This window comes from Streptococcus sp. SN3, from assembly GCF_030439905.1.
The window spans coordinates 1-115,343 of sequence record NZ_JAQFJF010000007.1; the positions used below are offsets into that span (position 1 = coordinate 1).

Here is a 115,343-nt window from a genome sequence, read left to right on the forward strand (position 1 = left end):
GTTCTTTTACTTGTACTAATTCAGCTTCACGTTGTTCAACAAGGCTTCTTGCTTGTGCAAGAGTTGCTTGTTTAGCAGCTAAAGTGGATTGTTCCGTTGAAAGAATCGCTTCAAGAGCTTTTAACTCCGCTTCTTTTTGAGCCAATTCTGCTTTTGCTTGTATTAAGGCTGCTTGTTTCGCCTTAACATCTGCATTCAATTGCTTCACCGCTTCTTGTGCTGCCTTGTTTTCTGCTTCATCAACTTTCAATATTGCTTGTGCTTTTGTGAGAGCTATTTCTGCTCTAGGAGTTAAAGGAGTTTCAGCTTTCAAACTATCCCGTTTAGCTGTCACAAGCGCTAGCTTCTCTTTCGCTTTTTGATAATCTGTTTCAGCTTGGGCTTTGTCTACTTTGGCTTGTTGGTCAGCCTTTTTAGCTAAATCATAAGCGTTTTGTGCCGCTGTTTGACGGGCTAAGACTTCCTTACTATCAAATGGATTAGACAATGCTTTGGCGTCAAAGCTATTTGGTTGTGTAAGAGCCCTATCATATACAAAGAGGAAGTTGACTACTTGCCAGAAGTCATCTTTATAAGAAGTACCAACCCCTAAATAAGCCTTCTTCACACCGCTTTCAGATAGTCCAGCTAGCGTTCCAGCGTGGAGAAACTCATTGTTTTCATTATCCTCTACATCTTCAAAAGCATTAAACATCAAGTTCAAGATATTGTTATAAATCAGTCGTTTTAACTCACGTGGACTGATTCTCTGTTGTTTCCGAGCAGAACCAGATCCACCCATTAAGCCAATGCTTTCTTCTGTTCCGCTAGTAATGCCTACTTTAGCTAGTACTCGATCTAGATTTACTCGATCATGACCTTTCACACCATTCGTTTTAGAAGTGGAAACATGTTCATTAACTGCTTCAACAGCACCTTTAGACACTTCAACTTTCGCTGTCCCAAAGGCTGCACGAATTTGATTGAGTAAATCAGCCGCAAAGAGAGACATCTCTTCTCGAACTTCGGCTGGGAGATGATTCAAATCTAAGGTATCAAGATCACTATCATCTTGATTCGCTTTAAATTGATTTTGTTTAGCCAACACCTTCCCCATCGCAACTAATTTATCTGTTTGAGTTTTTAATTCTGCTTTACTATATTTAGTAAAGTTTTGATTGTATTCTCGTAGAGCTGCAATATAATCTTGCGAAAGCGTAATCGTATTGATGGTTTCAGCTTTATGATTGGCTTTTGTCAAATCAACTGTCGCCTTTTCTAAAGCTTCTGCTGTTTTACTTGCCATAGCAACCTTTTTATCTAAATCAGACTTAGAAGCATCTGTAGTTATTTGAGCTTGAAGCACTTCCTTATCAACATTTGCCAAATCACTAGCACGTTTTTGATCAACTTGTTTCGCTTCAACTAAATCTGCCTGTGCCTTTTGAACAGCCGCTTTATCTATATTCACCTTAGCTTGTGTTTGTTCAGCTTTTTCAATGATTTCTTTTGTGCCTGTACCATCTAAAATCGCTTGTTTTTCTGCAACCTTTTCTTTGGCTTTACTTACTTCACCCTGTTTTGCCTTCACCGCTTCTTGTGCCTGTTTTGTAATCTTTTCTTGATTTGAAACAGACAATTGAGCTTGTGTTTGAGCTGCTTGACTTGCCGTCACAGCTTTCTCAGCATTTTCTACAGCCGTTTGCATATTTTTCACCGTCTGTTCTGCTTTAGAAATATTTCCTGGTGTTGCTTCAGCAGCTACTTTCTCTGCTTGAGAAAAATTAGCTTGTGCAGTGCTTGCTTTCTTTTCAGCTACCACCACTTCTTGCTTAGCTGCTGCAACAGTTGTTTCCTGCTCCTTGACTGCTGTATTTGCGACAGTTACTTTCGCTTGACTTGCCGTCACATCTGCTTGAGTTACTTCTTTTTGAACCTGATCAACTTCAGTCTTTTGAGAATCTGCTTTTGGCAACTCCTCAGCATGAATGACTTGTTGTCCCCCATTTAATACAGCAACCGTAGTAATTGTTGCTAACACTGTTTTAACTTGTTTCATATCTTTTCTCCTCAATAAAATTAACCTTTAATCTGTTCATAATTCTTCTCTACCATACCTGAATAATAACGATACAAACCAAATGTTGATACACCATAAAAACGTAAATAATCTTTATGTAACTTATCCAATTCTTCTAACATTTCAACACATAAACGTCGTTGATAAATTACATTTAATCGATATACCTTAAACGAAAATTTAAAATTTTGCCAAATCCGATCATATCCTTTCTTAAAATATTCATAATCTTCCATCACATCTTACTCACCCTTTCTACCTAATCAATCCTTCATCAATCATTCAAAAAAACCTCTAGAATCTCAACATCTCTAGAAAAACTCAAACCACGTTCCCGTCTCATCTGGCGCATACAATCACGCTTATTCTCCTCTGAACCCGCCCTATGAACTGACTCAAAATAAAAATGAAAATACTCATGACCATTATCACAAAAAGCAATATAATCTCTTTCTCTCATACTAATTTCACTCCTTCCATGAAATAATATCTTGCCATTTATATCTTGTTTTCAGCAAATATTCATAAATACCATTCTGAATTTTTCCAGCATAAATTAAAAATGATCCATCACTTATATAGCGTTGAATCATTTCTATATCATGTTCAGGTAAACAAACTGCAAAACAATCATTCAAATACTTACCTGACCTTACAAAAATTAAACTATCCTCATCAAAATAAAGAGCTACATCATTCTTCCCATTTCTACTCTTTAAAATTGATAATAAACATCTCTTTATCCACCACTCCTTAAATACCACCTTTTATCCTCACCTCCTATCATGCTCCTCAAATCGTGAACACTCACTAGAAATAATTAACAAACCATATAAAACCATTACAATCACTATCAATAAAACAATTAAGCCAATCAACATTTACTCCTTTTTATTTAAAAATTTACTTCAATTTCTATACTTTTAAAAAGTCGAAATCCATCTATTTTATCATCATATAAAAGACCTTTATTTAATAATAAAAAGCTAACAATCTGATTAAACTTTTTCTTTCCATCTTTTAACTCTACAAAAATAAAATACAAATGCCTTAAAAAAGAATTTATTTTATAAATATCATAAGCAGTATTACCATTATCATATTTCACAGACACACCAACATCACTTAACAACTTAACAAGCTTATCTGAAACGCTTCTATTTACAAATAAATTAAAGTCACCAAAACTCTTCATAGATGCCTTATCGTAAACATGTATAATAATTTCTTCATTACCTATAATCGATTCCATCTATCACTTCTCCCTAAAAACCTCAATTTTCGTTCTTCTTTCCTCTGTTCATGAAACTTTTTTCTCTTAACATAAACAGGAGAACTATACTCTATTGATATAGACTTTATATAATTAAACATTTATTTACCTCATCATCCTCTCACTAGTTTTGATACTACTATCAAAAAAGCAAAAAATAGAAAACAATAAAATGATATAAACACAACACTCATACTAAACAAAAAGAAAACAAGCTTCTTCAACATTTCTATTCACCCCTAACACTTTTTTCTTACTTTCCTACAAAACAAAAAGACGACTTGCCGCAAACAAATCGCTTCATCAAAATTATCTAATAACATTACCTACTTAAAACTGTGAGTAAATAAGAGGATATTAAAGTATTTACTCACAGTTCTAAATAGGTAACGATCCTATTTAGTGTATGCTCGTATCTTCGCATACTATTCTTCAGCAAGCGTATCTCTTGCCTAGCACCTATTACGTATAAAGGTTATCGTCTCACTCCGACATTGCCCCGATCGCAATTACCGATTGTTCTCAACCAGCACTTCTAGTTTTTTACTCAACACAGGATAACTAGCATAAACCCCAATACCTAATGTATAAACTCGCTAAAACCTAATTTTGACTTCTTAAAATATTTATGATACAATAAAGAAAATTTAAAAGGTAACTGAATAACAAATCAATCCTCGGGCAGATGGTAACACCCCTTGGATGATTTTTATTCTTCATTATACACATAATTTCAAGGAGAACTAGACATGAAAGACATTATTAAAGGAATTACAAAACTCATTTTTAAAATAATTCGATTTGTACTCTCTTATTATTTTCAAATGTTTTTAACCTACCCACTTGTCTCCATCATCCTAATTATCATCGCTATCATCGCTTGGATTTAATAACAACAACCAAAATTAAGTTCTAGTGAATTTATACATCTCCACAAACCTATACATCTCACACTTCAACACAACCTATATCTTAAACTCTTTTGACAAAAATCTTATTTTAGGATATAATGAAATTGGTATTTTTTTGGTGCGTTTACAGTCTGGATTTTCGGATTGCAGACGTACTTTTTATTTAATTTTCAATGTTCTATAAACATATTAAACAGAAATAATTAAATAAATATCTTTGAATTATCTTAATGGCAACCATTACTCACACTATTAGTTATGCATGAATGCCATTATGAATAAAATATTCAAAAAATAATTCCTATTCTTTATGCACTGATAAAGAAATTTCCTCTCTTTATCAATAGATACATCAAATACTATTTAATATATCTAGTCATAAGGAGAAATTATTCATGATTAACGATACTTTTGATTTTTCAGATCTTATAACTGATGAGATCTATATTACTCAAAATCAACTCTTTCATAATTTAAGAAATAAATTTACAGAATTTGCTTGCACAGGCGATTTATCAAATTTCGATAAAGAATTTGATAAACTCTTTTCAAAAGAAAACGGGATTGCAGTCTCTATTAGTCAACTAACTTATAACGGGAATAGCATTTACCACTTGCCAATTATTATAAGAGATAGAATTCAAGACTTAAGAAATAAATACCACAACAAATTTAAATATCATATTTCTAATCACAATCCCGATAAGATTTTAGATATCTTTTTTCAACTTTATCAAGATATTTACGATATCACCGATAAACAATTTGAAAAAAAGAAATCACCTACTTTAAAAGAATTATTAGCAAACAGAAAGTCTTGAGTTTAACATCTTATTTCTCCATCTGTTTGTTATAATATCTGTATTAGTTTTATAAGTTTTAACTTATATTTTAATTATATAAGTTACCGCTTATTTTGTCAATACTTTTTTTAAAAAAATTTAAAAATTTTTTGAAAGGCTCAAAATATGTTTTCAGAACGCCTAAAAGCACTACGAAAAGAAACTGGTTTAACTCAAAAAGAAATCGCAAAAAAATTAAACATCACTCAACCAGCTTATCAACAATGGGAAAGTGGGAAAATAAAACCAAGTGCCGATACACTTGATAAATTTGCTTCCTTCTTTCATGTGACTACTGACTACCTCTTAGGAAATTCTGACATCAAAAATCCAGAAGATGAACTATCTGATGTCGAAATCCTTTATCGGAGAAATTCAAAAAATATGACTCCTGAACAAAAAGAGATCTTTAAAAAAGAACTCTTAGAATTTATGGAGATTAGAAGAAAAGCATTTGAGGAAGATGAGCAGTGAGAGACGTTTATTTCAAAGTCTGGGATATTGCTAAGAAAGAAATTTATCATTTCATTAAACTTTACAATATCTCCAAAATCCACTACACTTTTGAAGACTATTTCAACCACATTACTACTCAATACAAAATTAAAACATTGCCTCATCATTTTTCGGACGAGGCAATTTTAGGATTGACTTTAATTGATAACTTAGGGATTTCTTTCTCTTACGAATCAGAAAGCAGCCCAAACAGACAAAACTTTACCAAATGCCACGAGTTAGGACACTTAGTCTTACAACATTCTGGAACAGTCTTTGCGGAGAATGCACAAAACCAAGACTGGCAAGAAAAAGAAGCCAACTACTTTTCTTCTTTTATCCTCATGCCCGACATTATCCTCTTATCCAAAATCGTCTATCAACAACAGTCTTTTCAAGACCTTAGTAAAGAATTAAAAGTCTCTCCACAAGCCTTAGAAATCCGTTTAGAAGACTTTTTACACTACCAAGGACATTTTTCAACAGAACAAGCTAGAGAAGTTATTTTCCAATATAAAACCAGAAAATCTGCTATTCTAATCCAGCTCATTCAATCCTTTAAAGAAAAACTCATTAAAGAATACGAAGCTGTTCAAATAGAAGACATTGACTACTTCAAAAAATTAACTACTGAAACAGACTTTATCACCAACCAAGAAATCACTTCTTTAATAGATCCTGATTTCCAACAAACTATTAAGAAGCAGTTTCCACATTTCAGAATATCTGCTTACTATGATAAAGGTCTAACAATCTGGTACACCTGGAATACCCAAACAATTTCTGAAATAGACAGTCGGCGTAAAGCCAAGTTCAAGCACTATGACATACAAAACAAAGGGACTACTAATTGATAGCCCCTTTTTCCTTTCTATTAACTGTTTCTTCTAACTGATCCAATCGCACTCGCAATTGAAAAATCCTCCATTTCAATTCATTATCTGATACATGATAATGTAGTTCGTTCGCAATTGCTTTTATATCAAAAATCATTTCTTCTTTCATACTACAACTATAACATGGATTTTTAACAACATTAAAACTATTCTCTAAACGGATAATTTTTACAGCTGAAATAAAAAAAGGACATTATCAGTCCTTTTCTGTTTTTTTCAATTCCTTATATTTTTTAGAATCTTTCTTTACAAATTGAGCATCTCCGCTCATAATCCCAGCAGAAAGAACTCCGCTCTCTTTATCATACGAATAAGCTAAAGTTTTACCTTCTCCTGTCAAAGTTTTCTTTTCTGTATCAACAGAATATCTCAATGTTCCACTTGGATCATCTTTTCCACCAGAATAATATGTTAAAGTCTTATCCTTAATAACAACCCAAGGAGTTTTTGACATTTTATCTGTCATACTTGGTGTATAAAAATAATATTCACCATCTAAGCTGGCTTGTTGATTAGATGAACAAGATACTAGGAAGATTGCTGCTGCAATCATTGTCACCAATAACAATACTTTCTTTTTCATATCTCTATTCCCTTTCTATAAAAACATTAAAGCTCTTTATTTCTTATATATTCTTTTAAGCGACTAATGTCACGATCACTCAATCTACCAATCACCTTAATTTGAAAACCGTCTTTCTCAATATCGTACAACTGAACCATATCAATCCAAGACGGCTTTTTCAACCCAGCTTTGAACCAATCAATAATTTCTAAATATTGTGACTTAATATAATCAGATTTCGTTTCATATTTACTTGTAATCCGAAAAGTACGTATTATCTCATCACCGATTTTCACAACTACTGCTGGACGAATTTTCGACCCTGTTTTATCACGATATTCTATCCGTGTTACCAAAACCGAATAAACCTCAACATCAGTCATTAAATACACCCTTATATTCTGAAAAATCTTCATCACCAAAAAACGCTGCTAAACTTTCCTTATTAGTAGCACTTACCTTTACACTAGGAATCTTTTTATCAATCATTTCCTGAAATCCTTCATCACTTATATTTTGCTTCACTGCAAAAGGAATACTCCTAGTCTGAACAGATTGAATAAGAAACATCTTAACTGCTGTAGTCATATCAATTCCCAATGAATCAAATAATTCAGCTGCTTCTGTTTTTAATTTATCATCTACACGAACAGCAATTGTTGACATAAAACCACCTCATCTCTTCTTTGTATAACTATTGTAACATACACAACCATACAATGCAAAGTTAATTATTGTATTTTAAATTTGAATACACCTAATTATAATAAATTATGATATACTTTAATCAATAATAAATTAGGATTCCCCTATGTCAGAACAATTTACTCTACATTATTCAGCAGCCACTATACAACATTTAGGAATAGGTCTATACAAGCAACTACCTCAAGCACTCGCTGAACTAATTACCAACTCTTGGGATGCAGATAGCACCAAGGTTGATATATACATTGACTATAAAGAAAAAATTGAATAGGTTACACTAAACTAGACAGAATTTATAAAGTGTAACCTATTCATTGTTATTTTATTCAAAACAAAAAAAGCAAGTATTCATTGCTTTAGATAAGGAAGAATCCTACTCTAAAATAAGCCAAGATCTCATGAAGGAGGCGGAAGTGCTGCGACTCTTCCCAAATGGTGGAGAATTATTTGGTTACGCTTGGAATAGTTTATCTATTTAGTTTCTTGTTATATTCAAAAGACCTCTCGAGGAAAATTCTTCAAGAGGTATGTTTATATTTAGAATAACTAGTTCATTTAGTAAACTCGAAAAAGAGGAGGGAAATATAATCCCTGTAGAAATAATTATTCCTAAAAATCTCGGGATAATATTATTTGTAAAACTTCTCTCATATTTTCAACTTTCCAATTTGCTTTATCGTTAAAAAGAGGCAGTCTACTATCGAAATAACCAATAGTCGGAATACCAGCGTTTGTCGAAGCTTCAATGCCCGAATAAGAATCTTCGATTGCAATACATTGGTTAGCTGATAAGTTCAACTTATCTAGAGTAGTAAAATAGATTGACGGATTCGGCTTACTTTCTACAAAATTTTCACCGCTAATTACAACATCAAAATACTGTTTGATATTACAAGTTTCCAAAATGCTATTAATATGATCATATTTTGAAGACGAAGCCACTGCTAACTTAATTCCATTTTGAATTGAATAATCAATAATCTCCAGAATCTCAGTTCTGAACAGAGTGCGATAATCTAATATTTTATATCGTCTATCACTAAAAATTGCATACTCTTTTTCAATAGTTTCAATATCATAATGATCGCCAATAAAATTTTGTAACAGTTTATAAAGGGTCAAATAGGATTTACCTACTAGAATCAATAGTTCTGAATCCTTGTAATTAGACTTCGGATTAAGTTGACAAATAAAATCTTTTTGTATCAAAAAATCCTGATACTCCGTATCAACTATAACTCCATCCATATCAAAAATGATACCTTTTAAATCCATAAATCCTCCTAATAAATTAACATTTAGAACTAATAAAATCTAATGGGTCATTGGATATAACACTAGGATTAGTACTAAACTTCCTTGTTTTATACCAATTTACCCCAACAGCCTGTACATTTGCATGTTGAGCGGAAATTATGTCTGCATCCGAATCACCCAAAAATAAAGCTTCGTCAGGATTTAGTTTATAATGTTCAAGTATTTTCAAAACACCTTCACTGTTAGGTTTAGAAATAGCGACATCATCGTCTGAAACAATAAAATTAAAATACTTCTCTAATTCTAATTTTTTTATACTTATCCCTATACTTCTTCGCCCCTTACCGGTAAAAATAGCAAGTTTTTTATCTTTATTTTTCAATTCCTCTAATAATAAAATAACTTTTTCATAGACTTTATCTCGACTAATAAAGTGATCGTGCAAATTCTCATATAGAATATAGAACAATTCAACTGCTTCGTCAGCATATTTCTCATCTACAAAATCCCTTATTATACTTTCCTCACTTCCTCCGAATAATAATTCTATTTCTGAATCACTCATTCTAACATTTTTATATTTTTCAAAAACTATTCTAAAGCAGCTAAAACATAAAGGAAGAGTCTTGGCAATAGTATTATCAAAATCAAATATAATTAGTTTTTTTCGATCAATCATTTTAATTCTCTATAATAGTTTATATAATCAAGGTATTCTTGTTCAACATTCTGAGGAAGACAATCATAATTGAAATATCTTAATTCCAAAGTTTCTTCTGAATTTACAATTAATTCACCAGAATAATTAATTGCTTTATAAAGTGAAGTAATTACATATATTTCATCTCTATTTTGTAGTATAAAGTGATAATCTTCACCTGAAAAAGTATAAATCAATTGTAGTTTTTCGATTTTTAATCCCGTTTCCTCAAATACTTCTCTTATTGCTGTTTGTTCAAGAGTCTCCCCAACTTCTAACAAACCTCCTGGCAATCCCCAGCTTCCTGTTGTTCTCTTTTGAAGGAGCACTTGATTACAATCATTTTCTATAATAACATTTGAACCAACCAAGATAAGCAGATCGTTGCCAATCTTTTTGCGAATTTGTGATACATAATTTTCTGATGGTATATTAGTCATTTTGTAGCCTGTTTCTTTATTTCTTCAGCATTAAAATACATAGTTTTCAATACATCAATTATCATTTCAATATCTTCAAAAGTAAGAAACGGATGCATTGGTAAGCAAATTATATTATTAGAAATTCTTTCAGTATTTTCCAAAAAAACATCACTATACTCAGGATAGCAGGCCATCTTATGTACTGGTGGAAAGAAATAATTTCTTGTTGGGATTCCCTCTTTATTTAAACAATCTACAATCGTATCTCTATCCAACCCAAAAACATCTTCATGTACTACTATACATAAATCTTTAAATGTGCTAACTTGATTATTTGGGATTTTTTGTAATGATATACCTTCAATTTCTGAGAGCAATTTCCTGTAATAAGTACCGATCCTACTACGCTCAGACAAATTTTTATCAACTACACTTAGTGACATCAATCCTGTTATAGCTGCTAACTCACTAAGTCTAGCATTAATACCAATCTCAGTGCAATTATAATCACCTGGATTCCCATATTCTCTTAAGAGTCTAATTTTACAATCAATTTCTTTATCCTTACAAACTACGATTCCACCTTCACCAGTTACTAAAGTTTTGGTAGGAGAGGTGCTATATACTGAAATATCACCAAATGTCCCTAAATGTTTATTATCAATAGTACTTCCAAATGCATGAGCTGCATCATAGATTATTCTTAAATTATGACTATTAGCCAACCTTTCTAGCTCATATACCTCTGCACCGACACCAAATATGTGTACTGCAATAATTGCCTTTGTCTTATCATTTATATATTTTTCTATATTACTCGTTTGAATTGTAAAGGTGTCTGAATTACAGTCTATAAAAACAGGAGTGGCTCCTACTTTCTTTATTGCATGAACAGTGGCACAAAACGTAAAGCTAGGAACTAAGACCTCATCTCCACTTTTTATCCCTAAAGCCTCCATAGCTAAAATTAATCCTATAGTGCCTGAAGAAACTGCGCTCGCAAATGGAACTTCTAAAAATTTTTTTACTTCAGATTCATATTCTTCTAAATATTTTCCCTTAGAAAGAATACCTGTTTCAAAAACATTATTAAAGTACGATTCGTACTTTGTTTTAAAGTACTCAGGAAACATTGGTTTTATAAAGTTTAATGGAGTTGGAAATGCTGGTTCCCCTCCAAAGATCGCTAATTTTCTCATGTTTTTAACTCCTTAATTTAAATATTCTTTAGTAGCTACCTTGACGTTACTATATATTTCACTATATGGATTAGTAATTATGCCTAATTTTATAGTATTTGTTATTTCCTTTGCACCAGACTCAATAGATTTCTGTGACACAAAATTTAACTGCTCAATTTTATCAAAGGAGACACTGTAACTTCGATTATCTTCTTTCATCCCATCTAAATTAATTTTAGCATTCCCAGTGACCTTTGAAATTATACCTGCAATATCAGAAAGATTATAATTTTGCGAATTATTACCTACATTGTATAATTCTAGTCCACATTTACTTTCATTGTTACAACGTTTCTTAAATATTAAGTCAATAGCTCGTGCTACATCCTCACAATGAATAAAAGGTCTCTCTTGTTTGCCTCCGTAAACATTAATAGTACCACTAGTTATCGCATTCGCAGTCATTACATTTACAGCTAAATCAAAGCGCATTCTTTTTGATAATCCAAAAACTGTACAAAACCTTAGGATAATGATATTCAACCTATCTTGATATTTCAAGAGATCATTTTCTGAAACTAACTTTAACTCAGCATAATAGTCAACAGGATTAGGTTTACTATTCTCATTAAACTTATCTTTACCAAAACCATAAACACTACAACTTGATGCAAATATAAAGTTACTTACTCCTTTCTTGATAGCACACTCAACAAGATTTCTTGTACCAATCACATTGATATCGTAAGCAATATCTTTGTCAACAATGCACGCAGGTTCTCCAACTAAACTGGCTAAATGAATAATTGTATCAATTTGATTTAAAGAGCTCAAAATATCTTCTTTGATTCGAATATCCCCTTTCACTAACTTGAAACGCTCTGAATACATATACTCGGACAACGAATCAAAACCAAAAATTCCACTATCCAATACAACGACTGTATTTTCTTCATTATTCAACAGCTCTTGAACCAACTTTGAACCAATATAGCCACAGCCACCCGTTACTAAAATGTTACTCATAAAACATCCTCCTAATGTTTAAATTATAATTTTAATATAAGATTTGTTCGAAAACTCTCTTTGACTTATTGAGACAATTCTGCAAGTTAGAATTCGAAAAAACTACACATGGTTTATAAATACACACCTCTCAATGTAAGCCTTTTCATGACTTTGATTATAACTTATAAACATTATCTTGTCAAATAATAATATGTTTATTCCTAACATTTCATTCGAAAGTAAAAATGTCTCGTCTATCAAACTAGAAATATTAGAAAAATCAAATTAACTATAACTTAAAAGCCTTTAATAAGTAGCTTGGAAATAATATTAGCTTATCCACTTTCGAAAACACTCCTAAGCCTGAACAGAGAAACTTAACCCTATCAAGTCTCTTCATGATACGACGAATCCGACGGCGAGACAAGTTGATACCTTCTCTTTCTAGACATTTCTTGATTTTCCTAGTCCCGTATCTGGACTTACTTTCAAGAAAAATGTGTTTAACCCTCTCTTCAAGCTCTGCTTCAGATACTAGCTCTGCAGCCTTGTAGTAATAGCTAGAGCGTGGAATATTCAGCCAACGGCACATGGCTGAGATGCTATATTTGCCCTTATTAGCAGTGATTATTTGCCCTTTCGTGCCATAATCACTGCCGCTTGCTTTAGGATATCTAATTGCATTTCCAGTTCTTTATTTCGTTTTCTGAATTCAATTAACTCACGCTACTCATCTGTCAGATTATCAATTGTTTTAAACGAACCAGTTGTTCTTGCCTGTCTAACCCATTTATCGAAGGCTGAGGAGGTTAGATCATATTCCTTGATAAGCTCACTTCGTTTCATACCTGCAGTGTGAAGGTCAACCAAATGAATTCATTTATAAATACAAAATAAAATATACCAGGAATATTCTGATATACTTTATTTTATAAATATTGACTAAAAATATAACTTGCTTGGTTAATTTTTGGTTAATTTTTTCAATTTTTTAAATCTATAGCTTATAAATGCCCAAGATACAACATCAACATTTTTATTGAGATATGACTTTAGTATAACATAAAATTTAAAATGCTTCTTCTTATTTATAAATCACTTTACCGTTAAATCCAAATTTTCTTCTATAAAAAACGCAGGAGTCTTGTATTAAAAACAAGGCATCCTGCATTCTCTTATTAATTATTCTAAAGGCATTGTAAATTAATAAACTGTCTTTTCTGTTTCTGGATCAAAGAAGTGTGCTTTGTTCAAGTCAAAGCCAAGGTCAATACCTGCTCCAGCTTTGAGGTAATCACGAGCATCTACTTTAGCAATAAATTCATTGTCAGCCACTTGGCAATACAAATGAGATTCCGAACCAAGCAATTCGGATACAGAGATTTTAGCATGTACTACTGAATCTGGGAAGGTTTCAAGGAAAGCAGCTTCTGTATTGATGTCTTCTGGACGAATACCAAAAATGAGTTTCTTGCCTTCATAGCCTTTTTCACGAAGTACCTTCAAGGCACCTTCTGGTACTTTCAGAGAAAGGTCTTGTGCTACAATTTCATCACCTTTCAAAGTTACATTGATGAAGTTCATCGCTGGGCTTCCGATAAAGCCTGCAACAAATTTATTAACTGGGTTTTTGTAAACTTCTTGTGGGGTACCGATTTGCTCTATACGTCCAATTGTACCCGTTCCTGAAGGATTCTTTGTTGCAGACATGATAACGATACGATCAGCCAAAGTCATTGCTTCTGTTTGGTCATGGGTAACATAGATAGTGGTTGCCCCAATACGACGATGGATTTTAGCAATTTCTGCCCGCATAGATACCCGCAATTTAGCATCCAAGTTAGAAAGCGGTTCATCCATAAGAAATACTTTTGCATCACGAACAATAGCACGTCCCATCGCTACACGTTGACGTTGCCCACCAGAAAGGTCTGCAGGTTTACGATCTAAAAATTCTTTCAAGCCAAGAATCTCTGCTGCTTCATTTACACGTTTTTCAATATCATCCTTGCTGTATTTACGAAGTTTCAAACCAAAAGCCATATTATCATGCACAGTCATGTGTGGATACAAAGCGTAGTTTTGGAAAACCATGGCAATGTCACGATCTTTTGGCGCAACATCATTGACCACGCGACTATCAATTGAACATTCACCTTCCGTGATATCTTCAAGTCCAGCAATCATACGAAGTGTAGTAGATTTCCCACATCCTGAAGGACCAACGAAAACGATAAATTCCTTATCTTTTATATTCAAGTTGAAGTCTTCTACAGAGTAATGTTCGCTGTTTGGATATTTTTTGTAAATATTTTTTAAATTTAATTCTACCATAAAATAGAACTCCTTTGTTGTTATGATTTCATTCTATATGAAAACGCTTTATTTTTCTATGGCAATGTGAACAAATTTAAAAGAAAATGTCTTGTGCAGGGTGCACAAAACATTAGAATAAATCAGTTAAAATAACATGATAACATAGCGTCAAATCTGTTAGGTCTTTTAGCTGTAAACCCGTCAATTCTTCCCATTTATCGATGTGATATTGTAACGTGTTCCGATGAATATACAACTGCTGAGCAGCTTTTGTCACAACCGCTGTATTTTCCCACAAAGCGGCAATAATATCAACGAGCTGATCCTGACTTTCAATCAATTGATGAAGTTTCTTTGTTAAGATTGGCAATATGAAATCCTTTTGGCTAATCCCCCATAAAAAGAGTTGGGAAAAAGAATGCACATTAGAATGCTGAGCTTGTTCCCACCACTTAGTAAAAAGGGCATTCTCTGCTTGAAATAGCTCAAAGTAGCTCTCTTCAAACATTTGAGACCAAATCTGTCCGATTTGAATTGTGAGAGCTAGGCTAAAGTCATATTCGATGGCTGATAAAGTATCACGAAGGACAGCTTTTACGGGGATAAGTTGCGTCTGATCTAATACAAAGATATAATCCTGAGAAGACAGCTGAAAATCTGCTATTCTATTGGACAGTATGGTCCGCATCATTTCTAACCAAGATCCGATTGTTTCATTTTCATAATGGAATAAATGACAATGAACAAATTGTATCTTTTGTACACTTTTTGGCAATTTGCCACGACTATGAACCAGATAATCGTACCAAGGTCCACCATCAAACGCTGACTCTTCTCCAGTCAGTAAAGAAACAAGCTGTTGTTCTCTTTCTGTCAAGCTACTCATTTTTAATAATAGCCATTGATTTTTTGATAAGGGAATTGCCACTTCATCTTCTTTTACGCTCGGATTGGATTGAAGTCTCCCTTGAGGAAACCATTCTAACAAATTACTTTTTACCATGATTTGTGCTCTCCACTCTGACAATGCACCAGTCAATTAACTCTTCTAAGCGCTCAATAGCTCCCGTCATATGTAGGTAGCCCATAATAGCCTCAAAGCCTGTAGACATGCGATAAGTAATGATATCCGCATTTTTAGCTTTTGTATGACTATTGGCATTGCGTCCACGCTTGTAGATTTCTTCTTCCTTTTCTGTCAGGATTCCCTCTTCTAGCATGAGAGAGATGAGATTGGCTTGCGCTTTAGCCGATACATACTTGGTCGCTTCTCTATGCAGCTGGTTGGGCTTGGTTAAGCCTTGGAAAATTAAATGACGACGGATATAAGTTGAGTAGACAGCATCCCCTTCAAAAGCCAGAGCAATACCGTTTATGAGATTGACATCAATCACGAATCCACCTCACTCCATCCTTCCCATCTAATAGCTTGATTCCTTGTGCTGCCAATTCATCACGAATCTTATCAGCTGTCGCAAAATCCTTGGCAGCACGCGCTGTTTGGCGCTCCTCAATCAAGCGTTCAATGTCCGCATCCAAGACTTCTTCTACAAAGACGATGCCAAAAACTTCTAAAAGCTTAGCAAAGGCTTCCTTGACTTCAGCGGTGTAGTTGCCTGAGTTGATCCACTTGGCTAGCTCGAAGACAACCGTGATGCCATTAGCTGCATTGAAATCTTCGTCCATAGCGGCAGTGAACTTATCCAGCAAGGCTTGAAGCTGAGCTGAATCTGTCTGATCAGTGAAAGGCTGCTCATAGGTATTCTTCAAATATTTGAGATTAATCGCTGCATCATGGACAGCTTTTTCTGTGAAATTAATGGGCTTGCGATAATGCTGGGTAGCAAAGAAGAAACGCAGCACCTGACCATCAATGGTCTTGAGGGCATCATGAACGGTGATAAAATTGCCTAGAGATTTGGACATCTTAACGTCGTCGATATTGACAAAGCCATTGTGCATCCAGTAGTTGGCAAAAGTCTGACCAGTTTTGGCCTCCGACTGGGCGATTTCATTGGTATGGTGAGGAAACTCTAAGTCTGCTCCGCCACCGTGGATATCAATGGTATCGCCCAAAATCTCCGTTGACATGACCGAGCACTCGATGTGCCAGCCCGGACGACCGGCTCCCCAAGGGCTATCCCAGAAAATCTCGCCCGGTTTAGCCGCCTTCCAGAGGGCAAAGTCCACTGGATTTTCCTTGCGGGTGGTCTCCTCATCTGTCCGACCAGAAGCGCCTAACTCTAAATCAGCCAAGGTTTTGTTAGCTAGTTTGGCATAATTGTGAGACTTTTCCACTCGGAAATAGACATCACCCTCTGACTCATAAGCGTAGCCCTTATCCACCAAAGTCTGCACAAAGTCAATGATATCCTCCATAAAGTCAATCACGCGCGGATGCTGAGTAGCTGGCTTAACACCCAAAGCCGTCACATCTTCGCGAAAGGCGGCGATATACTTGTCCGCCACTTCTTTGGGAGTGATGCCTTCGTCCTTGGCCCGATTGATAATTTTATCATCTACATCTGTAAAATTGGAAATATAGTTGACCTCAAATCCCCGATACTCAAAATAGCGACGAACTGTGTCAAAAGCTACTGTTGAGCGGGCATTGCCGACATGGATATAGTTATAAACCGTCGGACCACAGACATACATGCGAACCTTGCCCTCCTCAATGGGCATAAATTCACGCAGGCTGCGGGTCATAGTATCATAGATTTTGATCATGTTTTCGATGCTGAGAGTGTTCAGAAAGTAGATAAGAATGACTACAGAAGCAGTTCTCTATTTTCAAACTTTCTATCCCTACTCAGTTCCTTTCTAGTTCCTTTGCTATTGTCAAAGCGATAGTGAAAAAAGTCATGGCATCAGCCGTCCGCTCTTCATGGCGGGTATCCCAGATTTGGTTATGATGATTCACATAGTCGGCTGTGTAGCAACCACTTCTCACTACAATTTAGATGAGTAATAACTTTCTTCGCGGATTTTTTCTAAATTCTTGATAGTTGGATTATCTTTTTGACCATGCACACGGACGATTTTAGCCGGTATACCAACAACTGTCACATCACTTGGTACATCTGCCACCACTACTGCACCCGCTCCTACCCTGGCATTTTCACCGATTTCAATCGGACCAATGAGCTGCGCATGAGCGGAAATGAGTGCGCCTTGGCGAACCGTTGGGTGACGTTTCCCAGCATCTTTGCCAGTTCCTCCAAGAGTAACACCATGATAAAGCATCACTCCTTTTTCCACAACAGCCGTCTCACCAATCACTAAGCCACTCCCGTGATCAATGAAAACACCCGAAGCAATCTTTGCTCCCGGATGAATCTCAATCTGGGTCCAAAAACGCCAAAATTGACTATGCATCCGAGCTAAGAGTTTACAACCATGATTCCAAAGAAAGTGAGAAATCCGATGAGCTGCTAAAGCCTTAATACCAGGATAAGTCAACAGCACCTCGAGCAAGGAGCGAGCTGCTGGATCATTTTCTTTTACAATCGCTATTGTCTCTTTCCACCAACCCATGATGACTCCTTTCTAGCTTTAGACTGAAAGTAAACACTTAGCTACCTTTCTAGTCTTGTGCCTTTTCTTCTCGAACAACTTTATGCTCTTTATGTGTTTTATGATGATGTTTTTTCTCCTTATCCTCTTTAGGAGGGCGCGGAAGCAATGCTTTCATAGAAGCATCCACACGACCTTTTTCATCAATCTTGATGATTTTGACATCTACTTCATCACCAAGTTGTACCAAATCTTCAACCTTATTAGTACGCGTCCAAGCCATTTCAGAGATATGCACTAAGGCATCTGTCTTGTCAAATAGATTGACAAAAGCACCGAATTTCTCAATTCGAACCACTTTTGCATGATACACTTCATCTACTTTCGCTTCACGCACAAGAGCTGTAATGATTTCCTTAGCACGATTAATCGCATCTTGATCGCTAGAGTAAATAGAAACATTTCCTTCCTCGTCTATATCAATCTTGACACCTGTTTCTGCGATAATCTTGTCAATCGTTTCACCGCCCTTACCAATGACAATCTTAATCTTATCAACATCAATCTTAATGGTGTCAATCTTCGGAGCAGTTGGAGCGAGTTCTGTGCGGGGAGCTGGAATCGTACGTTCAATCAAATCTAAAATTTCAAAACGTGCTTTTTTAGCTTGAGCCAATGCTTCTTGCAAGATTTCAGCAGTAATTCCTTCAATCTTGATATCCATTTGAAGAGCAGTAATTCCTTCACGTGTACCAGCCACCTTGAAATCCATATCTCCGAAATGATCTTCTAAGCCTTGAATATCTGTTAAAATCGTGTAGTTGCTACCATCTGAAATGAGCCCCATGGCGATCCCAGCTACAGGTGCTTTAATTGGTACCCCACCGGCCATAAGAGCAAGTGTCCCAGCACAAATCGAGGCTTGTGAAGATGAACCATTTGACTCAAGAACTTCTGCTACCAAACGGATCGCATAAGGAAAATCTTCTAGGCTAGGAAGTACTTGCGCTAGTGCACGTTCACCAAGAGCTCCATGACCGATTTCACGGCGTCCAGGTGCACCATAACGTCCCGTTTCTCCTACGGAATATTGTGGGAAATTATAGTGGTGCATAAAGCGTTTCTTGTATTCTGGATCCAAGCCATCAACGATTTGTGTTTCACCCATCGGTGCCAATGTCAAGACAGACAAAGCCTGAGTTTGTCCACGAGTAAAGAGACCAGAGCCATGCACGCGTGGCAGGTAGTCGATTTCAGCATCCAATGGACGAATTTCATCTACCTTACGACCATCTGGACGAATCTTGTCCTCAGTAATTAAACGCCGTACTTCTGCATGTTCCATTTGCTCTAAAATTTCAGCCACATCACGCATGATGCGGTCAAATTCTTCGTGGTCAGCATATTTTTCTTCGTAAAGGGCTATTACTTCGTCTTTGACTGCTTGCGTTGCGGCTTCACGAGCTAATTTTTCTTCTACCTGAACGGCTTTTTGAAGATCAGCATTATAGCCGGCTACAATTTCTGTTTGCAATTCTTCATCAACACGAAGAAGCTCAACTTCTGCTTTTTCTTTTCCAACTACTGCCACGATTTCTTCTTGGAAAGCAATCAATTCCTTCACTGCTTCATGACCTTTCAAAAGGGCTTCCAGCATCAGGGCTTCTGATAATTCTTTGGCACCAGACTCCACCATGTTAATCGCTTCTTTAGTTCCTGCAACGGTTAATTCCAATAACGAAGCTTCTTTTTGTTCTTGACTTGGATTGATGACCAATTCTCCATTGACATAGCCAACCTGCACACCAGCAATTGGACCATTAAAAGGAATATCTGAGATTGATAACGCAAGAGATGAACCAAACATAGCTGCCATAGGTGCTGAAGCATCCGCATCATAAGAAAGAACGGTATTGATAACCTGAACTTCATTGCGGAAACCTTCCGCAAACATGGGACGAATGGGACGGTCGATTAAGCGAGCGGTCAAAGTCGCGTCCGTTGAAGGGCGTCCTTCGCGCTTGTTAAAGCCACCAGGGTATTTCCCAGCTGCGTACATCTTTTCTTCATAATTGACTTGAAGCGGGAAGAAATCGCCAGTCGCCATTTTCTTTGACATAACGGCTGCTGTCAGAACGGTACTTTCACCATAGCGCACCACTACGCTACCATTCGCTTGCTTCGCCACTTGTCCAGTTTCAACCACTAATTCTTTGCCAGCAAAAGTGGTTTTAAATATTTGTTTTACCATAATTATTCCTCTTTGAGTCTATGCTCAATTTCTAATTTTTTATACGTCTTGCCTACAAAGATCAAGATAGATTTAGGATATTAAAAATGAATCCTGAGTTCCACTCCAAAAATTCCTGCTTGCATAATTAGGCACAAGCTTTGTTTCAATAAAATAACTCATTATCCTGTTCAACACACCTTTTTCCATAGCCACGACTGTTGATAGAAAGTTTAAGTGTTTTTTATACTTTGTCTATCCTCATCTTTGTATCAAGCACGTATAAACTTTATTTTATCATATTTTACACCAAAAGAAAAAGCCTTAAAATAGCTTTTTAGCAAGAATTTTTGAAATGTTATCTATTATTCTTATTTTTTGCTATACTAGAAAGAAAGCTAGTAACAAGGAGAATAGATATGGTTGAACAAAAACAACGTTCTGAGTTTCCAGAAAAGGAACTGTGGGACTTAACAGCTCTCTATCAAGACCGTGAAGATTTCCTACGGGCGATTGAAAAAACTCGTGAAGACATTAACCAGTTCATACGGGATTATAAGGACAACCTTCATACTTTTGAGGATTTTGAAAAGGCCTTTGCTGAATTGGAACAAATCTATATTCAAAGAAGTCATATCGGCAACTACAGTTTTATGCCACAAACAACGGACTACGGTGATGAAAACTTTGCACAGATTGCGCAAGCTGGTACAGATTTCGAAACAGAAGCTAGCGTTGCTCTCAGCTTCTTTGATGCAGCCTTGGTCAATGCTGACGAAGAAATTCTTAATCGTCTCGAACAACTACCACATTTGACTGCCGCAATTCGCCAAGCTAAAATCAAAAAAGCCCACTATCTGGGAGCGGATATTGAAAAAGCCTTGACCAATCTAGGTGAAGTCTTTTACAGTCCACAGGATATTTACACTAAGATGCGGGCTGGCGACTTTGCCATGGCTGACTTCGAAGTAAACGGCAAAGTTTATAAAAACAGCTTTGTTACCTATGAGAATTTCTATCAAAACCACGAAAATGCTCAAATCCGTGAAAAAGCTTTCCGCTCTTTCTCAGAAGGCCTTCGTCAGCACCAAAATACTGCTGCTGCTGCCTATCTGGCTCAGGTCAAATCTGAAAAGCTTCTAGCAGATATGAAAGGCTATGACTCTGTCTTTGACTATCTTTTGGCTGAGCAAGAGGTAGATCGCTCTATGTTCGATCGGCAAATTGACCTCATCATGACTGAATTTGCACCTGTTGCACAAAAGTTCCTCAAGCACGTTGCTAAGATCAACGGCCTCGAAAAAATGACCTTTGCAGATTGGAAGCTGGACTTGGACAGTGTACTCAATCCTGATGTCACTATTGAGGACGCTTATGACTTAGTGATGAAATCCGTTGCCCCACTCGGAGAAGAATATACACGCGAAATTGCCAATTACCAAAAAGAGCGCTGGGTGGATTTTGCAGCGAATGCTGGCAAGGACTCTGGTGGCTATGCCACTGATCCTTATCGCGTGCATCCTTATGTTCTTATGAGCTGGACAGGCCGTATGAGTGATGTGTATACTCTGATTCATGAAATTGGTCACTCTGGTCAGTTCATCTTCTCTGACAATAGTCAAAGCTATTTCAATACCCACATGTCGACCTATTACGTAGAAGCTCCTTCTACCTTCAACGAACTCTTACTTAGCGACTATTTGGAACATCAATTTGACAATCCACGTCAAAAGCGATTTGCACTCGCTCACCGTCTAACGGACACTTACTTCCATAACTTTATCACCCATCTCTTGGAAGCAGCCTTCCAACGCCGGGTTTATAATCTCGTTGAAGCAGGCGAAACTTTTGGAGCAACGAAGCTTAACAGTATTATGAAAGAAGTTCTTACCGAGTTTTGGGGGGATGCAGTCGAAATCGACGATGATGCTGCGCTCACTTGGATGCGGCAAAGTCACTATTATATGGGGCTATACAGCTATACCTACTCTGCTGGACTTGTCATCTCTACTACCGGCTATCTTCATTTGAAAAATGACAAAAATGGCGCTCACGATTGGCTAACCTTCCTCAAATCTGGTGGAAGTAAAACGCCACTTGAGACTGCTCGTATCATCGGAGCCGACATTTCCACAGACAAACCACTCCGCGACACAATTCAGTTCTTGTCTGATACAGTTGATCAGATTATTACCTACAGCGAGGAATTAGGAGAATAGATTATCTACACAGCTTCAGATTTCAATTTGAAGCTGTTTTATATGAATTGATTTAAAACAAAATTTTTAAGTTTGTGGTAATTTGAAAAATTTCACTTCCTAGTTATTGAAAGCGATAACAAGTTGTGATATGATATTTTCGAAAACCAATTTATGTGAGGGAAATATGAAAAAGTGGAAAAATAATTCTAGGCTCAACATCGTTCTTGCTATCATGAGTGTTGTTCTAATCATCTTATTGTCTCCAATTACAATGCCATTAATGTTTCTAGGTGGTGTTTTTGGTATTTGGTATTTCGCCAAGCGAAATCCAAGTGTTTTCAAAAGAAATATAGCAATTGCTGTAGCGATAATAGGAATACTAGGAAGCTATACAGTAAGTAAATTCAATATTGAATCCTCTGAAAGCCAACAAAGTCAAACCCAAGTAGTGCCATCTACATCTAGAACTTCATCTTCAAACTCTTCAAAAGCAAGCAGTTCCTCCTCAAACTCCGATTCTAGTAGAGAAAAAGAAGAAAAACTCGAAAAAGAAAAGAAAGAGAAGAAAGCGGAGGAAGAGCGAAAACAAAAAGAGGCGGCAGAGAGAAAAGCTAAAGAAGAACAGGCTCAAAAAGAAGCTCAAATTCAGCGCATCACCCAGCAAGGTGAACAGGCTGTTAAACAACTTGAGGATAATCAAGTAGCCGAGAACATTGCTCCAGCTCAAGCTGCCGTTGAGCAAATTACCGATCCAAATAAAAAAGGAGCTCTTCAACATCGAATTAATCTTGTACAAAATGCAATTCAGCAACGAGCTGAGCAAGCTCGACAAGAGGCAGAGAGACAAGCAGCATCTCAACAACAAGAGGCTATAGCTGCTAGTGGCTATTTTAGAGATAAGAGGGGCAGATGGCATCGCCCAAATGGTCAATATGCTTCAAAGAAGGAAATTGCAGAAGCGGGATTGCCTTGGTAAAATACATCTCTACAATATATTAAAAAGAGAAATGAGATCTTGTAACAAGGGACATTGTTTTCCATCATAATTCCCATCAAACAAGTAGTTTACAAGCACACATGATTGGAGACTGGGACGAAAGTTTCTAGCTTCAAAGGAGACCGTTTAATAAATTAACGATGCTACAGCTAACCACTCCAATAGTCTACTGGATTATTGGATGTCGGAAATAAAACATCCATAAGGATGTGTCAAAAACACGACTTTGAATTGGTGGATTTTGCAAAGCAAGTCCTCAAGTCTATTGCTTTTCAAGCTCGGAAGAGCGCCTAATCATCCTCGTAGGAGTAAGACAACGGACTAGATTTTTTTCAAAATGGGTTCTGTCTCACTCCCTTTTATTTTGTATAAGATAAACTATATACCTTTTTACGTCATATTTTCCCCTTTCGCTTTATCGTAATCCTGAATATCTTTCTTGTATCGCATTTGGAGTTTTTGGGTATAACCAACATTGCGCACCCGCATAATAAGTGGTTTATTTGTCTCGCACCTTACGGAGCGAGACGGACTAAAAGTCACAAAATAAAAAACTCTCTGAAATCAGAGAGCTAATTTGAGCTCGGGCTAAAATCCATACAAAACAAAAAGGCTACCCAATTTAGAGTAGCCTCATTTTCAAGATATGCTCAATTGAACACGGCCTAAGCATGCTGATAAAAACACAAAGCCCTCTGAAGTCAGAGAGCTGATTTGAGCTCGGGCTAAAATCCTAGTAAAAAAGATGAAACTCCTTGTGTTCATCGAACACTATATTGTTTCCCTATTTCATACGGATTTTTGGCGCCCTTAACATCATGATTCTTGCTGGATAAAACGTTTATAGACAAGGCGACAAGCCGAAGATTGTACTGATGGTACATCGAGGCGAAGCCAACGAAGTATAGAAACGTTTTAGACGCAAGATTAGCGACGAAGTCCAAGAGAGTTGATTAACTCACGGTAACGGTTAACGTCGTTCTTACGCAAGTATGCAAGAAGGTTACGACGGCGACCGATTTTCTTCATCAAACCACGGTAAGTAGCGTGGTCTTTTTTGTGTTGTTTGATGTGTTCGTTAAGGTGGTTGATTTCCCAAGTAAGGACAGCTACTTGTACCTCTACTGAACCAGTGTCACCTTCGTGACGTGCATATTGTGCAATGATTTCATTTTTTTTCTCTTTTGAGATTGCCATGATAAGCTCCTTTTCTTTACGCTTCATCCGAGTGACAGGTTTGGCATGGCCTGCAACCAAGAAGAAGTTATTTGTCTCTATGACATTCTTATTTTACCAAGAAGGAAAGTTTTTGTCAACTGATACAAATTATAAGAGTTCTACGCCAAATCGTTTGAGACTTTTTATTTCTTCCTGTGTCAAACGACGAAAAGTTCCTGTTGCCAACTCTTTATCCAAACTTAATGGTCCCATAGCAAGGCGCTCTAAGTCTGCTACTTTTTTACCACAAGCTGCAACCATTCGCTTCACTTGATGAAATTTTCCTTCAGAAATTGTAATCTCTACAAGAGAAGTCTGTTGCTCTTCATTTACTTTTACTATGGTCAACTTTGCAGGCTGACAGGTAAAGTCCTTAAGCTCTATTCCTGCTTCAAAGCGTGTCCTATCTTCTTCAGTCATGATGCCATCTACTTTTGCACGGTAAACTTTTGCTACATGTTTTTTAGGAGACAACATCGCATGTGCCAAAGCACCATTATTGGTTAATAACAAAAGTCCGTGAGTGTCAATATCAAGTCGTCCAACTGGAAAAACTTCTTTCTGGCGTGCACTTTCATCTAACAAATCCAAAACTGTTTGATGGTTAGCATCTTCAGTAGCTGAAATAACACCTTTCGGCTTATTTAAAAGATAATAGACAAATTTTTCATAGTCCAATACTCGCTTATTGACTGAAATTTCATCTTGATATTCATCTACTTGTACTTTCGCTGATGTGACAGCCTTCCCGTTGACCAAAACTTGTTTCTTCTTTAAAAGTTGCTTGACTTCTGTTCGTGAACCAAGCCCCATTTCTACTAAAAACTTATCTAATCGCATCTTTTTCCTCGTTTTGTTTATGAGTGACAAAAGCCGCTAAAGTTGACGTTGCCATCATGAAAACTCCTAATACACTAAAAATAAAGATTGGGGCAGAAGAAATGATTCCAATCAAAGATAAGACGAATGTTGATACCGAAGCACCGCTACTGCAACCCAAAACGACAATCGCTGTTGCACGATTTACCAAATGAGTAGGGATTTTCTCCGATACAATATGAAACACTGCTGTTAGAGATACACTATAAGCAAAGCCAGCCAAAAGAGCACTCAAACTTAAAAGCCAAATCTGACTTGAAAATCCAATCATCACTTGACTTAGACCAAAAACAATTCCCGTTACTGTCAATAAGCGATTTTTCAATACGCTCACTAGACTGGCGAAACTAACACCAGCCAAAATTCCCACTAGTTGCATACAGCTAAGAATCCAGCTGGCTGTTTCAGCGTTGCCGATCTCTGCCTGTAAGACTAGACTAGGGATCCGTAAAGTGATAGCGACATTAGCACAAACAATCATACCAGCTATAAAAGCTAAAAAGATACTCAAATTTATTTGTTTTCTAGTCATTTTACGAACAGATTTGAGATGTTTATGCTTATCGGATTCATTCTTTTCATAAGGAACAAACATAAGATACAGTGCCAAAACGATGAAACCAACTGTATAAATCAAAAATGTAGTTGTCCAACCAAAGTGTAAGAGTTGTCCGACCGCTAAAGTCAACAAGGCCATCCCAACAACTTCCGCTGAACCACGATAGCCTAACATTTGCACACGCTCTCTCCCTTGAAAGCGCTCGCTAATAATGGCAATTGCTCGAGGATTCATCATACCTAGACCTAACCCAAAAACAAAGCGCGAAGCAAAAACGAGATTATAAGATTGATTGAAAAATGGGATAAGACCACAAATAGAATACAGAATTAGCCCTAGTATAATCATGAACCGCTCAGATACAAAGCGTTCCAAAACACTATTAAACATCAACAAAGACATGATCCCAATGGACGGTAAGGAGACTAATAATTCTACTTGGCTGGAAGAGTAATTCTTATAATACTGGAACATAGCCGGCAAGCTACTAGAAATTGAAAATGCCGTTGTTAAAACCAATGATAAAGCCAAAATGCTAGCTTTTTCCATGAATCTTTTCATCTTATCTTCTTTCTAAAATCACACTACCACTATCATACAGTTTTTTACGAAAAGACGCAATCTAGCAACGTATGAAAACAAAAAAGAAATCAAGACTGCGCATAAGATACAACATTGATTTCATTTTACATTTGTCATACACTCAAAGTAAAACTCACGACATAAGGCATGAGGACTATGAAGCAGAAATGCATAGTCTCCTTGAATAATTTTCTCTGTTTCCTCGCGTGTTAGAGGATCTGTTTCTTTATATAATTTTCAAATTTTCTCTTTCTTTCCAGCTTGATACTACGTTCACGGAAATTATACACTCGGATGCGGTATTTTTCACGATCATAAGCTGCATCCTCATATGAGATAGATAACAATTCATTTCTTTCATTTAGCAACTGATTTTCTTTTTCTAACATTTCCTTCTCATCTTGGTATTTCATCTGGATAATCCCACAAATAAGAGCGACAAACATATAAGCCGCAAAGGAAATTCATCTATCTGTGTTATAGACGATTGATTGCCAATTTCTCCCAGAAAAAATAGTTGCTACAAATAATCCGATTATAGAAAGACTTCCTGCAAAAATTCCATAGATTGTTTTAAAAATAATACTAATCAAAGTAACAAAAAGCAAACAGATGTCAATTAATTAAAAACGTTCAACATTGCGCTCAATACCCTAGGCAAGAAAAAAGCAAGTAAAATCTCAGCTATCTTTTGATAAGTCTTATTCGATTTTTTACTTTCTTTAATAAAATTTTTATACAAATCGGCTAGATCATCTAAAAGTGAATAATGAATAAACCATCCATAAGTTGTCTTAAATTATCTTCATCTTGTGGAGTGGTAAAGACAAGGTTCAGGCGATTTGGAATCAATCACTATTTTACTGTTAGAGAATGCCAGCTCTTCTAACTTTTCTGCAACATGCTGAAAAGTAATTTCAAACGGATTATAAATGTTTAAAATTTCTGTTTGCTCATTCCAACTATCAAAAATTTTGCTGAACAGCTCTACTAAATCTTCTGAATTGATAAAATTCGCAATTTCATTGGGGTACTTTTCGACATGAGCGGTTGTGCCTTTTTGAACCTTATCAAATAAACGATAGAAATAATCTTCCAGCAGTCTGGAAGAATACAAATAAGGACTACAGACTATTTTAAGAGATTGTCTGTTCACTTTAGCCCAGTGTTTACAAAGGCTTTCTGATGCTATTTCTAACTCTTGAGGATAGTTAAGCACCTCTGGACCTGTTACATAAAGAATCTCAGAATGAGATAATTCCTCGGTACAATTTAAAAAGTTTGCAGTCGTTCTGGTTCCCCTACTTAAAAAGTAATCTTATTTTTTACTAGTAATATTTTAGGTGCCCAACTACATGTCATACATATTTTTGCTAGAAACTTTAAGCAAAATAAACTAATTTTTTACTAATTTATTTGTACACGCATTCTTTACATTGCTATTTACTTGTATTTCTTTCTCCTTTCTTTCTCCTCTATTTTATGTTATATTTAACGTATATCAAAACAATTTAACTTGGAATAAAAATCCAATTTGAAAACAAAGGAGAAAAGATGTCTGTTATTGAAAAATTAACAAAACCGGCTCATTCAATTGATATGAATGACATCATTCGTGAAGGGAATCCAACGCTTCGAGCAGTAGCAGAAGACGTTACTTTTCCACTTACAGATCAAGAAATTATCTTGGGTGAAAAGATGCTTCAATTTTTGAAAAATTCACAAGATCCTGTAATAGCTGAAAAAATGGGGCTTCGCGGCGGGGTTGGTCTAGCAGCTCCACAACTAGATATTTCTAAGCGAATTATTGCCGTCTTAGTTCCAAACATGCCAAACAAAGATGGCAAGCCCCCTAAGGAGACCTATGCTTTACAAACAGTTATGTATAATGCTAAAGTAGTGGCACATTCTGTCCAAGATGCGGCACTTGCTGAAGGAGAAGGATGCTTATCAGTTGACCGCGAAGTTTCTGGTTATGTTGTTCGCCATGCACGTGTCACTGTTGACTATTTTGACAAAGAAGGCGAAAAACACCGCATCAAACTAAAAGGGTATAATGCTATCGTTGTGCAACACGAAATCGATCATACAAACGGTATTATGTTTTATGACCGTATCAATGAAAAAGATCCTTTCGCTATCAAAGAAGGAATGTTAGTGATCGAATAGAAAAAGTAGGGTGAGAATAATTCTCACCCTACTTTTTCTATATTAACTCCCTCTCTTCCAAAAAATAGCAAGGAGAATAATGGCTCCTAATACAGATGGAATAATGGCTGTTTCTGATAAATGAGGTCCCCAATTTCCAAATAGGGCTTGACCAATCCATGCCCCAAACCAGCCTAATAAGATCTTTCCAATGCAGCCCATTTTCTCTCCACGATTAGTGATTGCTGCTGCAATCAGACCAATAATAAAGCCAACAAACATACTTCCAATCATTTATTTCTCCTTCCTGATATTCTGCAACGTCAAACATCTCTTCAAATAACAAGGGGGGTTACTTTTTTGAAAGACAACCAAACTTAAAAGTACTATCGATGCAAGCATTGTCTTTAGGAAAAATTCACGTGCATGATGAAAATTTCTTTGAGTTTTTTAGCTTCTGCTGAAATAGTTAATTGCATAACAAAACCTTTTTATTGGCAAATGTCATACAAAGAACAACCCTAATCTATAAATTTTGTAAAAAGCTTTACAAGCAGTAAAAATTTTCACTTAAACATGTATATTTTAGTCTAGTCTTTGGAAAAATACCTAGCTGTTCGTGGAAAATTAATACTATTTCGCGAATAAACCAGCGGGAATTCTCGGTTGGAAACAGCCGTATCAGTTGAAAATCCCGCATTCATCAAAAGAAGACGTCTTAAAACAAATCATCAAACAAACTTAGCTGATTATCTTCTGGCATATTGCCCAGGATGCCCATATCGTCCATTTTTTCGACTAAAGTAGCTGATAACCCACCACGTTTTCGCAACTCAGTCTTGGAGAGGAATTCTCCCTCTGCTCGCGCTTTAACCAATTGATTTGCAACGTTGTCACCCAGACCGTCCATGGCAGAAAATGGAGGAATCAACATATCTCCATCAATCAGAAATTCTGTCGCGTCACTCTTATAAAGATCGAGTTTCCCAAATTTAAAGCCTCTCTCCAACATTTCATTAACGATTTCCAAGGTTGTATACAGGTCAATTTCTACATTGGACGCTTCATTATTTTTACGTTTTTCAGAGATTTCATTCATTTTGCGCTTAACTGAATCTAATCCGCTACTCATGACTTTAATATCAAAGGCTTTGGCACGGATAGAAAAGTAAGCACAATAGTAATAAATCGGATGATGCACTTTGAAATAAGCTACCCGTAGAGCCATCATTACGTAGGCAGCTGCATGGGCTTTAGGAAACATGTACTTGATTTTTCCGCAAGATTCAATATACCATTCAGGGACATTGTTTTCTTTCATAGCGGCAATATAACCATTACGCTCTTCGTCAGAAATTTTCAACCATGCACCTTTCCGCACACGCTCCATAATGGTAAAGGCCATTTTTGGTTCTAAGCCCTTGTGCATGAGATAGACCATGATGTCGTCCCGACAACCGATAACGGTAGATAAGTCCGCAATTCCCTGCTTAATTAAATCTTGTGCATTTCCAAGCCATACGTCAGTACCGTGAGACAAGCCTGATAATTGAAGTAATTCTGCGAAAGTTGTTGGGTGAGTTTCATCCACCATGCCCCGTACAAAGTTGGTTCCAAACTCAGGAATCCCCAGCATACCAGTTGCCGTACCTATTTGCTCTTGTGTTACTCCCAGAACATCTGTTCCTGAAAAGAGTGCCATAACTTCCTTATCATCCATAGGAATATCATTAGGGTCAATACCTGATAAATCCTGCAATTTCCGAATCATAGTCGGATCATCATGACCGAGCACATCGAGTTTCAGGACATTTTCATCAATATCATGAAAATTAAAATGGGTCGTTTGCCATTCGGCAGTCAGGTCATCTGCTGGATATTGAACCGGCGTGAAATCGTAAACGTCCATGTAGTTTGGAATAACAACAATCCCACCAGGGTGCTGTCCGGTCGTTCGTTTAACACCTGATGCACCTTGCGCCAATCGCTCGACTTCTGCATCGCGATAAAATTTATTGTAATCTCGCTCATAACCTTTCACGAAACCATAGGCTGTCTTAGCTGCAACTGTACCAACAGTACCAGCCCGAAAAGCATATTCCTCCCCAAAAATGTCTCGAACATCTAAGTGGGCACTAGGCTGATCCTCTCCAGAGAAGTTCAAGTCAATATCAGGGACCTTGTCTCCGTCAAATCCAAGGAAGGTCTCGAAAGGAATATCCTGGCCATTCTTGCTCAGCTTGTGGCCGCATTTTGGACAGTCCTTATCCGGCATATCAAAGCCAGAACCATAGGAGCCATCCGTGATGAACTCGCTGTATTGACATTTACCACAGACATAGTGGGGTGACAAAGGATTGACCTCAGTAATCCCAATCATGGTCGCCACAAAACTGGAGCCAACCGAACCACGCGAACCAACTAAATAGCCTCGTTTATTAGAACGCTGTACGAGCATTTGTGAAGCCAGATAAATCACGGCAAAACCATTCCCCAAAATAGAGGATAATTCCCGTTCAATTCGATGATCTACAATATCTGGTAGTGGATTACCATAGATTTCAAAAGCCTTTGCGTAAGTCAGCTCAGCGACTTTTTCTTCAGATTTATCAATAAATGGTGTATAGAGGTCCCCTTTTACCACTTCAATTGGTTCAAAGCTTGACGCCAACTGATTGGGATTCTCAATGACCACATGTCGAGCTAGTTCATCACCTAAAAAAGCGAATTCATCCAGCATTTCATTGGTCGTGCGGAAGTGAGCCTTAGGAAGCGGAGCCGGCTGGGCGTTTTCACCGTGACCTATGGTCCGGTTAATCATGGCACCTTGTCCCAAACTCCTAACGATAATCTCCCGATAAATTTCTTCCTCAGGCTCAATATAATGCACATCTCCCGTAGCCAGAACTGGTTTGTCTAAGCGTTCACCCACTTCAATCAAATTCTTGATAATCGTGTGCAGCTCCTCCATATCCTTAACCTGCTCTTTGGCAATCAATGGAGCATAAATCGCTGGAGGCATGATTTCGATAAAGTCGTAATATTTCGCTACTTCGACAGCTGCATCCAGACCCTGTGAAACAACCGCATCAAACACTTCTCCTTCTGAACAAGCAGTTCCTAGAATCAAGCCTTCTCGATGCGCATCCAAAACCGTTCGCGGAATCCGTGCTACACCTTCAAAATATTTAGTATTGGACAGACTGACCAATTTGAAAAGATTCTTCAGCCCTGTTTGATTTTTCACATAAATCGTAGCGTGTTTCACTCGTGCTTTTTTATAGGAATTTTCATCCACCAAATCCGTATTTAACTTATTAAGATTGGTAATTCCACGCTTTTCTGCTACATCTCTGATGAAGATAAATAGCAGTCGTCCTGTCGCTTCCGCATCATAATTAGCCATGTGGTGATGGTCAAGCGATACCTGAAAACGCTTGGTTAGAGGCCCCAAACCATGCCGCTTGTATTCTGGATAGAGATTGCGGGCAAATTCCAGCGTGTCAATGACTGGTTGGGTAATTTTTGGTAGGCCATGACGCTCATAGTTGACATTCATAAAGCCCACATCAAAGGTAGCATTATGGGCGACAAGTACCGTATCTTTGCAAAATTCCTGAAATTCCTGTAAAACTTGCTCAAGTGGTTTCGCATTTTTAACATGTTCATCTGTAATTCCCGTCAAATCTGTCGTAAACGCACTCAAAGGGTGTCCTGGATTAATAAATTCGTCAAATTCCGCGATGACATTGCCCTTGTACATCTTGCTGGCTGCCACCTGAATCAAATCATTATAAATAGCAGACAAACCAGTCGTTTCTACGTCAAAGACAACATAAGTGGCTTCTCTCAACTCCATATCTATTTCATTGTAAGTAATGGGCACACGATCTTCAACAATATTGGCTTCCATACCATAAATCAACTGAATCCCGGCTTTTTTGGCAGCTTTATAACCATGAGGAAAGCTCTGCACATTGCCGTGGTCAGTAATCGCAACTGCTTTATGCCCCCACTTCGCAGCTGTCGCAATCAAGTCTTCAACTTCTGGTAGGGCATCCATAGTTGACATATTGGTATGCGCGTGAAATTCAATCCGTTTCTCACCTTCAGGCATGAGATCTTTACGGTCATAATGCACCACTTCCTGTACATCTTGTACATTCATAGTCAAATCATGCGTGAAGTTATTCATTTCAATATTTCCACGTACACGCAACCATGAATTTTTCTTAATCATGTCATATTTCTTAGCTTCTTCTTCATTTTTAAACCATTTCTGAAGCGCAAAGCTAGAAGTATAATCGGTCATCTTAAAATTAATGAGTACGCGCCCTGTGCGAGTAACCTTTTTTTCAAGATCGAAAACCATTCCTTCAAAGACAATCCGATTTTCCTCAGTCTGAATGGCATTCATCTGCGTGATTTCAGCTTTATCCAATTTTGGTCGTGCAGTAGCTTTTTTCGCTTGAAAACCAGAGTAACTTGTCTTTTCTTCAACAGGTGGAGCTGCCATTTTCTGCAGCGCTTCTATGGCTTTTAGAGCTTCATCATTCGCTGCTTGTACAATCTTTTCTTTCTCAGCTTGGAAAGTTTCGACTTGCTGCTGTGTTAAAGCATCGCTTGCCTTAACCTGACATTGAAACTGTGGAAAACCAAACTTGACCAACTGTTTTGCCAAATTTGGCAAATGAATCTTCCGAAAATGATCCGTATCAATGCTTGAAGGACCTTCAATCACTAGCTGATTCTCCTCAGCATGCACCTTCAACCGTTGATATATACTGCGAAATCCCTGACTAGTACAAGGACCTTCTGTAAAAGCTTCTTGATAATAAGCCTGCAATAACTCATCTGTGAAATCTTTGTTTATTGTCCTTATCTCAAAAACTGCTTGATTCCCCGTTTTAGAAAATTCTTCCTTCAAGCACTTTTTCAATTCTTGAAATATGTCAATCGGCAAAATTTCTTCAAAAGAAAAATGAAATTCCCAGATATGGCTGACTTTATGCACCAGAACTTGCTCAATTTCTGCATGTAAAAAGGCACTTGATTGTCTCATATCAAGTGGCATATTGATTTGATTCATTAAAATTTCAAACGTTGATGACATCTTTTTCCCTCGCCTTGTAATGACACTATTTTACCATAAAACAAAGGATTTTTCGATTAGAAAATAAAGAATCCCCTTTGTCTTTCCATTAGTATAAACCATTTTTATTTTAAGTCACATCTTACTAGCTAGCTTAAGAGTAAGTATCTGGAAAATATAAGCACCTTTACTATAATAAAATCGGAAAATCTTAGTCCACTTTTTTAAACATTCACAAAGCACAAGCTAAAAGACAAAGAAAAAACAGAATCCCCCAAAATAAGGGCGTTCTGTTTTTCCTTCCTATTATTTATAACCTTGTAACGCTTTTTGGCGTTCTTCAGTTTGGCCTTTCGCATCTAATTTTTTGCCTTTGTAAACTGTGCTTTCCCATGAACCATACATTGGATTTGGGAAGATAATGAATTTTTCGCCAAATTCTTTCTTTAATTCTTCTAATTTCTTGCCACGTTCATCAGCTGATGTCTTTGAGAAATCTGCAAAGTCAACCAGATTATCTCCTAGCAACATAACTAGATTCGTTTTTTCCTGAACTTTTTGACGGCGACCTTCTTTTGATTTCACGCCTTTTTCTAAAAACATCAAATGATCTTTCCCTTGTACAGGAATACCTTCTTTTTCTAAGTTCTTAATCGTTGCATCTACTTGATTTGCCGCACGGTCAGAAATATAGTAGATTTGAACACCATTTTGATGAGCATATTGAAGAAATTCTTTCGCACCAGGAACAGCTTTAGCTGAAGCTTTCTGTACCCAAGCATCCCAATTTTTAGGATTAAAAGCTGTGCCGTCTTTGACATTCTGTACTTGGTAAGGGCTATTGTCTAAGACCGTTTCATCCAAGTCAAGAACGATTGAATAGGGCTTATCTGTCGGCTTTTGCAGTAATTCTTTCAATCGATTCGTGGCGACATTATAACCTTGTAGATACAGAGCCTTCGCTTCATCAGACTTTTGATACCAAAGTGTGCCCATGGTATTTTCTCTTGAGCGCACTTGATCATAAGTCATCGTAACTTTATTGTCAGATGTGTTGCTTTGCGTAGCCTTATTATCAGTTGCTTTTGTCCCACAACTAGTCAATAAAATAACTGAAGCAAGAGCTGAAAAAATTGTGATTGTGGCTTTAGATGATTTCATAAAACCAATTCCTCCTAATATTAATCTATCAAAATTATAGCGTTTTCATAAAAACATTTCAAGTTATCTGACCAATTATACAGACGAAAAACAGATTGGCAGAAAAATGTCCAATAAATCCATCAAAAAATCGACTAGGAGCTAATTTCTAGTTACTCTCACACTACCCGTACGTGCCGTTCGGCATACGGCGGTTCAACTAACTTTTAACGCATGTCGTTCAAGATAATAATCTAAACAGCTAACCAGTCCTCGTTTTGCGAGGGCTGGTTTTGATATAGCTTGCTTGAATACCGAATTGGTCGCAACCAATTGATAGTGCTCACCCCAACCTGAGAATTTATCCGCTATCCATTTAGGAACGCCTAATTTTAGTAATCCCCATAGTCGTCTCAATTTCTTCTTCCATTGTTTCCAGATAATCACTTGGATACGAGTTCTCAAACGCTCATCTATTTGAGTTACTACCTTTTTCATGTCGCCAAGAGAAAAATAGTTTATCCACCCTCGTATAACCCAGTTTAATCGCTCAATATGTATTGTTAGGTCCATACTCCACTTTCTAGTCATCAGTCGTTTCAACTTTCGTTTAAAACTCTGAACACTATCCTGATGAGGACGACTCTTCCAACCTTGCGGAGACTTCCAAAAACCAAAACCTAGGTACTTAAGTTGGCTAGGTTTCACGATTTTAGTTTTTGTCATGTTCACTTTCAGCTCCAATCACTTCTCAATAAAGCGACTGACTGAGTACATAACTCACTTGGCAACTGCTTCGCTCCTAACCGTGATTCCGCAATCATCTGCGTACCGAATGCAATAAAGACCTCGTTTCTCTAGTTCCTTATCCAACTCATTAAGCATGATATTTGATAACAGCGGAGATAAGTTACCCCCTTGAGGTATCCCTACAAGAGTCTTGTGACGTTGATCATTGATAATTACCCCCGATGAAGGTATTTCCGAATCAGTAATTCTGTATCTCCATCATGAATAATATTCTGCACTAGAGACATGAGTCTATCTTGCGGTACTGTGTCGGAGAATTTCTCTAGATCAATATCCACAATCCACTCATAACCATCATTAAGGCACTCGAGTAACTTGACAATGGCTGTCTCACAAGAACGATTTGGTCTGAAACCATAGCTGTATTCTGAGAAACGAACTTCACAGACTGGACTCAGGACTTGAACGATAGCCTATTGTATCATTCTGTCCGTGACAGTTGGGATTCCTAGGTTGCGGATGTCTCCATTGGGTTTCGTAATTTCAATTCTGAGTACGGGCTGAGGTTTATCCTTCCTCTCCCTGATAAGCTGTTTTGTTTCTCGCCAGTTTTGACGGAGATAGCCGTCCATCTGTTCGATAGTAATTCCAGCGATACCAGCAGATCCTTTATTAGTTTTCACCTGTTTATAAGCTTCAAGCATATTGTTACGAGATGATATCATACTTAGCAATTCTGACATGTGTGGATTCCCTTTCTGTTTTGTTGCCTGTAGGCTATCTTATATTGGTAAGCTGTCCACTATCAATACGTACTAACTTTCAGCTCTATCAGACTGTTCGTTTTACAGACACAAGTGTCTAGGATTACTTCGATTAGTTATTCACCCCTTCACTCCATCTCCATTACAGAAACTTCTTCACTACTATGGATTCGACTGACTTCTTGTCGTTCGCTGTTACTAGGTTTTACCCTCGACAAGACCTCACGGGATAAGTCATACATCTTTCCTCGTTTACTCTCGTGATTTACGCATATAGGTTACGACTGCCTATTTGGATTTTAGGGTTATAAGACCCATCATCCGCTATATGCGCCTTCATATCACGTTTCTATTCGTACAGTCACGATTTCGCTATCCCTTCCTCTCCTTGCTACCTCACGATAGTCAGGCTTGGGAGTCACTATTGGGTTCACCGGTAGCGGATGCCCCAGATGACTTGCACCTCAGATGTATGACATGCCCGTCGTACACAAAAAATCTCTGTTTTTTCACAGAGATTTCAATCATTTTTATTTCATTTATAAAAAACAGTAATAATGCTCGCTACAATAATTAGCAGCAAACCTACAATTAAAAATCAATATCTGTCAGCCATTTGATAGCATCTGTTGTGCTAGACAATGCATGCCCTTGAGCACTATTTTTCATTATTTGATCAATGACAATTTGTGCCTCACTATAAGTCGAACCACCTGAAGTTGCAAAAGTTGCGACTCGTTTACCAGCTAAATCCAGACTTTCCATTACTGTTTGGATAAGGCGTGGCGGACGTCCCCACCAAATCGGATAACGCAGACCAATCATCTGTGAATGTGTTGGACAGACCTAATACCATAACCATCCGAACCATCATAAAGGAAATGTTCACAAAGGAATTCTCCCCATAGCTTCGTATACCGTCTGAATCATCCAAGTGTTACCAGCACGATGAGACAAGCTATAAAGGACATAAAACTCGTATAACTAATCATCCTATGATGCAAATGATGGATTAGCTCCATCATTTTAGAAATAGCATAAACAAAAGACTAAGTCATAGAAAAGCTCAGTAAACTCTACTTTTTTTGCTTGTATGATAACTCCTTAAAAATAATATTCATAAAGAAAGAGAATGAATTGTTCTTATAAACTAGTCATCATTTTCTTACTTTTTACCATAATTTTCAAGAGCAAGCGTAGCAAGTTTTTATTCGAGGTATAGTGTTTATAAACAGAAAAAGGCTTCAGCTAACATACGCTTTTCTAAGCTTATAAAAATTCTAGCAGAAGTTAATTTCTGCTAGAATTTTTTATTTCACAACAATATTAACCAATTTGTTAGGTACGACAATGACTTTGATGACTTGCTTGCCAGCAATTTCTACTTGAATTTTTTCGTTGGCAAGAGCAAGTTTTTCAAGATCCTCACGGCTTGAGTCTTTTGGTACGACAAGTTTTGCACGAACTTTACCTTTGATTTGAACAACGATTTCTACATCGTTTTCAACCAACTTGGCTTCGTCCCATGTTGGCCAAAGAACATATGAAATTGATTCACCAGATTGTGTCAATGTTTGCCACAATTCTTCTGAAAGGTGTGGCGCAAATGGTGCTAACAATTGTATAAAACCTTTAGCGTAATCAGCAAAAAGTTTGTCTTCTTTGTTTGCAGCATTAATGAAAACCATTAATTGAGCGATAGCTGTATTGAATTTCATGGCTTCAAGTTGTTCTGTAACGGCTTTGACAGTTTCATTATAAACTTTATCCAAGTTGCCATTATTTTCAGCCACAATTTCTTTTGTTGCCAACAAACGATAAACACGGTCGAGGAATTTACGTGAGCCTTCAAGACCTTCTTCAGACCATGCGATTGAGGCATCAAGCGGTCCCATAAACATTTCGTAAACGCGAAGAGTATCTGCACCATACTGCTCCACTACATCATCTGGATTAACAACATTCTTCAAAGATTTAGACATTTTAGCTGGAGCTTGTTCCAATTCTTCACCTGTTTCGATATTGAAGTAAGAACCGTCACGTTTTTCAACTTTGTCAGTTGCCACAAGCGCACCACGGTGATCGCGGTAGCTTGTTCCCAAAATCATCCCTTGGTTAAAGAGTTTTTGGAATGGTTCTTTAGTTGGAACGACACCTAAATCATAAAGGAATTTATGCCAGAAACGAGCGTAAAGAAGGTGAAGCACAGCGTGTTCTGCACCACCAATGTAAATATCAACTGGTAACCATGCCTTAAGCAGTTCTTCATCAGCTAATTTTTCCGTATTGTGTGGGTCAATGTAGCGCAGATAATACCAGCTTGAACCTGCCCATTGCGGCATGGTGTTAGTTTCGCGACGACCTTTGACACCATCTTCACGCGTAACTTCCAGCCAGTCTGTCAAGTTAGCAAGTGGACTTTCACCTGTTCCTGAAGGTTTGATATCTTTTGTTACTGGCAATACAAGTGGTAGTTGATCTTCTGGAACAGCTGTTGTTGTGCCATCTTCCCAATGAATGATTGGGATTGGTTCCCCCCAATAACGTTGACGTGAGAAAAGCCAGTCACGCAAACGGTAAGTGACTTTCTTGTTGCCAACACTTTCTGCTTCAAGCCATTCAACCATTTTATCAATAGCTTGCGCTTTATCAAGACCATCTAGGAAGCCAGAGTTGATGTGAAGACCGTCTTCTGTATAGGCTGCTTCCTCAACATTTCCACCTTCGAGAACTGGAATGATATCCAAATCGAATTGTTTTGCAAATTCCCAGTCGCGATCATCATGCGCAGGAACTGCCATAATAGCTCCTGTCCCATAGCTAGCAAGCACATAATCGGCAATCCAGATTGGAATTTCCTTACCATTAACCGGGTTAATAGCATAGCTACCAGTCCAGACACCTGTTTTTTCTTTGGCAAGATCTGTACGAGCGAGGTCAGATTTAAGGCTAGCCGCACGTTTATAATCGGCAACGGCTTGAGCTTGCTCAGGACTTGTAATAGCATCAACAAGAGCATGTTCTGGTGCTAGAACAGCATAGGTAGCACCGAAGAGTGTATCTGGACGAGTTGTAAAAACGGTGAAGTCTTTATCAGTATCTTTTACTTTGAACGTTACATTTGCACCAGTTGATTTACCAATCCAGTTCCGCTGCATATCTTTGATAGATTCTGGCCAATCAAGATCATCTAGATCTTCCAAGAGGCGTTCAGCATAAGCTGTGATTTTAAGCATCCATTGACGCATTGGTTTACGAACAACTGGATAACCACCACGTTCAGATGTACCATCGGGAAGGACTTCTTCGTTGGCAATGGCCGTTCCTAGTTCTTCAACCCAGTTTACTGGTACTTCAGCTTCGTATGCCAAACCTTTTTCATACAATTTTGTAAAAATCCACTGCGTCCACTTATAGTAGTTAGGGTCAGTTGTATTGACTTCACGATCCCAGTCATATGAGAAACCAAGGCTATTGATTTGACGTTTGAAGTTGGCAATATTTTCTGCCGTAAACTCAGCAGGGTCATTTCCCGTATCCATTGCGTATTGTTCAGCTGGAAGACCGAAAGCATCCCACCCCATTGGGTGAAGAACGTTATAACCTTGAGCACGTTTGAAACGGCTAAGAATATCAGTTGCAGTATAGCCTTCTGGGTGTCCTACGTGAAGACCAACACCAGATGGGTAGGGGAACATATCCAACGCATAAAAGTTTGGTTTTGCACTATCCGTTCCTGTTTTGAACGTCTGATTATCAGCCCAATAGGTCTGCCATTTTCTTTCAATTGATTTGTGATTATAAAAAGTCATTGATTCACTCCAATTTTGTGATGTTATTATTATACCATTTTTAAGCGATTTTAAAAGGCATAATTAGAGAAAAGTGTGCTTTGACTAACTGAATTTATTATGTGACTAATCTCAATTAACTTTTGCTGGAGATTTTACTTTAAATTTTTTAAACTTCCCCCTTGATATGGATTTTGTCTTTGTAACTTAATTCATAAAAAATACCCCAAAAGTTAGATTTTTTATCTAACTTTTGGGATACAGGTCAATTTTCATTTGAGAACTTTTTATATTCTTCTGCTACTAACAAACGTTGAAATTACCAAATAATCACGCGATCTTCTGGTTTGCGCCACATGCCGTCGCCTTCTTTAACATCAAAAGTTGTAAAGAAATCATCAAAGTTTGGCAATTGAACATTCGTCCGAAGTTTTCCGGGAGCATGCACATCTACACTTGCTAGCATTTGCATATATTCTGGACGAGCTTTCATGCGCCAGATACGAGCAAAGTTGGTAAAAAATTCTTCCGCAGAGAAGTCAGCTTCTTTCTTAGCTGCTTCCAGTGCTGCCGCAATCCCACCGAGGTCTGCAATATTTTCTGAAACAGTCAGCTTTCCATTGACTTTAGCTCCGTAAGAATCTTGTCCGTCAAATTGCTCAATCACCTTCTGAGTCCGAGCTGTGAAAGCTTCGTAGTCTTCTGGCTTCCACCAATTTTTAAGGCTACCATGCTCGTCAAAGGAAGCACCGTTTGAGTCAAAAGCATGAGAGATTTCATGCGCAATTACTGCACCGATTCCGCCATAGTTTGCTGATGAAGATTGATGCAAATCATAAAAAGGTGCTTGAAGAATAGCGGCTGGAAAAACAATCTGATTTTGTTGTGGATCATAGTAGGCATTTACCAGATGAGCTGGCATGTGCCATTCACTACGATCCACTTCTTTGTTCCATTTACTCCAAGTGTGTGCAATGGCTACTTTCGCTAAATTTTGAGCATTTTCAATTAAACCGAGCTGTTCATCAATCACTTTTTTCGCATAAGTTTCTGGCAATTTCTCTGGATAACCAATATGTGGAGTGATAACATTGAGTTTGACAATGGCCTTGTCCCGTGTCTCCTTAGCAAGCCAATCAGCTGTTTCTAAGCGTGATTTATAGACATCAATCATCGTCTTGACCTTATGTTCCACATCTGCTTTGGCTTCTGGTGAGAATTTCTCTTTTGCATACCAAAGACCGAGGGCTTGGTTATAAGGTGCTTGTGCTAGTTGATAAGCTGCTTTTTCTTTTGGACGAGCTTCTGGAACGCCTGAAATAGCACGCACATAGGTACCTGAAAGGACGCGAATTTCTTCTGTTAGCAAGGAAGTCCATGCTCCAGTAGAGAATAATTTCAGTGCTGCATGCAAATATTCCCAATTTTCTTCTGAATAATATTTCGCTGCAAAATCTTTCCAAAAACGCTCTTGAGGAACAATCACCTTGTCTGGGCTTTGTCCCAAAATCTCTGTAAAAATTGCATCAAGTGGCAATTCTGGAGCGAGCTTCGTGAAATCTGCCCAATCATAAGGGTGATATAACTTCACATATTCTGAAGTTTCTTCATTGGAAAGGACATACTTAGCTAATTTAGCATCTAATTCCAGATATTTATCCAAAATATCTTTTGTTTCTTCTGCTGAAAAGCCAAATTTAGGTAATAATTCTTCCTGCATCTTGCGCCAGATTGTCAGCAATTCCTTGCCTTTTTCATTTCCTTCTTCATAATAGGTCGTATCTGGTAAAATGATTCCAGGTGCATCGGCCCAGAGAACATTCATTTTAGCATTCATAAAGTCTGGCGCGACGTCAAAAGTAAAAGTATTCGGCTTTCCAGCCATTTCATACTCAGCAATCTTCGCTGCAAACTCCTTGAAAGAACTTAAAGCTTTATATTCTTCCACAAGCGGCATTGCAGGGGTAACTCCTGCTCGTTCCCGTCCGTCAAAATCTGCCACCAAACGGTGGTATTTCACAAAATTTTGCAAAATTGGATCTTCTGGAACATCTTGACCTGCTAACCATTTATCAGTTGTTGCTAGCATCAATTTTTCAATATCTTGATCCAAATCCATAAATCCACCTGTCACAGGCTTGTCCTCAGGAATCACAGCAGTTTTTTCCCATTCACCATTGACATAATTAAAAAAGTCATCTTGTAAACGTGTCATCTTGTTCTCGCTTTCATTGTTTTATCTTAATCCTATCAAAAAAATTCTGAATAATCAAACTTTTATCAAAAGAGATTTTTATGCCAAACCTTACTTCTGATTTTTCTTAAAAATTCTAAAAATTAACTTGACTTAATTTTTATTTTAATGTATATTAACTGTAGGGGTGTATAAAATGATACGTATCGAAAATTTAAGTGTTTCTTATCAGGAAACACTTGCTCTCAATCAGATTTCTTTGGAAATCCAAGGCCCAACTATCATGGGAGTTATTGGCCCAAACGGGGCTGGTAAATCCACCCTTTTAAAAGGAATGTTGGGCATCATTGATCATGTTGGACAAACTTACCTTGATGATAAAGAATTCTCAAAAGTACTTAGCCATGTAGCTTATGTGGAACAAAAAATTCACATTGACTACAACTTTCCTATCAAAGTGAAAGAATGTGTGTCTCTTGGACTGTATCCAAAAGTGAAACTCTTCCACAGACTAACAAGCAAAGACTGGGACAAGGTGACAAATGCGTTACGCATTGTCGGCTTAGAGGATTATGCTGAACGCCAAATCAGCCAATTGTCAGGAGGGCAATTTCAACGGGTCTTGATTGCGCGCTGTCTAGTACAAGAAGCTGACTGTATCTTTCTGGATGAACCATTCGTTGGAATTGATTCAATCAGTGAAGAAATCATCATGACAACGCTACGCAGTCTAAAAGAACAAGGAAAAACGATTCTCATTGTTCACCATGACTTAGGAAAAGTCCCACATTACTTTGATCAAGTTTTAATTTTGAATAAAGAACTCATTGCCATTGGAAAAACTTCATCAACTTTCACAGAAGAAAACTTGAAAAAAGCCTATGGCTCTCAGCTTTTTGTGAATGGAGGTCTCTAATATGTTTTCAGAATTTATTGATGGACTACAAAATTTCCATTTTCTACAAAATGCACTGATTACGGCCATTGTCATCGGGATTGTTGCTGGAGCAGTTGGTTGCTTCATTATCCTAAGAGGCATGTCCTTGATGGGCGATGCCATTTCACACGCAGTCTTGCCAGGAGTTGCACTCTCCTTTATTTTAGGAATCAACTTCTTTATCGGAGCCATTGTTTTTGGACTTTTAGCTTCAGTCATTATTACTTATATTAAAGGAAATTCAATTATCAAAAGTGATACTGCCATTGGAATAACTTTTAGTTCCTTTTTAGCTCTTGGAGTCATTTTGATTGGAGTGGCTAATAGTTCAACCGACCTTTTCCATATTCTTTTTGGAAATATCTTAGCTGTGCAAGACATTGATATGTGGATTACAATTGGTGTAGGAATCGCTGTTCTAATTATTATTGGATTATTCTTCAAAGAATTATTGATTACATCTTTCGATCCACTTCTGGCAAAAGCGATGGGGATGCCAGTCAACTTTTATCATTATCTCTTAATGATTCTCTTGACGCTAGTTGCAGTTACAGCTATGCAAAGCGTGGGAACAATTTTGATTGTTGCTATGCTGATTACACCTGCTGCTACTGCTTATCTTTACGCTAACAGTCTTAAAACGATGATTATCTTGTCTTCTAGCTTGGGGGCAATTGCATCTGTCTTAGGACTTTTCATTGGCTATACCTTTAATGTTGCGGCTGGCTCAAGCATTGTACTGACATCCGCCATTATCTTTGCCATTAGTTTCTTTATCGCTCCAAAACAACGATTTAACAAACTAAAAAATAAACCCAAGCTAAAATAAAATTAGTATTTCATTTATTAAAGGAGAACCTTATATGAAAAAATTAGGTTTTATCGCCGTTCTGTTTTTAGCCATCGTCGGGCTTGCTGCCTGCGCTGGTCAAAAAGGAACTTCTACCAACAAATCTTCAAAATTGAATGTTGTTGCTACCAACTCGATCATCGCTGATATTACCAAAAATATCGCTGGTGATAAAATCAATCTGCACAGTATCGTTCCTGTCGGAAAAGATCCACATGAATACGAACCATTACCAGAAGATGTGAAAAAAACATCAAAAGCTGATTTGATTTTCTACAATGGTATCAATTTGGAAACCGGCGGAAATGCTTGGTTTACAAAATTGGTCAAAAATGCGAAAAAGACTGAGAACAAAGATTACTATGCTGTAAGTAACGGAGTGGATGTTATCTATCTGGAAGGTCAAAATGAAAAAGGAAAAGAAGATCCTCATGCTTGGCTCAATCTTGAAAACGGAATTATTTATGCTAAAAACATTGCAAAACGTTTGATTGAAAAAGATCCTAAAAACAAAGAAACTTATGAAAAGAATCTGAAAGCTTATACTGCAAAACTTGAAACATTGGACAAGGAAGCCAAAGCAAAATTCAATAATATTCCTGCTGAAAAGAAAATGATTGTTACCAGCGAAGGTTGCTTCAAGTACTTCTCTAAAGCTTATGGTGTCCCATCTGCTTATATTTGGGAAATCAACACTGAAGAAGAAGGAACTCCAGATCAAATCAAAACATTGGTTGAAAAACTCCGTAAAACAAAAGTGCCATCACTCTTTGTTGAAAGTAGTGTTGATGACCGTCCAATGAAGACTGTTTCAAAAGATACAAAAATTCCAATTTATGCCAAGATTTTCACTGATTCAATCGCTGAAAAAGGTGAAAAAGGTGATAGTTACTACGACATGATGAAATGGAATTTGGATAAAATTGCTGAAGGTCTTAGCAAATAAGAAATGGAAAAAGGAGCCGGAATTGATTGCCAGTTCCTTTTTACTTGAATTTTCCCTAAATAGCCAATACTTCATTCTACTAAGCAAATGGCTAACGGCTGTATTCTTCAGGTATTTTTGGTATACTTAATACGATAAGGAGTAAACAACATGACCCCAAACAAAGAAGATTACCTCAAATGTATTTACGAGATTGGTACGCATAGTCAAAAAATTACAAATAAAGAAATTGCTGCTCAAATGCAAGTATCCCCTCCAGCTGTCACAGAAATGATTAAAAAGATGATTGCTGAAAAATTAATTATCAAAGACAAGATTAAGGGCTATTTATTAACCAATCTTGGTCTTCACCTTGTCTCTGAACTATATCGCAAACATCGTTTAATTGAATACTTTCTAGTACATAATTTACAATACACTACAACAGATCAAATCCATGAAGAAGCAGAAGTCTTAGAACACACTGTTTCAGAATTATTTGTCGAGCGATTGGAAAAAATGTTGGATTACCCAGAAACTTGTCCTCATGGCGGGACCATTCCCCAAAAAGGTGAATTACTGGTTGAAAAATACCAGTTAACGTTAAACCAAGTCCAAAATGCTGGAGTCTATCGCTTAGCAAGAGTTCATGATGAGTTTGAATTATTAAAATATTTGGAAAAACACGATTTACATCTGGGAGATACGCTGATTCTGGAGCAATACGATCCTTATGCTCAACTATATTTGCTCAAAGTAAATGAAAAAGAGCTGCAAATCAATTCAACGATTGCCCAACAACTTTATGTGGAAACGCTCTAAAAGGAAGAGGGACTGTCAAAGCTTCTAACATCAGTGCATTAGAGGTCACTCAACTACTTCGTATTGAGTTTTATTCTAGAAAGTAACCGAGTCTGGAACAAAAGTGTTCCAGACTCGGTTTTATTTATCATTTTCTCAACGATTCTTCGTATCTAACACAATCGTCACCGGTCCGTCATTGGTTAACTCAACCTGCATATCAGCCGCGAAAACACCTGTTTTAACAGGTATTTCTCGACCTAGCAATTCGTTAAAATCATCATACAATTGACTAGCCAAGTCTGGTTGAGCAGCGCCTGTAAAAGCTGGACGATTCCCTTTTTTTGTATCTGCGTAAAGGGTAAATTGAGAAATAGAGAGAATTTCTCCTTTCACATCTTCGACAGATAAATTCATTTTATCTTCTTTATCTGAAAAAATCCGCATATTGGCAATTTTTCTTGCTGCATATTCTACATCTTCTTGAGCATCATCTGGTGCTACACCGACTAGTAACAGCAGTCCTTGCTGAATCTGATTGTAAAGTTCGCTATCAATTGATACCGAAGCTCGCTTCACACGCTGAATCACTATTTTCATTTTGAACTTCCTATTTTTATATTGAGAAAAAATCACAAGAGATTGCTTGAGTAGAATCTTTCTGCTCTGCTGTTCTCACTTAGCCATTTGTCCGTTTAACCGAATAGACTTCCGGCACACTCTTAATCTTATCAACTACTGTTGTCAGCATAGATAGATTAGCAATTCCGAAAGAAACATGGATATTGGCAAATTTCATATCTTTGGTTGGCTGTGCATTGACGGTGGAAATATTTTTGGTTGTGTTGGACAAGACTTGCAAGACATCATTCAAAAGGCCAGTGCGATTGAGACCATATATATCAATGTGAGCAGTATATTCCTTAACAGAACTATTGTCTTCCCATTCGACATCAATCAAGCGCTGCTCATAATTTTCCTGCGCTCGCAGATTCATACAGTCCTTACGATGAATGGCAACCCCGCGCCCCTTTGTAATGTACCCGACAATCTCATCACCAGGAACTGGATTACAACATTTGGCAATCCGTATCAAAAGCCCTGACGCACCTTGGATAATGACGCCGCCCTCATGTTTGACCTTGAGGGTGTCCTTGTTTTCAACCTTGACTTCACCGCCCTTAACAAGCTCTTCTGCTTCAGCTCTTGCTTTAGCACGCTCTTCTTCACGGCGTTCTCTTTCTGTCAAACGATTAAAAATCGAAACAGCACTAACTTCACCAAAACCAATCGCCGCAAAAAGAGTTTCTTCTGTTTTGTAACTCGTTTTTTGCAGGACTTCTTCCATGTGTCTTTTGTCCATGTATTTGTTAGCCACATAGCCATTTTCTTGAAATTGTGCTTGCAGAAGTTCTCGACCTTTAGAAATGGATAATTCCTTGTCTTGATTTTTGAAAAATTGACGAATTTTATTGCGTGCCTTGCTAGTCTTAACAAGGTTAATCCAGTCACGACTCGGTCCAAAGGAATTGGAACTGGTAATAATCTCAACTTGGTCCCCTGTTTTTAACTTCGTAGTCAAGGGCACCATGCGACCATTTACCTTTGCACCAACCGCTTTTTCACCCACTTTTGTATGGATTTCATAGGCAAAATCAATCGGTCCTGAGTCTTTTGGCAGCGAACGAACAGCACCATCCGGCGTGAAGACATAGATTTCTTCAGCAAGGTAATTTTCCTTGACGGAATCCACAAAATCCTGTGCATCATTGGACTGGTCTTGGAGTTCCATCATCTCCTTAATCCAATTCATCCCAATCGCCGATTCTTTGCTATCAACCTGCCCTTTAATACCTTTTTTATAGGCCCAGTGTGCAGCAACCCCGTATTCTGCCACTTCGTGCATTTCTTTGGTCCGAATTTGAAACTCAATCGGTCCCTTAGGCCCATAGACGGTCGTATGGATTGACTGGTAACCATTTGCCTTGCGATTAGCAATATAATCTTTAAAACGTCCGGGCATTGGTCGCCAGAGTTCATGAATGTAGCCCAACATAGCATACACATCACTTTGCGTATCTAAAATGCAACGAATAGCGATCAAGTCATAAATCTCATCAAAACGCTTTTTCTTGTCCTGCATTTTCCGATAAATGGAGTAAATATGTTTAGGACGACCATAGATTTGCCCATGAAGATTGCGCTCAGAAGCATAGGTTTCAATCTTGTGAACCACTTCGTCAACTAAATCCTCACGTTCCCGACGTTTTTCCTTCATCAGGTGAGAAATCTTATAAAACTCTGTCGGATTCAAATATCGAAAAGCCAAATCTTCTAGTTCCCATTTGACGCTCGAAATCCCCAAACGATGAGCTAATGGAGCATAAATTTCCATGGTTTCGCGTGAGATGCGTTCCTGTTTGTCTTTGCGCAGGTGCTTAAGTGTTCTCATATTGTGCAAACGGTCTGCTAGTTTTACCAAAATGACACGGATATCCTTGGACATCGCCATTAGCATTTTGCGGTGGTTTTCAGCCAACTGTTCCTCGTGAGACATATACTTGACTTTACCAAGTTTGGTCACACCATCGACAATCACGCGCACATCATGTCCAAATTCGCCTTCCAAATCGTCCAAAGTTGCAGCTGTGTCTTCTACAACATCATGTAAAAAACCGCAAGCGACACTGACCGCATCCAACTTTAGCTTAGCTAAAATCCCTGCCACTTGAATCGGATGGATGATATATGGCTCACCTGATTGGCGAAATTGCCCCCGATGCCAATCTACCGCATAAAAAAGAGCTTTTTGAATCAAGGTGACGTCTTCTGATGATAAATATTTTCTAGTAAGAGCGACCACTTGATCGCCCGTCAAATTCACTTCTTTTGGCATTTTCTCTCTCCAGTTCTTCCTACCATTTTATCATTTTTAGACCGATATGAAAACAAGGAAATACAGAAGAAAGCAATAGAATCATAAGAAATACCTAAAAGCTGCAGATTCAATACCATTTCCCCAATACTAGGAAAAAGAACAGGGCACCATTTCAGGTAAAAAGCCCGTCTTTAAATAGGCGGGTTGTGATGGAAGAAGTGATGTTTTTCAGTATGCAACATATCTCCGATAAATTCAACATAAGCATAAATGAGATAGCAAGCTGATACAACGCCTAGCATAGCAATCAACAACTCAAATAAGGTAGATAAAGACATGATTGAACCTCCTCTCCTTATCAAGCAAAAGCATTTTTCGTCATCTAGCTAGCAAATTTGTTCCTGTACTTCCATCCTTTCTAGCTAAGCTAGATATTTCACTTATATTATACCAAAGTTAGGAGTTAAGGACAATAGAAATTAGCTTTCCCAATGATTTTTCCCTATTGCAGTAGCTCTGTCAGTACACTGACTGCACTGAGTGCGTAAAGCGGAGCTGTCTCTGTCCGCAAGATACGTGGACCCAGCCCTGCAAGTATAGCTCCCATCTCTTCCAATGTGGCAATTTCTGCTGGAGACAGGCCACCTTCTGGACCAAAAATAAATAAAATCCGACTTCCTTTTTTGAGTTCTGTCACAGCCTTTACCAAAGCAGCAGACTCTCCCTCTTTAGCAGATTCCTCATAAGCTACAATAACACGGTCAAACTGGCTCAAACAATCTAAAAAATCAATTTTCTTCTCGAAAAGTCGAACTTCTGGTACCCAATTGCGTTTGCTCTGCTCTGCTGCTCCCAAAACAATCTTCTCTAGTTTGTCTGCTTTTTTAGCAAGTTTCTTACCGTCCCACTTGGCAACAGACCAGTCGGCCGGAAAGGCCCAGATAGCAGCTGCACCCAGTTCCGTCGTTTTCTGAGCTACCCATTCCAGCTTGTCTCCTTTGGGAAAGCCAGAAGCAATCGTCACATGAATCGGCAGCTCCGCGTTGTCTGGTAAATCTTCTACCAGATTCAGCACATGGCGCTCTCTATCTGCAACTCTTGCTAGGCGTTTAATACCATCCTCAAAAACCAGTACTACCTCATCATCTTCTACCAAACGCATAACAGAAAACATATGCTTCACTGTATCCTTGTCCCTCACAGTCAGTGGGGATTGGACGACTCCCTCGATAAAATACTGCTGCATTTAGCCTCCTATCACGCCGGAAATATCCTGTGTTTTCTTAAATACACAAGCATTCCATTCGCCCTGAATCATATGTGTTTCCATGAAAAATCCTGCCGCTTCCGCTGACTCGCGCACCATTTCCCACTTCTCAGAAATAATCCCACTCATAATCAGGTAGCCTTCATTCTTGAGCAAACGGTATGCATCATCAGTCAGATTTACCAGAATATCCGCTAAAATATTGGCTACAATGACATTCGCTTTAATATCCACACCCCGCAAGAGATCGCCAGTAGCTACCTGAATATTCTCCATATTTGCATTCAGTTCAATATTCTCCTGCGCCACACGTACAGCTATTTTGTCTAAATCATACGCATAAATCTTTTTTGCACCCAAGAGTGAGCTCGCTATAGAAAGGACTCCACTCCCCGTCCCCACATCCAGCACCGTCTCACCACCTCGTAGTACTTGTTCTAAGGCAAAGAGACTCATCTTGGTCGTTGAGTGAGTCCCTGTGCCAAAGGCCATGCCAGGATCTAGCTTGATAATCTTCTCACCAGCTGTCGCCTCATACTCCGTCCATGATGGCACAATAGTCAAATCATGGGTAATTCGAGCTGGTTCAAAATATTTTTTCCAATTGTCCGCCCAGTCTTGCTCTGCCAATTCTTGCTGAGTCAAACAGACCTGACCCGTTTCTAAGCCAAACTCTGTCAGCTCTTTCAGCCGGGCGTGGACCTGGGCCTTGACCACCTCCATATCTACCGTATCAGGATAGTAGCCAGTGATTCGGACCTGTTTCTCTTGCTTAACCTCTGGGAAAATCTCCCCATAGATACCCACCTGACCCAAATAGTCTGCACTGTCATCAATAGCCACGCCCTGACAGCCTGACTCAATCAAAATATTGGCTGTCGCTTCCTCGGATTCCCTATCTACCTCAATCGTTAACTCCTGCCATGTATCCATTTCTCACTCCTTCTTTCACTCAATTGTTTTGGTCATATAAACCATATCCATATCCTCTTTTTCCGGCTTGATACGGGTTTTCCGGTAGCCATTTTTCTCATAAAAGGCCACCATACCCTCATCCTGCAAGACAGTGCACAAATCCCATTGTTTGGCAGCTGAGAACTGTTCTTCTACAAGTTTCAAACCTGCTGAACCAATTCCCCGGCCTTGATAATCGGGCAGAATCGCCGCTGTTCCCAGCCAACACTCTGTCTGCTCATCGTTAGTCTGGATACGGATAAACCCACACACTTCCTCATCATCCTTGACAAAATAATAAAAGCTATTAGGACGTTCTGCCAGCTTCCACTGGATGCGCTCCCGTTCTTCCAGATAAGGATCATACTCATCCTGATATTTGTCATAAACTGCCTTAAAAGCAGCCCGCTGAATACTGACAATGGTTTCTAAATCTGTAGCTTCTGCTTGTTCTATATAAATCATCTTTGAACCTCCTCCAAATAATCTCTCAATCTACTTTTCAACTGTGGAATAACGTTTTCATCTGCTAATAATTCTTCTATATTTACCAATTTGTAGCCCTGTCCTTCATTACCAAAGATAATCTGATCAATCTCCTTCTGGCTAATCACTCCCACTATAAACACAGAGGTCTTAGCCGGATTGACAATGCCTTGGTAGGCTTTGATCCAAAGAATTGAGCTTTCCTTAATCGTAATGCCTAATTCCTCAAAAACTTCTCGCTTGATACACTCAAAAGGTGTTTCTTCCTTTTCTCTCCCACCGCCAGGAAAATCCCACATATTGGGATAAGGAATAGTGGGAATATCGTCTCTTAAAATGGTTAAAATTGTATCACCATGCAGCAAAGCAATTTTACAACCTGAAAAATCAAACGTTTGATACAAAACAGTCATATCACTCATTCTTCCCTACCTCCGTAAAATCAGTGTTCTTCTTGGACATGCTTGTATTTCAGTATCTCGGATAAGGATAAAAGTCCGTCTCTTTCAAATCTGCTCTGGCTTTTTCAAAAGCTTTATTATTCCAGACAATTTCAAATTCCTCTGCCGCTGGATCTGCCAGAAAATCCATGAGAGCATCTAATCCCTCTTCGGCTGTCTGCTTCAAAAAATCCACAAAGTAGGTCAAGAATTCACGAGACAAACCTTTTTTTGGCTCGTAAGGGACAACTGTTAGATAATCCTCTGTTTCAAAGTGAGACTTGGCAGGATTATAAAAGAGAACGCTTTCTTCAAAGAAAATGTCTTCTGTGCTACTTTCTCCATCCACATCTAACAGTTCGATGCCATTTGCATTTTGTACTTCTAAGAGAAAGGACACTTCTACGGCATGATTCTTCTTATCCCAGTTTATCTCATAGTCAAATGGAAAGCATTGCCCCATTTCTTCATTTAATATATCCAAAAATCCATATTTAACCATAGCCAGCCTCTCTCCAATCCTTTAAAATGTGTTAAAATAGATACAACTATAGTAACATAAATCAGAACAGTTGAAAAGAATACCAATAAGGAGGAAAACGTATGCCAGAAAATTTAGCTATCCGCATGCGACCTAAAAATATTGATCAGGTCATCGGTCAGAAACATCTGGTCGGCGAAGGAAAAATTATTCGTCGCATGGTGGAAGCCAATCGTCTGTCTTCTATGATTCTCTACGGACCGCCCGGCATCGGTAAGACTTCCATTGCTTCTGCCATCGCTGGTACTACAAAATTTGCTTTTCGGACCTTTAATGCTACCGTTGATAGTAAGAAGCGTCTGCAAGAGATTGCGGAAGAAGCCAAGTTCTCTGATGGTTTGGTGCTACTTTTAGACGAGATTCACCGTTTGGATAAGACAAAGCAGGACTTCCTCCTCCCTCTGTTAGAAAACGGTCTAATCATCATGATTGGTGCCACAACAGAAAATCCTTTTTTCTCCGTCACTCCCGCTATTCGCAGCCGGGTACAGATTTTCGAGCTGGAGCCTCTGACAAATGACGATATTAAACAAGCTATTCAAACAGCCTTGGCAGACACCGAACGAGGTTTTGATTTTCCTGTCCAATTAGATGATGACGCACTGGACTTCATTGCCACTTCCACGAATGGAGATCTGCGCTCAGCCTTTAATTCTCTAGATTTAGCAGTCCTCTCTACCTCAGCGGATAATTCAGGCGTTCGCCATATCACTCTGGATATTATGGAAAACAGCCTACAAAAGAGCTACATCACTATGGACAAGGACGGGGATGGTCACTATGACGTCCTGTCCGCCTTACAGAAGTCTATTCGGGGGTCTGATGTCAATGCCAGTCTCCATTATGCAGCTCGCTTGATTGAAGCTGGAGACCTTCCCAGCCTCGCACGACGCCTGACGGTCATTGCTTATGAAGACATTGGTTTGGCAAATCCCGATGCTCAGATTCATACAGTGACCGCACTTGAAGCCGCTCAAAAAATTGGGTTCCCAGAAGCTCGCATCCTCATTGCCAACATTGTCATTGACCTAGCACTTTCTCCTAAGTCCAACTCGGCCTACGTAGCCATAGACAAAGCACTCTCTGACTTGCGCCAGAACGGAAATCTCGCTATCCCTCGCCATCTACGAGACGGTCACTACGCTGGCAGTAAGGAGCTGGGAAATGCCCAAGATTACAAATATCCACATAACTATCCTGGTAACTGGGTACAGCAAAACTATCTTCCTGAAAAAATAAAAAATGCTGATTATTTCACTCCGAACGAAAATGGAAAGTACGAACGAGCCCTTGGAATGACTAAAAATAAGATTGATCAACTCAAAAACCACTAAAAAATCGTGGTATCGTTTGCAAAAAATCAATTTTTTCTCTTGAATTTTTCAAAAATTGTGGTATCATAATTATAGAAACGCTGTGGTGTACGACTTCACACTTAAGTGTTGACCGACTATTTTTTGTATTATTAGGGAAACAAAAGACTTCTAACAGCTTGCAGGCCGTTTCACGCGGAAGCAGCTTCAGTTAGAGCGAGTTGCCCACCTGCTTAATTGCGCGGGTTCAATACAAATCGTGAAAACTCGGCACCAATACAGCTTTTTTATTGCCTTCCTTAGCTCAGTTGGTAGAGCAGTGGACTCTTAATCCATGGGTCGTAGGTTCGAGCCCTACAGGGAGGATTCAATTTTATCAAAAAAGCCCTAAAAAGGGCTTTTTTACTCGTCTTAAAATAAATTTGTTGCATTTTCTACAATAATTTTTTAACTACTGAGAATCCTTTTTCCCACAAAAAACTATACCAAAATCCCTCTCCTTGAGCAATGGAATGCTTACTCTCTTACACCTTAAGAAACGTTGCTTTCAATGTAAGATCTGTAAACGAGTGATTGTAGCTGAGACTTCAATCGTTGAGAAGAATTGTCAAATCCCACACCTTGTCAGACAAAGAGTCGCTGACTTGCTCACTGATAAACTTTGTCTTATAGACACTGCTCGAAAACTGCGCATTCCCACGTCAACTGTTTACCAAAAACTGGAACAGTTCACTTTTAAAGAGACCTTTGAAAGTACGCCAGAGGTGATGTTTTGGGATGAGTTTAGTTTTAGGTGAGTTTGCTTTTATCGCTCATGAATGCAAAATAAGCCATTTAATAACAATCCTTGATAACAATCATCAAAATACCATTTTAAGTTTCCTCTAAAAGCATTCCAGCAAGTTCAGCTCATCATATAGATATGTCTAGGACTTATATTCCACTAGCTAGAAGGCTCTTTCCAAACGTAGAAATCACTTTAAATCGTTTCCATATTGTACAGCACTTGAAATGTGCTATGAACAATCCTCGTATCCAAATTATAAAACAATTTGATCAGGAATCTCTCCCTTATTGTCCATGAAATATCATTGAAAATTCATTATGAAAGACAATTGGAAGTTGAATAATAAGCTCTTTTATAGCTATACTTTCAGAAGTCATTTCACATCAAGGGAAGTCGTACAACAATTAAAAAATTTTTCGGAAGAACTAACCTATTATTACAACTTCTACCAGTTGCTTTTATTTCAGAATGATGAGTAATTCTTTGAACTTATAGAAGAGAACAAGAGCAAGGTTAACCCACTATTCCAAACTGTTTTGAAAACCTGAAACCCCACATTATCATTATTAATTCATTTAAAAACACCTATTCCAATGCCAAATCAGAAGCTACCAACAAGCTCATCAAAGACATCAAACACCAAAGCTTTGGATTTGGAAATTTCCCAAACTTTAAGAAGATTGTCATCATACTAAACACCAAAAAAGAGAACCAATAAAGTTCCCTCTTGGTACTGGGTATTGGCACCCACTGCAGTTGACAAAGAGCTCTTATTCTAGAGTCTGCACTACAATTTAATAAATCTACTAATTTTAGGTAGTCTAGCAATACAGGCTGCAATCATAAAACTAGCAGATAGTACAAATAAACAATAAATACTTATTGAATAGTTAAAGTCAAATCCAACCTTTGCTTCCCAAAGTTTTTTTAGTGGCATGTGGACGATATAAACCCCCATTGTTAATGAGGATAAAAAATAAACTAGATTATTAAACTTTGTTGAAGAAAGATGCAGATTAAAAAATAAAATAAAAATTCCTAAACAGAGTACTTTTACAAATATACTGTCGTAAAAGTACTCAACTGATATGGTATGATAAAAATATTTAGAAATGATAAATAAATAAATTGGAGATAGCAGTACTAAACTTATTACAAAATTTTGATTTCTCTTTATATTAAGAAAATGTAGAATTCGATTATTTGGTAAAGAAAGATACCCCCCTAACACATAATAAAAGTACCATGTCCACAATCTTAAATATTGAGGAATCTTATATTGAATGATTTTTCCAGAAAGATTCAATCCCTCCACTAGGAAACCTATACTTAACAAAACAAATAATAAAATAAAGTATCTCTTCTCGCTATTTAAAATAGCAGCAAGGTAAGGTAGTGAGAGATAAATAATAAGAAGAGAAGTCATAAACCAAAACTGAGGTAAATAACCTCCCTGATTAAAAGCCTCAAATATTTTCCGGATAGGATTTTGAGCAAAATCTGCTTTAAATATCCAAATAATTAAATTCCAGAAGACTGTGACTAATATAATTCCTTTTATTTTATTAAACATATAAGTATAACTTAACTGCTTTTTTTGAAGAAGAAAATAACCATTCAACATAAAAAATATAGGAACCGCGTAAACACCTAAATAAAATAAGTAAGAGTATAAATTAAACTGACCTATCATGTCAATTCCATTGACAGTATTAGTGAAACCCCAAATAGTTGTATGAATTAATACAACTCCAATACAAGCAAAAATCTTTAAAAAGTCTAAACCTATTTTTCTCATTCTAACTCCATAAATAACATTTATTTTTTCTTATTAAAAAATCTTTCAAACTATCTAAATCATCAAGATTGTCAATCTCAAAAATGTAATTGTCTTTGAGTCTTTTAATGTAGACATCGATGGTTTCTAAATTATCCTTAGCAAAATTAGCATAATGACATTATTCATAATATTCTTCCAAAAAGCGATGTCTACTTTCTGCCATTTTTTGAGCAGCAGCGGTATTCATCATGTCTTTTAATTTGAGTAATTTCTCATAGAAATGCATGATAGCTGAACTCTTCCCAGTACGATATTCTTCCAATGTCATGTTTTCTCTCGGCTGCAAATCTGGATCGTGAATCGGTCTCCCCATATGACCTGAATAAGCCATAGCTCGCGCTATTCCAATCGCTCCAATCGCATCCAATCGGTCGGCATCTTGAACAATTTTGCCCTCCAAAGTGCTGATATTCTTCTGTTGATGATCACCTTTAAATGACATTGTTGAAACAATCTCTAACACATGAGCTATTTCCGCCTCTGAAGCCTGATGATTCTGTAGCCATTGCTCAACCTTTTGCAAGCCCACTTCTTCACTCTCATTTAATTTCCCGTCAGCTATATCATGTAGCAAGGCAGCTAGCTCACAAATAAAAACATCTGCTCGTTCTTGTTTGGCAATTTCTACAGCAATATTTGTGACACGTACAATATGCCACCAATCATGTCCGCTTGTTTCGTCTTTCAGTTCAGCATAAGCAAAATCTCTAGCTTCTTGAAGAATTTTCGTTTGTCGATCAGTTATCATCTGTCTCTCTTTTTTATTGATGTATACAAAAATCTCGAAGCTATTTCGAAACTTTCTTGATTAGACTCATTTTTCAAGCCCAATCGTTTTCATTTTTTGTTGAATTTGTTGGTAGACGTGATTCCAGTCATTTGGATTTGCAATATCTAAATCATCCGTTGCAATTCTCATTTTAGGACTGTAGTTGTAATCCTCATACCAATTTTGATAATGCTTATAAAGCAGTTGATAGTAGTCAGCTAGTCCATTTTCTTCATTTGGTTGCTCATAATTGCGACCGCGTTTTTTGATATTGTTCATAATATGGTCGAAACTACCATCTAAATAAATCAACAAATCTGGCGCTTTCTTAGGCAGACCTTGGATTTCTTCCATCATATTGTCCAAAAGTTCCAAGTAGATATCATACTCTTGCTCACTGATACTTCCCTTGAGTGTATTGATATAAGTAAACAAAGCGTCTTCATAAATAGAACGATCTAGAATATTATTGTCGTCATGATAAGCCGCTTTGATCATTTTAAAGCGTTTATTTAGAAAATAAATCTGCAAAGCAAAGCCATATTTATCTGGGTCCTCATAATACTTATCCAAAATAGGATTTTCTTCTACCGGTTCAAAAAATGGCTGCGTTCCTAATTCCTCGGCTAATCGATAAGTGTAAGTCGTCTTACCTACCCCAATCATGCCCGCTAAAATAATCACTATCTCCCTGCACCTCCAAAATCTATCTAATATCAGGTCATCAACTTCAGTAAAAACACCATATGTTGTGCTAAAAAAAATAATAACACAATATATTGATGACGTCAAGATATAAAACTTCTAAATGTACAAACAAAAACAACCTTGTAAGAAGAAACACGATCAACTCTAGTACAAGTGTTATTTTTAGCATTCTCCATTTGTGACAGTAAATTTAATATGCGAATAATCTTTTTCTAAATCTTTCCCCTTCAAAAAAGCTACTGCATCTTTTTTTATCTGAATGAGGTCAATTCCTTGTGCCTGTGCTGCAAAAACACAACCACAATAGCATTGTCGATAAATGTCGTACTCTTCACACATTTCAACCGAGCGTTTATAACCCTGATTTTTCTTGAAATCACTAGGAAGATACTGCGTTGCATAAACTTTCTGTACTTCTATTCCAACACTATTGATCGTCTGCGAATTTTTATGAGGACTAATGGTCAGGGCGCTTCCAAAATAGTCAAATCCCAAATCAACAGCCACTTGTGCTGTCTTATCTAAGCGATAATCATAGCAAACTTTACAACGATCGCCACCTTCCGGCTCTTCTTCCAAGCCATGTACTGTCCGGAAAAATTCCTGTGGCTCATAGGGAGCTTCTAAGTATCGAACATGATTACCAGTATTTTCATTGAAATCATGAACAAATTTTTGTGCAACATAGGCACGGCGCTGATATTCTGCCTTAGGGTGAATATTTGAATTAGCAAAATAAACCGTCACATCCGCATACTGGGTCAAATACTCCAGAGTATAGGTCGAACAGGGTGCACAACAAGTATGCATCAAAATCGTAGGACGCTTCTGATCTGATTCCCAAACTTTGACCATTTGCTGCATGACACGATCATAGTTTATTTTTTGGTTGGGATTCATTTTATTCAGAATTTCTTCAACATCAATCATTGTTTTCTCCTTAGAAATGTATCACTATTTTACCACAGAAAAGGAGCGGAGACAAATAGACAAAAGAGAATAACTTTTTCAAACAGCACTAATTTATCAAGCAAGAAAAATAAAGTTCTAGTTCTTTTGGCTCTCTTTGTATTGATCGTACATATACCCCAGCTAAAAACTTTTAAAAAAAAAGTGAGTTTGGATTTGATAAATCCAAACTCACTTCGCTTTTTATATCCTTCAAAAGCACGTTTGCGCTTCAACATAAAAGCAATCTCGTGCAACATTAAACATCGTTAAGAGCTGTATGAGAAAAACAAATCTTCTCTCATTCATCAAATAATTCGTTGATTTTCTAGCTTGTTTTACTCTTTAAACTCTCTATATCTTAAATTACATCATGCCACCCATCATGCTTGGATCCATTGCTGGAGCTGGGCTAGCTGGTTCTGGTTGGCTAGCAACAACTGCTTCTGTTGTTAAAATAAGGCTAGCTACTGACGCAGCATTTTGAAGGGCAGAACGAGTAACCTTGACTGGGTCAATGATACCTGCTTCAATCATGTTGACCCATTCACCAGTTGCAGCATTAAAGCCTGTACCAACTTCAGAGTTTTTCAAACGGTCAATGACGATCGAGCCTTCAAATCCTGCATTGATAGCGATTTGTCGAATAGGTTCTTCCAAAGCACGAAGAACGATATTACGACCTGTTGCTTCATCACCTGATAAGTCTAAGGCTTCAACAGCATTTAAAACATTCACAAAGGCTGTTCCACCACCTGAGACAATTCCTTCTTCAACAGCGGCGCGAGTTGCATTGAGGGCATCTTCAATGCGGAGTTTCATTTCTTTGAGTTCTGTTTCTGTTGCAGCACCCACTTTGATGACTGCCACACCACCTGACAATTTTGCTAAACGTTCTTGTAGTTTTTCTTTGTCAAATTCAGATGTAGCACTTTCAATTTGCGATTTAATGACAGCCACGCGGTTAGCAATCGCTTCAGCAGCTCCTGAACCTTCCACAATCACTGTGCTATCTTTGTCGACAGTCACTTTTGAGGCTTGTCCAAGTGCTTCAATGGTTGCATCTTTCAATTCTAGACCAAGATCTTCTGTAATCACTGTACCGCCAGTCAAAATCGCAATATCTTCTAACATAGCCTTACGACGGTCTCCGAATCCTGGCGCTTTCACAGCGACTACATTGAAAGTACCACGGATTTTGTTCAACACAAGAGTTGGAAGAGCTTCACCGTCTACATCATCTGCGATAATCAATAATGGACGACTAGTCTTCAAGATATTTTCCAACAAAGGAAGAATTTCTTGGATATTAGAAATCTTCTTATCTGTAATCAAGATATATGGATTATCTAAATCAGCAACCATTTTTTCATTATCTGTTACCATGTATTGAGAAAGATAGCCACGGTCAAACTGCATACCTTCCACAACATCAAGCTCTGTTTCCATTCCTTTAGACTCTTCAATGGTGATGACACCGTCGTTGCCAACTTTTTCCATAGCTTCAGAAATGTATTCTCCGACTTTTTCAGAACGTGATGAAACAGCCGCAACTTGCGCAATCGCTTCTTTATTAGAAACTGGAACAGAATTTGCTTTTAAAGCTTCAACAGCTGTTGCAACAGCTGTTTCAATACCACGACGAATGCCAATTGGGTTTGCACCAGCCGTTACATTTTTGATTCCTTCGCGGACAATGGCTTGGGTCAAGACAGTCGCAGTGGTTGTTCCGTCACCAGCGATATCATTAGTTTTTGAAGCAACTTCTGACACCAACTTAGCGCCCATATTTTCAAAATGATCTTCGAGTTCAATTTCTTTTGCAATAGTCACACCGTCATTTGTGATGAGTGGTGAGCCAAATGATTTTTCAAGAACAACATTGCGTCCTTTAGGTCCTAAGGTTACTTTAACGGTATCTGCCAAAATATCGACACCACGTACCATAGCACTTCTTGCATCTGCTGAAAATTTAATATCTTTTGCCATTTTTACAATTCCTCTTTCTATAAATGTTTAATTTATTCAACAATCGCTAGAATATTTGTCTCATTGACAACGAGATACTTTTCTTCGCTGTCTTTGACTTCAATTCCTGCATGGCTTTCAACGAGAACAGTATCATCGGCCTTCACGCTTGGAGCAACGAGTTCACCGTTGAGCGTACGAATTCCTTCCCCGACAGCTATAACTTTTGCCGTCTTCGTTGCATCTTGTCCTGCTCCTGCAATGACAAAGCCACCAACTTTTTGTTCTCTTTCTTCTACTTTTAGGACCACACGGTCGCCTAATGGTTTAAGCATTTGTTTACCTCCAATATCTTGTTTTAGCACTCTATATACACGAGTGCTAATATTTACATTTTCTATTGTATCACTTGGTCAGAAATAGTCAAGAAAAAAACTCTGTCAAATGACAAAGTTTTTAAGGGGAAAGCAAATAAGTTTTTATTAGACCAATCTTAATTTTTCTTCAAAATCGTCAATAACTTTTTTTAGATTCAATCGTCCTTTATAAATACCATAACCAAAGACAAGCATTGCTAGAATCCCTAGGACCGCTAGGAACGTTCCAGCAATAAAGGCAATAAAATTGGTCTGACGGAAGAAATAAACCAGAACAAGACCGATACTAGCAATAGTAAAGAAGAGACTAAACCAACGCCCTAGATTTTCAATCATGTGTTTTTGGTATTGAATTTCCGTTTCATATCCTTGAATCAATTCTTGTTCTGTCATATTTTTCTCCTATTTAGTATTTCAATCCTGGGTTGAAGAAGCCAACCAATACACCAAGGAAAGCAATTACTACAAGAAGCAACATTACTTTGATAGGTGAGAGATTTTTCTTAGCCATTAACCACCAGCAAAAGACGATAAACAAAGCTGTCAATAAACCTGGATAAACACCGTCTAATTGGCTTTGTAAAACCAAGAAGGCTTTCCCTGAAGAATCTTTCAATTTGAAAGCTGTCTTAACAGGTACCCATGTCGCTGCAACCGCACCGATGACCATACCACCAATGATAGACACCGACTTACGGATAGCTTGTCCTTGAGGGCCTACAAGAAATTCAACTGCTTTATCTCCTAGTTCGTACCCTTTAAAGTAGGCGAATTTCATACCAAAGTAGGCGAGCAAGTTCCAAACCACGATATAGAAAATCGCACCAAGTGGTGATCCACCATTTGACAAACCGAGAGCAATACCTAGTATAATCGGAATCAAGGTACCAACAATCAGTGAATCACCAATTCCTGCAACAGGTCCCATGAGACCAGCACGAAGACCGTTGATTGTTTCATCATCTACTCCATCAGCCCCATTCGCACGCGCTTCTTCTAAACCTGCTGTAATCCCTACAATCAATGCACCTAATTGCGGCTCCGTGTTAAAGAATGCGGTGTAGGTGTGCATTGCTTTTGCTTGATCTTCTTTTTTAGAATATAATTCTTCCACAATTGGTAGCATTGAAGCCAGATATCCAAAGGTTTGCATGTGTTCTTGTGAGAAGCAAGTTAAGTTCCCATAATACCAATGATGAAAAGATTTTCCTAATGTTTTTTTCGTTAATTTAACCATTTTAAATATCCTCCTCATCGTCATCATCAAAACTTGCACTGGCAGCCGCTTGTGCTCTTACATTTTTCGCCATTTGAATTTCATAGAATAATACTGCAAAGATTAATGAAATGACTGCACAAGACACAAGGTTGAGTCCTAATGAAGCTGCTAAAGTAAATCCAACAAAGAATGGAATGAAATCAACAGCTTTTTCAACGATTTGTTTTAAGAGGATGGCAATTCCGACACATGGAAGGAGAGAGCCGACCGTAAAGAGGGTTTTCATTGGAATACCATCCAATGGAAGAGCTGTTTTTAAAGCAGTAACCGCATCGGCACCTAATTTACACATAATAAGCGTTGGCAAGAATGAGAATACTAAATGGGAAATCCATGGGAAGCCCCAGTCTACCACATATAAGCGTTTAAATTCACCTTTTTCAACAGCTTTCCAGCCAATATGTTGCCAAAGTAGATTCATAGTAGCTGTACCATAGAAAAGAACTGTACCGACTGTACCAACGAGTGTTCCCATTGATTTAGCCAAGTTAGCAGCATCTGCAGAGTCAAGTGACAGTCCTTGTGATTGAATAGCAACCATTGCCAGAGGAATCCCAATATAAGAAACCGCACGAACGTCAGCTGAAACAGTACCGCCAGGTGTTACCAAAGCGATGTAAACAAGTTGCATCGCAACCCCACAGATGATACCTAATTTCACATCTCCTAGGATCAGTCCTGAAACAAGACCACCTACAAGTGGGCGTCCAAGAGTATAGTTACCAATGGATGTACCACCTAGGCCAGGCATGGATGATAGACAGGCAAATAACCCTAATAAAGCGGCTTGAAACCACGAAATTGTCATAATAAAGCCTCCTTAATGCTTATTATATTTTATTAAAAACCGAATTTAGACTTGAAATCGTCCCAATAGCCAATAGACACATCTGGTAAGAGTTGGAATTTTACTTTATAGCCAGCTTTTTGAATTGCTTCAAGTGCTTCTGCTTCTTCCTGTGTAATGGATTGATTGTTTCCCAATTTAGTAGCACCCGGACGATCATTAGCTGGACCAACGATGATTTCTTTGATATCACCAGGCACAAAACCTTGATCAACTAGTATTTCTTTCATATCAATTGGATTTTTAGTAATCAAGAAATAGCGACTATCGGAATCCAATACCTTTTGTGATTTTTCTTTCCATGCTTCTTTTGTCCAAACAAATGTTTTTTTATCAGAAGCTGCTTTATAGGCTTGCTTTAAAACTGCATTTCCTGCTGCAGCATTATTGACCGCAACTAAACCGTCACAAGGATATTCCTTTGCCCAGCGAGTTACTGTTTGACCATGAATCATACGGTCATCAATCCGTACAAATGAAATTGTCATGATAAGTCTCCTTTTTTTCTTTCTTAAATATCGTCTTCATCCTCTTCGTCACTAGAAGTCACATCAAATTCTTGTAATGCTGCGGAAGCTTCTGAGAGAATAGCTTGTATCAATTCTTTTCCTTCTAGCATATCTTTCATCACTAAACCTGTGAGTCCCATTGTTAAATTGAGACCACCAAGTACGACTGCAGTATTTAACTTGTCAAGTTCCGCTAAAACGTTGCAAGCTGTTGTCAAAGGGCTTCCTCCGACAATATCTGCCAACACTAAAACTGTATCTTCTACACTAAGACCGGATAATGCTTGCCGAAAGTCAAGAGCAAAATCATCAACAGACTTGCCTTCTTTTAATCCTACTGCAATGACTTGATCTGTCTTATCACCAGCAAACATCTTAAGCGAGCTTTGTACTCCTTCTGCTAGTCCACCATGACTGACTAGTACCAGATATTTCATGTTCTTTCCTCCTTCATTTCCTGTCTTTATTTTACTAAAGCTGGAACCGGTTTCATATTGTCAAATGTCACTTTGTAAAGATGACAATTGTTAATTAAAATGTGACATTTGTCATCTAGATTTTCAAAAATAAAAAATAGCCAACTTTGAGCTGAACTGCGCCCCAAAAGTTAGACTCAAAAATCTAACTTTTGGGGCACAGTTCAATACTCACTTAGCTATTTTCTTTTTAATACTGTTAAACTTCTATTTGCCTGTTTCTTCCATTTCTCTTTGAATACTTGGCAAGCGACTGTCGATTTCATTGTTCTTAAGAGCATTTTCAAGTAAGTGATCAATGCGTTCCAGAGAATGATAATCCACCTCTCGACTAATATCTAAGACAGAATGTTTCATCATATGATCCAATCTTTGAGAAGTCAGTGAATTCAGGCCAAAATCATCTGCTTGTAAAATCTTTTTCGTCTGACTGCTTTTAACAACTGATAACAAGACTGATGTCCCCTGCGACTTTTCAAATAATTCCTGCTGATTTTTTTGATTTTGACCCAATAACTTCATAAATTCCCAAGCTAATTTATCCTGTTTCGTCTTTGAAGACATGGCAAAAAGGGACGTTTTCACTTGTGTTGCAGGAATGCCTGCTTTAGCAGCTGGCATGGGAATACAAGTCCAAGAAAATCTAGAATACTTTGCTACATGATAAGGATAAGGTTTATAAGTCCGATATTGCGCCAAACTCATAGGATAAAAAGCAACCTTGCCTTCATCAAAATCATTTGATGTTACCTTGTACCGTTGATTCAATGAAGTTAATTTGCTGATAAAGGACAACGCTTGATGCATTTCTGCGCTATCAACATTGACACCACTTTGATTTCTCAGATGACCATTATAAGCTACTAAGGCCTGCTTCCAGGTATAATCCGTAATACCATACTGGTCAATCAGACCGTCCCCGTTTGTGTCCTTTGTGACTTTTTGACAAATCGCATACAAGTCTTCTAAAGTCCAATTAGAATCGGGAATCGAAACTCCTTCCTTTTCCAGTAAATCCTTATTGACACACATCATGACAGGATTGCTTTCAATCGGCAAAGCATAGTTGTGCCCCTGATATTGTCCGGCTTGATAAGCAACTGGATAGTAAGCGGCAACTTCATCTTTGCTAAGTAAAGAGTCTAAGGATTTGAAAGCCCCGGAAGCCGCTAACATCGAAAAATCATTTTCAGGCACCATAAACACATCTGGCTGTTCCCCTTTTAAAATTTTTTCAGCTAGCCAGCCGTCGTAATCTTTCTTAGGAATACCACTCTCATAGACCACTCTAACTTGTGGATGTGACTTTTCAAATTGTCGAATAATATTGTCTAATATTCTATTTTCACGGCTATTTGGGACATCCCAGCTACTACCAGCATAAACTCCGATTCGCAAAATTTTCTTCTGAGTAGATGTCCATAAAACAAAGCCCAGAGCCACTAGAAGAAGGCTTGAGATTAAAATTACCATATATCGAAATTGCCACTTCATTTGTTATTGTCCTTATTAAAATCACGCTGGGTAACACCTGTCTGTACAGCCCATATAGCTAATTGCGTGCGGTCACGTAAGTTTAGCTTTGATAAGATGCCAGATAAATAATTCCGTATAGTCCCTTCAGACAAGAACAACTTCGCTGCAATTTCCTTGTTTGAAACTCCAAAACCAATTTGTTGGATAATCTTCCACTCAGTCTGACTCATATCTTCTACATTTTCTTCCGCAACAGAAATGGCAAAATTCGACTGCGCCATTTGTGAAAAGATTTTAAACACTTTGCTAGCAATGTTCGGATTAATCATAGCTCCGCCTTTGTAAACCGTTTGAATAGCTTGATACAATTCTTCAGTAGAGACTCCTTTTAAGATATAACCAGAAGCACCATATTTTAAAGCAGAAAAAATGAAATCATCGTCATCAAAAGTTGTTAGAATAATAATTTTGATATCTGGATAGTGTTCTTTAACTGCCTTTGTACAGAGAACACCGTCCATAACAGGCATTCGAATGTCCATTAAAATCACATCAGGGTGTACATGATGCAGTTTGTCAAGCACTTCTTTGCCATCTCCGACTATTCCCACTACTTCAATATCTGGATGTGCCGATAAAACAATCTGTAAAGACTCACGAATCAAGGCCTGATCATCTGCAATTAAAACTTTAATCATTCTTTCCTCCTATTTTCGGAATTTTAATATAGGTATAAAAGCCATTACGATTTTCAAAATGGACACTACCGCCAATAATCGCTAGGCGTTCCTGCATTTGCTTTAGACCATAACCATAGTGAAGCTCGTCAAAACCAACTCCATCATCTTGTATAGTCATGATATAATTCTCTTCTTCTAATAGCTCAATCCAAACCGTTTTGGCATGTCCATGCCGTACCGAATTGGTAATGGACTCTTGAATCACCCGAAAGACAATATCTTCTTTTGCAATATCTAAATCAATTGTGGCCCATTCATAGCGAAAATGAATTTCCAAATTAGAAATGGCTTCATATTCTCGAATAATTTTGAACAACGCTTCCTTTAAGCTATTATTTTCTAAAGCACCAGGTCGCATTTTATTGAGTGAACCTCGCACATCACGGATACCATCCCGTACAACCACAGAAACATTTTCTAACTGTTCCTTAGCACGATTTTTGTCAATATCCACCAATACTTTAACTGCATCAATCCCCGCAGAAATCCCTGTCAAAGCATGCCCTAGCGTATCATGAATTTCTCTAGCGATTCGCTTTCTTTCACGGTCTTCTGCGATTTTTTCAGATAAGGCTAAATAACTATTCAACTCGCGATTGGCTTGTGCGGCCATGCGTAGCTCTTCTTCAATATGATGTTTTTCGGTCATCGCAGATAAAATATAGAATAGTAGAGAAATCATAAAGACAACTAGATTCAGTGAAAAGAGAAAATTCTTTCCAAAAAGGAGAGCCATGCGAATCGATTCTGGACAAAAGCGAATATAAGTATCTAACGAAGGCAATTTGACAAAAAGCGACATTAAATCATAGTTGGATAAGAGCAACATGGTAAAACTCAAAATGATAAAGGAAAACCAGTATTTCCGATCTTTTGAGGTGTTAAATTCTTTGGAACCATAAAAAATATCTGCAAAAACTAAGAGAATCAGACCATTATAAGAAGAATGCAAGACAGAAAAGATAACTAACATCAGCAAAATCTCAATAATAGTTACTTTATCATAAACGGATAGCTGATTTGGATGCTTCTCACGGTAATAAAAAACCAACAATAAGCAAGCATAAAAAGCAATAGACATCCAAAAGCTAAAACTCGGCGATCCTGGTATAGCATCTAAACGTCCTAACAGTGAATGAGCATATCCTTTTGCCACTACATAATTCGTTGCAAAAAGATAAATAGAGGCATTATAAACAATGGCAATAAAATTGATGACCATCAAAGCAATTTTGCTATAAAAGATACTTCTATTTTGTCTCATTATTGCCACCCTGTAATTGTATATTGAGCGATATTCTCTTTATTTACTAAATGAACAGGAATGAGATATTCCTCTTTGTAAGCTTGATGTTTCATCATGCGCTCAATCACTTCTGTCACCTTTCTGCCCATTTGAATCGGAGACTGAGCAACCGTCCCTTGAATATCATTGGTATTTGCCAAGAAATTTTTAATATCAGGTGAGCCATCTACGCCATAGATTGCAATCTTGTCTGTCACACCTTGATCTTTTATAGCCGCAAGAGCTCCGATAGCTGCACGATCATTTAAAGACATGACCACATTAAATTGCATCCCTTCATTCAGGGCTTTTTTTACTTGAGGCATACTTTCTTCTGTTTGCCCCAATGTCTCTCGCTCAGAGACCACCTGATAAGCAGGATGTCCTTTAATCGTGTCTAAAAATCCTTGAATTCGGTCCATCGCAGACACTGCATTACGATGTTCCAACAGTAAAATCTTCGCACTTGATAATCGTTTCATCATATCATTTGCGATTAACACGCCTGCTTGATAATTATCAGATACAATAGTTGTATCAACCTTGGCTTCCTTACTAATCGGTGCATCTACAACAATAATTTTAATACCTGCTTTTTTAGCTTTCCTCAAAGATGCAATAATTTTTGAACTATCGCTTTTAACGGGGTTAATGACAATGACATTCACTTTTTCTTGAACAAAATAATCAATCTGCTGGCTTTGCTTGTCTTCGTCTAGTTCTGGATCTCGCACATAAAGCCGATTGCCCTGTTGATTCGTTTTTTTCTCAATCTCCGCATTTAAAGTTTTATAAAAATCATTATTCATCGTCATATAGGTTGCTCCTATCTTGACCTGTTTACTATCTGATGACATTCCCTTTACATAGAGAAAAACTAAGCCCGTCAAAACAAAAACTAATAGAGAAAATAATAGATATTTACGACAATTGCGATATTGCTTTTTTCCTTTACCTGCTCTCATTTTTTCTCCTTATCAACAGCAATCTTAAACAGAAAACTCTGTTTTAGCTAGGTTTATTATATTATATTTATACAAAAAACAAAACTTCGACAAGAAAAAGAAGTGTGAAAAACTTGAAAAATCCCTCTCACTTTCTTGTTTTTAGACTCAAGTTGAAACTAAATGCAACATCTTTTCAGATTGTTGGTTTCTATATTGTGCATATTTTTCGTACGTTGTTGAAAGCACAAAATGTTAACAGTTTTTACTCTAACTAGAAATAAGTAGACTGGATGTTGTCCAGCCTACCTTATTTTTATTTAAAACGGCAATTCCTCTTCTTCTAGAACCAAATCTGCCAAGTCTGCACCTGTATTATTCTCACGAAGAGCTCGTTGGGCACGACTTTCTAATAACTGGAAGCCGTTGCAAAGTACTTCTGTTACATAATGTGTCACACCGTCTTTCTCATAACGGCGAGGACGAAGTTCTCCATCAAGAGAAATTAAGCTTCCTTTTGTTGCATAACTTGCTAAGGTTTCGGCTAATTTGCCCCAAACAATGACGTTTACAAAATCCGCTTCTCGCTCGCCATTTTGTCCTTTATATCGGCGATTAACAGCAAGTGTTGCACGCGCCACAGATTTATCATTAGCTGTTTTATTTAACTCTGGTGTATTAACCAAGCGACCAATTAAAATTACTTTATTATACATTTTCTTTTCCTCCTAACTATTTATTCGTAAGAAAAAAGAAAAAATCGTGAAAATTCACGATTAATTTGTACTTATTCTTGCCAATGTTTGATTGGATCAAAAGCTGTTCCTACTACTTCTGAGCTTGCTAATTCAATAATTCCGCGCTTTTGTGGGGCATTTGGTAGTTGCAACTCACGAGGACTGCACATCATACCAAAACTCGCTACTCCACGCAGTTCACCAGGAAAAATCAAGTTTCCTTTTGGCATCATAGCACCAGGTAATGCCACAATCGTCTTGAGACCCACTTTAGCATTAGGCGCTCCTGCTACGATTTGAATTACTTTTTCTGCTGCGACTCTTACTTGACAAATATTGAGATGGTCACTATCCGGATGTGCTTCCATTTCAACAATTTCACCTACTACAAATTTTGGAGTAAGATCATTGACTAATTCTGGCTCAAAACCTGCTTGACTCAATTCTTGGTTAAGAATTGAAATTTCTTCATCAGTCAGGAAAACTTGTCCGCGATCAGTGATATTAAAAAGATTGGAAACCCAAAAAATATTCCAAGCAACCGTTTCTCCAGTATCTTGGCGATAGACACGCGCCACATCACCTTTGCGTTCAGCAGATAACTTAGCATCTTGACTGTCTGCAACAATCACCATCAACACATCGCCAACATGCTCTTTATTATATGTAAAAATCATTGTTCCTCCACTATATACAATTCATACTAACTGTGCTAAAAATTCATTGATTTGCATCTTCGTTTTTCGCTCTCGATTAACAAAACGACCAATTTCTTGCCCATTTTCTAAGACTACCAGGCTAGGAATGCCATAGATATTCCATTTTTTGGCAACTTCCATATAGTCATCACGATTAACCTCAACAAAGGTAAAATCGGGATTTTCTGCTTCGATTTCAGGCAGCAATGGTTTTAGAAAACGACAATCTCCGCACCAGTCAGCTGTGAAAAGGAAAACAGTTTTTCCTTCACGATTTACTAATGTTGCTAATTCTTCGATAGTTGCTGGAATCATCATTGCTCTTCCTCATAGCTCAATTCGCCATTTTCATACACAAATGTAAAGTGCCGATCATCTTCGTACACCACACCACCAACCAATTGGTGTTCATCTGACTTATATAATTGCACATACAGTGTAGCAATTGGACCTAATTCAGATAACCTTTTCCGAATGTCAGCAACTAATTGCTCACGCTGCTCAGCTTCTTTTCGTTCATCCAACGTTTTTTTAGTAGCATAAGCTGCAATCCCTACTCCCGCAAGTGCAGCCGTTGTTAATAGAATCTTTTTAGCTTTCATGACAATATTTTAACACAAAAGATAAATTGGGACAAATCGAAACACTATTGTTTTTTATCTTTGAACGCTACCCAACTATGATAGAAAATGATAAAATAAGAGCAGAAAGAAGGTTAATGATGTCAGAATTATTTTCAAAAATTAAAGAAGTGACAGAAATCTCTGCTATTTCAGGGCACGAAGCGCCTGTTCGTGATTATTTGCGTGAAAAAATCACCCCTCATGTGGACGAAGTCGTAACAGACGGCCTAGGAGGCATTTTCGGAGTGAAACATTCAGAAGCTATTGATGCGCCACGTATACTCGTTGCTGCACACATGGACGAAGTTGGCTTCATGGTGAGTGAAATCAGAGCAGACGGAACTTTCCGAGTCGTTCAAATCGGAGGTTGGAATCCACTGGTTGTCAGCAGCCAACGCTTTAAATTATTTACTCATACAGGAGACGAAATTCCTGTTATTTCAGGCTCCATTCCACCGCATTTGACACGTGGAACAGGTGGACCAAGTCTACCAAGGATTGAAGACATCGTTTTTGACGGTGGGTTTGCTGACAAAGCGGAAGCTGAAAGCTACGGGATTCGTCCCGGTGACACGATTGTGCCAGACAGTTCCGCTATCCTCACAGTCAACGGCAAAAATATCATTTCTAAAGCTTGGGATAATCGTTACGGTGTTCTCATGGTGAGTGAACTAGTTCAAGCTCTGGCTGGAGAAAAACTTGACAACGAACTTTATGTTGGGGCAAACGTCCAAGAAGAAGTTGGCTTACGTGGTGCTCATGTTTCAACGACTAAATTTGACCCAGAAGTTTTCCTTGCGGTGGACTGTTCTCCGGCTGGTGACATTTATGGCGATCAAGGTGCCATCGGAGAAGGAACCTTAATTCGTTTCTTCGATCCAGGACATCTCATGCTACCAAATATGAAAGACTTCCTTTTGACAACCGCAGAAGAGGCAGGTATCAAATATCAATACTACTGTGGCAAAGGCGGTACTGATGCAGGTGCAGCACATCTGAAAAATGGCGGCGTACCTTCAACTACTATCGGTGTCTGTGCACGCTATATTCATTCTCATCAAACGCTCTATGCAATGGACGACTTTCTCCAAGCTCAAGCTTTCTTACAAGCTCTGGTTAAGAAGTTGGATCGCTCAACTGTTGATTTGATTACACGTTATTAAAGTTTGAAGCTAGGAACTTTTTTCCCAGCTTCAAACTTTACTGTCTCAATGTATTTTTGCTATTAGAAGTAAAGAGACTGAACGTCATGTTCGGTCTCTTTTGGATGTTTATTCATCATTTTTACTTATTGCTTAAGCCCATCAACTTACGAAACTCAGGAATCCGTTGCAGCTGCGGAACAATGAGCATCGTCACAAATACTCGTAAAGGAATTTCAAAAACTGACCAAGCCCGAGCTGCATATAGAGCAAAAAATGGTACCTTATATTGCAAATGTAGAACTAGTGGTATCAATGTAAATGTTCCCACTCCCATAATAGCTAATGTGGCTAATGTAACCCACAACCAGTCTTTCTTGCGCTCTACTTTCAATTCTTTTCCATAAAAGAAATAACCATAGAGCATACCTTGCAGCGCTTCAATCAATGTAAACCAGATAATAAATGGATGACCTTGATTTACAAAAAAGAAAGAGGCTACATCGTAAACAGCAGAAACCAGACCAGACAATAATGGACCAGCAATCGTTCCCATAAGGGTATAGCTAATAAAGGCAGGGCTTAACTTCCATAAATTAGGAATAACAAAGACTGAGAACTTCTCCAACACAAAGCAGAGAGCCACAATCATAGCAAGGGCAACCAAAAGTTGCACCGACAACTTAGGCGAATTCTTTTTCATAGTTCGCTCCTTTTCTATTCGGGAGCCGTCTGATCGACAGCGGATGCAATGGCCTACCGCACAAAAGTTTCGTTGTATGGCAACATCCCATCCATACACACTTAACGCAGACCACTTACTCTGTGCAAATGAATTGCCCTTTTATTCTATCATATTTTAATTAGTTAGAAAATTATTTTTTATCTATCATTCAGTAGATATTTTCTGACTTCTGCAAGGAAGTAAAGAGAGCCTGTGATAAGCAACAGCTCTTTCTCTTCGTGTTCATCTCTTTGATACTGTGTTAAATAATGCTCCCAATTAACAAAGGCAAGCTTTTCATTCTTTGCCAAACCTTGCATCTCTTCTTTTGAAAAACTTCGTGCATCAGCAAATGAAGTTAGTAATAATTGTACTTGTGGAACCTCTTTTAACAAAGCAATCATTTCTTGTACATCTTTTGTCTGAATACAAGAAAATAAAACCTTTTTTTGATAATCTGGAAAATGGCTTTCTATAGAAGCAATCAGTGCTTTCATTGCATGAGGATTGTGTGCACCATCTAGAAAAATCAAAGGTGCAGTTGAAATTTTTTCCAAACGAGCAGGCCAATACGTTTGTTTCAATGCCCGTCTTATCTCATCTTGCCTTAACAACGGCAAACCTTTCAAGTAGCAATAGTGATCGCACAATTCAAGTGCCAATCCCGCATTCTCAACTTGATGAACACCAAAAAGAGCACTTTGATAGCCTTCTTTCAGCCTACATGCGTTTGAAAACAAGAATTCTTCTCCCTCTGCCAAACTTTGCACAGGCTCCACCTGATAGCCTTGCCCATAACAAACATGAGGAGACTGAAGTTGTTGAGCCTTATTGTGAATAACTGCCAGTGGTTCGGAAGCAATCTTTCCTGTCACCAACGGCACACCCTCTTTGATAATACCGGCTTTCTGCTCTGCAATGTCTGCTAAGCTTGTTCCTAAAATTGCCGTGTGATCAAGTCCAATTGTCGTAATAGCTGTTAAATCCGGTTGACATACATTGGTGCTGTCCAATAAACCACCTAGCCCTACTTCCATGATAACCACATCTACCTGTTGCTGGAGAAAATAGTCATAAGCCAAAACTGTGATAATTTCAAACTCTGTTATTTCCTGTAAAATCGTATCATCTGCCTGTTTTTTTAATAAGCCTTGATAGGTTTGCAATAAAGAATGAAAATCTTGGTCAGAAATAGACACTCCATTGATGGCAATTTGTTCATTATAAGACATCAGATAAGGTGATGTAAACGTTCCAACACGTAGCTTCTTTGCTTGCAAAAGCTGACGTAAATGCGCAATTGTTGATCCTTTTCCATTGGTACCGGCAACATGAATGACCGATACTTGCAAATGCGGATTCCCCCGCAATGCTAAAAGCCGCCTCACTCTTTCTAAGCCCAAATGTGGTTCTGTTGTTTGATGCTGCTGCAACCATTCTAAGTGTTGTTCTTCTTTTTCTTTCATCATCTTTCTTATCCAATCTATAATGCTCTCATTTTATCATAGAAGTGAGATTTCTACAAAAAGATTTACCAAAAAATGAGCAAGAAAAGAAGAGAAACACTATTACGCACTAAATGACTAAAAATAGAGAATTCTAAACGAAGACTTGACTTTGGAATAACAAAAGAAAGTAATAATCCCAAACCTGTATAAATGATAAAGCATACCAAATCAGCTGGATTTCGTAAAACGATAAATATCAAACTTCCTATAATAAAACTCGCTCGTGCTTGACCTTTTAAAAATAGAAAGCGAACAACATAGGATCGCACTTCAGGAACGAGCGCAACTACATCAACACCTAGTAAAAAAAGAGAGGAGTGAATGAAAAGACTCATAAACAATTTCTGACTTTCTGAGACTTCTGCCAAACCTTCTACAATCATCAGATAAGCTCCTATTGCATTGATAAGTACCATCATAAGATAGGAAAAATGTAGTAAGGGCCAGTAACGAGCAACCAATATCTCTGATTTAAAATCGGTTAATTCTCTGGAAAAATAACGAAAATAAAGTAGTCCACAAAAAAACAAAATGAACAAAAATACAAAACTGGACTGCTGAAAGGTTAACGATTTGGATAAAGGTGTCGTCAACAATACCAAGGTAATCTGTGTTAGAACGATCAGCAAGCTCATTTGAAGAATATTTTTTATGTTTTTCATTTTAACTCCTTTTTCTACCTTTTTAGTATAAAAAATTTCAACGATTTTACCAGGAAATGCCCTAAAAGGTTATCTTTTATACCTAAAATAGGAGAAAATGAAATAAAGTAAAATAAGAATTTTCTTAACAGTCCATCTTTATCCCACAACAGTTTTTTTAATAAATTGAAACAAAGTGTTCATTCAAAAAATAAAAATAGAAACAATCTCTTTAGGACTATAAGTCAAATTAAGATTGTGCCTATTTTTTGAATTATAATTTAGTTCTTGTTTCGGACCTATTTAATCATTTTTCTTCACTAAAATTTCAAGAGTTTCAAGAAGATTTTCTCCATTGACTTCAATAGTATCGCCAGTTGCTTTGATTTTAACTTCAACGATTCCATCTGCAGCTTTTTTCCCGATAGTCACACGGATTGGTAGCCCAATCAAGTCACTATCGCTGAATTTCACACCAGCACGCTCATTGCGGTCATCTGTTAAGACTTCATAACCAGCCTTGACTAGTTCTGCCTCTAGTTGTTCTGTCAAAGCAAGAGCTTCTTCATCTTTGACATTTACAGGGATTAGATGCACATCAAACGGTGCTAATTCTTTCGGGAAATTGATTCCCCAAGCATAGCGATAGTCTCCTTTTGGTGTTTTATTGACGAAGAGACGTGCGTGTTGCTCCATAACAGCTGATAAGAGACGGCTGACACCAATACCATAGCAGCCCATTACAACAGGAACTGCACGACCATTTTCATCTAAAACAGCCGCATTCATACTTTCTGAATAACGAGTTCCTAATTTAAAAATATGTCCAATTTCAATGCCACGTGCAAATTTCAAGATACCCTGTCCATCTGGTGAAATTTCTCCTTCACGCACCTCGCGAATATCCACATATTCTGCTGTGAAATCGCGGCCCGGATTGACACCGGTCAAATGATAACCATCTTCATTGGCACCAATTACTGCATTGCGCATATCTTGAACTTTGCGATCAGCGATAATTTGAACATCTTCTGGAAGATGAACAGGTCCAAGAGAACCAAAGTTGGCTCCAAATAATTCACGAACTTCTTCTTCACTTGCTGGTTCAAAAAAATCAGCACCTAGATAATTTTTCAGCTTGACTTCATTCAGTTGATCATTCCCAACAAGAAGCGCTACAATCGGTTTTTCATCAGCAATATAAACCAACGTTTTAATTGTTTGGCTTTCATCAACATGAAGAAAAGCAGCGACTTCATCAATTGACTTGCAATCTGGAGTCTCTATACGAGTCAATTCCTCTTCTGCCACGACACGATTGCTTGGTTTGTATTCATTTGTTGCCATTTCCAAATTTGCAGCATAGCTTGACTCGCTTGAATACACAACAGTATCTTCACCAGACACCAACCAACTTGTCAATTCAGCTTTAATGGCTTCTTGCACATCAGCTGGAATTTCATCAAAGCTAGCGACTGACTTGTCCAAGACAACCCAACGGCTGAGGTCTGTCCGTTCAGGTGTAATGGCCATAAATTCTTGACTATCCTTTCCACCCATGGCACCACCGTCACCGATAATACCTTTAAATTCAATCTCACTACGAGTAAAAATATTTTCATAAGCCGTCTTGTATTCATCATAAGTCACGTCTAGGCTATCGTAATTGGCATGGAAGCTATAACCATCTTTCATGATAAATTCACGTGTCCGCAAAAGACCATTCCTAGGACGTTTTTCATCACGATATTTGGCTTGGATTTGATATAGATTGAGCGGGAGCTGTTTATAAGACTTGACAGAATCCCGTACAATTGCGGTGAATGTTTCTTCGTGAGTTGGCCCCAAGATAAAATCTGAACCTTCACGATTTTTTAATTTATAGAGATCTTCACCGTAAGTTTCATAACGACCAGATTCACGCCAAAGATCGGCACTAAGAAGTGCTGGAGCCAGCATTTCGACTGCACCAATTTTCTCAAATTCTTCCCGCATGATTTTTTTTGCTTTTTCAATCACACGATTTGCTAAGGGCAAATAAGAATAAACACCTGCTGATATTTGACGGACATAACCAGCCCGCAACATCAAGGCATGACTAATGACTTGCGCATCACTAGGCATTTCCCGCAGTGTTGGGATTAACATTTTACTTTGTTTCATAAATTCTTCCTTTTATTTATTATTTAGAATTCACCTTTTAAAAGAAGGTTCTCATAATATCATTCCAGGTCACCGCAATCATTAGGAGTACCATAACAGCGACACCTGCCAACGTGACATAGGTTTCTGTTTCCTGCTTTAATGGTTTACGACGAATGGCTTCAAGCAGATTGAGCACAATTTTTCCACCGTCAAGCGCCGGGATAGGAATGAGATTAAAAATGCCGATATTCAGAGAGAGCATAGCTAATAAAGCGATAACACTTTCAATTCCACCTTTAGCTGCTTCACTGCTGGCTTTGTAAATCGCCACAGGACCGCCCAGTTTATTGATGTCTGGATGGAAAATTAAATTTTTTAAAGCATCAAAGATGCGGAAGCTAGCGTTCCAAGCCATGCTAAATCCGCCCGCAATCATAGACGGAAAATCCGATTTCAAGCCCGGCATCACTCCTAATAAATATCTACCTTGCTCTTTTTTAGGCTTAACTGTCAGCTCTTGAACTTTATTTCCGCTTTTAACAGTCACATTTAGTTCTGACTGCCCTTTACTGTTTTTCGTCTCAGACTGAACAGCTTGGGTCAAATCCGACCAATTCTTGATTTCTGCTTGACCAACTTTTAAAATTTGGTCGTTGTTTTTTACACCAGCCTGAGCTAAGGCGCCCCCCTGTAAGACACGAACATGATTTGTATGCTGGTCTGCAACACCTCCCTGCATGAAAATCAACAGCAGAAAAGCTACAATTCCCAAAATGAAGTTGTTCATCGGACCAGCAAAGTTGGTAATGAGGCGACCGCCAAGGCTGGCATTTTGATACTGCACATCAAGCGGTGCAATCCTCACTTCTGTACCGTCTTCTTCTACGATTGTTGCGTCATGGTCAACCGCATACGTTTTTTGCTCATCTAGTACCAAACCAGTGATTTCAAGCTTATCTTCCAAATCAAAGCCTGTCACATTCATGGGCAAAGCCGTCTGGTCGATTTTCTTGCCCGAAAGATTGATTCGGATAACCTTTCCTGCTTCATTTAAAGTCAAACTAGCAGGTGTTCCCGTCTTAATCTCTGTTGCGTCATCACCCCAGCCTGCCATACGAACATAGCCACCTAGCGGTAACATCCGAATAGTATATGCTGTTCCATCTTTGCCAATATGAGCAAAAATTTTTGGACCCATTCCAATGGAAAACTCGCGTACCAAAATGCCTGATTTTTTCGCAAAATAGAAATGTCCAAATTCATGAACGACAACAATAATTCCAAAAATAATGATAAAGGTGATAATTCCTATAATACCTGACTGCATTACACCAACCTTTCTACGTTCTCATAGTAATGATTTTCCTTCATTTTATTTTATAGCAAAACAAGGATACTCCATTTTGCTTAAGTTTTGCTTACATTATACATCTCGCAAAAGAAAATTTCCATTTCTGGAAATTCTTTTCGGCTTTCTCATTAGAATAATCCAAAGAAATGCATCAAGGGAAAGACGAACAACATACTGTCAAAACGATCCAAAACACCACCATGACCTGGGATAAATTTACCTGAATCTTTGACTCCAAAATGGCGTTTAATCGCACTTTCTACCAAATCTCCAAATTGACCAGCAATACTAAAGAATACAGCAAAAAGAAGCATGATGGGGAGGTGATGAGGTGCAGCAACATTTTTATCAAACAACATAAAAATGAATGTCACTAGGACTGCTGAAACAATCCCTCCCAGACTACCTTCTACGGTTTTATTTGGAGAAACATGAGGAGCTAAACGATGCACACCATATCTTCGCCCGACCAAATAAGCTCCGCTATCAGTTGCCCAGACAATAAACAGAGCCAGTAGTACTTTATCAAAACCAGCTATACGCGCATCTAGCAAGGCATTGAAACCAATCCCTACATAAAAACTAGCAGCAATCGGATAAGCGGCATCTTCAAAACTGTAATGTTTCCCTAAAACAGTTGAGCCCAACAATATAAAAACAACTAAACTATAAGCCACCACGTTTCCATCTACCGGCAAAAATTTCAAATAATTTTCGAGTGGAATAGTCAGCACAAAAGCAGCCAACATGGCTAAAATACCCTCTAAAGTGGTTGTCCTAAGTCCTTTCATTTGTAGCAATTCATGAACACCTAGCATAGCTAAAAGTCCCATACCAATTTGCAGAAGAGGCCCTCCCATCATCAAAATCGGAATGAAGATAGCAAGTGCTATGCCTCCAAAAATCACACGTCTTTGTAAATCTTTATCCATAAATTCTCCTACACACCGCCAAATCGACGATTTCGTTTACTATATTCCTCAATAGCTGCTTTCAATGCTTTTTCATTAAAATCTGGCCATAAAATATCTGTAAAATACAGCTCGCTATATGCACTTTGCCAAGGCAAAAAATTACTTAAACGCACTTCACCACTTGTCCGAATAATCAAATCCGGATCACGCAACAAGCGAGGTAGATTGCTGGTTTGTAAGTAGTTGGCAATCATTTCTTCATTAATCTCTCCCGGACTGAATTTAGCATCTAACACATCTTGAGCAATCATTTTAACAGCCTGAACAATTTCAGCACGACCACCATAATTCAAAGCAAAATTAAGGATTAAGCCTGTATTGAGCCGCGTCAATTCTTCCGCCTTGCAAAGTGCCTCATAAGTTGCCTTAGGCAAACGTTCTGTATCTCCAATCATTTGAATTTTGACATTATTTCGATGCAACTCAGGCACATAACGATCATAAAATTCAACAGGCAAATTCATGATAAAACTGACTTCTTTTTGAGGACGAGACCAATTTTCTGTAGAAAACGCATAAACTGTTAACACCTGAACACCCAATTCTTTGGCTGCAATCGTAACATTTTGCAATGTTTCCATACCGGACTTATGTCCAAAAACACGCGGCTGCATGCGCTTTTTAGCCCAACGACCATTCCCGTCCATAATGATACCGATATGTTTTGGTATCTGTAATGGAACTTCAATTTTTTCTTTTTTCTTAAAACTAAACATCTGCTTGTTTTCCTAACAAAGTTTTACATTTCATTATATCATAAATCCTATAGATATGCGCAATTGACCTCTATTTTTGTCCCTAAACGAACAAAACAGCCGAAAGGCTGTTCTGCATTATTGTAGTTGCTATTTTATTCTTCAATAGCTGAATCTTCTGACATCTCAACGCTTCCATCAGCTCCTGCAACTGCTGTGATTCCCTCTGTCAGCGGCAACACAGTTTTGATAGCAGTTAATTCAAACGTCAAGTAAACACCATCTACATCAAGGACAACTGTTTTCTTTTCAGTATCGACTTCATCAACCGTACCATACAAACCACCAATTGTAATGACTTCATATCCTTTTTGTAATTTATTCAAGCTTTCCATCCGTTTATCTGCTTGTTTCTTTTGAGAACGTTGCATGAAGAACATCAAGCCCATCATGACAACCAACATAATTAAAATTGAAAAACCGTTACCCATTTTAGTCTCCTTTAGATTTCATATATTATCTACTATAGCAGATTTTAAAGAGATTTACAAGACAGTTCCATTGATTGTACAAAACTCTATCTCAAAGCTGAGATTAGCAATTCACTCTCTTTACTTCATGACCTGTTTTTTCCAACAAACGAAGAAAATCGCTATAAGCAATGTTGAGCGTGGTACTATTTACAAATGGATGAAAACCAACGGTTAAACTAGGATCGACTTCCTCGTCCACAATAAGCTGAACTTTCTTTTCCTTATCAAAAAGCAGCCCAAAAGGTGTGACTGCACCTGGCTCTACTTGCAAAAGCTCCTCTAGTTCCTTGTCATTAGCAAAAGATAACCGTTTTTCATCTAAGACTTCTGCCAAATGTTTAATGTTTGCTCTTTTCTCGTCGCGCAAAATGACTAAATAAAATTGTCGTCCTTTTTTACTTTTCAACACGAGATTTTTCACCTGCTGTCCTGGCAAAACAATTCCTTTTTCAGCCGCTTCAATCACTGAAGAAATTGGTTCATGATCTAGACGCTCATAAGCAATATGCAAATCATCCAATACTTGATAAATCTTTTCTTCGTTTGTCATTTATCCACTCCTTATGTAAGAGGTTTCCTGCTTTTATTATACCACTTTCACAAACAAAAAATCGAGGCAATCTCACCTCGATTTTCGAGATTTTATTTCAAGTTTTTCACAACCTCAACGATATGTTCAACTGTGAAACCGTACTCTTTCATTACTTTAGCTGCTGGAGCAGAAGCACCGAATTTATCAATACCGATAACAGAACCGTCAAGTCCAACATATTTGTACCAAGATTGGGTTGCAGCCATTTCAATGGCAACACGGCGGCGGACTGCATTTGGTAGAATTTCTTCTTTGTAAGCAACGTCTTGTGCATCAAAGATGTCTGTTGATGGTACACTGACAACGCGAACTTTTTCCCCTTGTGCTTCCAACTCTTTTGCAGCTGCAACAGCTAAGTTGACTTCAGAACCAGATGCAAGAAGAATTGTATCAAAACCACCTACTGTTTCATACACCACATAAGCGCCTTTTGCTACCTTGTTAAAGTCAGTTCCAGCTTCAACAGTCAAGTTTTGACGTGTGAGAACCAAAGCTGTTGGAGTTGTTTGACTCTTCAGCGCCAAGTACCAAGCCGCCTGTGTTTCACGCGCATCTGCTGGACGGAAAACAGTGAGATTCGGAATAGCACGAAGTCCAGCTAAATGCTCAATTGGTTCATGAGTAGGTCCATCTTCACCGACTGCAATCGAATCATGGGTAAAGACATAGGTCACCGGTAAACCTTGAAGAGCTGACAAACGAACGGCTGCTTTAACATAATCTGAGAAAACAAAGAATGTACCACCGTAAACACGAAGCCCTCCGTGAAGTGCCATACCATTTAAAATAGTTCCCATAGCAAATTCACGGACACCGAATTGAATGTTGCGGTTAAGGCGGTGGGCATCATCTTGCAAGCCATCTTCTTTGATATAAGTCATATTAGAATGAGCTAGGTCAGCAGATCCGCCAAGGAAAGTTGGAAGAACTTTAGCTGCTGCATTCAAAGCATCTTGACTAGAATTACGAGTAGCTTGCGAGAAACCTGTTTCTACTACTGGGAAATCTTCTGGCTTGATCTCAACTGGATCTTGTCCCGCAATAACAGCAGCTACTTCATCAGCTAAGTCAGGATAGGCTTGTTTGTATGCTTCAACAAGTTTTACCCAAGCATCATAAGCAGCTTTCCCACGTTCGGCAACATTGACCCGATAATCTTCGTAGACTTCTTCAGGAATTTCAAACGGTTCGTAATCCCAAGTAAGAGCTTTACGAGTAGCGGCTACTTCTTCTGCACCAAGAGGAGCTCCATGAACGGCATTAGTTCCCTGTTTATTTGGCGAACCATAACCAATCACTGTTTTCACTTCAATTAAGGAAGGTTTGCCAGAAACTTTTGCAGCTTCAATCGCTGCATTGATTGCTTCTAAGTCTGTCCCATCTTTAACCAAAGCAGTATGCCAACCATAAGCATCATAACGTGCCCGAACGCTTTCTGTAAAGGAATCCTTGGTTTCTCCATCCAAATTGATGTCATTGGAATCATAGAGAACGATGAGTTTATCTAATTTTTGCAGACCAGCGTAAGAAGCCGCTTCGCTAGATACACCTTCCATCAAATCCCCATCACCACAGATAACATACGTATAGTGGTCAAAGATATTATAGCCTTCACGATTGTATTTTGCTGCTAAAAAACGTTCTGCTTGTGCAAAACCAGTTGCCATAGAAATTCCTTGACCAAGTGGACCAGTTGTCGCATCTACACCAGCAGTATGTCCAAATTCGGGATGCCCAGGCGTTTTAGAACCCCATTGACGGAAGTTCTTGATTTCTTCCATTGTGACATCTTTAAAACCAGACAAATGGAGAAGGGCATAGAGTAACATAGAGCCGTGACCAGCTGATAAAACAAAACGATCGCGATTGATCCAATTTGGCACTTCTGGATTGATGCGCATTTGCTTGGTAAACAAGTCATAAGCCATCGGAGCTGCGCCCATGACAACACCTGGGTGACCAGATTTTGATTTTTCAATGGCATCAATTCCTAAAAAACGAATGGCATTGACAGATAAATTTGACATTGAATTCTCCTTTTTGTATAAGCACTTATCTTCAACAAAGATAAGCTATTAATCATTTGGAAAACGATAACATTCCATCCTCTATTATATGAAAATTATCCGCATATCGCAATGTATACGGATAATTCCCACTTAATTTTTTTATAGTAAAGCTTTAAATTGAATGTTTGAATCATGCTCAAAGCAATCATCAAAGCCACGTGGGTGATGATATTCAATCCTGTCTTTGTCTTGCGGATAGGTATATTTACCACCGACTTCCCAGATGAATGGATGGAATTGATATTGAAGGCGCTCTTTACGCATCTTCCACAAGGCTAAAATCTCGTCCGTTGAAGCCATGAAGTTAGACCAAATATCATAATGAACTGGAATAATAACTTTGGCACGAAGGTTTTCAGCCATACGAAGCAAATCAATCGAAGTCATCTTATCTTGAATACCGATTGGGTTATCACCATAGTTATTAATAGCCACATCAATCTTGAAATCTTTTCCGTGTTTGGCAAAATAATTTGAGAAGTGCGAATCTGCACCATGATAAATTGTACCACCTGGCGTTTCAAAAATATAATTGACTGCTTTACGCGCCATTTCTTCATCTGTTACAGGCAGACCTTTCAGTTCACCATCTTGGGCATCAGCACCATCAACTGGAAGTGTTACCAAGCAAGTTCGGTCGAAAGATTCCACAGCTGATACTTTAATATCTTTAAACTCAAAACTTTCGCCGGGTTTAATCACGATGATACGTTCTTCTGGGACACCCCATTTTTTCCAGATTTCGCCACATTCATAAGGTCCGACAAATTTAACATGATTCAATTTCGGATTGTTGACAATCGCTGCTGCAGTATTGATATCAATATGGTCACTGTGAAAATGCGATACCAGATAATAGTCCAACTCATTAATCATAAATGGATCAATCACCATTGGCTGCACACGCAGATTTGGCTGCAATTTACGTACGCCTGCCATATTTGCCATTTGATGTCCCCGCACCATATCTTTGACCTTTTTAGTTGATTTTCCGCGGTTAGACCAAAGATCCATGACCACATTAGCTCCGCCTGGCGTCTTAATCCAAACACCACAATTCCCTAACCACCACATAGCAAAGTTACCTTCAGGCACTACTTCTGCTTCAATTTCTTCGTTAAGCCAAGTGCCCCATTCTGGGAAAGTACTTAAAATCCAAGATTCCCGAGTAATTTCGTTTACGTTTGGCATGATCGTTCCTCCTCAAGATAATGTTATATTTCTATCTTTAGTATAAGCTGCTCTAAGAGAGAAAAAAAGACCAAATAAAACACAAGGCTGTGTTCAAGATTGGACTATTTTTAGTACCTAAAAAAGCCGGGAATTCTATCCCTAGCTAGTCATCCATTCTTTCATTCTTCCGTTGAAGTTGATAATAATTCTTCGTTTACAAGTTTTTGAATTTTATTTTTCAGTTCTTGTGTCCGAGCTGAATCTTTGATGTAAGACGCTAAAAGGTGCTCTAACTCTTGACTAAATCGTACTCCTTTAGTCGAAAGAGCTTGATCTTTGACAAAAGAAGTAATATTCAATACGTCCTCGTAATCCAAAATGGGCTGAACCTGGATCGTTGGCAGAGTGGTTTCCAAGCCGTCATTTGTCGTAATTAATAAATCCACATCTAAAATGTCTTCGACGCTTTTGAATTGTTCTGTCGTAAAAACAGCACTTAAATTTTCATTTGGTAAATGATACAAGCACTGTTTGAGTAGCAATTTCTGCACAGCTACTCCTTCATCACAGACTAAATAAATCCGTTTGGCATCTTGTTTTTCAGCACGATTATGTTTTAAGAATCCACCCATGTGCAAGGCAAGGTAAGCAACTTCATCATCGGTTAATGAAATAAGCCAAGCTTCCTCTAAAATCACAGAACAAGACTTAGTGACTGCAAACAAATCTGCATATTTTTCCTTGATCTGTCGTGTCAATGGATTTTTAGACAGAATGCCGTAGGTTTTACGAAATAGTAGAGCTTTGCAATGCATCAATAAATTTCGCAACAAATCTTCTTTATTTTCAATTTCAAAGTGTGAACTAACTTCAAAACGCCAGATAAACTCATCAATCGCTTCTTTTAATTGGACAAAATCTTGACTGGTTGCATGAATATCCCGATCTTTCCGGTAAGAAAGCAAAAGAACAGTTAAGAGTGAAATCTCAATATCATTTAATTTCAAGCCAAATGTCGCCCCTAAATTGTTATTCAAATGTTTAGCTGCTTGATACTCAATCCGCTTGCGAATCAAGGTAAACTCACGCTTCAAATCTTCCTGTTCTTCCTCACTTAAAGCCATATTTCGACAACTCAACAGAAGATATGGCAAGACTTGCAACATAAATTTGATTTCATGGCGATTGATTTTCTTACCTAAGTCTTGCTCTACATCTTGTACCCTTTGGTTAAGAAAGTCTTGTAAATCATCCGACAGAAGAATCTCATCACCAACAAAATTCTTTATCTTCTTTGTTAAAATCGTAACAAAACTATGATTTCCCTCTGCAAAAATGTGATACAAGAGAGAATGTACATATTGGATTTTATTGAGTGGATGACATTTCAAAAGATATCCTTGCGCTTTTGTGGATGTCAGGTTGACTTGATACTGCTCTGAAGCTAACTGATTGCGGATTTCATTCAAATCATTGAGAACGGTATTCCGAGACACCTCGGTCAATTCCATCAGTTTTTCAATGGTGACACGCTTGTTTGCAACACAAATATACAGAACAGTCAACTGCATGCGCTCGGTCATGCTCATGACATAACTATAAGAATCGACTCCTTCCAGCAAGGATTGGCATAATTCTTTTTGCTGTGCAGTTAAGACAATCCCTACCCTCGGACGATTGCTAATCATTTCACCAACCTCTGCCAAAGCGTCATTGATTTTTTCCAAATGATAATAAATCTTCCTCCGCGATTGATTGGTTGCCCGTGAAATCGTCATAATCGTTTCTGGCTCTTTCAGCTGAATGAGGTATCTTAGTAAGTCACAGCTTGTCTGGTCCAATAGTATCATCATTTACTCCTTGAAAGGGACTGTAAATTATTATAACATCTTTTCACACATCTTCCTACGAGATTGAAACGAGTCCATCTGTTATTTTGGTTATCTTTGAGTTTGTTGCGGAAGCAGAATGAGAAAAGCAGGGTGTGGAACTGCCAACCATGACACTCTGAATCATAGTAATCGTTCCACCCCTTGATAGGTTTCTTATCGTCGTTCTTACTTTTTCTGTCCGTAGTAAGCATTCTTGCCATGTTTCCGCAGGTAATGCTTATCTTTGAGCTCTTGCGGTACTTCTGCAACAGTTGGATTGATAGCTTCCGTATAGCGTGCCATGCGAGCAGCTTCTTCAAGTACGACTGCATTATAAACAGCAGACTTTTCATCCTTCCCCCAAGCAAATGGTCCGTGGTTGCGGACGGTTACACCTGCTACTGCGAGTGGATCTAAGCTACGCTTGGCAAATTCTTCAACAATGACTTTACCAGTTTCTTTTTCATACTCGCCATTGATTTCTTCAGTTGTCAAAGCACGAGCGCAAGGAATAGCACCGTAGAAAGTGTCAGCATGCGTCGTGCCATAACAAGGAATATCACGTCCTGCTTGAGCCCAAGCCACACCTTCTGTCGAGTGCGTATGGACAATGCCGCCAACCTCTAGGAATGCTTTATACAACTCAACATGCGTCGGCAAATCTGATGACGGATTGAGATCACCTTCGACAATATTGCCATCCAAATCTGTCACAACCATATTTTCTGGAGATAGATTTTCATACGCCACACCAGAAGGTTTGATGGCAATCAAACCTTTCTCGCGGTCAATCGCCGAAACATTTCCCCAAGTAAACTTCACTAATCCGTGCTCTGGAAGCTCCATATTGGCTTTATAAACACGTTCTCGTAATTCTGGTACTAACATTCTCATAACCCTGCTTTCTCAATGAGTGGATAAAGGAAATCCTGCGCTTCTTTGATAGCTGCTTTGGTTTCTTCCACCGTTTCACAATTTTCAGACCACATTTCAATCAAAAACGGTCCTTGGTAGTTGGTTTTTTTCAAAACGGCAAACATTTCTTCCCAGTTGACACAACCTTTGCCAAAAGGTACATCTCGAAATTGCCCTTTAGAATGCTCCGTCACGGCATAGGTATCTTTTAAGTGCAGCGCAGCAATTGCCTGATGACCAAGGTAAAATTCACTCCAAAGGTCATTATGCCAAGCAGAAACATTACCTGTATCTGGATAGACAAAGAGATAAGGCGAATTGATTTCTTTCGCCACAGCCAGATATTTTTCAATGCTGTTGATAAATGGGTCATCCATAATTTCAATCGCCAGCATGACCTGCGCCTGCTCAGCCCAATCACATGCTCGTCGCAGATTTTTTAAGAAACGAACGCGTGTTTCAGGTGATTTTTCTTCATAATAAACATCATAGCCGGCTAATTGAATGACCCGCACGCCTAAATCCTGTGCTAATTCGATACATTGTTTCATCGTTTCAAGCGATTTGGCTTCTAGTTCAGGATTGTTTGAGCCTAATGGATAACGCCGATGACCGCTAAAGCATATGCTGGGAATCCGCACACCAGTATCATAGATGGCTTTGACAAGCTCTAGACGTTCTTTTTTGGACCAAGTGAGACGTGCCAGCCGAGCATCTGACTCATCAACCGACATTTCCACAAAATCAAAGCCCATTTCTTTGGCAAATTCTAACCGTTCTTGCCAAGAAAAATGCTTCGGTGTCGCCTTTTCATAAATTCCAATCGGACGTGCCATGACTTACCCCCAGATTCGCTTGATTTCGTCTTTGAAAGCACGCGCTGCTGCTGCTGGATTTTCAGCTTCTGTTATTCCGCGTCCAGCAATAAAGGTAAAGACATCCACTCCTTCAAAGAGTTTGAGAGTATCCACATTCAAACCACCTGTCACAGACACACGGAAACCCATTTCAATCAATTTCTTAACTTTATTGAGATCTTTTTCACCCCAAGTTTCGCCGGCAAGAAGGGCATCGCGTGATTGGTGATAAATGGCTTGCGAGATACCAGCATCCAACCAAGTCTGAGCTTGCTCATAAGTCCAATCACCGTAGAGCTCAATCTGAATTTCACCGCGTTCACCGCGTTCTTCTTGTATAGCTTTCAGGGCTGCTTTCATGGTTGGAATCGTCGCACAACAAATGCAAGTCATCCAATCCGCACCGCGTACGGCATTATTTTTAGCAACTGTCCCACCAGCGTCAGCACATTTAGTATCAGCTACGATGATTTTATCAGGAAATAAACTACGCAGCACTTCTACCAACTCACTGCCGACTTGCAAGAGGCAAACCGTTCCTGCTTCAATAACATCTACTTCATGACCCACCGAGACAGCTGCTTTAATAGCTCCTTGCAAATCGGAATGATCCAGTGCAACTTGTAAATTTGGAATATGTTTTGACATCATTTTCTCACTTTCTATTTTCTAATATATTGAAACACAACCATTTACTAACTATCTAAATCCAATCCTTCTAAATAAGGACTATTTTTTGACTCATCAATCAAAGCTAGAACTTCTGCTTCTGTTTGACAAGCTAACAAACGATCAATAGAATTTTCCAATTCAAAAAGAGCAATGATTTGTGGAATTGCAACACTCGTATGAATTTTTGAACTCGTTGCTGCAAGAGCTAACAAAACACTCACGCCTTTTCCGTCCGAGAAAGTTACAGGCTCTTTCAACGTCACCAAAGAGAAAGCATCTCTTTGAACACCAGCTTCTGGTCGTGCATGCGGCATAGCCATACCGGGCATCAAAATATAGTAAGGACCATATCCTTCTGTGGATTCGATGATAGCATCATAATATTCAGGCTTAACAGCTCCACTTTCAATCAAAGGGTCAACAGCAAGTTTGACCGCTTCTTGCCAAGTTGAAGCAGAAAGACCTAAACGAATGGAGTTGTTTTCAATCAATGCTTGCTTTAGGTTCATCATGTTTCCTTTCATCAGTTATAAGAATAAGAAAAAGTCCTTTTCTAAAGAAACTACCGCTTCCTATCCGTTCTAACATTTTCGTCCAAGTTCTATTCTTGTTAAGTGAATGAGGCTAGAGCGTTTGCTCTAAGCCCCTCATCCTTTCCTATTGTATCAATCTTATGACAAGGTCAGTCGTCCTCATCACTCTAGTACCTGAGACAATTTTTCAGTAATTTCTTTGTCATCCATCAGATTATCCAGACCAATCAATTTACCATTTGTCCGTCCATCCAATTCATGAATCAAATGAAGAGAAGCAATGACAATATCATAACCAGAAGCAAGGCTTTTTGCTTCTCCAACACTACAAGAATTGACGGTAAAATCTGTTTGTCCTAATTTTCGCAGAGCATTTTCTACTTTCATCTTAATCACCATAGATGAGCCCATGCCATTTCCGCACGCTGTTAATACCTTAACCATATTATTTTCCTCCAATATTTAAATCTATTTTTATTCTTCTGCTTGAACATCACCACGATAGTAGGCTTCCTTGTCTTTTGCTTTGGCAAATTGTAGTTGCGGAATAATCAGCAAGAATACACAAACAAGAATGTAACCTACAATGCCAAGATATTTGAAAAGATAACCAAAACCAAGCCAAGGGAATTCAAAGTCAATATTTCCATGGTAACCACCGTAAGAAGCCAGACCGAGAAGTGCCACACAGAGAGCACCAAGCGCTACTTGCAATACACCTGAAATAAAGGACAGGATAACCGCCGCTTTCCAGCCACCACGCTTATCCGCATAAACTGCAATCGCTGCATTATCAAAGAATACTGGAACGAAACCAGTGATAATGAGAATTGGATTCTTAAAGATAATTAAGAGCATAATGGTAATCAATTGACCAATTAAGCCAAAAGCAAATCCTGAAAGCACCGCATTTGGTGAACCAAAACCATAAGAAGCTGCAACGTCCACAGCTGGGAATGAACCAGGAAGCAATTTGTTAGAGATACCTTGGAAGGCATTCGTCAATTCTGCTACAAACATCCGCACCCCTTGCATCAAGACAAAGAGATAAACTGAGAAAGTAAAGGCTGTTTGAATGATATACATGTAAAAATCTTGCTTAGCAGGGTTGTAAACTGTACCTGATGTAATGACTTTTGCATTGGACATGATATCGGGGCCCAAAATTAAGAGAATAGCTCCAAAGAAAACCAACATCAACGTCGCCGAAGCAACCACTGTATCATGGAAAATAGACAAGAATTTTGGCAACTTCAAATTGTCAAGATTTTCTTCTTTCTTGCCAAATTTGTCTGCAACTTTATCCACAAACCAAATCGCAAATTGTTGTTGGTGACCAATCGCAAAACCACCGCCACCAGTTAAACGTTGTGTTGCTTCTACTGTCATATTGGAGCTGACTGCCCAGTAAAGTCCACAGATGACACCGATTGCCAGCACGCCCCAGCTATTACGCAATTGAGGAACAAGGAGAAGAACCATCAATGAAACAGTCGCTGCTTGTTGAACCATGATATGACCTGTAATGAACAGCGTCCGTACTTTCGTAATTTTCCGAAGAGCAACGAGCAGGATATTGACACCAAAACCAATCAACAGCGCCGTTGTTGCTGCTCCGACAAAGTTTGGAAATTCTTCTGCAATCTTTGTATTTGCCGCTGTCAATCCAAAGTAAGGGTCAATTACCGCTGCACCAATCTTAAACTTAAAGTTCAGAGCCGCTAAAATCGGACGGAAAGTTGTTACCAAACCTCCAGCCCCAACGTTCAACAGCATATAACCAACTGTCGCTTTGATGAAACCAGCATAGACATCATGCGCTGGTTTTTTCAATAACGCATAGCCAATGAGAACCAAAAGACCTACAAAGAAGGCTGGATTCTGCAAAATATTTTGCGAGAACCAGTTCAGAATGTTTAAAATGATGTTCATTTTAACTCTCCTTTTTTCTATTTTATTTGTTCTTTCTAAGTCTATTATAAAAGATGTAAGCGGTAACAAAAAGACCAAGAATTACACAAGCAACTGTTCACTCTTGGACCTGAAAATTAAGCACACTTAAAAACGCCGGAAATCCGCTCCGGCGTTACCCTTCTGTTTATTTTTTAGTTTGATACTCTTTCGCTTCTTCGATAACTAATTCATCATCTTTCAAATCTGCAAGAAGATGTTTCGCATCTAAATGATCAAGATGATAGTCTGTTACCTTATCACGGATTTGTTGCTCAATCACACGACGAAGCGGACGAACACCCATAACTTCATCATATCCCTCTTCTGCTAGATAATGTTTGGCTGCATCTGTTACTGTTAACGTGATGTCTTTCTTGGCAAGTGTTTGGTTGACTTCATCCAACATCAAGTCGACGATTTCAGCTAAATCCTCTTTACCAAGATGAGAGAATTCAATGACTGCATTGAAGCGATTCAAGAATTCTGGGCGGAAGTATGGTTTTAAGCGATCCATAATCTTCCTATCCTTTTCCTCATCACCAGTAAAGCTTTCATACCCAAATCCAGCATTTGATGTAGCAATAATAACTGTATTCTTAAAGTTGACAGTATTTCCTTGCCCATCTGTCAAACGACCATCATCCAAAACTTGTAGTAACAATGTGATGACTTGTGGATCGGCTTTTTCAATTTCGTCCAGCAAGATGATAGAGTAAGGATTCCGACGAACACGTTCTGTCAACGTGTTACTATTGTCATCATACCCCACATAACCAGCTGTTGTACCAATCAACTTCGACACAGCTGTGCGGTCAGAGTATTCAGACATGTCCAAACGGATAATGGCTTCTTTAGTACCAAACATATCAAGCGCTAATTGCTTCGCTAGCTCTGTTTTTCCAACACCAGTTGGGCCGACAAAGAGGAAGCTACCAATCGGACGATTTCCTTCATCAAAACCTGCACGATTCCGACGAATAGCGCGCGCCACTGCTTCAACTGCTTCGTTTTGTCCAATGACTTTTGTCTTCAATCGCGCATTCATCTCTTTCAACCGTTCAATATCACTAGTCCCCATTTGGGAAACAGGAATGCCCGTCATACGTTCTACAGATTCTGCTACATCATTGACAGTTGCAGTCACCTTCATGTCTTCCGTATGATTTTCAATCTTTTTTTCTAGCTCTTCAATACGCATCTTGGCATTCAAAGCAGTTTCAAAGTCTTCTTTTTCAACAGCAGCTTCTTGCTTTTTCTTTTGCTCTGCAATTTCACGTTCCACTGTATGCACATCTGTAACAGGATGTTGAGCTGCTAAATGAGCCGCTGTCACATCCACTAGGTCAATCGCTTTATCTGGCAAGCTGCGTTGTGGAATATATTGAATAGAGAAGTCCACGGCAGCTTTTAACACTTCATCTGGCAAGATGACATTGTGGTGTTTTTCGTATAAATCACGAATTCCTTGCAAAATCTTGTAAGTATCTTCTGCAGATGGAGCATTGACTTTTACTTCATTGAAACGACGAGCTAAAGCTGCATTCTTCAAAATGGTATTTCGGTATTCATCCTGAGTCGTCGCACCGATAACTGTCAGTTCACCACGAGATAAAGCCGGTTTCAAAATATCTGCTAGACCTTTTGATCCACTATCACCGCCTGTGCTTCCAGCGCCGAGAATTTGATGAATTTCATCAAAGAAGAGAATGATATTGCCGGCCTCTTTCACTTCAGATACTAAATTTTGAATATTTTCTTCAAAACTACCACGATACTGTGTACCTGCTTCTAAACCAGAAATATCAATAGAAACAATCTCTTTATTCTTAATGGCTGCAGGAACATCCCCATTAACGATCGCTTGTGCTAAACCTTCGACAACTGCGGTCTTACCAACCCCAGCATCTCCAACTAGTACTGGATTATTTTTCGTCCGCCGAGAAAGGATTTCAGCCGTTTCTTGAATTTCCTTATTGCGTCCAATAACAGGATCTAACATATCTTGACGCGCTTCTTCTGTCAAATTACGCCCTAACTTTGCTAAAATACCATCTTGTTTGAGTCCACCTGCTTGCCCCTGCATTTGTGATGTCTGACCTTCCGCTACTTGCTTCGGTAATTTACCTGTTGCACGATATTGTGCAAATTCTTCCGGTGTCACTTCACGTCCATTGATAAGATAACGCCGATTTTCACTGTTAAAACCGCCCATTCTTCCCATCAATTGATTGAAAAGATCATCCATATTATCAAAGTTGTTATAGTTATTGTTCATATCTGCACCTCGCTTATGTTTTACATAATTTTTGAAACTGCTTAAAATATAAGACAAAGTGAGCAACTCTATCTTTTGGATTTATATTTATAAAAGGCAGTTTAATAGTTTACATAATTTTTGCTCTCTCCCAAAATAGAGATGAAATTCTTTTAGCAAAATACCTCTAGAAATTCATCTTGTTTTGGTGAGTGTAACGGACTTCGTCTCTTTCCGTTTACAATTGTAATTATATCTTGTTACACACAAAAAGTCAATAGATTTTCGTAAAAAATTACATAATTTTTTATATTTTGAACTATAATCTTAACAATAGTTTTTCTAATTTCATTTTCCACAATTTCACCAAAATTAACTTTTTTACTTTATATCAATGCTACAAAAAATCACCAAGTACTTTACTCGATGATTCTTCTTTTTATTCTACTGTAACAGATTTAGCAAGGTTTCGTGGTTTATCTACATCTAAACCGCGATGCAAAGTTGCAAAATAAGCAATCAACTGTGTCGGCACGACCATAGAAATTGGTGACAGATATGGATGAACAGACATTAAAACAATATCGTCCCCTTCTTTTGCTACATTTTCTTCTACAACGGTCAAAACATTTGCACCACGCGCCACAACTTCTGATACATTGCCGCGAGTATGACTGGCCAATTGCTCATCGGAAGAAATCAAGGTTATTACTGGCGTACCGTCTTCAATCAAAGAAATCGTTCCATGTTTTAACTCTCCAGCAGCAAATCCTTCACACTGGATATAGGAAATTTCTTTTAATTTTAGGCTGGCTTCCATAGCAACATAATAGTCTTGTCCTCGACCGATATAGAAAGCATTGCGTGTTGTCGCGAGTAACTCATGTACTTTTTCGTCAATACTGTCTTTTTCAGATAGCGTAGCCTCAATGGCTTGCGCTACAATGGATAATTCGTGTACTAAATCAAATTGCTTTGCTTTTTCATTGCCGTTGGCATCTCCAACTGCTTTTGCTAGAAAAGCCAGAGTCGCAATCTGTGCCGTATAAGCCTTAGTTGAAGCAACAGCAATTTCTGGTCCAGCATGCAGCAACATCGTGTGAGTCGCTTCACGAGACAAAGTTGAACCCGGTACATTGGTCACCGTCAAACTTGGAATCCCCATAGCATTGGCTTTGACCAAGACCTGACGGCTATCAGCCGTCTCACCAGATTGGCTAATCAGGATAAACATTGGTTTCTTGCTCAGTAATGGCCATCTGTAGCCCCATTCTGAAGAAATCCCTAATTCCACAGGTGTGTCCGTCAATTCTTCTAGCATCCGCTTGGTTGCAAATCCAGCATGATAAGAAGTTCCAGCCGCTAAAATATACAACCGATCAGCTTCTTGAACAGCTTTGATAATAGCTGGATCGACAACTACTTGATCATTATCATCTGTATATGCCTGAATCAGCTTACGCATCACGGTCGGTTGCTCATCAATTTCTTTGAGCATATAGTAAGGATAAGTGCCTTTGCCAATATCTGATAAATCAAGTTCCGCAGTATAACTATCGCGCTCAATTGGATTCCCGTCATAGTCCTGCACTTCTACGCTGTCAGCGGTCACAATTACCAGTTCTTTATCATGAATTTCCATGTATTCGCTGGTTTCACGAATCATCGCCATAGCATCCGAACAGACCATATTGTAGCCTTCTCCCAGGCCAATTAAGAGCGGTGATTTATTTTTCGCCACATAGATCACGTCTGCATCCTCTGCATCCATTAAAGCAAAAGCATAGGAACCTTCAATGATGTGGAGCGCTTTTTTAAAAGCATCTAGTACTGAGAGCCCGTCCTCTTCAACAAATTTTCCAATCAAGTGAACCGCAATTTCTGTATCTGTCTGACCCTTCAAATCATGTTCAGCAAGATACGTATTCTTAATATCTAGGTAATTTTCGATAACACCATTATGCACTAAAACAAAGCGTCCAGTTTGAGACGTATGCGGATGCGCATTGCTTTCACTTGGTTTTCCGTGCGTTGCCCAACGTGTATGCCCAATACCAGCCGTTCCAGCTACATCAATCCCGATTTTTGAACGAAGGTCGGCAATACGACCAACTGATTTGACTAAGCTAGATGTTTTCCCATTTGTCACAAAAATTCCCGCTGAATCATATCCCCGGTATTCTAATTTTTCTAGACCCTGCATTAAAATATCTGTTGCATTCCGATTCCCAACTACTCCGACAATTCCACACATACTATTATTTCTAGCAAACGACTTTCAGAAGTCTGCCATCTCCTTCTTTGATTTTTTAAATTGGTATAGTCTAATAATAGCTATACAAAACAAGCTAAGTCAGTATATAATTTTATTGTGAATTTGTCAACAATAAAATTGGTATAGTTCAAAAAAGAAAGGCGGTGCAACCAAGAGACTTCAAAAGCAAATTTAGTTGTCTTCTATAAACAAAAAAGTAATCTGCTCTAAACGTTTTCTTTACAACATCAAAGTATACTTTTGGCATAGTCTATTGAACATTCAATCTATGATCTAAATAATCCGCTACTTCATAACCAGAAACAAAAAGACTGGATAAAACCAGCCTTTTCTTCCATATGATTGCTCTAGGTTCAATCTTTTAACATTTCATTTTTGATTTTTAAATCGTTCAACATCACGAGCAATAACCAATTCTTCATCCGTTGGAATAACCAGCACTCGAACCTTGGAATCTGGCATTGAAATATCTCCATAGTTACCAAAAACATTCTTTTCTGGGTCAAGTTCACAACCAAACCAAGAAATTCCCTCAATAACTAATCGACGAATCGTCACAGAATTCTCACCAATTCCAGCGGTAAAGATAATGGCGTCTGCTCCATTTAAAACAGCCAGATACTGACCAATATATTTTTGAATACGATCAACAAAGATGTCATTCGCCAACTGTGCTTTGGCATCACCAGCGCGCATAGCGGCATGAATATCACGCATGTCGCTGGATTTCTCAGATACCCCTAAGAGACCTGACTCACGATTTAAAATACGATTAATATCTTCCGGCGTATTCAAATCTTCTGTATGCTCCATCAGATAAGGAATAATCGCTGGATCAATATCCCCTGTGCGAGTTCCCATCATCACGCCACCTAGTGGAGTAAAGCCCATTGAAGTGTCAACAGATTGACCACCTTTGACTGCTGTAATAGAAGCACCATTCCCAATATGGCAAGTAATTAGTTTCAGATCTTCAAGCGGCTTGCCAAGCACTTTAGCGGCTTCCTTGGCAACATACTGATGACTTGTTCCATGCGCACCATATTTACGCACTTTGTTTTCAGTATAATATTTAGTTGGCAATGGATAACGGTAAGCTTTTTCAGGCATTGTTGTATGAAATGACGTATCAAACACAACGACACTTGTAATGTCTGGCAACAATTCTTTAAATGCACGAATTCCTGCTGCATTTGCTTTGTTATGAAGTGGTGCAAGAAGCGCTAATTCTTCTACTTTTTGAATCACTTCTTCGCTATCCACAAGTGCAGATTCTTTAAAATATTCACCACCTGCAACGACACGATGACCGACACCTGTGATTTCATCATAGGCTTTAATAATATCAAAGCGCATTAGATCATCTAACAAAATTTTAACAGCTTGTGTGTGGTCATCAATATCTAAAATTTGTTTCTCCGCACGACCATCAAATTTGACCGTTGAAATGGAATCTTTGAGACCAATTCGCTCAATTAACCCCTTAGCGATGACCTTTTCAGCTGGCATTTCGTATAATTGCCATTTTAGACTAGAACTTCCGGCATTGATTGAAATTGTTTTTGACATAAATTACCTCTTTTAAGCGTTTTCATTTATTATATCAAAAACTTGTTTAAATTTCACTTTCTTGGCTCCAATTTTGAAACTTTTCGCTAAATGTCAATAAATCCGCTTGATTCTGCAAATCAGATAAAGCATAAACAAATGGTTGGACAGCTTGTTCATCTTGCTTTTTCAGTACAAAAATTGTTTTAGCGTATGCTGCATTTCCAAAAAGAGACTCTGGTAACGCAATCATTGCAACTATTTGTGCATGCTTCTGCAACCAATTTTTTAATAAATCACTTTGTGTGCTAGTCAATAAATCATTTGGTGCAAGGAAAATAGCATAACCATCCGATTTGAGATACTTGAGCGATTGTTCCATTAACAAATGATGAGCATAAGTATGCTCCTGTCTACTAGCCACTTCATAGCGCGTCGCAATGTTATCATCAGGATAAAAGCCAACTGGTAAATCACTGATAATCACATCGCTTTCTTTCAATACTTGCGGGCGCACTGCATCACCTTGCACAAAACTAACTTTTGCATCCATCACATCTGCGATACTGGCTGATATATCAATTAGCAGATCGTCCAATTCCAGTCCTAGATAATCCACATTTTTCTTTGTATTATTGAGAATGGTCTCTGCTAAATTCCCCATTCCGCTACCAATTTCCAGCACATCAATACATCCTTTTTTACTTAATTGATCAATGAGAAAAGTTAGGATAAACCCGATAGAATCCGGAGTAAATTGATGATTAGCTTGCAGAGGCTCTGTTTGAGCCGCTTTCATCAGCAAAAATTGGTATGCTCGTCGCCATTCTTCTTTACCTAATTCCAAAGATTTAAGTGTTTCATTATTTTTTTTGACAATAGCTAGCTCTGTATTTCCATCCAGATAAACCCCATTTTGCTCGACCAAAGCATCATACAAATTCGTCAAAAGAGTGTTTTGGAGCTCCTGGACATTTTCTAACAAAAGCGAATAAGCCTGTTCTATTTTTTCAAAATTCATAGCATCCTCCGCTCCCTATCATACCAAAATTTATCTCTTTTTGCGAGCGAGTCCTCAGTTGCTCACATCTAGTTCTATTCTCACTTATTCGTCTAAATTGTCATTGGTTTGATTGGAATGCATAAGTGGGAAGCGAAATTGATAACGGCGACCAGTGTTCATTGTTACTGTCAGGATGAACTCTTTCTCATCTTTCTGATCTTGCACATACCCCTGTTCAAAATTCCTTTGTTTAGGATTTTCATTTGCTACAGCTGCCATTGCATAAGCCTGTATTCGCTCTCGGTTTAGGGTGAAATTCCTGTGATTTGCAGTTTGCCGATGAAGGTAAAATTGCAAAAGTAAGCTAAAGACAGCTGTTATAAAAAGGGCATAGAGCATAATACCTGCTTTAACTCTTTGTTTCCACACGATAGACGAACTCCCTTTCCAATCCTCGCTTAAATGTCATTCTGATATGAATCAGCTCATTTTTCTGTGAGATTTCTGCTTTTTTCACATTATAAATCATAGGCTGATAGCCTTTCCCATTTGCATTGGTTTTTCTGAAATCTTGTCCACTTGACTTTCCAAATGCAATCGTTTTACCGTCCTGCTTCATGTATAAACGATTATTCTCCACTTTTTCAAATGAAGAACGAATCAATTCCGCTTCTAATTGATGGGCAAACAAAAGCCATTCTCGTTGTTCACTGTGTTGTCGAGCTCGGACCTCCGAAGCCAGAAGACGCGTCATCGATTGAAATAATAGCACACTCCCGCTGATTACAAAGAGGGCAACCAGAGCCTCTAAAAGTGTAAAAGCTTTCACTTTATTTGCCTTGAACACCGACAATCAGCTCCTTCCCATGATAAATCTGGATGCCTTGTTGACTTTTTTTAACACGAACTTCAATACCGTTTATTGTTAAATGGCTTTGCTTTGTTTGTAATGCCATATTAGCCACTCTTAGAACTTCTTCTTTTTTCAGTAAATCATTTTCTGTCTGTCGAGACTGATGGATCTGCCCCAATAACAAGGTCACAATAAACGCAAAAACAGCCAATGCCAATAAAGCTTCTAATAAAATCGTTCCTCTAACGCATTGTTTTCTTAAATTTTCCATTTCCTAGATATAATTGATAGGTAATTGTTTGCTTATTTGTCTGAAAGATAACCTTTCCGAGCGATGAATTACCGCCTGCCCTATCAAAATGAAGTATCAGGCCTTCCGGAGCCTGAATCGAGCGAGGAACTGCCAAATGGTTGTAACCATTGGAAATCCTCTCGCGAGAAAAATTCATGTCCAACTGACTTTGAGCTGCACTACTCAACTTCTGACTTTCCCGATAAAAATGCTCAAACTCTAGAAAGAAAATTTGCTGTTCTACTTGCTCAAACGATGAACGTACTGAACCTGATACAGCAAGCAATAAGAGACTCGTCATAAATAAGGTCAGCAAACTTTCCAAAAGCGTAAAACCTTTAATCTGCAACTGTGCGAGCTTCTTTTGTATGTTTTGCATAATAAGCCTTGTATGATGCTGCTTGCTTGTCTGTAATAGTTCCTTCACTGACTAATTTTGAAAGCGTCGCTTTTTCATTAGTGTGATTCACTTCAAAAAGCTCTGCCTGACTTTCGACAACCTTCACAACAGCTGCATTTCCTTTTTCCGTTACAGCTTCTTTTTGTTTGGTCAAATTCGGAACAAACAAAAGCATCAAAACACTGATGATTAGAAGCACCACTAACATTTCTACCAAAGTGAAAGCTTTTACCTTTATATTTTTAATTTTTTTCATAATTGAACCTCCATATTTTGATAAATTGGCAGCAACATGGCTGCATACAATAAAACAATAACCAGTGCCACAAAAACAAAGACAAGCGGCTGCACTAAGTTCATAGCTTGATTGATCCGACTAAAAAACTTCTCCCACGTTTTTTGAGCATAAACTTCTAATTCACACCCCAATTTGGATTTCACTTCACCGTATTCAATTATCAAACCCAATTCCTTTTTAAAAAACGGGTAGTGTTTAACCACTTGGGAAAATTCCTGACCATTTTGCAGTGCAACTTCTAAGTCTTTTCCAATTTCTTGAAACATAGCAGAGCGTTGCCCTTGCATCATATGAAAAATCTGACTGAGTTCTAAACCTTGACCAATCATATTTCCCCATTCGCGCGCATAATAAGCTGTCAAATACGCTTGAATAAAAGTTCCACAAAAAGGAAGTCGAGCCAAGAAGCTAAACACTACTATTTTTGAGCTTTTTCTAAACCAATAAAAACCTATCGCTAACAAAACAAGCACTACTCCTAATGAACCCAGAAAAATTTGCGGCAACTGACTAATCAGCTGCGTTGCACTATTTTGGCGTTCTAACTGCGGAAGTAAATAATTGCGCAGCCCTAACATAATGAATACTAAAAAAATAAGTAAAATGAATGGATAAGTAGCTACTTCAATTAACTTTTTCTTGACTTTTGAGACATTTTCCAAGTATTCCTCAATCTTATTCAGGCTGAGTGAGAGATTCCCATGTAGCTCTGCCAGTGAAAGCTGGGTGACAACACTATCTGAAAATCCTAAACTAGCCATAATTTCTGAAAAAGGTTTTCCTGTTGCTAAACCCTCTTTCATCTTTTCTACATAGGTTTTTTCTAGCAGGGCACTCCGCTTCAAAAAATCAATCATTTCTGCTAAATGAAAGCCGCTAGAAAAAAGATTATTCAGCAACTCTACGACTTTTTTCTGCCTAACTATGGATAATTTTTTCCGTTTCTGCCTGCTCAAAAGTGATATGTCCTGCTGCATAAAGCTGATCAATCTGCTTATTCCAGTCACTTGGCTCATGCTCTTGATACCTTTCACTGACAAAATCCACTATTCCTCCTTTCGCAATTAACCGTTGGTAGCAAATTCCTTGCAAAACAATTTTCAGCTCTGCTTCTGTCACTCCCAACTCCAGCAACCGTTCATAGACACCTCGTACGCTTTTAGCATGAATAGTTGAAAAAACAGTCACTCCCGTTAAGCTAGCTCGAACAACTGCCCGTGCTGTCTCCGCATCACGAATCTCTCCGATAATCAATAAATCCGGTCGATGCCGAAGAGAAAGTTTAATCAAACTTTCATAAGTTAAACCAATCGCTTCGTTCAGCTGCAGCTGTAACATCCCTGCTTGTTTAATTTCAACCGGATCTTCAATTGACATGATTTGCTGATCGGCAAAACGCTCTTGAGCCAACTGGTGCATGAGAGTAGTTTTACCACTTCCTACCGGTCCTGAAAAAAGGTAAAGCCCTCGCTGTTTGAAACGTTCTTTCAACTCCGGAATTTGAGCAAACCAAAACTTCAGCTCTGCTTCTTCATCATGCAATAGACGAATCACTAGACTTTCATATCCGCGATAATCCCCCACTGTTGATAACCGTAGCGACGTTTTCTTGTCACTATATTGATAATCGCAAGAGCCCAGCTGACTGCGACGTTTTTCTCCCACATTCATCCCAGCAGTAAACTTGAAATGACTGATTACAGCAGCTAGCTCTTCAAATTCATAATTGCGTATAAAACGGCGTTCATCTCCAATTCGCATATACAACTCGTAAACATTTTCCTTCGGAACAAAATAAATGTCCTGTGCTCGTTCTTCCTTAGCCTGACAAATAATAGCCTGTGCAATGTTTTGAACCATATCTCCTCCTCACTTTATATTATTCGCAGAAGAAAATAAAAAAATGATGAAAAATCACCATTTTGTAAATTATTTAAACGTTAGAGAGCAAGCACGATGTTCCTCTTCACTATTTTGTTTATTATAGCCCGGTCTCCATTTCTCTTTAGGAATGACACCATCATTTTCCAATAAAGCGAGAGAATGGTATTGCTGGACAGAATCACTACATTCTTCACACCAGCGCAAATCTTCTGCATCCCAAAAAATGGACATTAAATCACTTCGACTTTTATAGAAAGGAAAAGCAGCTACCAACTTCAGCCATTGGCGCTTATAATACTTTAAAGCAGTATAATAGTCATCAAAATGTTGTATAGATACGATATTAGCTTCCCAGTCATCAAAAAACCACCAAGGCTCATCTTTGCCATACATTTCAATCACACAATACACCTGCTTCACCTCCCTTTGTTCTGTTTATTATATCGGAAATGCTAAATTTTTTAAACAGATATGCTCCATTATACAAGTTTTTCGCCATTTGCTCAAAAATGTAGAAAAAGTGGCATTATTTTGATTAGTACTTTTTCATTCATCAAATAAGAAAACGAGACTCTTCTTAAGCCTCATTTCCAATTTATTAATACAAATCAAGGTAATTATCTACTTCCCATTGGGAAACGAAAGTGGCATAGCTTGCCCATTCGATGCGTTTTGCTTCTACAAAACTTGTATAGATATGACTACCCAAGGCAGCTTTTACAACTTCATCTTCTGTTAGTGCTTTCACCGCATTGTGGAGAGTAGATGGAAGATCCGTAATCCCTGCCTCTTTACGCTCTTCTGCTGTCATAACATAGATATTTTCTTCAATTGGAGCAGGTGCTTCAATTTTATTTTCAATCCCATGAAGTCCAACTTCAAGAAGAACCGCCATAGCGATATAAGGGTTAGCCATTGGGTCAACCGAACGCAATTCCAAACGAGTCCCCATACCGCGTGAAGCTGGCACACGAACAAGCGGAGAACGGTTACGTCCTGCCCAAGCAATATAAACCGGAGCTTCATAGCCTGGAACTAAGCGTTTGTAAGAATTTACAGTCGGGTTCATGATAGCTGTATAATTATAAGCATGCTTAATTAGGCCACCAAGAAAATAGTAAGCTGTTTCTGATAATTGCATACCATTTGGATCTTCTGGATCAAAAAATGCATTTTGACCATCCTGATTAAAGAGCGACATGTTACAGTGCATACCCGAACCGGCAATACCAAATTTTGGTTTTGCCATGAACGTTGCATACAGACCATGCTTGCGAGCAATTGTTTTGACAACCAGTTTAAACAACTGAATCTTATCACAGGCACGAAGTACTTCATCATATTTGAAGTCAATTTCATGCTGACCGATCGCTACTTCATGGTGACTGGCTTCTACTTCAAAGCCCATTGTCGTTAAAACATTGACAATTTCACGACGTGTGTTATCCGCAAGATCCGTCGGAGCAAGGTCAAAATAGCCCCCCTTATCATTTACCTCAAGAGTTGGATCACCATTTTCATCCAATTTGAAGAGGAAAAATTCTGGCTCAGGACCAAGATTGAAAGATTTGAAACCAAGCTCTTCCATGTGTCTCAAAGCACGCTTCAAGTTTCCACGCGGATCCCCTTTAAAGGGAGTTCCTTCTGTTGTATAAACATCGCAAATTAGTCCTGCGACACTGCCATTTTCATCTCCCCAAGGGAAAACAGTCCATGTATCCAAGTCAGGATAAAGGTACATATCTGACTCATTGATACGCACGAAACCTTCGATAGAAGAACCATCGAACATCACTTTGTTGGACAAAACTTTATTCAGCTGTTCATCTGTCGCCGGAATTTCGACATTTTTCATCGTTCCCAAAACATCCGAAAACATCAAACGGATAAAGGTAACATTTTTTTCTTTCACTTCGCGACGAATGTCAGCTACTGTAATTGACATGAGTATCTCCTTATAAAATTTTAAAAATTGATGTTGGTCAATGCATACGACCAAATGGTGGAAGGGAAGAAGCAAAGCGACCTTGTTGCAAAATATCGTTATGAAGGGCTCGACGAACGTCTTTCTCGCTCACTGGCTTTTTATATCTCGCTTCGCGCTCAGCATATTTCCGTTTAATAGCAGCAATATTGTAACCTTCTGAAATGTAATCTTTAATCTCCAACAAGCGATCCATATCATTTAATGAATACATGCGGCGATTTCCTTCATTTCGATCAGGCTTAATCAATTCTTGATCTTCATAATAACGAATCTGACGTGCTGTCAAATCCGTCAATTTCATAACGCTACCAATGGGAAAAACAGCCATATTGCGACGAAATTCCTTTTCCTTCATTGCAAATTCCTTTCTCATGCTCTATTATAGTCCGAAAAATTTTTCCTGTCAAGAATGTATGTTAGGTTTCCTGACATCACTTCTTGTTTTTTAATATCAAAAATTTTCTCAATCGATTTATATCAGAATTGACTAACATGGCAATAAATACCCCCATAAAGGTTTCAAATACCCGTGCAAATACATACAAAATTGTCTCTCCTGTTGGAATTGATAGGGTAATAATCAGCATAGCAGAAACACCACCAATCACTCCTGCCTTATTGTTCATAGCAACATTTGTCATAATGGTTAACATCGTACAAATCGGAACGAGAAGCAAGGTTACCCAAAACTGATCATGAAAAAGCTGATTGATAAGAAAGAAGAACAAAGCATACAAACCGCCAATACTGTTTCCTAAGATACGAGATGTTCCAAAATGAACACTCTTATCAAAATCCTCTCGCAAACTAAAAACAGCTGTTAAAGCGCCAATCTGTAGCCCTTTCCAACCCAAAAATCCAAAAATTAAAAGGACAATAAAAACAGCGATTCCTGTTTTAAAAGTCCGCATTCCTAATTTAAATTTCGATTTATCAAATTTGTACTTTTTAAAATAACCCATTCATACATTTCCTTTTACCTTTATTCTAACATATTTTAGAGAAATTTTGAGGAAAAGAATGATGGTTTCCAAACAGGTCTGTCAAAGCTTTCCTATACTTTTTTTTAGAGAAACTTCACAGACATCTTCTACTTGACCATCACTTCCTATCTTTATCAGTTTTAATCCCGTCAGGATTCCTGAGACAGATGGATAATGAGCAAAACAGTGAAGGTAAAGCAGAGCCCATTTTTTCTTTTGGAACTCGGTTGGCTAATGTCACATGCGGAACCCAGTTTTCAAGAAGATAGGAGGAAGATTGGTCTACATAACTTGCAATCTTTTTATGTAACTCTGCATGAAATGCAGTTAATTCTGACGTTTTAACAGGATTGAGTGTAACAATGGAAGAACCTAGAAAGGACGAAATAGAGCTAAAATTCAAACTTACAGCTGACTAATCTTCGCCATCTCTTCCGAGATTAGCTGGATATCAGCCAAATCTACTTTTTCAAGAGACGAAAAAGTCAAATGTGGTTCCCGATCGACTACTTCATAAGTGTAGTTTGATAGACTATTGACACTCAAACTGCGCCAAATAGAGCGGACTCGTTCTTGGCTATACCTATCTAGAGCTCCTATAATAGTGTACATATCGTTTCTCTGTAAAAGAAAAAGTGGTTGAACCACCTTTCCTCTATTATTTTTTTGTTCTAGCCTTATTTTTCAGTCAATGCTGCAAGACCTGGGAGTACCTTTCCTTCAAGAAGTTCCATAGATGCACCACCACCGCGTCACAAATACTTTCACTAACACAAAAAGGTGAACAAGCCACCTTTTTGTTATCATTTCAGTTTTGCTCCTTTTTCTCCAAAATCAGGATTTTGGAGAGACTAACGGGCTAAAACTTATTTTTCAGTAAGAGCTGCAAGTCCTGGAAGAACTTTACCTTCCAACAATTCCATAGACGCGCCTCCGCCCGTACTAATCCATGAGAATTTATCTGCACGACCAAGGTTGATAGCTGCAGCAGCTGAGTCACCACCACCGATAATTGATTTAACGCCTGGTTGTTTAACGATAGCGTCCATTACACCGATTGTACCAGCTTGGAAATCAGGATTTTCAAAGACGCCCATAGGTCCGTTCCAAACAACTGTTTTAGCACCAGTTAATTCTTGGTCAAATTTAGCGATTGATTTAGGACCGATATCCAAACCAAGGAAGCCAGGGTCTACTGCTTCACCTTCAGTATTTTTCACTTCAGTGTAGTCAGCAAATGCGTTTGCTTCTTTAGAGTCAACTGGCAAAATGAGTTTCCCATTTGATTTTTCAAGAAGAGCTCTAGCAACATCGAGTTTGTCTTCTTCTACAAGTGAGTTACCGATTTCGATGCCTTGTGCTTTGTAGAATGTGTAAGTCATCCCACCACCGATAAGAACTTTATCCGCTTTTTCAAGAAGATTTTCGATAACACCGATCTTATCAGAGACTTTTGATCCACCAAGAATGGCTACGAATGGACGAACTGGATTTTCAACAGCTTCTTTGATATAAGCAATTTCGTTTTCAAGAAGGAAACCAGCAACAGCTTTTTCAACGTTTGCTGAGATACCAACGTTAGATGCATGTGCACGGTGAGCTGTACCGAATGCGTCGTTTACGAAGATACCATCTCCAAGTGATGCCCAGTATTTACCAAGTTCTGGATCATTTTTAGATTCTTTTTTACCGTCAACATCTTCAAAACGAGTGTTTTCAACAAGAAGAACTTCGCCGTCTTTAAGAGCATTAATAGCTGTTTCAAGTTTTTCACCACGGGTAACACCGGGGAAGATAACTTCTTGACCAAGTTTTGCAGACAAATCTGCTGCTACTGGAGCAAGTGATTTTCCTTCCTTATCAGCTTCTTCTTTCACACGCCCAAGGTGAGAGAAGAGAACAGCACGTCCACCATGTTCGATGATATATTTAATTGTTGGCAAAGCCGCAGTAATACGGTTGTCATTAGTGATAACGCCATCTTTCAAAGGTACGTTAAAGTCAACACGAACGAGAACTTTCTTTCCCTTCAAATCAACGTCTTTAACAGTCAATTTAGCCATTTAATCAGACTCCTTATTATTTTTTGTACATGATAATTATATCACAAAAGCGATTAAAAAGGTAGCAAAATCAGACACTTTTCCTGTCTTATTGACAAAGCTCTATCAGCACACTACAATAAAGATAAAAAGGGCAAATCATATGAAACAAACATTATCTATCGTCCAAAAGAAAGTTGACCAAGATTTAAACATCATTGCCATCTTGACTATGCTTCCGCTTATCGGATATTTATTTTTCCAACAAGAAATAACTGACTTCACCCATCAGTCATCGTTTCCCATTTGGCTTCGCCTTCTCTTTCTCGCGATGTGTCAGTTTGGTGCAGCTGGTCTAGGGACTAGTGTCGTTCTGATTCGTCGCAAAGAAAGCTGGAAAGAATATGGATTGGTTACTAAACATTTTCTCCCGTCCTGCGTCCAAACTGCAATCACCTGTCTTCCTTTGCTGCTTTTCCTCATCATTACAGGACAAGTTCACACCTACCTCCCATTTCAATCAATCTCCTTAACGAAAGAAATTCTTGCTAGTTCTTTTCCGACAAACATCTTAGGTTACTTGCTCATTTCTCTTATCTGGGGATTCTGGGAAGGTTTTAATTATGTTGTAATTTCTAGGAAAATCAATCTTCGCTATCCACGTCAAAATAAGAAAATTGACCTTGGTGCCCTCATTTGTGCTTTGATTTGCCTCCTTGTTCATGGAATGATTGGCTTGGATGCGACTTCTCTATTTGAAGCAATCGTCGTATTCATTCTCATTTATGGCATGCTGGTCATTCAGAAACGGACTGGGAATGCATGGAGTTGTATTCTCATCTTTTGCTTCTTTTGGAATGCATTTTAATACTAACCAAAAATCTAATTTTGACGGCCCCTTTTTACACTTGAATCAAAATTAAAATGCGATATACTCGCTATGCAAAGCTAGCTAAATTTGAAAATTACCAGAAAATTTTTCATAAAATTCTAAACCTAACAAAAAGAGTCGAAGATTTCGACTCTTTTTTATTATTTTGCTGGTGTGGTTTCTTCCACAGTTTCTGTTGCCGTTGTATCTTCGATAATTTCAACTTCATTGACAGCTTGCGGCTCAAGATTACGGTAGCGCGCCATACCTGTACCAGCTGGAATGATTTTACCAATGATAACATTTTCCTTTAGACCAAGCAAGTGATCTTTCTTACCACGGATAGCCGCATCAGTCAGAACACGAGTGGTTTCTTGGAAAGAGGCAGCTGATAAGAAACTGTTGGTTTCCAGAGAGGCCTTGGTAATTCCCATAAGAACAGGACGAGCTGTTGCAGGAACACCGCCTGAGATAACTACATCTCGGTTAGCATCGGTAAAGTCTGTAATATCCATGAGTGTGCCCATAAGAAGATCAGTATCTCCCGGATCCATGATGCGCACCTTACGAATCATTTGGCGAACCATTACTTCAATATGCTTGTCACCGATTTCTACCCCTTGACTGCGGTAAACTTTTTGCACTTCAGCTAGCAGGTAAGTCTCAACAGACAAGACATCACGAACAGCCAATAAATGTTTCGGTTGGATAGAACCTTCTGTTAATGCTGCCCCGCGAGAAACTTGGTCACCTACAGCCACTTTCATACGAGCTGTAAATGGTACAACGTATTCTCCTTCACCGGTTGCACCCTTGACAAAGACTTTCTTAGTCCGAGTGGAAGCATCTTCTTCAATCGCAGTGACTTCACCTTTAACTTCTGTGATGACTGCTTCCCCTTTTGGATTACGGGCTTCAAAGATTTCTTGAACCCGAGGAAGCCCCTGAGTAATATCAGTATTAGAAGCAACACCACCCGTATGGAAAGTCCGCATAGTCAATTGTGTACCAGGTTCACCGATAGATTGGGCAGCAATGGTTCCAACTGCTTCCCCAACTTCAACAGCGTCGCCCGTTGCCAAGTTGATACCATAACAGCGACGGCAAACGCCATGACGTGTATTACATGTAAAGACAGAACGGATAGTAACTTCTTCGATACCAGCGTTGATAATTTCATGCGCTACATCTTCTGTAATCAATACATCTGGACCAACGATGACTTCACCTGTTTCAGGATGTTTAACCGATTTTTTCGTATAACGACCAATCAAGCGCTCTTCCAATGGTTCAATCATTTCTTTGCCGTCAGTAATAGAGCGAATCACAAGACCACGGTCAGTTCCACAATCGTCTTCACGAATGATAACATCTTGCGCCACATCAACCAAGCGACGAGTCAAATAACCTGAGTCGGCAGTCTTAAGGGCTGTATCAGTCATCCCTTTACGCGCTCCGTGAGTTGAGAAGAACATTTCCAGAACAGACAAACCTTCACGGAAGTTAGACAAGATTGGCAACTCCATGATACGGCCATTAGGAGCAGCCATCAAACCACGCATACCGGCAAGTTGCGAGAAGTTAGAGATGTTACCACGGGCTCCAGAGTCCATCATCATAACGATTGGGTTCTTCGGATCTTGGTTAGCAACCAAGCGTTTTTCCAATTTTTCACGAGCAGCACGCCATTCTGCAGTAACCGCGTTATAGCGCTCATCGTCTGTAATCATCCCACGACGGAATTGTTTCGTGATTTGTTCAACACGTTTATGTGACTCTTCGATAATTTCTGCCTTATCTTCAACGACTGGAATATCGGCAATCCCTACTGTCAAACCAGCAAGCGTTGAATGATGATAGCCGAGATCTTTCAGACGGTCTAGAAAAGCAGACGTTTCAGTTGTACGGAAACGTTTGAAGATCTCAGCAATGATATTCCCGAGATTTTTCTTCTTAAATGGTACGTTTAATTCAAGGTTACTGATGGCTTCTTTGACATCTTGACCAGGTTCTAAGAAGTATTTAGCTGGCACACCTTCTGCTATGTTGGAGGCAATTGGTTCTTGCAAATACGGCAATTCATCTGGCATGATGTCATTGAAAAGAATCTTACCAACTGTTGTCAAAAGAATCTTGTGTTTTTGATCTTCCGTCCATGGTTTGTTCAAACTATCAGTCGCAATCCCAACGCGTGTATGTAAATACACATAACCATTCCGAAGAGCCATTACAGCTTCGTCACGGTCTTTAAAGACCATACCTTCACCTTCACGACCAGCTTCTTCCATTGTTAGGTAATAATTCCCCAAGACCATATCTTGTGACGGTGTTACGACTGGCTTACCGTCTTTTGGATTGAGGATGTGCTCAGCAGCTAGCATAAGAATCCGTGCTTCTGCCTGAGCTTCTTCCGACAATGGTACGTGAATAGCCATTTGGTCTCCGTCAAAGTCGGCATTGTAGGCCTCACACACAAGCGGGTGCAAACGAAGAGCTTTCCCGTCAATTAAGACTGGCTCAAATGCTTGAATTCCTAATCTGTGAAGTGTCGGTGCGCGGTTAAGGAGTACCGGGTGTTCTTTAATGACATCCTCTAAGATATCCCAAATACGTTCATCACTGCGTTCCACCAAGCGTTTAGCAGCTTTCACGTTTTGCACAATATCACGCGCTACAATTTCACGCATAACAAATGGTTTGAAAAGCTCAATTGCCATTTCGCGCGGCACACCACATTGGTACATTTTGAGGGTTGGACCTACCGCAATAACCGAACGTCCGGAGAAGTCAACCCGTTTTCCGAGCAAGTTTTGACGGAAACGACCTTGTTTTCCTTTAAGCATGTGGCTCAATGATTTGAGCGGGCGGCTACCTGGTCCAGTAATTGGACGACCACGACGACCGTTGTCAATCAACGCATCAACCGCTTCTTGCAACATCCGCTTTTCATTTTGCACGATGATTCCAGGAGCATTCAGCTCCAAAAGACGTGCTAAACGATTGTTCCGATTGATAACACGACGGTAAAGGTCGTTCAAGTCAGATGAGGCGAAACGTCCACCGTCCAACTGAAGCATTGGACGTAAGTCTGGCGGAATAACCGGCAAAATGTTTAAGACCATCCATTCTGGTTTGTTACCAGATTTTTGGAAAGCATCTAAAACATCTAAGCGGCGTATCGCTTTGACGCGCTTTTGCCCAGTTGCAGTTTTTAATTCTTCTTTGAGGGCTGCAATTTCTTTTTCCAAATCTACTTGTTTCAAGAGATCTTGGATAGCTTCAGCACCCATTTTTGCAACAAATGATCCTGAACCGTATTCCCGCAAGCGTTCACGATATTCCCGCTCCGTCATAATAGATTTGTGCTCAAGTGGCGTATCTTTTGGATCAATCACCACATAAGCTGCAAAATAAATGACTTCTTCAAGAGCACGAGGACTCATATCCAATGTCAAGCCCATGCGACTCGGAATCCCTTTAAAATACCAAATATGAGAAACAGGAGCCTTTAACTCAATATGTCCCATACGCTCACGACGCACTTTTGTACGAGTGACTTCAACACCACAACGGTCACAAATGATTCCTTTATAACGAATCCGTTTATACTTTCCACACGCACATTCCCAATCTTTCGTAGGACCAAAGATGACTTCATCAAAAAGTCCTTCACGTTCTGGCTTTAGTGTACGATAGTTAATTGTTTCAGGTTTCTTCACTTCCCCATAAGACCAAGAGCGGACTTTACTAGGTGAAGCCAGGGTGATTTGCATACTTTGAAAACGATTTACATCAACCACTATTTCTTACCTTTCTTTATTATCTATTGAATCAGTTCTTATTCTTTTCCTTCAGCTTCAAAAGCTGCTCTCGCTTCTTGAGCTGCCTTTTCACGCGCCTTTTCAAGGTCATCTACGTGAATCACATCGTCATCCATGCCTTCATCCAAGTCACGAAGTTCTACTTCATTGTCATCTTCATCTAGGACGCGCATGTCAAGACCAAGTGACTGCAATTCTTTCACAAGAACACGGAAAGATTCTGGCACACCTGGTTTTGGAATTGGTTTACCTTTAGTAATAGCTTCATAAGCTCTCAAACGACCATTGATATCATCTGACTTGTAGGTCAAGATTTCTTGAAGGACGTTAGAAGCACCGTAAGCTTCCAAAGCCCAAACTTCCATTTCTCCAAAACGTTGTCCACCGAATTGCGCTTTACCACCAAGTGGTTGCTGTGTAACGGTTGAATAAGGACCAACTGAACGGGCATGAAGCTTATCATCGACCATGTGGTGCAATTTAATCATATACATGACACCGACAGATACACGGTTGTCAAACGGCTCGCCCGTACGACCATCATAAAGAATCGTCTTGGCATCGCTATCCATGCCTGCTTCACGAACAGTATCCCAAAGGTCATCTGAGCTTGCTCCGTCAAATACTGGCGTTGCTATGTGGATACCAAGGTTGCGAGCAGCCATACCAAGGTGAAGCTCCATAACCTGTCCGATATTCATACGTGATGGCACCCCAAGTGGGTTCAACATGATGTCTACTGGTGTTCCGTCTGGAAGATAAGGCATATCCTCAACTGGAACGATACGGGAAACAACCCCTTTATTTCCGTGGCGTCCGGCCATCTTATCCCCAACGCGGATCTTTCGTTTTTGAGCAATGTAAACACGCACCAACATGTTGACACCAGATTGCAATTCATCACCGTTCGCACGAGTAAAGATTTTCACATCACGGACAACCCCAGCACCACCATGTGGTACACGAAGAGATGTGTCACGTACTTCACGAGATTTATCACCGAAAATTGCATGAAGCAGGCGTTCTTCAGCGGATAAGTCTTTTTCACCTTTCGGCGTTACTTTACCGACAAGAATGTCGCCCTCTTTCACCTCAGCACCAATGCGGATAATTCCCATTTCGTCAAGGTCTCTTAGCGCATCTTCCCCAACGTTTGGAATTTCGCGCGTAATTTCTTCAGGACCAAGCTTTGTATCACGTGTTTCTGATTCAAATTCTTCCAAGTGAACAGAGGTATAAACGTCATCTTTTACTAGACGTTCACTCATGATAACGGCATCTTCAAAGTTGTAACCTTCCCATGTCATATAAGCAACGATTGGATTTTGTCCAAGCGCCATTTCACCTTTTTCCATAGAAGGTCCGTCTGCAATAAAGTCGCCTTTTTCAACCGTATCGCCAACTTTCACCAGCGTACGTTGGTTGTAAGAAGTACCAGAGTTTGAACGGCGGAATTTCGTAATATGATAGACATCAAGCGAACCGTCTTCACGACGAACTTCAACTTTGGCAGCATCAGAATATACAACTTTACCATCGTGTTGTGCAATAATCGCCGCACCAGAATCGTGAGCTGCTTGGTATTCCATTCCAGTTCCAACGTATGGTGCATGCGGATCAATCAACGGTACTGCTTGACGTTGCATGTTAGCACCCATGAGAGCACGGTTTGAGTCGTCATTTTCAAGGAACGGGATACATGCTGTCGCAACGGCAACTACCTGTTTAGGCGACACATCCATGAAATCCACCTGATCTGAAGGAAATTCTTGGTTATTCCCTTGGTGACGTCCCATAACAATCGCTTCTGCAAAACGCCCTTCTTCTGTTAACTTAGAATTTGCTTGAGCAACGATGTATTCATCTTCTTCATCCGCTGTTAACCAGACGATTTCATTGGTGACCAGACCTGTTTCACGATCCACTTTACGGTAAGGCGTTTGGATAAAGCCATATTTATTCAAATGTCCATAAGAAGACAAGTTATTGATCAAACCAATATTTGGTCCTTCAGGTGTTTCAATCGGACACATACGACCATAGTGGGTATAGTGCACGTCACGCACTTCGTATCCTGCACGGTCACGTGTTAAACCACCAGGTCCTAAGGCAGACAAACGACGTTTGTGAGACAACTCAGACAGTGGATTGTGTTGATCCATAAATTGAGACAATTGAGAGGAACCAAAGAATTCCTTGATAGCTGCTGTAACTGGGCGTATGTTAATGATTTGTTGCGGAGTCAGTACTTCGTTATCTTGCACGCTCATGCGTTCACGCACATTGCGCTCCATGCGAGAAAGTCCAAGACGCACTTGGTTAGCAAGCAATTCACCTACCGCACGAATCCGACGATTTCCCAAGTGGTCAATATCATCCACACGACCGATGCCTTCTGCTAAGTTGAGGAAGTAGCTCATCTCAGCCAAGATATCCGCTGGTGTAATCGTATGAACCCGATCACCTGGATTAGCATTCCCAATAATAGTTACCACGCGATCTGGATCAGTTGGTGCCACGACTTTGAATTTTTGAAGAACGACTGGATCTGTCAATACAGCTGCATCATTTGGAATATAAGTGATTTTATTCAAATCTCCATCCAAATAGTCTGCAATACTATCAATGACACTACGCGTCATAACTGTTCCGGCTTCTACTAAGATTTCTCCTGTTTCTGGGTCAACCAAAGGTTCTGCAATCGTTTGATTTAACAAACGTGTTTTGATATTTAATTTTTTATTAATCTTGTAACGACCAACTGCCGCCAAGTCATAACGATGTGGATCAAAGAAACGAGCAACCAACAGACTACGTGAGCTATCCGCTGTCTTAGGCTCACCTGGACGAAGGCGTTCATAGATTTCTTTCAGCGCTTCATCTGTACGTGAATCCATCGGATTTTTGTGGATATCTTTTTCAATCGTGTTGCGAACGAGATCGCTATCACCGAAAATATCAAAGATTTCATCATCACCAGAGAAACCAAGTGCACGAACAAGCGTTGTAAATGGAATTTTACGAGTGCGGTCAATCCGAGTGTAGGCAATATCTTTTGAGTCCGTTTCCAACTCTAACCAAGCTCCACGGTTTGGAATGACGGTTGAACCATACCCAACCTTCCCATTTTTGTCTACTTTATCATTGAAGTAAACACCTGGAGAACGAACGAGCTGTGATACGATAATCCGCTCACCACCGTTGATGATAAACGTTCCCATTTCTGTCATGATTGGAAAATCGCCAAAGAAGACCTCTTGCGTCTTGATTTCGCCGGTTTCTTTATTGATTAAACGGAACGTCACAAAAATAGGCGCAGAATAGCTGGCATCGTGAATCCGTGCTTCTTCTAAAGTGTATTTGGATTCTTTGATTTCATAACCAACA

107 protein-coding genes, 1 tRNA gene, 6 pseudogenes and 1 riboswitch (1 of these 115 running past the window's edge) are annotated in these 115,343 nt (G+C 38.6%); of the genes and pseudogenes, 16 read left to right on the top strand and 98 right to left on the bottom strand.

Annotation, left to right across the window (positions count from 1 at the left end):
* The 5 genes from PCY71_RS11470 to PCY71_RS11490 form a co-directional block, all read right to left on the bottom strand.
* Nucleotides 1-2,038: SEC10/PgrA surface exclusion domain-containing protein (locus PCY71_RS11470; protein ID WP_301412668.1), on the bottom strand; the 2,038-nt coding region annotated here is incomplete at its 3' end.
* A 20-nt stretch (nt 2,039-2,058) separates the two neighbouring features.
* Nucleotides 2,059-2,298, bottom strand: coding sequence for a hypothetical protein (locus PCY71_RS11475; protein WP_167702667.1), 240 nt, complete (start codon nt 2,296-2,298; stop codon nt 2,059-2,061).
* Between the two features lie 35 nt (nt 2,299-2,333).
* Nucleotides 2,334-2,519: a hypothetical protein gene (locus tag PCY71_RS11480; protein ID WP_195405610.1), complete on the bottom strand. Its 186-nt coding sequence runs from the start codon at nt 2,517-2,519 to the stop codon at nt 2,334-2,336.
* A 7-nt stretch (nt 2,520-2,526) separates the two neighbouring features.
* Nucleotides 2,527-2,823, bottom strand: a complete 297-nt coding sequence (locus PCY71_RS11485) for a hypothetical protein (RefSeq protein WP_167702665.1) — start codon at nt 2,821-2,823, stop codon at nt 2,527-2,529.
* A 131-nt stretch (nt 2,824-2,954) separates the two neighbouring features.
* Nucleotides 2,955-3,311 (bottom strand): hypothetical protein, encoded by a 357-nt coding sequence (locus PCY71_RS11490; RefSeq protein WP_167702664.1) that lies wholly within the window; start codon nt 3,309-3,311, stop codon nt 2,955-2,957.
* 1,327 nt (nt 3,312-4,638) lie between these two features.
* On the opposite strand from PCY71_RS11490, the gene PCY71_RS11495 reads away from it, so the two are divergent.
* The 3 genes from PCY71_RS11495 (at nt 4,639) to PCY71_RS11505 (ending at nt 6,434) form a co-directional block, all read left to right on the top strand.
* Nucleotides 4,639-5,064 carry a hypothetical protein gene (locus tag PCY71_RS11495; RefSeq protein WP_048800261.1) on the top strand — a complete coding sequence of 142 codons (426 nt, stop codon included), beginning with the start codon at nt 4,639-4,641 and terminating at the stop codon, nt 5,062-5,064.
* A gap of 147 nt (nt 5,065-5,211) precedes the next feature.
* Complete coding sequence (locus PCY71_RS11500) at nt 5,212-5,559, top strand: helix-turn-helix domain-containing protein (protein ID WP_301412669.1); 348 nt, start codon at nt 5,212-5,214, stop codon at nt 5,557-5,559.
* A complete protein-coding gene (locus PCY71_RS11505; RefSeq protein WP_048801136.1) occupies nt 5,556-6,434 on the top strand; it encodes an ImmA/IrrE family metallo-endopeptidase in 879 nt (292 codons plus the stop codon). The genes PCY71_RS11500 and PCY71_RS11505 overlap by 4 nt, the downstream gene beginning before the upstream one ends.
* 238 nt (nt 6,435-6,672) lie before the next feature.
* Here the strand turns inward: PCY71_RS11505 and PCY71_RS11510 are convergent, their stop codons facing one another.
* From PCY71_RS11510 to PCY71_RS11520, 3 genes are read right to left on the bottom strand one after another with little or no spacing between them, the layout of a single operon-like run.
* On the bottom strand, nt 6,673-7,059 hold the full coding sequence (locus PCY71_RS11510; protein WP_048801135.1) for a hypothetical protein: 387 nt from the start codon (nt 7,057-7,059) through the stop codon (nt 6,673-6,675).
* Between the two features lie 26 nt (nt 7,060-7,085).
* On the bottom strand, nt 7,086-7,424 hold the full coding sequence (locus tag PCY71_RS11515; RefSeq protein WP_048801134.1) for a type II toxin-antitoxin system PemK/MazF family toxin: 339 nt from the start codon (nt 7,422-7,424) through the stop codon (nt 7,086-7,088).
* The gene (locus tag PCY71_RS11520) at nt 7,417-7,707 is read right to left on the bottom strand and encodes a type II toxin-antitoxin system RelB/DinJ family antitoxin (protein ID WP_048801133.1); all 291 of its coding nucleotides are present in this window, start codon (nt 7,705-7,707) and stop codon (nt 7,417-7,419) included. Before PCY71_RS11520 ends, PCY71_RS11515 begins: the two co-directional genes overlap by 8 nt.
* A gap of 145 nt (nt 7,708-7,852) precedes the next feature.
* On the opposite strand from PCY71_RS11520, the gene PCY71_RS11525 reads away from it, so the two are divergent.
* Nucleotides 7,853-8,020 (top strand): ATP-binding protein, encoded by a 168-nt coding sequence (locus PCY71_RS11525; protein WP_152906542.1) that lies wholly within the window; start codon nt 7,853-7,855, stop codon nt 8,018-8,020.
* A gap of 338 nt (nt 8,021-8,358) precedes the next feature.
* On the opposite strand, the gene PCY71_RS11530 is transcribed toward PCY71_RS11525, so the two are convergent.
* From PCY71_RS11530 to pnp, 13 genes and pseudogenes are all read right to left on the bottom strand, one after another.
* A complete protein-coding gene (locus PCY71_RS11530) occupies nt 8,359-9,024 on the bottom strand; it encodes an HAD family phosphatase (protein ID WP_048801132.1) in 666 nt (221 codons plus the stop codon).
* A 16-nt stretch (nt 9,025-9,040) separates the two neighbouring features.
* Nucleotides 9,041-9,685, bottom strand: a complete 645-nt coding sequence (locus PCY71_RS11535) for an HAD family hydrolase (protein ID WP_278559493.1) — start codon at nt 9,683-9,685, stop codon at nt 9,041-9,043.
* On the bottom strand, nt 9,682-10,146 hold the full coding sequence (locus tag PCY71_RS11540; protein WP_048801130.1) for an NUDIX hydrolase: 465 nt from the start codon (nt 10,144-10,146) through the stop codon (nt 9,682-9,684). Before PCY71_RS11540 ends, PCY71_RS11535 begins: the two co-directional genes overlap by 4 nt.
* Nucleotides 10,143-11,327, bottom strand: coding sequence for a DegT/DnrJ/EryC1/StrS aminotransferase family protein (locus PCY71_RS11545; RefSeq protein WP_278559494.1), 1,185 nt, complete (start codon nt 11,325-11,327; stop codon nt 10,143-10,145). Before PCY71_RS11545 ends, PCY71_RS11540 begins: the two co-directional genes overlap by 4 nt.
* Nucleotides 11,328-11,339: 12 nt before the next feature.
* The gene (locus tag PCY71_RS11550) at nt 11,340-12,335 is read right to left on the bottom strand and encodes an NAD(P)-dependent oxidoreductase (RefSeq protein WP_048801128.1); all 996 of its coding nucleotides are present in this window, start codon (nt 12,333-12,335) and stop codon (nt 11,340-11,342) included.
* A 361-nt stretch (nt 12,336-12,696) separates the two neighbouring features.
* Nucleotides 12,697-13,193, bottom strand: a pseudogene (locus PCY71_RS11555) (IS3 family transposase); the annotation flags it as partial.
* 327 nt (nt 13,194-13,520) lie between these two features.
* Entirely contained in the window at nt 13,521-14,651 is a 1,131-nt protein-coding gene (locus PCY71_RS11560; RefSeq protein WP_003070659.1) for an ABC transporter ATP-binding protein, read from the bottom strand.
* A gap of 112 nt (nt 14,652-14,763) precedes the next feature.
* Entirely contained in the window at nt 14,764-15,636 is an 873-nt protein-coding gene (locus tag PCY71_RS11565; protein WP_301412670.1) for a helix-turn-helix domain-containing protein, read from the bottom strand.
* Nucleotides 15,623-16,027, bottom strand: a complete 405-nt coding sequence (locus PCY71_RS11570; RefSeq protein ID WP_301412671.1) for a Mini-ribonuclease 3 — start codon at nt 16,025-16,027, stop codon at nt 15,623-15,625. The genes PCY71_RS11565 and PCY71_RS11570 overlap by 14 nt, the downstream gene beginning before the upstream one ends.
* The gene (cysS, locus tag PCY71_RS11575; RefSeq protein ID WP_301412672.1) at nt 16,020-17,363 is read right to left on the bottom strand and encodes a cysteine--tRNA ligase; all 1,344 of its coding nucleotides are present in this window, start codon (nt 17,361-17,363) and stop codon (nt 16,020-16,022) included. The genes PCY71_RS11570 and cysS overlap by 8 nt, the downstream gene beginning before the upstream one ends.
* Before the next feature lie 82 nt (nt 17,364-17,445).
* Nucleotides 17,446-17,571 (bottom strand): annotated as a pseudogene (locus PCY71_RS11580) (phosphorylase); the annotation flags it as partial.
* 14 nt (nt 17,572-17,585) lie between these two features.
* Nucleotides 17,586-18,170 (bottom strand): serine O-acetyltransferase, encoded by a 585-nt coding sequence (cysE, locus tag PCY71_RS11585; RefSeq protein ID WP_049492627.1) that lies wholly within the window; start codon nt 18,168-18,170, stop codon nt 17,586-17,588.
* A 49-nt stretch (nt 18,171-18,219) separates the two neighbouring features.
* The gene (gene pnp / locus PCY71_RS11590) at nt 18,220-20,400 is read right to left on the bottom strand and encodes a polyribonucleotide nucleotidyltransferase (protein WP_049492623.1); all 2,181 of its coding nucleotides are present in this window, start codon (nt 20,398-20,400) and stop codon (nt 18,220-18,222) included.
* A gap of 398 nt (nt 20,401-20,798) precedes the next feature.
* Here pnp and pepF point away from each other — a divergent pair, with 398 nt between their 5' ends.
* Together pepF and PCY71_RS11600 are read left to right on the top strand one after the other, a co-directional pair.
* A complete protein-coding gene (gene pepF, locus PCY71_RS11595; RefSeq protein WP_301412673.1) occupies nt 20,799-22,598 on the top strand; it encodes an oligoendopeptidase F in 1,800 nt (599 codons plus the stop codon).
* 166 nt (nt 22,599-22,764) lie between these two features.
* Nucleotides 22,765-23,556 carry a hypothetical protein gene (locus tag PCY71_RS11600; RefSeq protein WP_022525163.1) on the top strand — a complete coding sequence of 264 codons (792 nt, stop codon included), beginning with the start codon at nt 22,765-22,767 and terminating at the stop codon, nt 23,554-23,556.
* Nucleotides 23,557-24,504: 948 nt separating this feature from the next.
* Here PCY71_RS11600 and rpsO read toward each other — a convergent pair.
* From rpsO to PCY71_RS11625, 5 genes and pseudogenes are all read right to left on the bottom strand, one after another.
* On the bottom strand, nt 24,505-24,774 hold the full coding sequence (gene rpsO / locus PCY71_RS11605) for a 30S ribosomal protein S15 (protein ID WP_001018251.1): 270 nt from the start codon (nt 24,772-24,774) through the stop codon (nt 24,505-24,507).
* A gap of 129 nt (nt 24,775-24,903) precedes the next feature.
* On the bottom strand, nt 24,904-25,635 hold the full coding sequence (locus tag PCY71_RS11610) for a pseudouridine synthase (RefSeq protein WP_037598047.1): 732 nt from the start codon (nt 25,633-25,635) through the stop codon (nt 24,904-24,906).
* Entirely contained in the window at nt 25,622-26,794 is a 1,173-nt protein-coding gene (locus PCY71_RS11615; protein WP_301412674.1) for an MFS transporter, read from the bottom strand. Before PCY71_RS11615 ends, PCY71_RS11610 begins: the two co-directional genes overlap by 14 nt.
* A 126-nt stretch (nt 26,795-26,920) precedes the next feature.
* Nucleotides 26,921-27,126: pseudogene (locus PCY71_RS14980) on the bottom strand (transporter); the annotation flags it as partial.
* A gap of 494 nt (nt 27,127-27,620) precedes the next feature.
* A complete protein-coding gene (locus tag PCY71_RS11625) occupies nt 27,621-28,034 on the bottom strand; it encodes a hypothetical protein (RefSeq protein WP_049493183.1) in 414 nt (137 codons plus the stop codon).
* A gap of 335 nt (nt 28,035-28,369) precedes the next feature.
* On the opposite strand from PCY71_RS11625, the gene def reads away from it, so the two are divergent.
* Nucleotides 28,370-28,984 (top strand): peptide deformylase, encoded by a 615-nt coding sequence (def, locus tag PCY71_RS11630; protein ID WP_049493182.1) that lies wholly within the window; start codon nt 28,370-28,372, stop codon nt 28,982-28,984.
* Nucleotides 28,985-29,026: 42 nt separating this feature from the next.
* Here the strand turns inward: def and PCY71_RS11635 are convergent, their stop codons facing one another.
* The 7 genes and pseudogenes from PCY71_RS11635 to PCY71_RS11665 form a co-directional block, all read right to left on the bottom strand.
* A complete protein-coding gene (locus PCY71_RS11635) occupies nt 29,027-29,257 on the bottom strand; it encodes a GlsB/YeaQ/YmgE family stress response membrane protein (protein ID WP_006268373.1) in 231 nt (76 codons plus the stop codon).
* Nucleotides 29,258-29,681: 424 nt separating this feature from the next.
* Nucleotides 29,682-34,076 carry a PolC-type DNA polymerase III gene (locus tag PCY71_RS11640; RefSeq protein ID WP_301412676.1) on the bottom strand — a complete coding sequence of 1,465 codons (4,395 nt, stop codon included), beginning with the start codon at nt 34,074-34,076 and terminating at the stop codon, nt 29,682-29,684.
* Between the two features lie 285 nt (nt 34,077-34,361).
* Complete coding sequence (locus PCY71_RS11645) at nt 34,362-35,216, bottom strand: 5'-nucleotidase, lipoprotein e(P4) family (RefSeq protein WP_119056669.1); 855 nt, start codon at nt 35,214-35,216, stop codon at nt 34,362-34,364.
* Between the two features lie 195 nt (nt 35,217-35,411).
* Nucleotides 35,412-36,688 (bottom strand): annotated as a pseudogene (gene ltrA, locus PCY71_RS11650) (group II intron reverse transcriptase/maturase).
* Between the two features lie 612 nt (nt 36,689-37,300).
* Nucleotides 37,301-37,540: pseudogene (locus PCY71_RS11655) on the bottom strand (flavodoxin); the annotation flags it as partial.
* Between the two features lie 479 nt (nt 37,541-38,019).
* Nucleotides 38,020-40,521 (bottom strand): leucine--tRNA ligase, encoded by a 2,502-nt coding sequence (gene leuS, locus PCY71_RS11660; RefSeq protein ID WP_301412677.1) that lies wholly within the window; start codon nt 40,519-40,521, stop codon nt 38,020-38,022.
* Between the two features lie 298 nt (nt 40,522-40,819).
* Complete coding sequence (locus tag PCY71_RS11665) at nt 40,820-42,715, bottom strand: M13 family metallopeptidase (RefSeq protein WP_301412678.1); 1,896 nt, start codon at nt 42,713-42,715, stop codon at nt 40,820-40,822.
* 175 nt (nt 42,716-42,890) lie between these two features.
* On the opposite strand from PCY71_RS11665, the gene PCY71_RS11670 reads away from it, so the two are divergent.
* The 4 genes from PCY71_RS11670 to PCY71_RS11685 all read left to right on the top strand — a co-directional run bounded on the left by PCY71_RS11670 (nt 42,891) and on the right by PCY71_RS11685 (nt 46,228).
* A complete protein-coding gene (locus PCY71_RS11670) occupies nt 42,891-43,610 on the top strand; it encodes a metal ABC transporter ATP-binding protein (RefSeq protein ID WP_049493483.1) in 720 nt (239 codons plus the stop codon).
* Nucleotide 43,611: 1 nt separating this feature from the next.
* The gene (locus PCY71_RS11675) at nt 43,612-44,460 is read left to right on the top strand and encodes a metal ABC transporter permease (protein WP_003037625.1); all 849 of its coding nucleotides are present in this window, start codon (nt 43,612-43,614) and stop codon (nt 44,458-44,460) included.
* A 34-nt stretch (nt 44,461-44,494) separates the two neighbouring features.
* Nucleotides 44,495-45,427 (top strand): metal ABC transporter substrate-binding protein, encoded by a 933-nt coding sequence (locus PCY71_RS11680; RefSeq protein ID WP_003070702.1) that lies wholly within the window; start codon nt 44,495-44,497, stop codon nt 45,425-45,427.
* A 150-nt stretch (nt 45,428-45,577) separates the two neighbouring features.
* Complete coding sequence (locus tag PCY71_RS11685) at nt 45,578-46,228, top strand: metal-dependent transcriptional regulator (protein WP_003070703.1); 651 nt, start codon at nt 45,578-45,580, stop codon at nt 46,226-46,228.
* A 135-nt stretch (nt 46,229-46,363) separates the two neighbouring features.
* Here the strand turns inward: PCY71_RS11685 and dtd are convergent, their stop codons facing one another.
* The 8 genes from dtd to PCY71_RS11725 all read right to left on the bottom strand — a co-directional run bounded on the left by dtd (nt 46,364) and on the right by PCY71_RS11725 (nt 52,734).
* Entirely contained in the window at nt 46,364-46,807 is a 444-nt protein-coding gene (dtd, locus tag PCY71_RS11690; protein WP_003070704.1) for a D-aminoacyl-tRNA deacylase, read from the bottom strand.
* Nucleotides 46,808-46,886: 79 nt separating this feature from the next.
* Nucleotides 46,887-49,103, bottom strand: a complete 2,217-nt coding sequence (locus PCY71_RS11695) for a bifunctional (p)ppGpp synthetase/guanosine-3',5'-bis(diphosphate) 3'-pyrophosphohydrolase (RefSeq protein ID WP_301412679.1) — start codon at nt 49,101-49,103, stop codon at nt 46,887-46,889.
* A 173-nt stretch (nt 49,104-49,276) separates the two neighbouring features.
* Nucleotides 49,277-49,423, bottom strand: a complete 147-nt coding sequence (locus PCY71_RS11700) for a hypothetical protein (RefSeq protein WP_003070706.1) — start codon at nt 49,421-49,423, stop codon at nt 49,277-49,279.
* Nucleotides 49,424-49,587: 164 nt separating this feature from the next.
* Complete coding sequence (locus PCY71_RS11705) at nt 49,588-50,331, bottom strand: 16S rRNA (uracil(1498)-N(3))-methyltransferase (RefSeq protein WP_049493486.1); 744 nt, start codon at nt 50,329-50,331, stop codon at nt 49,588-49,590.
* Nucleotides 50,332-51,285, bottom strand: coding sequence for a 50S ribosomal protein L11 methyltransferase (prmA, locus tag PCY71_RS11710; RefSeq protein WP_301412680.1), 954 nt, complete (start codon nt 51,283-51,285; stop codon nt 50,332-50,334).
* A gap of 15 nt (nt 51,286-51,300) precedes the next feature.
* The gene (locus tag PCY71_RS11715) at nt 51,301-51,771 is read right to left on the bottom strand and encodes a GNAT family N-acetyltransferase (protein WP_039677635.1); all 471 of its coding nucleotides are present in this window, start codon (nt 51,769-51,771) and stop codon (nt 51,301-51,303) included.
* Nucleotides 51,768-52,214, bottom strand: coding sequence for an NUDIX hydrolase (locus PCY71_RS11720; protein WP_301412681.1), 447 nt, complete (start codon nt 52,212-52,214; stop codon nt 51,768-51,770). Before PCY71_RS11720 ends, PCY71_RS11715 begins: the two co-directional genes overlap by 4 nt.
* A 49-nt stretch (nt 52,215-52,263) precedes the next feature.
* Nucleotides 52,264-52,734, bottom strand: a complete 471-nt coding sequence (locus PCY71_RS11725) for a DUF3013 family protein (RefSeq protein ID WP_003070713.1) — start codon at nt 52,732-52,734, stop codon at nt 52,264-52,266.
* Nucleotides 52,735-52,835: 101 nt separating this feature from the next.
* Between PCY71_RS11725 and PCY71_RS11730 the strand changes: the two genes are divergently transcribed.
* The 3 genes and pseudogenes from PCY71_RS11730 to PCY71_RS11740 all read left to right on the top strand — a co-directional run.
* A complete protein-coding gene (locus PCY71_RS11730) occupies nt 52,836-54,107 on the top strand; it encodes a replication-associated recombination protein A (RefSeq protein WP_301412682.1) in 1,272 nt (423 codons plus the stop codon).
* 272 nt (nt 54,108-54,379) lie between these two features.
* Nucleotides 54,380-54,452: transfer RNA gene (locus PCY71_RS11735), tRNA-Lys, on the top strand.
* Nucleotides 54,453-54,604: 152 nt separating this feature from the next.
* Nucleotides 54,605-55,591 (top strand): annotated as a pseudogene (locus PCY71_RS11740) (transposase); the annotation flags it as partial.
* A 69-nt stretch (nt 55,592-55,660) separates the two neighbouring features.
* Here the strand turns inward: PCY71_RS11740 and PCY71_RS11745 are convergent.
* The 19 genes from PCY71_RS11745 to PCY71_RS11835 all read right to left on the bottom strand — a co-directional run bounded on the left by PCY71_RS11745 (nt 55,661) and on the right by PCY71_RS11835 (nt 71,076).
* Nucleotides 55,661-56,671 carry an acyltransferase gene (locus tag PCY71_RS11745; RefSeq protein WP_003070717.1) on the bottom strand — a complete coding sequence of 337 codons (1,011 nt, stop codon included), beginning with the start codon at nt 56,669-56,671 and terminating at the stop codon, nt 55,661-55,663.
* Nucleotides 56,672-56,831: 160 nt separating this feature from the next.
* A complete protein-coding gene (locus PCY71_RS11750; protein ID WP_301412683.1) occupies nt 56,832-57,461 on the bottom strand; it encodes an HD domain-containing protein in 630 nt (209 codons plus the stop codon).
* Between the two features lie 66 nt (nt 57,462-57,527).
* Complete coding sequence (locus tag PCY71_RS11755) at nt 57,528-58,166, bottom strand: deoxynucleoside kinase (protein ID WP_003070721.1); 639 nt, start codon at nt 58,164-58,166, stop codon at nt 57,528-57,530.
* Between the two features lie 186 nt (nt 58,167-58,352).
* Nucleotides 58,353-59,120 carry an epoxyqueuosine reductase QueH gene (locus PCY71_RS11760; protein ID WP_003070723.1) on the bottom strand — a complete coding sequence of 256 codons (768 nt, stop codon included), beginning with the start codon at nt 59,118-59,120 and terminating at the stop codon, nt 58,353-58,355.
* Nucleotides 59,121-59,504: 384 nt separating this feature from the next.
* Complete coding sequence (groL, locus tag PCY71_RS11765) at nt 59,505-61,127, bottom strand: chaperonin GroEL (protein ID WP_003070725.1); 1,623 nt, start codon at nt 61,125-61,127, stop codon at nt 59,505-59,507.
* 32 nt (nt 61,128-61,159) lie between these two features.
* Nucleotides 61,160-61,441 (bottom strand): co-chaperone GroES, encoded by a 282-nt coding sequence (groES, locus tag PCY71_RS11770; RefSeq protein WP_301412684.1) that lies wholly within the window; start codon nt 61,439-61,441, stop codon nt 61,160-61,162.
* A 147-nt stretch (nt 61,442-61,588) separates the two neighbouring features.
* The gene (locus PCY71_RS11775; RefSeq protein ID WP_134971435.1) at nt 61,589-61,876 is read right to left on the bottom strand and encodes a DUF202 domain-containing protein; all 288 of its coding nucleotides are present in this window, start codon (nt 61,874-61,876) and stop codon (nt 61,589-61,591) included.
* Between the two features lie 13 nt (nt 61,877-61,889).
* A complete protein-coding gene (locus tag PCY71_RS11780) occupies nt 61,890-62,720 on the bottom strand; it encodes a PTS system mannose/fructose/sorbose family transporter subunit IID (protein WP_003070729.1) in 831 nt (276 codons plus the stop codon).
* Nucleotide 62,721: 1 nt separating this feature from the next.
* Nucleotides 62,722-63,570, bottom strand: a complete 849-nt coding sequence (locus PCY71_RS11785) for a PTS sugar transporter subunit IIC (RefSeq protein WP_003028530.1) — start codon at nt 63,568-63,570, stop codon at nt 62,722-62,724.
* Nucleotides 63,571-63,602: 32 nt separating this feature from the next.
* Nucleotides 63,603-64,097, bottom strand: coding sequence for a PTS sugar transporter subunit IIB (locus tag PCY71_RS11790; protein WP_003028529.1), 495 nt, complete (start codon nt 64,095-64,097; stop codon nt 63,603-63,605).
* A gap of 23 nt (nt 64,098-64,120) precedes the next feature.
* Nucleotides 64,121-64,555, bottom strand: a complete 435-nt coding sequence (locus PCY71_RS11795; protein ID WP_301412685.1) for a PTS sugar transporter subunit IIA — start codon at nt 64,553-64,555, stop codon at nt 64,121-64,123.
* Between the two features lie 246 nt (nt 64,556-64,801).
* A complete protein-coding gene (locus PCY71_RS11800) occupies nt 64,802-66,088 on the bottom strand; it encodes an ABC transporter substrate-binding protein (RefSeq protein WP_301412686.1) in 1,287 nt (428 codons plus the stop codon).
* Nucleotides 66,085-66,768, bottom strand: coding sequence for a response regulator transcription factor (locus PCY71_RS11805; RefSeq protein ID WP_301412687.1), 684 nt, complete (start codon nt 66,766-66,768; stop codon nt 66,085-66,087). Before PCY71_RS11805 ends, PCY71_RS11800 begins: the two co-directional genes overlap by 4 nt.
* Entirely contained in the window at nt 66,761-68,074 is a 1,314-nt protein-coding gene (locus PCY71_RS11810) for a sensor histidine kinase (RefSeq protein ID WP_003070736.1), read from the bottom strand. Before PCY71_RS11810 ends, PCY71_RS11805 begins: the two co-directional genes overlap by 8 nt.
* Complete coding sequence (locus PCY71_RS11815) at nt 68,074-69,060, bottom strand: sugar ABC transporter substrate-binding protein (RefSeq protein ID WP_037598130.1); 987 nt, start codon at nt 69,058-69,060, stop codon at nt 68,074-68,076. Before PCY71_RS11815 ends, PCY71_RS11810 begins: the two co-directional genes overlap by 1 nt.
* A 299-nt stretch (nt 69,061-69,359) precedes the next feature.
* Complete coding sequence (locus PCY71_RS11820; protein WP_301412688.1) at nt 69,360-69,755, bottom strand: single-stranded DNA-binding protein; 396 nt, start codon at nt 69,753-69,755, stop codon at nt 69,360-69,362.
* Nucleotides 69,756-69,826: 71 nt separating this feature from the next.
* Entirely contained in the window at nt 69,827-70,453 is a 627-nt protein-coding gene (ytpR, locus tag PCY71_RS11825; RefSeq protein WP_049481515.1) for a YtpR family tRNA-binding protein, read from the bottom strand.
* A gap of 21 nt (nt 70,454-70,474) precedes the next feature.
* On the bottom strand, nt 70,475-70,792 hold the full coding sequence (locus PCY71_RS11830) for a thioredoxin family protein (protein WP_003070744.1): 318 nt from the start codon (nt 70,790-70,792) through the stop codon (nt 70,475-70,477).
* The gene (locus tag PCY71_RS11835; RefSeq protein WP_037598135.1) at nt 70,789-71,076 is read right to left on the bottom strand and encodes a DUF4651 domain-containing protein; all 288 of its coding nucleotides are present in this window, start codon (nt 71,074-71,076) and stop codon (nt 70,789-70,791) included. Before PCY71_RS11835 ends, PCY71_RS11830 begins: the two co-directional genes overlap by 4 nt.
* A gap of 119 nt (nt 71,077-71,195) precedes the next feature.
* Here PCY71_RS11835 and pepA point away from each other — a divergent pair, with 119 nt between their 5' ends.
* Entirely contained in the window at nt 71,196-72,260 is a 1,065-nt protein-coding gene (pepA, locus tag PCY71_RS11840) for a glutamyl aminopeptidase (RefSeq protein ID WP_049476081.1), read from the top strand.
* Nucleotides 72,261-72,381: 121 nt separating this feature from the next.
* On the opposite strand, the gene PCY71_RS11845 is transcribed toward pepA, so the two are convergent.
* From PCY71_RS11845 to pgk, 36 genes are all read right to left on the bottom strand, one after another.
* Nucleotides 72,382-72,942, bottom strand: a complete 561-nt coding sequence (locus tag PCY71_RS11845; protein ID WP_006268441.1) for a folate family ECF transporter S component — start codon at nt 72,940-72,942, stop codon at nt 72,382-72,384.
* A gap of 35 nt (nt 72,943-72,977) precedes the next feature.
* Nucleotides 72,978-73,067: riboswitch (THF riboswitch) on the bottom strand.
* Nucleotides 73,068-73,121: 54 nt separating this feature from the next.
* On the bottom strand, nt 73,122-74,429 hold the full coding sequence (locus tag PCY71_RS11850) for a folylpolyglutamate synthase/dihydrofolate synthase family protein (protein ID WP_285305257.1): 1,308 nt from the start codon (nt 74,427-74,429) through the stop codon (nt 73,122-73,124).
* A gap of 65 nt (nt 74,430-74,494) precedes the next feature.
* Nucleotides 74,495-75,133, bottom strand: coding sequence for a CPBP family intramembrane glutamic endopeptidase (locus tag PCY71_RS11855; RefSeq protein WP_037598145.1), 639 nt, complete (start codon nt 75,131-75,133; stop codon nt 74,495-74,497).
* Between the two features lie 282 nt (nt 75,134-75,415).
* The gene (locus PCY71_RS11860) at nt 75,416-77,275 is read right to left on the bottom strand and encodes a proline--tRNA ligase (RefSeq protein ID WP_006269987.1); all 1,860 of its coding nucleotides are present in this window, start codon (nt 77,273-77,275) and stop codon (nt 75,416-75,418) included.
* 37 nt (nt 77,276-77,312) lie between these two features.
* Entirely contained in the window at nt 77,313-78,584 is a 1,272-nt protein-coding gene (locus tag PCY71_RS11865) for an RIP metalloprotease (protein ID WP_039677622.1), read from the bottom strand.
* A gap of 152 nt (nt 78,585-78,736) precedes the next feature.
* On the bottom strand, nt 78,737-79,540 hold the full coding sequence (locus tag PCY71_RS11870; protein ID WP_048800662.1) for a phosphatidate cytidylyltransferase: 804 nt from the start codon (nt 79,538-79,540) through the stop codon (nt 78,737-78,739).
* 8 nt (nt 79,541-79,548) lie between these two features.
* Nucleotides 79,549-80,298, bottom strand: a complete 750-nt coding sequence (locus tag PCY71_RS11875) for an isoprenyl transferase (RefSeq protein ID WP_003070760.1) — start codon at nt 80,296-80,298, stop codon at nt 79,549-79,551.
* Between the two features lie 134 nt (nt 80,299-80,432).
* Complete coding sequence (yajC, locus tag PCY71_RS11880) at nt 80,433-80,768, bottom strand: preprotein translocase subunit YajC (protein ID WP_003070761.1); 336 nt, start codon at nt 80,766-80,768, stop codon at nt 80,433-80,435.
* 103 nt (nt 80,769-80,871) lie between these two features.
* Nucleotides 80,872-81,360 (bottom strand): prolyl-tRNA synthetase associated domain-containing protein, encoded by a 489-nt coding sequence (locus PCY71_RS11885; RefSeq protein WP_003070763.1) that lies wholly within the window; start codon nt 81,358-81,360, stop codon nt 80,872-80,874.
* A gap of 92 nt (nt 81,361-81,452) precedes the next feature.
* The gene (gene tkt / locus PCY71_RS11890; protein ID WP_301412689.1) at nt 81,453-83,429 is read right to left on the bottom strand and encodes a transketolase; all 1,977 of its coding nucleotides are present in this window, start codon (nt 83,427-83,429) and stop codon (nt 81,453-81,455) included.
* Between the two features lie 141 nt (nt 83,430-83,570).
* Nucleotides 83,571-84,662 (bottom strand): L-ascorbate 6-phosphate lactonase, encoded by a 1,092-nt coding sequence (ulaG, locus tag PCY71_RS11895; RefSeq protein ID WP_037598157.1) that lies wholly within the window; start codon nt 84,660-84,662, stop codon nt 83,571-83,573.
* Nucleotides 84,663-84,823: 161 nt separating this feature from the next.
* Entirely contained in the window at nt 84,824-86,494 is a 1,671-nt protein-coding gene (locus PCY71_RS11900; protein ID WP_301412701.1) for a transcription antiterminator, read from the bottom strand.
* A gap of 207 nt (nt 86,495-86,701) precedes the next feature.
* Nucleotides 86,702-87,403 carry an L-ribulose-5-phosphate 4-epimerase gene (locus PCY71_RS11905; RefSeq protein WP_037598160.1) on the bottom strand — a complete coding sequence of 234 codons (702 nt, stop codon included), beginning with the start codon at nt 87,401-87,403 and terminating at the stop codon, nt 86,702-86,704.
* A 2-nt stretch (nt 87,404-87,405) separates the two neighbouring features.
* A complete protein-coding gene (locus tag PCY71_RS11910) occupies nt 87,406-88,266 on the bottom strand; it encodes an L-ribulose-5-phosphate 3-epimerase (RefSeq protein ID WP_048800658.1) in 861 nt (286 codons plus the stop codon).
* A 3-nt stretch (nt 88,267-88,269) separates the two neighbouring features.
* On the bottom strand, nt 88,270-88,935 hold the full coding sequence (locus tag PCY71_RS11915; RefSeq protein ID WP_003032302.1) for a 3-keto-L-gulonate-6-phosphate decarboxylase UlaD: 666 nt from the start codon (nt 88,933-88,935) through the stop codon (nt 88,270-88,272).
* 47 nt (nt 88,936-88,982) lie between these two features.
* Nucleotides 88,983-89,468 carry a PTS sugar transporter subunit IIA gene (locus PCY71_RS11920; protein ID WP_003032306.1) on the bottom strand — a complete coding sequence of 162 codons (486 nt, stop codon included), beginning with the start codon at nt 89,466-89,468 and terminating at the stop codon, nt 88,983-88,985.
* 186 nt (nt 89,469-89,654) lie between these two features.
* Nucleotides 89,655-89,936, bottom strand: a complete 282-nt coding sequence (locus tag PCY71_RS11925) for a PTS sugar transporter subunit IIB (RefSeq protein WP_003032305.1) — start codon at nt 89,934-89,936, stop codon at nt 89,655-89,657.
* A 30-nt stretch (nt 89,937-89,966) separates the two neighbouring features.
* Nucleotides 89,967-91,424, bottom strand: coding sequence for a PTS ascorbate transporter subunit IIC (locus PCY71_RS11930; protein ID WP_003070775.1), 1,458 nt, complete (start codon nt 91,422-91,424; stop codon nt 89,967-89,969).
* 166 nt (nt 91,425-91,590) lie between these two features.
* Nucleotides 91,591-93,720: an ATP-dependent Clp protease ATP-binding subunit gene (locus PCY71_RS11935; RefSeq protein WP_301412690.1), complete on the bottom strand. Its 2,130-nt coding sequence runs from the start codon at nt 93,718-93,720 to the stop codon at nt 91,591-91,593.
* Nucleotides 93,721-94,138: 418 nt separating this feature from the next.
* The gene (gene glmS, locus PCY71_RS11940) at nt 94,139-95,953 is read right to left on the bottom strand and encodes a glutamine--fructose-6-phosphate transaminase (isomerizing) (protein WP_301412691.1); all 1,815 of its coding nucleotides are present in this window, start codon (nt 95,951-95,953) and stop codon (nt 94,139-94,141) included.
* 390 nt (nt 95,954-96,343) lie between these two features.
* Nucleotides 96,344-97,543, bottom strand: coding sequence for an acetate kinase (locus PCY71_RS11945; protein WP_003070781.1), 1,200 nt, complete (start codon nt 97,541-97,543; stop codon nt 96,344-96,346).
* A 46-nt stretch (nt 97,544-97,589) separates the two neighbouring features.
* Nucleotides 97,590-98,543, bottom strand: a complete 954-nt coding sequence (locus tag PCY71_RS11950; RefSeq protein ID WP_301412692.1) for a class I SAM-dependent methyltransferase — start codon at nt 98,541-98,543, stop codon at nt 97,590-97,592.
* Nucleotides 98,544-98,627: 84 nt separating this feature from the next.
* Nucleotides 98,628-98,954, bottom strand: a complete 327-nt coding sequence (gene comGG / locus PCY71_RS11955; protein ID WP_003070783.1) for a competence type IV pilus minor pilin ComGG — start codon at nt 98,952-98,954, stop codon at nt 98,628-98,630.
* On the bottom strand, nt 98,935-99,372 hold the full coding sequence (gene comGF, locus PCY71_RS11960; RefSeq protein WP_003035329.1) for a competence type IV pilus minor pilin ComGF: 438 nt from the start codon (nt 99,370-99,372) through the stop codon (nt 98,935-98,937). The genes comGG and comGF overlap by 20 nt, the downstream gene beginning before the upstream one ends.
* Nucleotides 99,356-99,649, bottom strand: coding sequence for a competence type IV pilus minor pilin ComGE (comGE, locus tag PCY71_RS11965; protein ID WP_219123650.1), 294 nt, complete (start codon nt 99,647-99,649; stop codon nt 99,356-99,358). The genes comGF and comGE overlap by 17 nt, the downstream gene beginning before the upstream one ends.
* Complete coding sequence (comGD, locus tag PCY71_RS11970; protein WP_219123648.1) at nt 99,621-100,049, bottom strand: competence type IV pilus minor pilin ComGD; 429 nt, start codon at nt 100,047-100,049, stop codon at nt 99,621-99,623. The genes comGE and comGD overlap by 29 nt, the downstream gene beginning before the upstream one ends.
* Entirely contained in the window at nt 100,009-100,326 is a 318-nt protein-coding gene (gene comGC / locus PCY71_RS11975; protein WP_006269985.1) for a competence type IV pilus major pilin ComGC, read from the bottom strand. The genes comGD and comGC overlap by 41 nt, the downstream gene beginning before the upstream one ends.
* A complete protein-coding gene (gene comGB / locus PCY71_RS11980; RefSeq protein ID WP_219123681.1) occupies nt 100,323-101,345 on the bottom strand; it encodes a competence type IV pilus assembly protein ComGB in 1,023 nt (340 codons plus the stop codon). The genes comGC and comGB overlap by 4 nt, the downstream gene beginning before the upstream one ends.
* Nucleotides 101,287-102,228, bottom strand: coding sequence for a competence type IV pilus ATPase ComGA (gene comGA / locus PCY71_RS11985; RefSeq protein WP_219123646.1), 942 nt, complete (start codon nt 102,226-102,228; stop codon nt 101,287-101,289). Before comGA ends, comGB begins: the two co-directional genes overlap by 59 nt.
* Nucleotides 102,229-102,297: 69 nt before the next feature.
* Complete coding sequence (locus PCY71_RS11990; protein ID WP_022525692.1) at nt 102,298-102,663, bottom strand: DUF1033 family protein; 366 nt, start codon at nt 102,661-102,663, stop codon at nt 102,298-102,300.
* 187 nt (nt 102,664-102,850) lie between these two features.
* Entirely contained in the window at nt 102,851-104,197 is a 1,347-nt protein-coding gene (gene glnA, locus PCY71_RS11995; protein ID WP_003070792.1) for a type I glutamate--ammonia ligase, read from the bottom strand.
* Between the two features lie 37 nt (nt 104,198-104,234).
* Nucleotides 104,235-104,594: a MerR family transcriptional regulator gene (locus PCY71_RS12000; protein WP_003070793.1), complete on the bottom strand. Its 360-nt coding sequence runs from the start codon at nt 104,592-104,594 to the stop codon at nt 104,235-104,237.
* A 76-nt stretch (nt 104,595-104,670) separates the two neighbouring features.
* Complete coding sequence (locus PCY71_RS12005) at nt 104,671-105,201, bottom strand: aromatic acid exporter family protein (RefSeq protein ID WP_006269975.1); 531 nt, start codon at nt 105,199-105,201, stop codon at nt 104,671-104,673.
* 139 nt (nt 105,202-105,340) lie between these two features.
* On the bottom strand, nt 105,341-105,625 hold the full coding sequence (locus PCY71_RS12010) for a 2'-5' RNA ligase family protein (protein WP_006269982.1): 285 nt from the start codon (nt 105,623-105,625) through the stop codon (nt 105,341-105,343).
* Between the two features lie 2 nt (nt 105,626-105,627).
* Nucleotides 105,628-105,834, bottom strand: a complete 207-nt coding sequence (locus tag PCY71_RS12015; protein WP_006268044.1) for a hypothetical protein — start codon at nt 105,832-105,834, stop codon at nt 105,628-105,630.
* A gap of 254 nt (nt 105,835-106,088) precedes the next feature.
* Nucleotides 106,089-107,285, bottom strand: coding sequence for a phosphoglycerate kinase (pgk, locus tag PCY71_RS12020; protein WP_115263527.1), 1,197 nt, complete (start codon nt 107,283-107,285; stop codon nt 106,089-106,091).
* A gap of 142 nt (nt 107,286-107,427) precedes the next feature.
* Here pgk and PCY71_RS12025 point away from each other — a divergent pair, with 142 nt between their 5' ends.
* The gene (locus PCY71_RS12025; RefSeq protein ID WP_301412693.1) at nt 107,428-108,132 is read left to right on the top strand and encodes a hypothetical protein; all 705 of its coding nucleotides are present in this window, start codon (nt 107,428-107,430) and stop codon (nt 108,130-108,132) included.
* A 164-nt stretch (nt 108,133-108,296) separates the two neighbouring features.
* On the opposite strand, the gene rpoC is transcribed toward PCY71_RS12025, so the two are convergent.
* Complete coding sequence (rpoC, locus tag PCY71_RS12030; protein WP_301412694.1) at nt 108,297-111,935, bottom strand: DNA-directed RNA polymerase subunit beta'; 3,639 nt, start codon at nt 111,933-111,935, stop codon at nt 108,297-108,299.
* A 38-nt stretch (nt 111,936-111,973) separates the two neighbouring features.
* Nucleotides 111,974-115,343 carry the 3' portion of a DNA-directed RNA polymerase subunit beta gene (rpoB, locus tag PCY71_RS12035; protein ID WP_070668355.1) on the bottom strand. The gene runs 197 nt beyond the window's last position, so the window shows 3,370 of its 3,567 coding nt (coding positions 198-3,567); the start codon falls outside the window, past its right edge; the stop codon is at nt 111,974-111,976.

What these genes read in the sequence shown, in the direction of transcription:
- PCY71_RS11480 (WP_195405610.1), bottom strand. Translation starts at nt 2,519, where the DNA reads ATGAGAGAAAGAGATTATATTGCTTTTTGTGATAATGGTCATGAGTAT.
- PCY71_RS11490 (WP_167702664.1), bottom strand. Translation starts at nt 3,311, where the DNA reads ATGGAATCGATTATAGGTAATGAAGAAATTATTATACATGTTTACGAT.
- PCY71_RS11495 (WP_048800261.1), top strand. Translation starts at nt 4,639, where the DNA reads ATGATTAACGATACTTTTGATTTTTCAGATCTTATAACTGATGAGATC.
- PCY71_RS11500 (WP_301412669.1), top strand. Translation starts at nt 5,212, where the DNA reads ATGTTTTCAGAACGCCTAAAAGCACTACGAAAAGAAACTGGTTTAACT.
- PCY71_RS11510 (WP_048801135.1), bottom strand. Translation starts at nt 7,059, where the DNA reads ATGAAAAAGAAAGTATTGTTATTGGTGACAATGATTGCAGCAGCAATC.
- PCY71_RS11515 (WP_048801134.1), bottom strand. Translation starts at nt 7,424, where the DNA reads ATGACTGATGTTGAGGTTTATTCGGTTTTGGTAACACGGATAGAATAT.
- PCY71_RS11520 (WP_048801133.1), bottom strand. Translation starts at nt 7,707, where the DNA reads ATGTCAACAATTGCTGTTCGTGTAGATGATAAATTAAAAACAGAAGCA.
- PCY71_RS11525 (WP_152906542.1), top strand. Translation starts at nt 7,853, where the DNA reads ATGTCAGAACAATTTACTCTACATTATTCAGCAGCCACTATACAACAT.
- PCY71_RS11530 (WP_048801132.1), bottom strand. Translation starts at nt 9,024, where the DNA reads ATGGATTTAAAAGGTATCATTTTTGATATGGATGGAGTTATAGTTGAT.
- PCY71_RS11535 (WP_278559493.1), bottom strand. Translation starts at nt 9,685, where the DNA reads ATGATTGATCGAAAAAAACTAATTATATTTGATTTTGATAATACTATT.
- PCY71_RS11540 (WP_048801130.1), bottom strand. Translation starts at nt 10,146, where the DNA reads ATGACTAATATACCATCAGAAAATTATGTATCACAAATTCGCAAAAAG.
- PCY71_RS11545 (WP_278559494.1), bottom strand. Translation starts at nt 11,327, where the DNA reads ATGAGAAAATTAGCGATCTTTGGAGGGGAACCAGCATTTCCAACTCCA.
- PCY71_RS11550 (WP_048801128.1), bottom strand. Translation starts at nt 12,335, where the DNA reads ATGAGTAACATTTTAGTAACGGGTGGCTGTGGCTATATTGGTTCAAAG.
- PCY71_RS11560 (WP_003070659.1), bottom strand. Translation starts at nt 14,651, where the DNA reads ATGGTAGAATTAAATTTAAAAAATATTTACAAAAAATATCCAAACAGC.
- PCY71_RS11565 (WP_301412670.1), bottom strand. Translation starts at nt 15,636, where the DNA reads ATGGTAAAAAGTAATTTGTTAGAATGGTTTCCTCAAGGGAGACTTCAA.
- cysS (WP_301412672.1), bottom strand. Translation starts at nt 17,363, where the DNA reads ATGATCAAAATCTATGATACTATGACCCGCAGCCTGCGTGAATTTATG.
- cysE (WP_049492627.1), bottom strand. Translation starts at nt 18,170, where the DNA reads ATGGGTTGGTGGAAAGAGACAATAGCGATTGTAAAAGAAAATGATCCA.
- pnp (WP_049492623.1), bottom strand. Translation starts at nt 20,400, where the DNA reads ATGGTAAAACAAATATTTAAAACCACTTTTGCTGGCAAAGAATTAGTG.
- pepF (WP_301412673.1), top strand. Translation starts at nt 20,799, where the DNA reads ATGGTTGAACAAAAACAACGTTCTGAGTTTCCAGAAAAGGAACTGTGG.
- PCY71_RS11600 (WP_022525163.1), top strand. Translation starts at nt 22,765, where the DNA reads ATGAAAAAGTGGAAAAATAATTCTAGGCTCAACATCGTTCTTGCTATC.
- rpsO (WP_001018251.1), bottom strand. Translation starts at nt 24,774, where the DNA reads ATGGCAATCTCAAAAGAGAAAAAAAATGAAATCATTGCACAATATGCA.
- PCY71_RS11610 (WP_037598047.1), bottom strand. Translation starts at nt 25,635, where the DNA reads ATGCGATTAGATAAGTTTTTAGTAGAAATGGGGCTTGGTTCACGAACA.
- PCY71_RS11615 (WP_301412674.1), bottom strand. Translation starts at nt 26,794, where the DNA reads ATGAAAAGATTCATGGAAAAAGCTAGCATTTTGGCTTTATCATTGGTT.
- def (WP_049493182.1), top strand. Translation starts at nt 28,370, where the DNA reads ATGTCTGTTATTGAAAAATTAACAAAACCGGCTCATTCAATTGATATG.
- PCY71_RS11635 (WP_006268373.1), bottom strand. Translation starts at nt 29,257, where the DNA reads ATGATTGGAAGTATGTTTGTTGGCTTTATTATTGGTCTGATTGCAGCA.
- PCY71_RS11640 (WP_301412676.1), bottom strand. Translation starts at nt 34,076, where the DNA reads ATGTCATCAACGTTTGAAATTTTAATGAATCAAATCAATATGCCACTT.
- PCY71_RS11645 (WP_119056669.1), bottom strand. Translation starts at nt 35,216, where the DNA reads ATGAAATCATCTAAAGCCACAATCACAATTTTTTCAGCTCTTGCTTCA.
- leuS (WP_301412677.1), bottom strand. Translation starts at nt 40,521, where the DNA reads ATGACTTTTTATAATCACAAATCAATTGAAAGAAAATGGCAGACCTAT.
- PCY71_RS11665 (WP_301412678.1), bottom strand. Translation starts at nt 42,715, where the DNA reads ATGACACGTTTACAAGATGACTTTTTTAATTATGTCAATGGTGAATGG.
- PCY71_RS11670 (WP_049493483.1), top strand. Translation starts at nt 42,891, where the DNA reads ATGATACGTATCGAAAATTTAAGTGTTTCTTATCAGGAAACACTTGCT.
- PCY71_RS11675 (WP_003037625.1), top strand. Translation starts at nt 43,612, where the DNA reads ATGTTTTCAGAATTTATTGATGGACTACAAAATTTCCATTTTCTACAA.
- PCY71_RS11680 (WP_003070702.1), top strand. Translation starts at nt 44,495, where the DNA reads ATGAAAAAATTAGGTTTTATCGCCGTTCTGTTTTTAGCCATCGTCGGG.
- PCY71_RS11685 (WP_003070703.1), top strand. Translation starts at nt 45,578, where the DNA reads ATGACCCCAAACAAAGAAGATTACCTCAAATGTATTTACGAGATTGGT.
- dtd (WP_003070704.1), bottom strand. Translation starts at nt 46,807, where the DNA reads ATGAAAATAGTGATTCAGCGTGTGAAGCGAGCTTCGGTATCAATTGAT.
- PCY71_RS11695 (WP_301412679.1), bottom strand. Translation starts at nt 49,103, where the DNA reads ATGCCAAAAGAAGTGAATTTGACGGGCGATCAAGTGGTCGCTCTTACT.
- PCY71_RS11700 (WP_003070706.1), bottom strand. Translation starts at nt 49,423, where the DNA reads ATGTCTTTATCTACCTTATTTGAGTTGTTGATTGCTATGCTAGGCGTT.
- PCY71_RS11705 (WP_049493486.1), bottom strand. Translation starts at nt 50,331, where the DNA reads ATGCAGCAGTATTTTATCGAGGGAGTCGTCCAATCCCCACTGACTGTG.
- prmA (WP_301412680.1), bottom strand. Translation starts at nt 51,285, where the DNA reads ATGGATACATGGCAGGAGTTAACGATTGAGGTAGATAGGGAATCCGAG.
- PCY71_RS11715 (WP_039677635.1), bottom strand. Translation starts at nt 51,771, where the DNA reads ATGATTTATATAGAACAAGCAGAAGCTACAGATTTAGAAACCATTGTC.
- PCY71_RS11720 (WP_301412681.1), bottom strand. Translation starts at nt 52,214, where the DNA reads ATGAGTGATATGACTGTTTTGTATCAAACGTTTGATTTTTCAGGTTGT.
- PCY71_RS11725 (WP_003070713.1), bottom strand. Translation starts at nt 52,734, where the DNA reads ATGGTTAAATATGGATTTTTGGATATATTAAATGAAGAAATGGGGCAA.
- PCY71_RS11730 (WP_301412682.1), top strand. Translation starts at nt 52,836, where the DNA reads ATGCCAGAAAATTTAGCTATCCGCATGCGACCTAAAAATATTGATCAG.
- PCY71_RS11745 (WP_003070717.1), bottom strand. Translation starts at nt 56,671, where the DNA reads ATGAGAAAAATAGGTTTAGACTTTTTAAAGATTTTTGCTTGTATTGGA.
- PCY71_RS11750 (WP_301412683.1), bottom strand. Translation starts at nt 57,461, where the DNA reads ATGATAACTGATCGACAAACGAAAATTCTTCAAGAAGCTAGAGATTTT.
- PCY71_RS11760 (WP_003070723.1), bottom strand. Translation starts at nt 59,120, where the DNA reads ATGATTGATGTTGAAGAAATTCTGAATAAAATGAATCCCAACCAAAAA.
- groL (WP_003070725.1), bottom strand. Translation starts at nt 61,127, where the DNA reads ATGGCAAAAGATATTAAATTTTCAGCAGATGCAAGAAGTGCTATGGTA.
- groES (WP_301412684.1), bottom strand. Translation starts at nt 61,441, where the DNA reads ATGCTTAAACCATTAGGCGACCGTGTGGTCCTAAAAGTAGAAGAAAGA.
- PCY71_RS11775 (WP_134971435.1), bottom strand. Translation starts at nt 61,876, where the DNA reads ATGACAGAACAAGAATTGATTCAAGGATATGAAACGGAAATTCAATAC.
- PCY71_RS11780 (WP_003070729.1), bottom strand. Translation starts at nt 62,720, where the DNA reads ATGGTTAAATTAACGAAAAAAACATTAGGAAAATCTTTTCATCATTGG.
- PCY71_RS11785 (WP_003028530.1), bottom strand. Translation starts at nt 63,570, where the DNA reads ATGACAATTTCGTGGTTTCAAGCCGCTTTATTAGGGTTATTTGCCTGT.
- PCY71_RS11790 (WP_003028529.1), bottom strand. Translation starts at nt 64,097, where the DNA reads ATGACAATTTCATTTGTACGGATTGATGACCGTATGATTCATGGTCAA.
- PCY71_RS11795 (WP_301412685.1), bottom strand. Translation starts at nt 64,555, where the DNA reads ATGAAATATCTGGTACTAGTCAGTCATGGTGGACTAGCAGAAGGAGTA.
- PCY71_RS11800 (WP_301412686.1), bottom strand. Translation starts at nt 66,088, where the DNA reads ATGAAGTGGCAATTTCGATATATGGTAATTTTAATCTCAAGCCTTCTT.
- PCY71_RS11805 (WP_301412687.1), bottom strand. Translation starts at nt 66,768, where the DNA reads ATGATTAAAGTTTTAATTGCAGATGATCAGGCCTTGATTCGTGAGTCT.
- PCY71_RS11810 (WP_003070736.1), bottom strand. Translation starts at nt 68,074, where the DNA reads ATGAGACAAAATAGAAGTATCTTTTATAGCAAAATTGCTTTGATGGTC.
- PCY71_RS11815 (WP_037598130.1), bottom strand. Translation starts at nt 69,060, where the DNA reads ATGAGAGCAGGTAAAGGAAAAAAGCAATATCGCAATTGTCGTAAATAT.
- PCY71_RS11820 (WP_301412688.1), bottom strand. Translation starts at nt 69,755, where the DNA reads ATGTATAATAAAGTAATTTTAATTGGTCGCTTGGTTAATACACCAGAG.
- ytpR (WP_049481515.1), bottom strand. Translation starts at nt 70,453, where the DNA reads ATGATTTTTACATATAATAAAGAGCATGTTGGCGATGTGTTGATGGTG.
- PCY71_RS11830 (WP_003070744.1), bottom strand. Translation starts at nt 70,792, where the DNA reads ATGATGATTCCAGCAACTATCGAAGAATTAGCAACATTAGTAAATCGT.
- PCY71_RS11835 (WP_037598135.1), bottom strand. Translation starts at nt 71,076, where the DNA reads ATGAAAGCTAAAAAGATTCTATTAACAACGGCTGCACTTGCGGGAGTA.
- pepA (WP_049476081.1), top strand. Translation starts at nt 71,196, where the DNA reads ATGTCAGAATTATTTTCAAAAATTAAAGAAGTGACAGAAATCTCTGCT.
- PCY71_RS11845 (WP_006268441.1), bottom strand. Translation starts at nt 72,942, where the DNA reads ATGAAAAAGAATTCGCCTAAGTTGTCGGTGCAACTTTTGGTTGCCCTT.
- PCY71_RS11850 (WP_285305257.1), bottom strand. Translation starts at nt 74,429, where the DNA reads ATGAAAGAAAAAGAAGAACAACACTTAGAATGGTTGCAGCAGCATCAA.
- PCY71_RS11855 (WP_037598145.1), bottom strand. Translation starts at nt 75,133, where the DNA reads ATGAAAAACATAAAAAATATTCTTCAAATGAGCTTGCTGATCGTTCTA.
- PCY71_RS11860 (WP_006269987.1), bottom strand. Translation starts at nt 77,275, where the DNA reads ATGAAACAAAGTAAAATGTTAATCCCAACACTGCGGGAAATGCCTAGT.
- PCY71_RS11865 (WP_039677622.1), bottom strand. Translation starts at nt 78,584, where the DNA reads ATGCAGTCAGGTATTATAGGAATTATCACCTTTATCATTATTTTTGGA.
- PCY71_RS11870 (WP_048800662.1), bottom strand. Translation starts at nt 79,540, where the DNA reads ATGGATAAAGATTTACAAAGACGTGTGATTTTTGGAGGCATAGCACTT.
- PCY71_RS11875 (WP_003070760.1), bottom strand. Translation starts at nt 80,298, where the DNA reads ATGTTTAGTTTTAAGAAAAAAGAAAAAATTGAAGTTCCATTACAGATA.
- yajC (WP_003070761.1), bottom strand. Translation starts at nt 80,768, where the DNA reads ATGGGTAACGGTTTTTCAATTTTAATTATGTTGGTTGTCATGATGGGC.
- PCY71_RS11885 (WP_003070763.1), bottom strand. Translation starts at nt 81,360, where the DNA reads ATGACAAACGAAGAAAAGATTTATCAAGTATTGGATGATTTGCATATT.
- tkt (WP_301412689.1), bottom strand. Translation starts at nt 83,429, where the DNA reads ATGTCAAATTTATCTGTCAATGCCATTCGTTTTTTAGGAATTGATGCC.
- ulaG (WP_037598157.1), bottom strand. Translation starts at nt 84,662, where the DNA reads ATGCCAAACGTAAACGAAATTACTCGGGAATCTTGGATTTTAAGTACT.
- PCY71_RS11900 (WP_301412701.1), bottom strand. Translation starts at nt 86,494, where the DNA reads ATGATACTATTGGACCAGACAAGCTGTGACTTACTAAGATACCTCATT.
- PCY71_RS11905 (WP_037598160.1), bottom strand. Translation starts at nt 87,403, where the DNA reads ATGTTAGTACCAGAATTACGAGAACGTGTTTATAAAGCCAATATGGAG.
- PCY71_RS11910 (WP_048800658.1), bottom strand. Translation starts at nt 88,266, where the DNA reads ATGGCACGTCCGATTGGAATTTATGAAAAGGCGACACCGAAGCATTTT.
- PCY71_RS11915 (WP_003032302.1), bottom strand. Translation starts at nt 88,935, where the DNA reads ATGTCAAAACATATTCCAAATTTACAAGTTGCACTGGATCATTCCGAT.
- PCY71_RS11920 (WP_003032306.1), bottom strand. Translation starts at nt 89,468, where the DNA reads ATGAACCTAAAGCAAGCATTGATTGAAAACAACTCCATTCGTTTAGGT.
- PCY71_RS11925 (WP_003032305.1), bottom strand. Translation starts at nt 89,936, where the DNA reads ATGGTTAAGGTATTAACAGCGTGCGGAAATGGCATGGGCTCATCTATG.
- PCY71_RS11930 (WP_003070775.1), bottom strand. Translation starts at nt 91,424, where the DNA reads ATGAACATCATTTTAAACATTCTGAACTGGTTCTCGCAAAATATTTTG.
- PCY71_RS11935 (WP_301412690.1), bottom strand. Translation starts at nt 93,720, where the DNA reads ATGAACAATAACTATAACAACTTTGATAATATGGATGATCTTTTCAAT.
- glmS (WP_301412691.1), bottom strand. Translation starts at nt 95,953, where the DNA reads ATGTGTGGAATTGTCGGAGTAGTTGGGAATCGGAATGCAACAGATATT.
- PCY71_RS11945 (WP_003070781.1), bottom strand. Translation starts at nt 97,543, where the DNA reads ATGTCAAAAACAATTTCAATCAATGCCGGAAGTTCTAGTCTAAAATGG.
- PCY71_RS11950 (WP_301412692.1), bottom strand. Translation starts at nt 98,543, where the DNA reads ATGAATTTTGAAAAAATAGAACAGGCTTATTCGCTTTTGTTAGAAAAT.
- comGE (WP_219123650.1), bottom strand. Translation starts at nt 99,649, where the DNA reads ATGGAAAATTTAAGAAAACAATGCGTTAGAGGAACGATTTTATTAGAA.
- comGD (WP_219123648.1), bottom strand. Translation starts at nt 100,049, where the DNA reads ATGCAAAACATACAAAAGAAGCTCGCACAGTTGCAGATTAAAGGTTTT.
- comGC (WP_006269985.1), bottom strand. Translation starts at nt 100,326, where the DNA reads ATGAAAAAAATTAAAAATATAAAGGTAAAAGCTTTCACTTTGGTAGAA.
- comGB (WP_219123681.1), bottom strand. Translation starts at nt 101,345, where the DNA reads ATGCAGCAGGACATATCACTTTTGAGCAGGCAGAAACGGAAAAAATTA.
- comGA (WP_219123646.1), bottom strand. Translation starts at nt 102,228, where the DNA reads ATGGTTCAAAACATTGCACAGGCTATTATTTGTCAGGCTAAGGAAGAA.
- glnA (WP_003070792.1), bottom strand. Translation starts at nt 104,197, where the DNA reads ATGTCAATTACAGTAGCTGACATTCGTCGCGAAGTGAAAGAAAAAAAT.
- PCY71_RS12000 (WP_003070793.1), bottom strand. Translation starts at nt 104,594, where the DNA reads ATGAAGGAAAAGGAATTTCGTCGCAATATGGCTGTTTTTCCCATTGGT.
- PCY71_RS12005 (WP_006269975.1), bottom strand. Translation starts at nt 105,201, where the DNA reads ATGGGTTATTTTAAAAAGTACAAATTTGATAAATCGAAATTTAAATTA.
- PCY71_RS12015 (WP_006268044.1), bottom strand. Translation starts at nt 105,834, where the DNA reads ATGTACACTATTATAGGAGCTCTAGATAGGTATAGCCAAGAACGAGTC.
- pgk (WP_115263527.1), bottom strand. Translation starts at nt 107,285, where the DNA reads ATGGCTAAATTGACTGTTAAAGACGTTGATTTGAAGGGAAAGAAAGTT.
- PCY71_RS12025 (WP_301412693.1), top strand. Translation starts at nt 107,428, where the DNA reads ATGAAACAAACATTATCTATCGTCCAAAAGAAAGTTGACCAAGATTTA.